The sequence below is a fragment of the Roseivirga seohaensis subsp. aquiponti genome (genome assembly GCF_001267955.1).
Classification (GTDB): domain Bacteria; phylum Bacteroidota; class Bacteroidia; order Cytophagales; family Cyclobacteriaceae; genus Roseivirga; species Roseivirga seohaensis.
In genome coordinates, this window is the sequence record NZ_JSVA01000018.1 from 1 (window position 1) to 115,343 (window position 115,343).

Genomic DNA, 115,343 nt, shown 5'->3' on the forward strand with positions numbered 1-115,343 from the left:
GTATCGCTTATTTAGGACGGGACACTTTCCGATATAATGGCCAAAAATAGTTGGTAATTCAGTGACTGAGCGGCTGTATTGTATTGAATAACAGATGGTTGCATATTGTTTTAAAATGGCTTATTGAAACGCGTTTCAATAAGCCATTTTTGTATCTATGAATAGTTCAAAAAAAGCGTTGCTGGGCCTGTGGTTTTCTGGCCAGTATAAAATGGGGTTACCAGGCAGGAAAACAACGATATAAATGCAATAACTGTGGCATTCTTTTTACTTCAAGTAATAAGGCGGTTAGCAATTTCAACAGGTTTGTTTGGTTTGAAAAATGGGTTTTAGAGCGTAGGACAATCGAGGAACTATCGTTGTCTAGCGGTTATTCGGCTCGCACATTAAGGCGTTATTTCTATGAATATCTATCCAAACCGCCTGTTTTGAGGGTTTATCCTTCCCGACAAGTAAACCTATTGATAGATGGTACTTACTTTAAAGATGGTCTTTGCTTGATACTTTATCGCGACAATACAATTAAGTACACCCAGTTTTATCGGTTGACTGATGGTGAGTGGTTTGAAGAGTTAGCCGAAGATCTTTCTAACTTATTAAAGTTGGGTGTACAGGTTGAAAGTATCACCAGTGATGGCCATAAAGCTTTGCTCAAGGCAATCAAACTGGTTTGTCTAAAGTACCTACCCAAAGTGCGTGGTTCATATACAGCGCATGTGTCGGATATGGTTATCCAATAAACCAAAGAGCGATGCTGGTAAAAAATTGAGGCTTATAGTGTCTAAAATTCATCTGATCACATCGCCTCAAGAAAGAGACTATTGGCTTGTTGAGCTAGTTCAATGCTATGAGATATATAAAGACTTTGTGAATCAAAAGACCATCAATCCTGATACTGGCAGATACTGGTTTACCCACAAAATAGTAAGACGATCATTCATGGTGATCAGGAATGCTTTGCCTGATATGTTCCACTATTTGTACAACCCAAGAATACCTAAATCAACAAATGGGTTGGAGTCATTCTTTGGTCATCTAAAAGGACACCTAAATGTGCATAGAGGGCTTTCCTATCAACACAAAAGGCAGTTCATCCAATGGTATTTGTACTTCAAAAATCAGCGCTCAGGTTTTCTTTAGCCATATGACAAGATGAATAAAAAACCTCCCATAATAGGGAGGCTATTCTACTTGGTAAACCCTATTGCTGGCAAGTTGCTCCTCAGCAGAGCTCGCTTCCTCTTTAGGTTTACGATGTCAATATAATACAAATTTCAACGCAAAGTCACCAACTATTTTTGGCCACATTACCATCTTTCCTAAACGGAATGAGGGAAAGGTACTACTGTAGTTATTAATGAGTTTTTTAGCTAGGTTTTGCCGGCAGACTCCTTAAAAGAAAAGTTGCCAATCAGAATTTTATAAATTTATCAATCTGAGTATTGATAAGCTCGTTATACAGGGCGTTTGTAATTCGGCCATTGATAAAGTTACTTTCTATAGCGGCTAGTTTAGGTTTAAGAGCAAATACATGCATTCCTAAATAATTAAAAATATCTGTGAGGTGAGACATTGCAAAAACTCCGCCTTGTACGCCTGAGGAAATACCCACTAATGCAGCCTTTTTATCTCTAACTCCTTGAGGGTATTTTAATCCATCGATGAATGTTTTAAGAATACCAGGGAAAGAACCGTTGTATTCAGGGACGATAAAAATAAGTTTTTCAGCACTTTGAACTTTATCTCTCATCGTATTGAAAATAGCGTTATTTCCATTGTTTTCGTAAAGAGCCGTTCCCGTGAAATCATGGGGTAAGTCAACGAGATCAACAATTTCGGCAGAAATGCCTTTTTCTTGAATAATGGATTGATAGTAATTTGCGACTTGTCTACTAACTGAATTAATACGATTGGTTCCTACTACAATTGTGATCATGTTGTGATTTGATTTCAATTCGAAATTAAGGCCTTTGCCTGAAAGAGCATAGAACTATACGCTTTTATAGAAGTATGATTATGGAATTAAGTTTTGACTTTTAAAGTTCCTCCCAAAATGAAATCTTTTGCATCTTTGAAACTGAATTGAGAATTGATACTATGGACTATACCAAACGAGTTTTTGAAGCACTTAACTATATTCAATCCGAAAATGATTTTAAGCCTGAATTTGGTATTATACTGGGAACGGGTTTAGGGGCTTTAGTAGATAAGATTAGAATTGAGCACACAATTGAATATAAAGAGATACCTCACTTTCCTATCTCAACAGTAGAGAGTCATAGTGGTAGGCTGATTTTTGGAGAACTTTCAGGAAAGAGGGTTGTAGCTATGCAGGGGCGCTTTCATTATTATGAAGGTTACGACATGAAGCAGGTAACTTTTCCTGTCCGTGTATTAAAGCTTTTAGGTATTAAGAAACTTTTTGTTTCAAATGCTGCTGGTGGTGTAAATTTAAACTTTCAGGTGGCTGATTTAATGATTATTGAAGACCATATTGATTTGACTAAGGAGAACCCGTTAACAGGTGCTAACCTTGATGAGTTTGGTGGACGCTTTCCAGATATGAGTGAGCCTTACGAGCGAAAAATGATTGATCAGGCTTTATCGATTGCGAAGGAGGAAGGGATAAGGTGTCATGAAGGCGTATACGCTGGTGTGAGCGGCCCTAATTTAGAAACAAGAGCTGAATATCGTTTTTTGAAAATTATTGGAGCAGATGCTGTTGGAATGTCTACTGTACCAGAAGTAATTGTAGCTCGACATATGAATCTTCCTGTGTTCGCTATTTCTGCTATAACTGATTTGTGTGACCCAGATCACTTGGAAGTGGCTGAACTTTCTAAAATATTGGCAGCGGCAGCAAAGGCCGAGAAGGGGATGACTATTCTATTACAGAAGTTGATTGCGCTACAGTAATTGTTAATTACTACGTTTTTCAAATTCTTCGCTACTGCGTTGATTGATTCGTCTTTTTATTCCAAAAGCTATTCTGACAGCGATTACAACCCAAATTGTGATCGCTGTCCATATAATTAAAGCGGCCATTTTTGAATGAATTACTTCAGCTTAACTGCTGTTCCATAGGCAAGTATTTCAGCTGTTCCTTGCATAATCATAGCGGTTGTAAATCGAACATTGATAATAGCATGCGCTCCTAGTTTTTCAGCGTCCTTCGTCATTCTAAAAATTGCCTCTTCTCTTGATTCAGCTTGTAGTTGGGTGTATTCATCTATTTCGCCCCCAACTAAATTTTTAAAGCCAGCGAAGATATCCCTACCTACATTTCTAGCCCTTACAGTACTACCTCTAGCAATACCTACGATCTCTATAATTTCTTTATTCGGAACAAAGTCTGTTGTTGATAGTATCATTTTCTTTTTTTTGAGAAGTTACTAAAAAATCGTTTTAAGATTAACATTGCTTTACAGTTCCATAATCAGTTTTAGCTTGTTAATTTCACACTATGGATATTCAAGGGAAAGTGGCCATTGTAACTGGCGTAAGTAAAGGAATTGGTTTGGAAACGGTGAAACAATTGTTGGAAGGTGGAGCCATTGTAGCGGGATGGGGAAGAACGGAACCGAAACTGGATGATCCTAATTTCCATTTTTTCAAGACAGATGTTTCTGATTGGGGTGATGTTCAGGCTTCTTATAAAGCCACTTCTGATAAGCTTGGTAAGGCAAGTGTTTTGGTGAATAATGCTGGAATGGGTTATCAAGGGCTTATTCACGAAATGGACGTGACCGAATGGAGAGAGATGTATGACATCAATGTTCATGGATTATTTTATTGCATTAAAGTAGCCGTGCCTAGCATGATAGAATTGGGAGAAGGGCATATTGTAAATATTTCTTCCATTGCAGGAACAAGTGGAATTAAAACAATGTCAGGCTATGTAGGAACAAAACATGCGGTTCGAGGAATTTCACATTCTATTTTTCAAGAGCTAAGAGAACACGGAATAAAGGTGACGACAATTTATCCAGGTTCAACCAATACCAATTTCTTCGATAGTATTGAATTGGCAAATGCCAACGATAATATGATGCGTCCGCAAGATGTAGCAAACTCCATTGTTCAGTCTGTTCAAACTTTTGCAAATTACCATGTGGTGGATGTAGAAGTTCGCCCATTATGGCCAAAAGGAAAGCCCAATAAATAATATTAGGCCTCGTTAAGGATTCAATGTCGATACAGGTAAAGCAACTCACCAAAGTTTACGGACAACAGAAAGCTGTTGATGGAATTTCTTTTGAAGTAAACAAAGGAGATATTCTTGGTTTTCTCGGACCTAATGGTGCGGGTAAATCGACCACAATGAAAATTGCGACAGGCTACCTGCCGCCTTCCGAAGGAAAGGTAATTGTGAAGGGGTTTGATATTGTGAAAGAGTCTAAAAAAGCGAGAGCCATTATTGGTTATTTGCCTGAGCACAATCCGCTCTATTTAGATATGTTCGTTCACGAGTATCTGGCTTTTATTGCTTCCCTTCATCAAATAAAAGGCAAGAAGAGGAAGCAGCGGATAGCTGAAATGATTCGGCTTTGTGGCTTAACACGTGAGCAGAATAAGAAGATAAGCTCACTTTCAAAAGGCTATCGGCAAAGAGTAGGGTTGGCTCAGGCATTATTGCATGACCCTGAAGTGCTTATTCTCGATGAGCCCACCACTGGCTTAGATCCCAACCAACTTGCTGAAATCAGAGGTTTAATTAAGCAAATCAGTAAAGATAAAACGGTAATTCTTTCGACTCATATTATGCAAGAAGTGAAAGCTTTGTGTAATAGAGTGGTGATTATAAATCAGGGTAAAATTGTGGCTAACGATTCGGTTGCCCATTTGATTTCGGGTGTAAAACAGGTTTTGCATGTTGAACTATCTAAACCGGTTGATCTTAAAGCTATTTCTGAAATTAAAGATTTTCAGTTTAAAGATTTAGGTGCAGGAAAATACCAGGTTACTTCAAAGTTGAATAAAGATATTCGAGAGCGATTTTTTAAGCTGGCTTCGGAAAGAAACTGGGTGATTTTAGAGATGCAACTTATTGAACAAGACCTAGAACAAATTTTCTATGATTTAACTAACCAACAGAGTAATGTGGGCGATTTATAGAAAAGAGGTTCAACAGTTTCTGAATTCGTTGATCGCTTATGTTGTGATCGGTGTTTTTCTTACTGGTATTGGTTTGATGATGTGGGTTTTTCCCGAAACCAGTGTGATTGACTACGGTTATGCTCAGCTTGATACGCTTTTTTCGCTCGGCCCTTTTGTTTACATGTTTCTTATTCCGGCCATTACTATGCGGATGTTGGCTGAAGAAAGAAAAGCAGGCACTTTAGAGTTGCTGCTTACCCGTCCATTGAGTGACATTCAGATTATTTTAGGGAAGTACTTGGCTGCTTTTTCTTTGGTAATTTTCTCAGTGCTTCCTACGCTTGTTTATTATTATTCGGTTTATCAGCTCGGAAATCCAGTTGGGAATTTAGATACACCTGGAATTATTGGATCTTATATAGGCCTTATTTTATTGGGTGGTGTATTTACATCCATTGGGCTATTTGCATCCGCACTCAGCGAAAATCAAATTGTAGCTTTCATTCTGGCCGTATTCTTCTGCTTCTTTATGTTCACTGGCATAAGTGCATTGGCCGATATATTTACAGGTCAAACTGCACTTTATATTGATGAAATGAGCCTTTCATTTCATTATGACGCCATGAGTCGCGGCCTGATTGATTCAAGAAATCTAGTGTATTTCTTCAGCACTATTACTGTTGTTTTGCTGCTTACTTCGCTAAAATTTGCTGCCCGAAGAATGTCATTTAAACCACACAGGGTAAAGGCAATTAGAATATTTGGATTGGGTTTGTTTATCGTTTTTGCGGTCAATGTAGTTGCTGCCAACTTCTTTTGGAGGTTTGATTTAACAGAAGAAAAACGATATACGCTTCAAGATCCTACTAAGGAACTATTGGGAAAACTGAATCAGCCTTTACATGTTGAAATTTTATTGGGAACGGATTTACCAACCGAATTTCAGCGTTTTCAGAAATCCATTGTAGAAACCGTAGAAGAGTTGGGCGTTTATAGCAACCAGCCGATTTACTATTCAGTTAATGATCCTGGAGCAGCTGATACTGAAAGCGAACGAAATAAAAACTATCAAGCTTGGATGGACTCGGGGCTGTCGCCTACCAGAATATTTGATAATGATAATGGAACGGATGTTCAGAAGCTTATTTTCCCTTATGTGGTGCTTCGTTATGGAGATCGAACTTCCAGTGTTTTATTACTGAAAGGGAATCAAGGGGCGTCATTTGAAGCAAAACTTAACCAATCACTAGAAGGAATTGAATATGAACTAGCGACTGGAATTCAGCGGATTGCTGATATAGATAGAAAACGCATTGGCTTACTTCAGGGGCATGGAGAGCTTGATTCGTTGAATATTTATTGGTTTGCTCGGGATTTCTCTGAAGCATTTGATATAGTGCCTGTCGATTTGAGTGAGGTAACGGAGTTGAAAAACTTCGATGTGATTATTATGGCAAAGCCTACCAAGGCTTTTTCTAGGGAAGATAAGTTTAAAATTGATCAGCATTTGATGCATGGGGGAAAGGCTATTTTTATGGTCGATGCCCTTGGAGTAGATATGCGTCAAGCGGGTGGAGTAGGTACTTTTGGCTTGCCTTACACGCTAGGTTTAGATGATCTGTTTTTTCGTTATGGAATTAGGCTGAAAAATGATTTCATTTTGGATGTACAGAATTTTGGTCGATATCCGGTAAGGATGGATGATTCTCAAACAATTACGAATTTACGCTGGCCGTTTTTCTTTGGTGCTTCGTGGTTCAGCGATCATCCAATTACTCGTAATTTAGATGCCGTTTACACACGTTTTACCAGTACGATTGACACAGTAGCCGCTCAAGGCATTAAGAAAACTCCGCTGATATTCACCTCGCAATATACTCGAATACTGAATGCACCTGCTCCAGTTTCGTTCGAAGAAATTGCAGCGGAGAATGACCCAAGTCTTTACCAAGGAGGACAACACCCTATTGCTTATTTATTGGAAGGGGAGTTTGAAAGCCTTTTCAAAAATAGAGTTTTGCCTAAAGAAGGAGTGAATACCAATAATTTTAAAGCCGATAGCCCCAATACAAAAATTATTGTAATTGGCGATGGCGATATTATTAGAAATGAGATGCAGCGAGGAGTGCCGCTCGATTTAGGTTTTAACCCTTATGCTGAAGGTGAAGAAAAAAGAGTATTCGCCAACAAAGACTTTATGATGAATGCACTGACCTATTTGATAGACGATGATGGGTTAATTCAGGCAAGAAATAAAGAGATTAAGCTACGGCCTTTAGATAGAATTCGAGCGCAAAAGGAAAAGCTGAAATGGCAGTTGATCAACCTTGTTGGCCCAATTGTTTTGTTAGTGCTCTTTGGAGTGATTCGCAATTTTATTCGCGTTAGAAAATATAGCCGATTTTAGGTTTTCAGAAGGTTGAATAAGTTTCAACCTTCTGAAAACAGTTTAGTATTTCGTTAAGTTATTGTCAATTTCATCGGCATAGGCCAGAATTCCACCTTTAAGGTTATAGAGATTTTCGAAACCATGGTTTTGCTCTAACCAGTTGATTACATCTCCACTTCGTTTTCCGCTACGGCAATGAATCACCACTTTCTTATCGCGACTCACTTTATCTACGTTGTCTGGAATGGTGTTCATGGGAATTAATTCTCCACCAATTTCAGCTATTTCAAATTCATTTTGTTCTCTTACATCAATCAACTGAAAGTCTGCTCCTAATGCTTTTAGTTCTGCTAGTTCCTTTACGGTAGTTTCTTTCATAACACTATTTAATATGGAATTGAAAATTAGTGAATTAACATTGAAAACGAGGGCTATGTTGCTAATCCTTTTATTTGTTTATCAGGTGTTCAGTCAATTTATTGAGCTCTTTTACTTTTTTACTGAAATCTCCTTTTATGTTATTTCGAATCATTTCCATATTGCTAATTAGGGTTTCAATTTCATCTGGAAGTAAATCAGTGAAAAGCTCTCTTAATCGTTTGGCAATGGTTGGAGATTTTCCATTGGTTGAAATTCCAATTTTTAAATCGCCTTTGGTAACTATACTTCCCATATAGAAATCACATAATTCGGGGGTGTCGGCTACGTTTACCAAAATGCCTCTTTCTTTGGCTTCGGTATGTATAGTTTTGTTCAGTGCTCGATTTTCAGTTGCAATAATAACCAACTGCATTTCGGTCAAATCTTCATTAAAAAACTCTCGTTCTATTAGCTTTACAGAAAGGTGATCTTTAGCTAATACTTTGATTTCATTCTTTATTTCTTTGGCTACCAAAGTGACTTTAGCGTTTGGGCTGCTTTTTAACAAGAAGCTTATTTTCTCTAGCCCAACATCGCCTCCGCCAACAATGAGTACATCGAAAGTATGTACTTTAAGAAAAACAGGGTAGAGTTCATTGACCATGAGCAAATACTTGTTGTTGAATAGAAGAGAGCCTTTGTTCTTGACGAAGGTTTACAGTCTCCCCAATAATGATTATGGCAGGTGCGCCAACTTCACTTTCTTTTGCTTTTTCTTGAATGTCATCAATCGTACCGACTACAATTTTTTCGTTTGGTAATGTGCCATTCTGAATAATTGCGATAGACGTGTTTCCTTTTTTTACTTCTTGAAAAACTTGACAAATCTCGGTTAACTTTCTAGTGCCCATTAGAATTACTATTGTGGCCGATGATTGTGCCGCAATGGTAATATCTGGCGATAATTCGCCTGTACTGGTAGTGCCAGTAGTTACCCAATAACTTTGGTTTATACCTCTGGAAGTAAGGGGAATGCTCTGTAGCGCAGGAACAGCATGAGCACTGCTGATACCGGGAACCATAGCAGTAGAGATACCATGTTTTTGAGCATAAACAATTTCTTCATAGCCACGACCAAAAATAAAAGGGTCTCCTCCCTTTAAGCGGACTACATGTCCTTTTTCTTGGGCAAAGTATACTATCAATTCATTGATGGCATTTTGAGTGTGGCTGTGTTTTCCTACCCGTTTGCCTACGTAAATAAGTTCTGCTCGCTTGGTGGCGTACGTTAGCAGTTCTTTACTGATTAATGCATCGTAAAGAATTACATCGGCATCGGCAATGGCTTTAATTCCCTTTACGCTGATTAAATCTGGATCGCCCGGGCCTGCGCCTACAAGGGTTAATTTTGGATGTATATTCTGCATTAGGCTTTATAGAAATCGGTGATTACGGTTTTGTCTACGCCATTTGCATCAGCCAATTGCTGGCTTCTATAGGTGTTGGCTTTTATTAGAAAATGTTCTGCAGCATTGTAAAAGCTGTTGGCAAACTCTTTTGATGGTTCATTCTTGTTGATTTGGAGTACGAAATCTTCAAATGAAGGCTCAAATTGAAAAAGAGCTTTGTTTTGAAAGGTTTGATCGAAGCTCTGGAGAATGCCTATTTGTGTATTACAACTTACATCTTCACTAAGCAGTAGGGCCTTGGCCGCAATCACAAAGGCATTGTAACTATTGTAAATAGCATCGGCATAAATGCCTTCTTCTAGTCCTTCTTTAGACCAATCCAGTCTTTCTTTAGCTTCTTCAATTACCGTTTGAATTACGTCTAATGTTACGCTAGCGCATTCGCCCACACCAATTTCTGGGCTAAAGCTTTCTGATTTTCCCCAATCTACATAGTCCGAAGCTTCGAGTGCTTGTACATCCGTTAATGGCTTGAGCAAATGATAGAAATGCATTTTCCCTAAACGTTGATAGAAGTCGTTAAAATATTCGCCTTCATTGGCCTTTTCTTCAAACTCATGGAGTATAAAAGATAGCGCCAGAGGGATTTTCTTAGTAGGTACTTTTATTACTTTTTCTGCAATAAAGCCTTCCCCATTAGGGGAAATACCACCACCAATAACCACTTGCATAGCAGGAATAACAAGCGCACCATTTTTTATTGAACTACCGTGGAAGCCAATGTTTGCTGTCATATGCTGACCACAAGCATTCATACAACCACTGATTTTGATTTTGATAAAGGATTCATCAATCAAATGTTTGAACTCATTGTTGAGCATGTGTTCGAGGGTTGTTGAGAGGGCGGTGCTATTAGTAACAGCTAAGTTACAAGTGTCGGAACCGGGGCAAGAAGTAATGTCGTGCGTGGAATTGAACCCAGGTTTTGCGAGGCCGAGCTCAGTTAATTTTTGAAAGAAGAATGGTAATAATTCTTTCCGAACATACTTAATAAGCAAACCTTGGTTTGCCGTAACTCTCATATCATCTGCTGCATATTTTTGGACCAGCTTGGCCAATAGTTTGGCTGTAGAAGAGTGAATGTCTCCTAAAGAAACCCGTACCCAGATACCATAGTAGTCTGATTGCTTTTGTGGAAATACGTTGGTGCGTTGCCAGTCTTCAAACTGTTGCCAGTTTTCTAAAGTTACCGGTGGAATCGAAGGGTTTTCAGGGAGAGTGACTTTTTCATAATCGTTATTCACCTCAAATGACTTTACCTTTAATGCTTTTTGCTCTTCGGCCACAAGCTTTAACAACTGATCAAAACCAATTTTCTTTACCAAAAACTTCATTCTGGCTTTGTTTCGATTGGTGCGCTCGCCATACCGATCGAATACTCTAATTACAGCTTCTGTAAACGGGATGAACTGATCGGCTGGTAAGAATTCATGTGCAGTTTGAGCAGTCATTGATACGGCTCCTAATCCACCTCCAAGCACTACTTTAAAGCCTTTGATACTTTGACCGTTTTCTTCCTTCAGTTTAGGTATGAACCCTATATCATGAAAATAAGTATAAGCAGAGTCTTTGTCATCTGATGCAAAGGCAATTTTGAATTTCCTTCCCATATCTTGGCAAATGGGGTTTCTAAGGAAATAATGGGTTAACTCATGGGCATATGCCGTAACATCAAACGGTTCGTTTGGATTGATGCCTGCGTCTGGCGATGCAGTTACATTTCTAACTGTGTTACCGCAAGCACCACGCAATGTAATTTGCTCTTCTTCTAATTCAGCCCATAGGGCAGGAGAATCCTGCATTTTAACAAAGTGCAGTTGAATATCCTGACGCGTGGTTAAGTGTAAATTACCCGTTGCGTATTTATCAGATACCTCAGCAATCTTAACCAGTTGATTTGAGGTTACTTTTCCATATGGAAGTTTAATGCGCACCATTTGAACACCAGGTTGGCGTTGGCCATAAACGCCTCGCGTTAAACGAAAGAGTTTGAATTTGTCTTCTTCAATTTTGCCTTGTTGAAACCTTTCAATCTTTGCTTTGAGCTCAAGGATGTCTCTTTTGGCGGCTTTGCTTACTTGTGTAGAAATGTTCAGATCCATACTTTGAGTTTTAGTGATTTGATTTCTGGTGCAAAGAAAAAGAAAGAATATAAAATCTACCAAATTTGTAGGGTAATAATTTTTAAAAGATTTTAATAGAAGAAGGAGGGTTTAGGTTTTGAGATAAGAAAACGGTGTGCGAAGCTATTGATTAGCTAGTTTGAGTTACTTACTAAAGTATTTCTCACGAATCTCTTCTAAGTACTCAGTGGTGAGTGGCTTGCTGGTGAATTCGCTTACTTCGTTTATTTCGTTCGCTTTTTTAATATATTCTGGATTTTTAGAAGTAGACAGCATAACCACTATGATTCTTTCGTTTTCAGGTTTGTCCAGCTTTGCATAAGCTTCTAAAAATTCCCACCCATCCATTCTAGGCATGTTAATATCAAGAAAAATCAAATCTGGCGATGGGTTTTCTCCTTTTAAACTTAATTGAAGGTATTCTAAAGCCTCTTGTCCTCCGGTAACCGATACTATTTCTTCTGCAAATTCAGATCTTTCTATCACGATTTTATGATAGAAATTATCAGCCTCGTTGTCGTCAACTAATAATACGCAGGGGATTTTCTTTTTCATAATTGGTTAATTTGGAATAGAAAAATAGAATGTACTACCTTGATTGGGTTGAGAATCGACCCATATTTTGCCACCATGTAATTCTGCAATTTTCCGACACCGGGCTAATCCAATTCCTGTTCCTTCATAAGAATCTTGATTATGAAGCCGTTGAAAAATCACAAATATCTTCTCTTTATATTTTTCATCAATGCCAATTCCATTATCCTTTATAGCAAAAGTATATTGATTAGTTTCTTTCTCTACAGAAACATCAATTTCGGGAGTGGTATCGGGCTTGCAATATTTAATGGAGTTAGATATTAGGTTTTGAAAAAGTGAACGTAGTTCGTGTTCATAACCTTTAACTTGTACTAGTTTGTTAATTTTAAGTTTGACTTTCTTTTTTTCCAGCTGGGCAGATAAATCAACCTTAACTTGATCCAATATATGATTACAGTCAATAAGTGTTGGTTCCTTTTCGTATTTCCCAATGCTTGTATACTCTAATAATGCATGCAGCAGGTCTTGCATTCGCTCTACTGAACGCGTGATATAGCTTAGGTATAGATTTGAATCTGCATCTAATTTATCTTGGTATTTCCAATTGAGCAGTTCAACATAGTTTGCCACAGTTCGAAGAGGTTCTTGTAAATCGTGTGATGCGATGTACGCAAACTGATTCAACTCTTTATTTTTCTGTTCTAATAATTGAAGGTGGTGTTGGATGGATAATTCAGTTTTTTTACGTTCGGTAATGTCTTGGAATGTGCCTGTTACTTTTATGGTTTTTCCGTTTTTTGTAATAGGCCTACCAATTGCACGAACCCATAAGTGTTTACCTGTTGCTGTTATAAATTTAACTTCTAGATCAAATGGCTCTTTTAGGTCAATGGCGTTTCGAACAGCTTTTTCAATTTTAGACCGATCATCAGGATGGTAATATTTAATTCCTTCTGCTAAGTTTGGTTGTTGACTGGGGTCTAGTTCATAAATAAAATATGTTTCATCTGTCCAATCAATTTGCAAGGTGTTAACGTCTAGTTCCCAGCCACCAATCTTTGCTGTTTCACTCATGTTGGCTAATAATGCCTCATTTTTTCTGAGGTCTTCCTCAGCCAGCCTTTGTTTGGTAATGTCATAAACAATGCCTTCGCGAAACATTACTTTGCCAGCAGTATTACGTCTAATGTAGGTGGTGTCGAGCACCCATTTTGTTTCCCCATTTTTTGTAATAAGTCTATAAGGCTCATGATGATACATGTTATTGTTGTCAATTGTATTGGCTGTTGCCACTTCAAAACTGACACGTTCTCGATCTTGTGGATGTATGATGTCATCATAACTAACTCGCTTGTTTAAAAAATCTTCAGTCGAGTATCCGGTAAGTTCCAAAACATTATTTGACACAAAATCGACAGGAAGGTCTTGAATGTTTTTCCATCTAAAAACAACTGCTGGACTGCGGTTGATTATGTTATAGGCATACCTTAGGGCAGCTTGCGCTTCTTTCCTCTCTGTTATGTCTTGCATTGTGCCAATTGACCCAATAAAGTTGTTGTCCTTATCATACTTTGCTTCTGCTGTTAATTCAAGGTGTAGCCACTTTCCGCTAGAATGCTTTGCTCTAAACTCAAATTGAGTTTTTGTTTCATTAGAAAGAGACTCTACTAATTTATTAAATGAAGGTTGATCATTCGGATGTAACAAGCTATAAAAGCTATCTCTTTGGGGTTTGAAGTTGTTAGGGCTTAACCCAAATAATGCAAACAACTCGTTTGACCACCATATCTCATTCATACTTGTGTCGAAACTTCCGATCTTGGCAATTTTTTGGGCTTGATTAAGGTTGAACTCAGTGTCTTTTTGTGAATTTCTGTTTAGAGAATGAAGTGTTTTTAACTTGCTTTCTGTGATGTCGATCTGAACAATAGTGTAATGCTCAATTTTTCCTTGACTGTTTTTAGTAGGAACAATAGAGGCTTGTGTCCAAAAATAGGTTCCGTTTTTTTTTCTGTTTTTCAGTTCTCCTTTCCATGCGTGGTGAGAAGAGATTTGACTTTCGATGGTTGAAATGAGGTTATGATTTTCACCCAATAATTCTTTTCTACTGTAATCAGAGATGTTACAGAAGTTGTCGTTTACAAAAGTGAAGTTGCCTTTCGTATCAACAACAGATATAATGGAAGCCTGGTTTAATGCCTCGAGAAGTGTGTTTTGCCCTTTACTAGTATTCGCTAGTTCATGTATGTCTTCGGATTTTAAATTCACTTTTTATAAATTCTTACCTCATTTTGTTATGAATTATTTTAAGATAACTGCTTTCGCTTAATTGTTTAAGCATCTGATAAGATACTTAATTATATACTAAATGCCATATTTGGTTTACTTTATATAGAAATTAAAATAGCGAAATTTTCTGATCTATTGGTAAATGTATGAGCTGTGAAACTATGTGAAATTGATTTTTCAGCTTAAAGGGCAATAAAAAAACCTCAACCATTTCTGATTGAGGTTTTAGGGTTGATTTTCTAGAATATTATAGGGTTTGTTTTAGATCAAATTTCTCTAAATAATCAGCTACTCTTCTTACCACCATTCCACCTAAAGAACCATCTACAACTCTGTGGTCGTAAGAATGTGAAAGGAACATTTTATGACGAATCGCGATTGCATCGCCCGAAGGTGTTTCAATTACTGCTGGCTTTTTAACCACCGCACCTAAAGCCATAATTGCTACTTGAGGTTGCATGATAATTGGAGTTCCCATTACGTTACCGAAAGAACCTACGTTTGAAACGGTAAAAGTACCGCCTTGCAAATCATCTGGTGTCAATTTGTTTTCACGTGCTTTTTTAGCCAAGGCATTTACCTTTTTAGTAAGCCCAGTTAAGTTATATTGGTCGGCTCGGTGAATTACAGGAACGATAAGGTTACCACTAGGTAAGGCTACAGCTAAACCAATATTGATGTCTTTTTTCTTAATGATTCTAGTGCCGTCTACCTGAATATTGATCATTGGGTAGTCTTTTATGGCTTTCACAATGGCCTCAATAAAGATTGGAGTGAAGGTAATTGGCTCACCTTCTCTTTCCATAAAGCCATTTTTCACCTTATTCCTCCAAGCAACTACATTCGATACATCTGCCTCAACAAAAGAAGTAACGTGAGGAGAAATGCGTTTAGAGTCTACCATGCGCTCGGCAATCATCTTACGCATTCTGTCCATTTCTATGATTTCATCTTCGCCTGAAATCGAAACTGGCATTTGCTTTGGAGCCGACTGCACTGGCGCAGACGGTGCTGTTTGTGTTTGAGTAGCAGCTGCTGCTACACCACCTTGTGGCCTGTTTTTAACGTAGGCCAAAATATCTTTTTTAGTTACTCGGTCTTCTCTGCCAGTGCCTGGAACTCTTTCCAATTCACTCATAGGAATGCCTTCTTCACGGGCAATGTTCATTACCAAAGGTGAATAGAATCTATCGCCAGCGGGTTTATCTAATACGACCGCTTGATTATTGGAAGTGGCTTCTGCAGGTTTTTCACTTGCGGTAGTAGCTTTAGGGGCTGCAGCAGCTGGTGTAGTATCACCACCAGCAGATGCTTCTGTTTCTATTCGGGCAATTGGAGCTCCGACAGCAACTACATCGCCTTCTTTTACTAATATTTCTTTCAAAACACCTGCGTGAATGGCAGGGACTTCAGTGTCAACCTTGTCTGTGGCTACCTCCAATACAGACTCATCGGCTTCAATTGTGTCGCCTTCCTGTTTTAGCCAAGTCAAGACCGTGCCTTCCATTATACTCTCGCCCATTTTAGGCATCACCATTTCTACAAGTGCCATATTCTTATGTTCTTAGAGGTTAAAAACGTTCGCATTAAAAAGACAAAAATAGCATTAAACCAAATATTATCAATGTTCTATTGATTCAAACTTTTTCTAACCAAATTTAGTACTGCTATTTCTGTTAATTCAATATTTAATATTCTATTCTGTGTTAATTGAAGTCGTTTGGTTATGGTTTGTTTGCCATCTGCAAAGGCAATCCATACCGTTCCTACTGGTTTTTCTTCAGAACCACCGCCTGGTCCGGCAATTCCACTGCTAGCAACACCAATGTCTGAGTTAAATTTTTCTCTAACCCTCTCGGCCATTTCTTTAACACATTCTTCGCTTACCGCACCATGTTTTTCAAGCGTGGAAGCCTTCACACCTAACACATCAATCTTAAATTGGTTGTGGTAAGGTACAATTCCGCCCTGAAAGTAAGCAGATGATCCGGGAATTTGAGTGATTTTATGTTGAATAAATCCACCCGAACAACTTTCTGCTAGCGCAATTGTTTTCTTTTGGGCCAGAAGAAGTTGGCCTACGGCTTCTTCCAAGCTTGTTTCGTCATAGCCGTAGATGTATTTACCGCCTAGAGGAATAAATGCGTCAATCAGTTGTTGTACATCTTTTTCCAGTTGGCTGCGGTCGTCACCTATGGCAGTAAGTCTTAATTTTACATGACCAACACTCGGAAGATAGGCTAAGCGAATATGATGGGGGAGGGCGTTTTCCCAATCTTTTATTTTATCTGCTAGAAAGGATTCGCCAATTCCTACCGTTCTAATTACCTTATGGTAAATTACTGGGGTTTGAAAGAAAGTACGAACCTTCGGAATAATAAATTCCTTCATTACATTTTTCATCTCATGAGGCACCCCGGGCATGGAAACAAATATTTTACCGTTCCGCTCATACCATGTGCAAGGTGCAGTGCCCAAAGAGTTATGGATTACCTCGGCAATTTCAGGAACTAGCGCCTGCCTTTTATTCATCTCTGTAAAATCCCTTCCTCGTTTTTCGAAGAAGTCTTTCACGTGTGCCAAAACACTAGCGTTTTCTACAATTTTGCAACCAAAATATTTGGCCAGACTGGGCATAGTAAGGTCGTCATTAGTTGGGCCTAAACCGCCTGTAATTAACACCAAATCTGCTCGGCTTTCGGCTTCTGTAAATGCATGCAGAATATCTGGTTCATTGTCGCCAACCGTAGTTTTTCTCACTACTCTAATTCCAAGCAGATCGAGTTCAGCACTCATCCATTGGGCGTTAGTGTCTAAAATTTGACCAAAGAGAATTTCATCTCCAATGGTCAGGATTTCCGCAGTTACGTTTTTCATATGGAAATTATTGGGCGGCTTTTAAGGCTTGCTCAATGTCGGTTATAATATCTGTAATGTGCTCTAAACCTACTGAAACCCTAATCAGTTCCGGAGTTATTCCCACTTTTATTCTCTCTTCTTCCGAGAGCTTTGCGTGTGTGGTAGAAGAAGGGTGAGTTACAATGGTTCGGCTGTCGCCTAAATTCGCAGTAAGGGAACAGATTTTAATGTTGTTCAAAAATGTTCTTCCGCTTTCTAGGCCTCCTTTAATGCCAAATGCTACCATTGCTCCACCAGCCTTCATTTGCTTTTTAGCCACTTCATACATAGGGTGTGATTTTAGAAAGGGATATTTAACCCATTCTACAAATTCTGAATTTTCGAGAAACTCAGCCAGCTTGAGTGCATTTTCAGAATGGCGATCCATGCGTACAGCCAAGGTTTCTAAGCTTTTAGAAATTACCCAAGCATTAAAGGCAGAAAGGGCAGGGCCAGTACTTCTACTAAAGGCATAGATTTCATCAATCAATTCTTTTTTACCAACCGTAATTCCACCCATTACACGGCCTTGTCCATCCATGAATTTGGTGGCCGAATGAATTACTAAGTCGGCACCATATTGAATTGGCTGTTGTAGGTAAGGAGTAGCAAAGCAATTGTCGACCACTAAAATGAGATTGTGCTTTTTTGCAAAATGCCCCAACCATTCCAAATCAATAATATCTACAGCGGGGTTTGTTGGGGTTTCTACATATAAAATTTTGCTATTGGGTTGAACCGCATTGTCCCAATCGCTGGTATTGTCAATGTCCACATAAGTGGTGTCGATATTCCATTTGGGTAATATTTTACCGAAAACAGTATGGGTTGAACCAAAAATGGATCGACAAGAAATAATATGGTCGCCCGAAGACAGTAAGGCAGCGAAGGAAGAGAAAATGGCAGCCATTCCTGAAGCAAAAGCATAACCAGCTTCTGCCTTTTCCATTTTGCAAACCTTGTCTACTAGTTCTTGTAGGTTTGGGTTGCTGAAGCGACTGTAGATGTTCTTATCATTTTCACCAGCAAAAGCCGCACGCATTTCTTCAGCGTCTTCATAAGTGAAGCTAGAAGTAAGATACATAGGAGTAGAATGCTCCTGCGCATGTGTGCCTTCAATCTGAGTGCGAATGGCCTCGGTTTCGAATTGTTTTTGCTTCTCTTTCATTCAAATTATTTCTTGCCCAAATATACATTCCGAAACAGCTAGAGAAAAAGGATTCCTATCATTCTTGAACAAGTATACTAATAGGGTAAGCCATCTGACTTTGGAAATCTGTAAATTCGTGAACTTTACGGCAGAATTTAATCAATCTGAAAATGAAAAAATATTTAATAGTTTTCCTTATGGCTTCTCTAATGGGCTGTGGAGAAACAAAAACTGAGAATAAAATTGAAGAGGTAAAAGTAACTTCGCCAAAAACGGAACATCACTCAGAAAGCATCACTAAAGTTTTTGATGCTCATGGTGGTTTTGGTAATTGGTCTGAAATGAAGCAGCTTTCTTATGATATGTCCAATGGGCAGCATCACTTGATTGAGCTCCAAAGCAGGTATACTCGGATTGAATCAGGAAATGATACAACAGGTTTTGATGGTAATGAGGTTTGGGTAAGCCCAGCCACGGCTAATGCTTCCCGAGCTCGAATGACCTATAACCTCTATTTCTACTTTTACGCATTCCCTTTTGTGGTAGGCGATGAAGGCGTGATTTATGAAGATGTAGAGCCAATGAATATTCTGGGTACTACATATAATGGAGTGAAAATTTCGTATGAAAACGGAGTGGGTGAGTCATCTAAGGATAATTACATCATTTACTCCGATCCGGAAACCAATAAAATGGCTTGGTTAATGTATACTGCCACTTTTGGTAGTGAAAAAGCAAGTGACAGATGGAATTTAATTAAGTATGATCAATGGCAAACCATTAATGGAATTACTTTACCAAAATCTTTGCAGTGGTATCAATATAAAGATGGCAAAGTAGGTGGAATGAGAAATGAAGTGCTTTTCGAAAATGTAAAGCTTTCAAAAGAAGTACCAAGCATGGATAATTTCAAAATGCCTGAAGGTGCTCAAATTGCTCCAAGAGGTTAAAGCTGAATTTAATTTTCATGAAATGTCGCAATGGGTTAATTCCTGTTGCGACATTTTTTTTGTGCAGATTCTTACTCAAAAACTCGGTAAGAAATGACAAGTTAATGAGTCATTCTTTCCCCATATTTGTCCGCTTACAAGATTCTTGTTTTCATTTTGACAGCAATTTTCTCTATTCGAAAAGAAAACTTTGTGAAAAGTTGCTAAAAGAGCTGTTTAGTGAAAATAATAGTAGCTTGGAACAGAACTTGCTTAATGAGAAATCGTTTAACGAAGCCATATATATGAAACCAAATTCACACAACATGAAAAGCATCTTTAAATTAGTGCCAGTCTTCTGTTTACTGCTCTTTGTAATGTCTTCTTGTAAGAGTCAAAAAGCGGTGGTTGATGCCAACCAAGAACCAGAAGAAGTTATTGAAGAAACCACTCCCGAGCCAACTCCTCCTGTAAAGGAAGAACCAAAAGTAGATCCAGAGGCGGCCAATAGGGCGCTTGACGCTAGGTTGTCTAATTATTTTGGGCAAATCGCGAATGCTACTTCTATTAACGCAGCAAATAATAATATCAGAGAAGCCGTTGGAATGTTTAGTAATGGAGAAGCTCCAGTATTGATCATTTTTTACGCAGCCAATGGAACTGAAGATTTTGACGAACCAACTACGATTACTAAGTACCTTAACTATTTAAAGGACCTTAAGAAGGCTCCACACAAGGTAAAAGAAATGGTGATGGATTCTCAAGGCAGAATCAAGGAACTAGTATTAGTAAAGAAATAGTCAAAAATACCCTAACACAAGAAATTATGAACAATCAAATATTTAAAAGACTTTCTTATGTGGTTGCTTTAATGGCCTTTTTTGCTGTTTCAACCCAAGCTCAAAGTCCTGTAGACCCCAATCGTGAAAAAGCAATTGACTCATTAGCCTTAGAAAAAGTTAAAGACTTAGGGAAGTACATTGCCATTATTGGTAATAAGGATACTCCATTTTCTGAAGCCAACCGCGTAATGGATAGGGCCGAAGAATTATTCGCTCCGGGTAGCGAAATGGGTGTGTCATCACTCGCTTCGGAAGAAATCAAGTACTACAAAGTACGTGAGTATTTCCAGCGATTAATGGCGCTTAACTATGATAAGGTAAATATTGAATGGTACGATGTTCAATATATATCTGATTTAGAAAGACAGCCTGATGGCCGTTATGTTGGTGTAGTTACTATTTATCAGAAGTTTGAAGGAACTACCGCGGATAAAATGAACTATAAAGACACAACTAAAAAGGATATTACCATTTACGTAGAAAAGAAAAAGACTCAGATTGCTGGTAGAACTATCGAATTTTGGGACGTAATTTTGGGTGATATCAGAGTATCTGAAACTTCAGTATGAAAAAACTAATTCTTCTTTCACTTTCTTTTTTCTTCGTTTTTACCTCATATTCTTCTGCCCAAATTGTGGGCGAAAATTATGAAATCGAGCAGCAACTGTTGGCAAGCACGAAGCAACTCAATCAGTTTTTTAAGCGCTTTAACGGAGAAGAAGACGTAAAAGGAAGAACGTTTGAGCCTGATGATAGGCAATATCGCAATGAAAGATTGCGTAAAAAATACCTCAGTATCCTCTTCGATGAGGAGGATACTGATATTTCTTCTCAAGCCAAGAATGACTTTATCGAAAGAGTAACTCAAGGCGATAATCCTGAATTTTTAAACCTGCACTCTAAAGATTGGTTTGCAGTAGTAAACACTACTTTTCTCTACAAAGGGAAAGAAATGCCATTACTGCTTTATATGAAAATTCAGCAGGAGGCACTTGGTTACGAATGGGTTATAGCCGATGTCGCTTTCGATCCTTACAAAACCATGTTTGACAAGCAGCGAGGCGAAACCAAGGTGTTTTTACACCCAATGAGTCACGAGCTTGACTTTATGAATTTACGAAAGGCCCTTGTGAAAGGAGGCGTTCCAGAATCATATACTTTGGCCGATTACAAGCCAGATTTCTTGACCATATTTCTCTATGAGGTAAAAATGGGGATTCTCCAATTTCAAACTGTAAACCGAATGAATTACCATTTCTTTGGTATTGATGGCTGGTACTTTTCTCTCACCAATTTTAATCGTGCCAACGATAATTCAGGTTGGTTAATTTCAGACTTACTTCAAGTCAACACTTCTCAAAAGGAAGATTTATTGAAAATAATTTATGAGAAGAAATAGACTCATATTATTACTGCTCTTTTTTAGTGCAAGTGCCTCATTGTGGGCGCAATCTCCTGTTTTGGCCGACTCGGTGTTGGAAAAAAAGAAAGAGGGAGTAAAAGAAATTATCAGTGCACTGGAGTATTATCTGAATGTAATTGGATCGGAGCGAACCGCTGTAAGCGAAAAGGAAGTGATTATTAGCAACAGCTATGCAAAGCTTTTTGTCGACCCCAAAGTTCAGGTAGAAGATGACCTGGAAGAGAAAAGATCAACTCCAATTTTTAAAGACATTCAGGCCTACTTAAAAGATATTGATTTCTTTTTCAAGAATGTGGTGTTCGATTTCGAGATCACAGAAATATTGGTGCAAACCAAAGAGGATGGCACGCCCTTCTATAAGGCCGAAATCATAAGAAATTTACAAGGTACTTCACTAGGTGGAGAGCCTGTAAACAGTAGTCAAAAGCGATTTATAGAGCTGAATTTAGACCCGAAAAAGAGTGAACTTAAAATTGCCAGTATATATACTAATAAATTAAGCAGAGATAAGCAGTTAAGGGAATGGTGGTCTTTGCTGACCTTAGGGTGGAAGCAAGTTTTTAAAGATAAAATTAAGTTTGAAGGAGACAGTATGTCCAATCAGGATTTGGTGCGTTTGGCTTCTATCGATTCCCTTGATTTATCAGGAAATGACCTTGTGCTTAATCTTGATCCAATTTATCAGCTTACCAACCTGAAGTATCTGAAAATAAGCAATACATGGATCAATGATCTAAAACCTTTGCGATCTATCAATACATTAAAGTCACTTGATGTTTCCAACACTTCAGTTTTCGACCTTCAATACCTAAAATACCACAATGAAATTGAATCGCTTAATCTCTCCAATTGTCATGTTGAGGATTTCTCACTATTGAAGTCGTTTGAGAAATTGAAGAAATTGAATCTTTCTAGAATCAAGCAAATAGATTTATCATTCATAAGTGAACTGGTTTCTTTGGAAGAACTCAACTTATCTGAAGCCGCACAAACGGCAACGGTTGATTTTTCTAAGTTGAATAAGCTTAAAAAGTTAGACTTATCGGCAAGCGATATTATAAATCTGAATGGGTTTCAGTCGGCTATTGCGCTGCAAGATTTAAACCTTGAATTGACAAATGTAAGTGACTTGACTTCGCTTTCGGCTTTAGGGCAATTGAAGACCTTGAACATTACCAATACTAAGGTAGAATCACTTGAGCCACTGAGTCAGGTGAAATCTTTAACAAAGATATACTGCGACAATGCACCGCTGGAAGAAGCAAGTACAGAGGCTTATGTAGAGGCTAACCCACGAGTTTTGGTGGTGAGAAATACCAAGCAATTAGAGCAATGGTGGGGTGGTATGTCAGATATGTGGAAGGGCGTTTTAACGAAATATATGGATACGCCTAACCCTGATAATGAAGATTTAATTCAGCTCTTAAGAATCGATTCTTTGAACTTAGAAGGAGCTGGAATTATAACTTTAGCACCACTGGCGCAACTGAAGAAAATAGCGCATTTGAACTTAAATTCTAATCCATTAAAGAACCTTCAAGGCCTTGAGTCATTGGAACGTTTAGAAACACTTACTCTGAATAATACTTCCGTAGCAGATCTTTCGCCTTTGGCGAACTTATCTAACTTAAGACATATTGAGGCTGAGAACACGAAGGTCAAAAATATTACTGACTTGGGGCGATTGGCCATGTTGAAATACTTGAGTTTAGAGGGGAGTAATGTGGATAAAACTGCGGTTTCGTTAATACTCGATAAGAAGGAAGACTTGACCGTGATTTTCCAAACCAAAGCTCTAAATGCTTGGTGGGGAATATTAAGCGAACCTATGAAAAGGGCTTTCAAAGAAAATGTGGTGATGGCTGCTCAGCCAACGGCCAAACAGCTACATCAATTAGTTTCCCTTGAAAGGTTGAATATTCAAGGCTCATCGATTACTAGTTTGGTGGAACTATCGGAGTTTTACCGATTGAAAGAGCTCAGCCTAAACCGGCTTGGAATGAGAGATTTGAACTCATTGCCAGACCTAAAAACTTTAGAGTCTTTGAGTTTTACGGAAATGCCGGTAACAGATTTATTGTCTGTACTGAAATTCAATAATCTGAAGTCGCTCAACTTTAGCAATACAGCCATTGATGATTTGCGCCCGCTCACAACGATGACGAAATTAGAGCGAATCAATTGCTCAGGAACGAATGTGAAGCGTTTCACTGGGCTTGAAGGCCTGTCTAACTTAAAATGGATAGACTGTTCCAACACCAAAGTCTTCAAGTTCGACCGACTAACAGAATTGAAGAAACTAGAAACCGTTATCTGTTTCAATACCTCTTTACGAAGCAACGACATTGAAAAGCTGAAAAGTGCTCTCCCGAATGTGGAGGTGGTGTTTTATTAGGCTGATGAAAAATAAAGAACCCTCCAAAAGTTTTGAACTTTTGGAGGGTTGAGTTCATCTCCTTATTAAGGATTTATAGGTAGAGTTTCTACTTGAAAGAAATCAGCCTGACCTTTCTTAATCTCGTTTCGCTCTAACATCTAACATCTAACATCTAACATCTAACGCTCAAACCTCTTAAACACCGCGCTGGCCATATGTCCGCCAAAGCCAAAAGTGTTGCTCAATGCATATTTTACTTCTCGCTTTTGTGCCGAACCAAGGGTGAGTTCAAATTTACCATCAAATTCAGGATCAACGTTTTTCGTGTTAATCGTTGGAGGAATAATGCCTTCTACAATTGCCATTACACTGGCTATGGCTTCTATAGCGCCTGCCGCACCAAGTAAGTGTCCAGTCATGGATTTCGTAGCTGAAATATTCAAATCAGGGTTCGTTCCGAACAGTCTTTCAATTGCAATCAATTCACTTGGATCACCAATAGGCGTAGAGGTGGCGTGCATGTTGATATAATCAATGTCTTTTGGTTCAATACCTGCATCGTCCAATGCTTCTTGCATTCCTAAGAAAGCACCTTCTCCTTCGGGGTGGGTTCCGGTTAAATGATAGGCATCGGCTGCCATTCCACCGCCTGCTACTTCGGCTATAATGGTTGCGCCTCTGGCGATTGCGTGTTCGTAAGATTCCAAAATTAAAGTACCAGCGCCTTCGCCCATTACAAATCCATCGCGACTTACATCGAACGGACGGCAAGCAGTTGCTGGGTTCTCATTATTGGTAGAAAGTGCACGAGAAGCAGTAAAGCCGCCCAGTCCAGCCGCGGTAATTGGGGCTTCCGATCCACCCGTAATAATCATGTCAGCCTTACCCCATTTAATATAGTTAAAGGCATCAATAATGGCAGTGGTAGAAGAGGCGCAAGCTGAAATGGTGGTGAAATTTACGCCCCTTAATCCGTATTTAATGGAGATAAGCCCCGAAGCAATGTCTGCTATGATTTTGGGAATGAAGAAAGGGGAGAAGCGAGGGGTTTCGTCATTTTTCACATAGTCGATCATCTCTTCCGTAAAGGTTTGAATACCGCCATTTCCTGATCCCCAAATCACCCCAATTCGATTTCTGTTAAGTACATCAAAATCAATTTTGGCATTTTTTATGGCCTCTTCCGTAGCAATTAGTGCGTACTGTGTGAATGGGTCCATACGCCTGGCCTCATTTCGTGGAATGTAATCTTCCACATTAAAGTCTTTCAATTCGCAGGCAAAGTGACTTTTAAATTTCGTGGTATCGAACCTCGTGATTGGTGCACCACCGCTTTTTCCAGCTTTTAGGTTTGCCCAATACGTTTCTAAGTTATTTCCAATTGGGGTCAAAGCCCCCATTCCTGTAATTACTACTCTTTTCATGTTGTTATTTTTAATTGGTGATTTACCAATGATTTCAAGTTTTCAATAATGTTAAAAAACGATGCTGGATCATTTGCGGTTTTTGCTATCAGAATACCACCTTCAATGGTAGCAATGTAAAAATTGGCAAAATTGGCGGCATCAACTTCAGGCTTGATTTCGCCTGAATTTTGCCCCTCTTTGATTACACTGGTAATTTCGGACTGCCAATTCAGTAGTATGGTTTTGGCCTTTTCCTTAAAGAAGGGATAGAAGTCATCTGCCTCTACCGCTACATTCATTAAGGGGCAGCCACCATTGTTGGCCACAGTTTCAAAGTTCTGATGATAGAAATTGAGTAAACCAATGAGTTTGCCGATGCTCGAAGGGTTGGCAGCCCACGTTATTTGTAAACCCTTCTGCAAGAACTTTACATTGTGATTGAAACAAGCTTCTGCCAAATTTTCCTTATTTCCAAAGTTACCATAAATGGCACCTTTGGTTAATCCAGTGGCGCTGGTAATGTCTGACAAAGCTGTGCTCTGGTAACCCTTTTTGTTGAAAATGGGAGCTACCGTTTCTATGATTCTCTTCTTTGTTCTTTCAGATTTAGCAAAAGTCACATGTAAAAATATACCAATCGGTATATTTTCGCAACAAGCCAGAGTTTTAATTTCAAGGTGGTAATAATTTTATTTCTATGGTTTGAATTTACTGGTTGGAATATTGTAATTGAACTGGTCAAAAAAACACTCCTATGAAACTTAGAATCATCATTGCCTTTTCTTTGCTCCTCATTACTCAGTTGAGCTTTTCTCAAGAAAAGAAGTGGGTAAACCCTATTATTAAAAACTACGGAAGAATTTTAGAGTTGGAAAAGGTGGATGTTGAGCCAGATCCAAATATGGAATATAAAATTCTGATTGAGTTGGTGCATAAACTAGATAAGCCTGAAAGTGCGGCTTTTGCTGCAACAAATGTGGCACGTCTGATTAACCTGCACGGTGTAGGAGGAGTGAAGCCTGAAAATCTTAAAGTTGCAGTAGTGATTCACGCGGGTGCCACGAGTTCTGTTTTGAATGCTGACGCCTACAAAACAAAATATGAAGTGGAAAGCCCCTATGCTCCTTTGTACAAAGAACTAATGGAAGCTGGTGTTGAAGTGATTGTTTGTGGTCAGTCGTATTCCATGTATGGAAATAAGGTGGAGGACTTAATGCCTGGCGTGAAAATTGGAACTTCTGCTCTCACCACTATAAGTACCTATCAACTTAAAGGCTATGCTTTTTTTAAGTGGGAATAATCCTTTCCCGAAAGATTGATTGATTTATTCTTTGAAATTGTGTCTATTGGGTTCGATTGTAAATAACCCTGAATAGCATGACAAACTTGAATAAATACCTCTTTGCTTTTGCCGCTTTGTTAATCGTTAACATCGGTTTTTCTCAAGAAAAGATTAACCCAATTATTAAAGGATACGGAGGAATCATTGATGCGCCTTTTGCTGTCGAAAAGCCTGACCCTAAGCTTGAGTACAAAATAGTTATTGATATTGCTACTGGCGATGCTGATCCCAAAGCTGTAATGTATTCTTTAGAGAATGTAGCCCGACTTTTGAACTTGCATGCCATGGGAGGAGTACCTGCCAAAAACATGAAGGTGGTGTTGGCCATTCATGGGCAAGCTATATGGTCTACATTAGATAATGACACTTACAGGGCAAAATACGGAGTAGATAATCCGCATATTCCGCTTTTCAAAGAATTAGAAGGAGCAGGAGTGAAGCTATTTGCTTGTTCTCAATCCATTTTAGGCCGCGATATTGATCACACAAAACTTGCGCCTGGTATTAAAGTGGCTACTTCAATGTTAAGCACGCTTACCACCTATCAGTTGAAAGGCTATGCGGCTTTGAAGTTTTAGGGCATATTAGAATCGATTAATCACTTTCACACCTACTCCCTGAAATTCATTCATTTTGGGAAGTAGGTTTGTGGCTTCTTCTAAAGAAATCAATTCGCCAATCAGCTTTTCGGGTTGAAGTTTTCCTGATTTAATCATTTCCATCATTTCAGGATAAGCATGGGCTTGCATACCATGGCTGCCAATTACTTCTAGTTCATTAGCCACTACCAAATGCATTGGGATTTCAGGCAGGTAGTCGTTGCCAGCCATTAGGCCTACTTGAATATGCTTACCTCTTTTTCTGAGGTTGGCAATGGAATTAAAGCAGGTGGTTTTGCTTCCGAGTGCATCTACCGAAACATGTACACCGCCTTTTGAAATTTCTTTAACCGCCTCAACCACATTTTCTTTTGCGCCATTTATGGTGTAGTGCGCACCAATCGTTTTAGCAAAAGTCAATTTGCTGTCATCAATGTCTATAGCAATTACTTGAGCACCCAAGGCTTCGGTAATCATAATGGCAGAAAGCCCAACACCACCGCAACCATGCACTGCGACCCAATTTCCTCCAGTTGTTTTGGCTTGATGGGCTACCGCTCTAAAGGAAGTAATAAACCTGCAACCCAAACTGGCTGCGGTTTCAAAACTGATTTCATCGGGCAAATGCACCAAATTAGTGTCTGCATAATGAATGCCTACATATTCAGCAAAACTTCCCCAATGGGTAAAGCCGGGCTGAAACTGATGGTCACACACTTGCTGATTGCCAGAATTACATTGCTCGCATTTGCCACATCCACTCACAAAAGGAACGGTTACCCGATCTCCAATCTTGAATTTGCTAATGCCTGCGCCTAGCTCTACTACAGTTCCAGCCAATTCATGCCCTGGTATATGGGGTAATTCAATATCCGTATCGTGTCCCATCCAGCCATGCCAATCACTTCGGCACAAACCAGTGGCGCCAACTTTTAGTATTACTCCTCCTTTAACAGCTTTTGGGTCTGCTACGGTTTCTATTGAAATCGGGCTTTGAAACTTGGTGTAGAGTGCTGCTTTCATGAGGAAAATAGTTCTGTTTTACTCTCCCAAATTAGGTAAATCATGGGAATCTCTTCCGTCTATAATCAGCGACTGGTCTTTTTATTTTATGATGCTTTTGTGCTTACTTTGTTGAACACTAACGGAAGCAATATGTACAACGGATTATTACACGCGCACTCGGGTTTAAGGTGGATCGTTCTGATCTTATTATTAGCCGCTATTTTTAATGCCTTTTCTAAAAAGAAATCGGGCGTATGGACAGCCAAAGACAAGAAGCTTTCAGTGTTTGCTATGGTTTTTACCCACATTCAGTTCTTAATAGGCTTGGTGTTGTATTTTAAGAGCCCAAAAGTAAATTTTATGGAAGGCTTTATGAAAGATGATGTACTTCGATTTTTCGCTGTTGAGCATATATCTATGATGATAATAGCTATTGCTCTCATCACCATTGGCCATAGTAAGTCTAAAAAAGCTGTAACTGACGCTAAGAAATTTGGAGCTATTGCTACTTTCTACCTTATCGGACTCATTCTGATTTTGGCATCTATTCCTTGGCCATTCAGAAATTTAGGAGGCAGCTGGTTCTAAGAGCGCATTAAAAGAGAATTATTTGAAGCAGAAGCAGCCCTTCTGCTTTTTTATTGCCCTTTACTGTTCAAAATCAATTGTCTATAAAAGCGAATGGCATTCTCGTAATCTTCTACTGGAATGCGCTCGTCAATACCATGGAATGTGCTGATGTTGTCTTCATTAATATGGTAGGGCACAAAGCGATAGATGTTTGGGCTGATGGCGCTAAAGTGTCTAGAGTCTGTGGCAGCAATCACCAAGTTGGGTGCAGTTAATACACCATCGAAAATTTCTTTTATAGACTGATTAATTGCATTGTAACCACTGGTTTCTACTGGAGAAACTGGGGATGGCTCTGAATTGAAACCGAAGAATTTGGTTTTGACTCGTGAATCGTCAATAGTTTGATTTACATGGTTTAGCACGTCTTCGGAAGTTTCTCCCGGAATAATTCTGAAGTTGATCAATGCCCTGGCTTGTGTTGGAATGATGTTCTCTTTAATCCCTGCATTAAAAATCGTTGGGGCTGTGGTGGTTCTGATCAAGGCATTCCCCGCTCCGCCTGCGCTTTCATAAGTGCTTAAAACCAGTGGTTTGAAGATAGAAAGGTTGGCGAAGGCCATTCTGTTTACAAAACCCATTTCAGGCCCAATCTGGTTGATAAAGCCTTGCATTGGTTCTGAAATCGTTCCTTTGGATGGATTGCTTTTCACCTTAGCTACTGCTTTGGCTAATACATCAATGGCTGTCTCAGGGTCGGGGCGAGATGAATGACCGCCTTCCATATCAACCGTAAGTTCAATGGTAGTAGAACCCTTTTCAGCTACGCCAATAAAGGCCACATCAGAATCTACGCCCGGTACAAGCTTTTGGGTGATGGCATATCCTTCATCCAAAACATATTCGGCATGAATTCCCTCGTGTTCGAGATATCGGGCAATGGCTACAGCACCTTTTTCTCCACCGACTTCTTCATCGTGACCAAAAGCCAAATAAATAGTTCTTTCAGGTTGGACACCTTCAGAAAGAAGCATTTCTACAGCTTCTAAAATACCGATTACCGAAAACTTATCGTCAATAGTGCCACGTCCCCAAATCACTCCATCTTTCACAATTCCACCAAAAGGGTCGACCGACCACTTTTCAGGCGAAGCAATAGGCACCACATCAATATGGCCCATCAAAACGATAGGCTTAAGCGTTAGGTCTTTTCCCCTCCAGCTAAATAAATGGCTGTATTGGTTAAAGGTTTTGTGTTCTAAAATAGAATCAATTAGAGGATAACTGATTTTAAGAAATTCATTGAATGCCTCGAAAGCGGTGGAATCAAAATTGGCTGGGTCTTCGTGAGAAATGGTTTTTATTCTCAAAGCCTCTGTAAGTCTTTGAATAGAAGAATCAGGAATGTCGATTTTTGTAACTGGCTCAACTTCTAATTGTTTCGAGCTAAAAGTAAAGGTTTTGAAAAGCACATAGGTCACAAAGATGAGGAGGAGTACTAGTATTGCTTTGAGGAATTTCTTCATGTTTAAATGAGATTGAGCCTAAATATAAAAATTGCTGGCTTTATTCTTCGGGTTCGATGTGAATTAGCACATCGGCTATTTCGGGCATTTCGTTTTGAATTGCATTTTTTACATCATGGGCTATGTCATGTCCTTTTTTAACTGAGATTTCACCTTTAACTGTAAGGTGTAAATCTACGTGGAATGACATACCTGTTTTTCTAACAAAGCATTTTTCTGTGCCCTGAACCCCAGAAACGGTTTCGGCTACTTTTCTGATGTCGATAATTAAATCATCATAAACATGCTCATCCATAATTTCGCCAAGGGCGGGGCGAAAAATCAGAAATGCATTGTAGACGATAAAACCAGAAGCGAGCAGGGCAGCCCAATCGTCTGCCGTTTCATAACCTTCACCCATATAAATCGCTATGGAAATTCCGATAAAGGCCAATAGGGAAGTGATGGCATCGCTTCTGTGATGCCAAGCATCGGCTTTTAAAGAAGTGCTTTTAGTTTTGTCGCTCTTCTTAGAAACAAACCGATAGAAAACCTCTTTTAGAATGACGATGGAGGCTAGAACGACTAGCGTAAATTTTTCTGGAACTTTGTGTGGCGTGCGGATATGCTGGATGCTTTCATAAGCAATTACGGTGGCTGAAATCACTAAAATTCCAACCACAATAAAAGTAATGAGAGGCTCCGCTTTCCCATGACCGTAAGGATGATTCTCATCCGCAGGTCGGGTAGAGTATCTTAACCCGAAAAGAACTAGTAATGAAGCAAATACATCAGTGGTGGACTCGATGGCATCGGCAATAAGGGCATAAGAATTACCGAATACGCCTGTAATTCCTTTTGCAATGGCCAAAAATGCATTGGCAATCGCGCTGAAAATAGCGGTATTGATGGCTGTTCGTCTATTCGATTCCATGATTCATTAATCATCATGAGTTTTGGAGGATGTAGAAATCAATCGGTTGATTTCAGCCATTTCCTTTGGAGTAATGTCGCGCCAAGTACCAACAGGCATATCTAATATCACATTCATGATGCGCACCCTTTTTAACTGTCGCACTTCATAATCTAAGTACTCGCACATTCTGCGTATTTGACGATTGAGCCCTTGCGTCAACACGATCCGAAACTTGAGTTTGCCGATTTGTTCTACTTCGCATTTACGAGTAACCGTATCTAAAATAGGTACACCATTGCTCATTTTTGAAATAAAGTCTCGCGTGATGGGCTTGTTCACCGTAACGATGTACTCTTTTTCATGATTATTTCTAGCACGTAAGATTTTGTTCACAATGTCTCCATCATTGGTAAGGAAGATGAGGCCTTCACTGGGTTTGTCTAATCGACCAATCGGGAAAATTCGTTTAGGGTAGTTGATGAAATCAATGATATTGTCTTTTTCCACTTTTACGTCCGTGGTGCAAACAATCCCTACAGGCTTATTAAAAGCAATGTAAACAGGCTTATCCTTTGATTCGACCACAGGTTTCCCGTCTACAGCAACATTATCTTCTTTTGTGACTTTAGTGCCCATTTCGGGTACTGAGCCATTGATGGTTACCCGCCCTTCTTCAATCAGTTTATCGGCTGCTCTGCGCGAACAGTAGCCAATTTCACTTAGGTATTTATTGATTCTAACAGGCTGGTCAGTAGTCATTCGTTAATTATTGAGTGCTGATGTCTCTGGGTTGAAATTCAACCGTGCAGTATTTTGACGCAAATTACAGAATTCTATTGGCAGAGACGCATAAAAAATGCCGCCTCTGCAAAAGCAAAAGACGGCATTTTTATATTTTCAATTCCTGATTTACTTCTTTAATAAATCTCTGATTTCTGTTAAGAGCACTTCTTCCTTAGAAGGTGCAGGAGGAGCCGCAGGGGCTTCTGCTTCTTTCTTCTCCATTCTTTCTTTCAAATGGTTGTATGATTTCACTACCATAAAAATAGCAAAAGCTACTATTACAAAAGTAATGATGGTGTTAATGAACACTCCGTAAGCAATAGCCACCTCGGCAGTAGCATCACCAGCACCAGCAGCGGTTTCTGCAACGGCTTCTTGTAAAACCAACTTCATTTCTGAAAAGTCAACACCACCAAGCAAGATGCCGATAGGAGGCATAAGAATATCATTTACAAATGACTTGACGATGGCGCCAAAATAAGTGGCCATAATTAAACCCACGGCTATTTCTAGTACATTTCCACGGATAAGGAATTTCTTAAATTCTTTCATGTTTAGCTGTTTTGTTTAGTGATTAAGGATGATACAAAAAACGATTTATCCTTCAGTTTGCTTAAGGTCATAAAAGCAACCAGCGGGGTAATCGTGAAATAAGATAATAATTTTTGAAATCGTAAAACCCAGTTGGAAGGAGAAATGCACGAAATACATCAGCGCATTTATCCAAGATGCTCAGTGTACAGGTTATATCAATACTGGAATGAGGGACTCTAAGAGTAGACCTCTTAGGGGCTGCAATATAAGAAGATTCGGCTTTGCTTTCTGTTATATGTGAATCGATTCCATTAAATTCGACCAAACAAACGTTCGTTATGGGATTGACCACTGCACAAAAAGACATATTAGATAAGGCGGTAGAAGCCTTACATACTCGTGGGTTTCACTCACAATACCCTGAGCATCCAGCACCAGCCATTTATGGTGAAACAGCAGATGCTGATGGAAAGGAGGCTTTCAAAGCCTTAAGAAAAAAGAATTTTGAAGAACTAAAGCAAGAAGGAGCTACTTCATGGATAGGTGAGGAGCATTCTCCTTATTTTGACGCACCAGTAGGCCCTAAGTATCCAGCCTTCAGTACCGAAGAATTAATAAACCGTGCCGAAAAGGCTTTCCATTCTTGGAGAAAAGTGAGCTTGGATGATAGAGCGGCTGTGTTGATTGATGCACTTGATCGTTTCTCTAAGCGCTTCTTCGAGAATGCCTACGCGACTATGCACACTACAGGGCAAGGTTATATGATGGCTTTTCAGGCTTCTGGCCCACACGCTGCCGACCGCGCATTAGAGGCCGTTGCTGCTGGATATGATGAATTGAGTCGTTTTCCTTCTAAAACCACTTGGGACAAACCAATGGGTAAATACAATTTGGTGGTGAACAAAGAGTGGAGGGCAGTGCCAAAAGGTATTGGCTTGGTGATTGGTTGCTCAACCTTCCCTACTTGGAATTCGGTCCCCGGTGTTTTTGCCGATTTAATTACGGGTAACTCTGTATTGGTGAAGCCACACCCAGGTGCTATTTTACCAATGGCCATTGTGGTAGCTGAAATTAGAAATGCACTGAGAGATGCTGGCTTCGATGCCGATGCCTGTCAACTAGCGGTTGACGTGCCGAGCGCACCAATCACTAAAGAATTGGCTGAACACCCTAAGGTGAAATTAGTAGACTTTACGGGGAACTCGGAGTTTGGTAGCTATTTAGAAAAACTTCCGAAAGCAGTGTTTACGGAGAAAACGGGTGTGAACTCGATTATTTTGGATTCGGTAGTCGATATCGATAAAGTGATTCAGAACATTACCTTCTCGGTATGTTTGTATTCGGGCCAAATGTGTACCGCACCTCAAAACTTCTTTATTCCAGAAGGCGGAGTGAAAACACCAGATGGAGTGCTATCATTCGATGAGGTGGCTCAAAAATTCGCTGACTTCACCAACGGTTTAATCGATAATCCTAAGGCTGGACCATTTGTATTGGGAGCCATTCAAAACCCAAATACAGGCGAACGAGCTAAAAACGCAGCCAAAGAGTTGGGTGGAAAGGTTTGGTTAGAAACCAGAACCATTGAAAATCCGATTTTCGCAACTACGAGAACGCAAACTCCAGTGGTGATCGAACTAAGTTCTGCGGATAAGGACAAATTCGCAACTGAGCTTTTTGGGCCAATTGCATTGCTGATTAAGACAAAAAATACGGAAGAGTCTGTGGCTTTGGCTAGAGAATTGGCAGAAGAACATGGTGCTATTTCTTGTGGTGCTTACACTACAGATGAGGCCATGAAAGAGCATATTGCTGATCAAATGTCGTTGGCAGCTACTCCAGTTTCCTTCAATTTGACTGGCGGTCTTTTCGTGAATCAGAATGCAGCATTCTCTGATTACCATGTGACAGGAGGAAACCCAGCAGGTAATGCTTCATTTACTAACCCGGGTTATGTAAATGGAAGATTTACTTGGGTTGGAATGAGAGAGTTGGCTTAAAAGGCGCGAGTTTAACCTATAATATTAAAACCACCTTCGGGTGGTTTTTTTATGTTGAAATGGTTTTACTTATTGATACTGATTTCAACCCATCCTTGCCTTTCCATGGCTAGAAAAGTATTGCCTGATTGTTTGATTTTATCGAAAGCTACAGGTACACGGTCGCGGCCTTTAATATCGACAACTCCGTATTTACCATTTCGGCTTACTATAAAGTTAATATTGTCGCTGGTAGAAATGGAATCAAATTGAGGTGTTCGAACCAAGGCGCCTTCATGGTTTGCTAAACCGAATTGATTGTTTTTCTCAAGCAGAATAAAGCCTTGTTTTCTTATCAACTGATCATAAATAGCATCTAACACAAAGGTTCCATTAAGGTTGATTAGCCCATATAAATCATTGGTTTTCACTAGCGAAAGCCCATTGCTAAAAGATTCCACAGATTGAAGAGTGGGTTGAATTGTGATTTGGTCTTCTGTATTAATAAAGCCCCATTTACCGTTGATCATGATGGCGCAAAGGCCTTGCGAAAACTCCTTGGCTTGTTGGTATCGGTTGGCGATGGTCAATAAGCCTTGTTCCGAAACAAAACCCCATTCATTTTCCATCATTACCGAAATAAGGCCTTCACTATAAGCCCTAACCTGCTGTGTTTTTGAATCTAATTTAAAGGTTTGAGTAGTTGAGATTTGTAGCAGCTCAAACTTGTTTTTCGATTTCAGCACTAAAAAATCCGGTGCTATTTGGTATACCGAATCATATGCGTTTGGACTGAGCTGATTTGCATTGAAATCATAGATTTTATAGCCATCATTTGTCCGCTCCGAAAAAGCTTTTTGATATGGAATAATAGGATAAATACTTCGGAAAATCTGTTGCTCGAATAAATCATAAACACCATGCTCTGTTCCTTGTTCGTAGAAGATTCGATTATCAATAATTTGGATGCTGTCCTTGTATGGGGTTATTAACCAATTGCCATTGGGCTTAATGATGCCCTGATTTCCTAAATATTCAGCAATGGCCATCCCATTTTCAAAATCATTAATCTTATCAAAAATAAATGGTGTTTGCTCGTAGCCTTCATGGTCGAGTAAGCCGTATTTCCCATTTTTAAGTGCTATAAAGGAACCGTCTTTTCTTTGGGTAATTTCCTCATAAAATTGAATTCCAATTCGTTTTCCACTGAGGTCATTGGGAATCCAATTTTGGGCATCTTTTCTTTTTGATTGGGCAAGAATTACAGACTTATAAAACTGGATTGAATCGAATTGATAAGGAAGAATGTTTCTTCCCTCAGAGTTGATCACACCTTTAAAACCATCTTTTTTAACGGCCAATAGATTTGAGTGTGTATGTGTAATTTGCATTTCCTGCACATAATGCTCAAAGGAATTCTCATTTGTAATGTTAACTATTCCAATATTTCCATTGGTCTGAATACCCATCAAGTTCTTGTCGATGTACCAAACTTCATCATGCGCAAGAGTTTTTGGATTCGATTCAAGCGTAAATACAGTCCATTTGTTAAATGGGAGCACCTCTGCCTTGCCATTTCTTAAGTTTAAGGATTTGTATTCAGGAGGAATTATTAAGGTTCCTTTTCTGTCAATCAGGCCTTCTTTGTTATAATATTTTACTCTGAAGGTGTTTTCATTGTACCGAAGAATTAACTCGTAAAGAAAACCGGAAAGAGGTTTGCCTTGTAAATTGTATAGTGCATAAAGTCCTTGGTTGTTCTGAACAGAAAGCGTTTCACTATCAATTCGTTCTATGTGATTGTACTCTAAAGGAAGTAAAACGTTTCCGCTCTTATTGAGTACACCAAACTGATTATCCTTTCCTGTTTTTTTTGCAACAATAAGGGCATCGCCCACGGGGTCAATCCATTGATATTCAGAAGGAACGATGATATTGCCTTTCGAGTTAATAGTGCCGTAGTCATTGAGTATAGAGAAGCGACTTCGTTCACCAATAATAAAAGTGTTATCGGTAAAAGGGTAAAGTTCAGAAAAGAGGTGGCGTGTAATTTTTGATCCATCAACATTGGCCAAGGCCCAGCGCTCATTTTGCTTGAGTCCAATAAGACCACCTGATGCTTCAAGTTTGCCTTTTGACCAACCAATATCATCATATATGGCTTTAATTACTACTTGATTGGTGGTGCTATTTCGGAGTCCAACCTTCCCATTTTCAGAGAATTTCTCATAGGAATCATTGCCCAATATAGGGTGAATGAAATGTAAGGTTAAGATGAGATAGATTAAAATGCGCAATTCTCAATATCAAAACGCAAGCTTAATAAAATTTGATGCGAATTAGAAGGAGGCTGAATGACTTTCGGCTCGATTATTTTTCTTTCGGAGTGTTTTCCAGATCGAAAAGCTCATTAAGTACATCAATTAAAGATTCAGCATCACCTCGTTTACATGCTGCTTTTAATTGCAATACGGGAAGTTTAATGATCTTTTGAGTGATACTCTTAGAGAAACGCTCAGCAAATTCTTGTACTTCGGGTGAAGCGTTTTTCAAATGCCTGGTTATCTCATCTTGACGGATTTGCTCCAGCGCATTCTTGAGTTTATGAATGGTGGGTGAAACAACCATCTCTTTCGACCAGTCATTGAATTCAGCTATGGCCTCTTCAATAATGGCTTCTACTAAAGGGATAGAAGCTTTCCTTTTTTCAACAGCAGCCGAAGCTTTGTCGTTGATTTCGTCAATATTGAACAAAGTAACGCCACTCAGTTTTCCAACTTCAGGGCTAATACTTCTAGGAATAGAAAGATCAACGAAGAATTTGAAACCATTATTTATTCCCCCTACCAATTCTTTGTTAATGATTGGGGTACTGTGGGCTACAGAAGAGATAATCAAGTCGTATTCTGCAACAGCTTCTTTCAGTTCAGAAAAAGGAATTACAGCTTGGTTGCACTCTAATGCTAAGGCTTGCGCTTTTTCAGTTGTTCTATTGCAGATAGCTACCTTAAGATCGGTTTCAGAAAGGTGTCTACAAACGTCTGCTCCAATTTCTCCAATACCTAAAATAAGTACCTTAGGTTCTATAATAGTAGATGCTAAATTCTGAACAAGTTCGGCAGCAGCGTAAGAAACGCTTGCAGCGCCATCTCTGAATGAAGTTTCTTGAACTACTCTTTTGCTGCTAAAGAAAATGGTATGCATTAAGCGGTGTAAAAAAGGCCCTGCCAATTGCGCATCTGCTGCCCACTGATAAGCTCTTTTTACTTGATTTGAAATTTGGAGGTCACCCACTACTTGGGCTTCGAGGCCTAATGATACTCTGAAGAGGTGATTAACGGCTTCTTCACTTTCAAATGAATTGAAATAATTTATATAAGCATCTGCATTTAAAATCCCTTTTTTGATGGCAATCAATTTAATGATTTCAATATCTAGGTTTTGTTCTGCAGAATAATAAACCTCCGTACGGTTGCAGGTAGAAAGAATTAGGGCTTCTGTTAAAGACAGAACCTCTGAAATTTCACTTAGAATGGATTTGATTGTGAGCTCATCAATGGAAATGATTTCCCTGATTTCAACTGGTGCCTTTTTGTAAGACAAACTTATCGCTCTGAATTTACCCTGCATTATTGCTTACGCCTTTCCTCTAAATTCTTCTGTGCAAAAATAGCCTCTAACTATGTGTAAAAAAAGTGATCAAAATCATGTATTCTTATTTAGAATCAGTTTAAACAACTCTGTTGCTTCTTGCTGCTTATTTAATGATTTCGATTCAATTAAATATAATTGATCTTAAAGTAAGAATATATTATATTAAATCACAATTTTATAAATAGAGCCAATCCATTATGAATATTAAACGCCTAGTGAGAAACTACTTTGGGTTTTCTAAAACTCAAACCAATGGTTTTATGGTTCTGACTCCGTTAATGTTTGTTTTACTTTTTGTTCCAGGTATTTACCGTAACGTAACTGAAATTGAATACAATGAGTTCGATTCTGATAAAAGACAATTAGACAGTTTGGTTGGTTTATGGAGAAATAATATGAAGCCTAGCTTGGAGAAAAAAGTATTGCCAGACGTCAATATTCGGCTTACTTTCTTTGAACCCAATACAGCAACTCAAGAAGAGTTGATGGGAGTAGGCTTAGATCAACGTTTGGCAAGTAGAATTTATAATTACAGAACCGCGGGTGGGAGTTTCAAGGTCAAGTCAGATTTGAAGCGCATTTATGGATTTCCCGATAGTCTTTATCAAGTATTAGAAAAATATATACAGTTGCCAGACGAACTGCCTCAGCCTAAAGTAAAAGTTGCACAACCTAGCGAAAAACCTGTTAAAAGAGAGCGTAAACTGTACAGTGTGGAAAAGGAAAGTGCTTTGGAACTTGAGAGTTTCATTTTAGATATTAATAAGGCTGATTCCTTGGAACTACAAAAACTGAGAGGGATTGGACCTGCTTATTCAAGTAGAATAGTGAAGTTTCGTCAATTGTTAGGAGGTTTTAGTAGTATTGATCAAGTCAAGGAAGTTTTTGGTATTACTGACTCATTGTACCAAAGCATTGCTCCACAACTTAGGGTGGATGAGGCTTACCAACCTGTTCAAATCAATATCAACACAGCAACTTTTAAAGAGATAAACGCACATCCATACATCAGCTATGAACAGACCAAAGAAATAATGAATACCAAAAGTAAGTACGGGAAATTTAGGTCTGCCGAGGATTTGAAACGTTTAAGCCTCTTCGATTCGATTCAAATCGTTAAATTGATTCCATATCTTCAATTTCAATGATCAAAATTTTAAGTGCTGAACAAATTCGCAGATGGGATTTGTATACAATTAAAAACGAACCTATTTCTTCATTTGATTTGATGGAGCGGGCTTCGGAGGCTTTCGTAAAACTGTTATTAACTAAAATTAATCATAAGCTTAATGTCGATGTAGTGTGTGGCCCTGGGAATAATGGGGGAGATGGGTTTGCTATTGCGAGATTGCTTATTGAAAAAGGATGGAAAGTGAATTGTCACTTGATTGATTTTGGAGTGAAGCTTTCGGAAGATTGCCGAAAGAGCTATCGAAAATACTTAGATATCTGTCAGGTAAACATTGTCAAACAATATAAGGAATTAGACCTCAGCGGAGAACTCATTATTGATGCTGTATTTGGTTCTGGTTTGAGCAGGCCTGCAACAGGTCTTGCGGGAGAAGTTATACAATTGATAAATCAGAGCAGTGCAAAAACTGTTTCTGTCGATATGCCCTCAGGTCTTTTTGCAGATAAAGTGAATTTAACGGGGAGGATTGTAGAGGCCGACTGGACCATCACTTTTCAAGTTCCGAAACTTTCATTTCTAATTCCTGAATCTGGTTTTTATGTTGGAGAATGGTCGGTAGTTGATATTGGTTTAGATCTAAATTTTTTAAAAACAGAAAGTTCTGATTACTCAATTTTTGAAAAGAGCGACATCGATCGCTCCCTTTTTATTAGGAAAAAGTATGACCATAAAGGCAAATACGGCCGAGTATTGATGGTAGCTGGTAGTTTAGGTAAAATAGGTGCGGCTTATTTGTCGTCCAAAGCTGCTCTTAAATCCGGCACGGGACTTCTTACCGTACATATTCCTAAAGTGGGTTATGGGCCAATACAGACATCTTTACCTGAAGCTATGGTTTCTATAGATTCAGAAAAGGAATTTATTTCTCAGGTAGATAATGTTGACGCCTTCGATGCCATTGGAATTGGGCCGGGGCTGGGGACTAACCCAAAGACAGGGAAAATACTTAAGTCGCTATTCACATCTTTTAACAAGCCTATGGCAATAGATGCGGATGCTTTAAACCTAATTGCATTAGATAAAGAGTTGATTGATTTAGTACCCAAGGGTTCTGTACTTACGCCCCACATAGGAGAGTTCAATCGGTTATTTGGAGAATGCGATAACGGATTGGAGCGAATTGAGAAAGTGAAGTCGATAGCAATTGAAAAGCAATTGGTAATAGTATTGAAAGGAGCACATACTGTAATTGCTACACCAGACGGTAAAGTTCATTTTAATTCCACAGGGAATTCTGGAATGGCTACTGCTGGATGTGGAGACGTGTTGACAGGAATCATCAGCGCATTCATAGCACGAGGAGGTGATACTTCGACTTCTGCAAAAGTCGGGGTTTGTATACATGGGTGGGCTGGCGATTTAGCTGAAAAAACAGTAGGGAAAACCGCATTGATGGCATCAGATTTGCTATCTGCATTACCAAAAGTTTTTAGCAACGTAGAGAGTAGTGATTTTATTTGAAAAAACTGTAACTTTAACTAAACCTTTAGCGTGACTTTGGGGTCTTTATAGACGATGAATCTTTTAAACCGAAACATATCAATCTCAAAAACATTAATGATTCTGTCATTAATGCTGTTTTCGGTAATGGCCAATGCTCAAAATGAGACTTTAGCCAATTTAAAGATGAACAATGACCCAAAGGTTAAAGTAGAAGTTTTCCCCAATCCAACATCTGATTTTCTGACAATCGACTTATCGAAGTTAGATTTGAAACAACCAAAAATTGAAATCAGAAATATTATTGGTAGCAAAATGGAAATGACTTCTGAAGATCTTGGTGATAAGAAGCATCGTGTTGATGTTACTACCTACCCAAGAGGTTATTATCTAGTATTGGTAAAAGACGATCAGTCTAAATTTCAGCAAACGATTCGTTTTTCCAAGAAATAGATTTTATTAAAGAAATTGCTATAGAAAGTCTATGGCGTAAAAAAAAAGGTTTGAACTTGATTAATTCAAACCTTTTTTCGTTTCAAGGATGGTTCTATTAGAACTCTGCATTTCCTGGTGTTCTTGGGAAAGGAATTACGTCTCTAATATTGGCCATGCCTGTAACAAATATAATCAGCCTTTCAAAACCTAATCCGAAGCCGCTATGAGGTGCAGAACCATATCTTCGGGTATCTAAATACCACTCCATTTCATGAGTAGGCACTCCCATTTCGTTCATTCTGCTAACAAGCTTGTCAAGCCTTTCTTCACGTTGAGAACCACCAACTATTTCGCCAATTCCAGGGAAAAGGATATCCATTGCGCCCACTGTTTTTTCATCATCATTCATTCTCATATAGAACGACTTGATGTCTTTTGGGTAGTTGGTTAGAATTACTGGTTTTTTGAAATGCTTCTCTACCAAATAGCGTTCATGTTCCGACTGAAGGTCGGTGCCCCAGCCTTCAATTAAGTATTGGAATTTCTTTTTCTTGTTGGGGTTGCAGTTTCTGAGTATATCAATGGCTTCAGTATATGTAATTCTTTCAAAGTCGTTTTCTGCCACAAACCTCAGTTTTTCGGTGAGCGTCATTTCGCTCTTTTCATTTGCAGGCTTGTTTTTCTCCTCTTCAATTAAGCGTTGTTCAAGAAACGCTAAATCATCGGCACAGTTCTCTAAAGCGTAATTGATTAAGTATTTTAAAAATTCCTCCGCCAAGTCCATGTTGTCTTGAAGGTCATAGAATGCCATTTCTGGTTCTATCATCCAAAATTCAGCAAGGTGTCTTGTTGTGTTTGAATTTTCAGCTCTGAAAGTCGGCCCAAAGGTGTAAATATCGGAAAGTGCTAAAGCGCCCAATTCACCTTCTAGTTGACCCGAAACAGTGAGGTTAGTTTCTTTTTCAAAAAAGTCTTCTTTAAAATTAACTGATCCATCTTCTTTTAAAGGAGGGTTTTTAGCGTCTAAGGTAGTTACACGGAACATTTCGCCTGCTCCTTCTGCATCTGACCCCGTAATAATTGGGGTGTGCATGTAGAAGAATTTCTTTTCGTTAAAGAAGTTATGGACTGCAAAAGCCATAGCATGGCGAATTCTGAACACAGCGCCAAAAGTGTTGGTGCGAGGTCTTAAGTGCGCAATTTCCCTCAAAAATTCCATCGAATGCTTTTTGGGTTGCAATGGGTATTTTTCTGGGTCGGCAGCGCCAAGCACTTGAATTTCTTTCGCGTTGATTTCAAATTTCTGTCCCGCACCTTGAGATTCAACGAGGGTTCCGTTTACAGCAATGCAGGCTCCCGTTGAAACTTGTTTAAGAATTTCTTCCGAAATCAAATTAGGGTCGGCTACAATTTGAAGGTTATTGATTGTGGATCCATCATTGAGCGCAATAAAATTCACATTTTTATTACCTCTTTTGGTTCTTACCCATCCCTTAACAGTTACCTCAATATTGGTTTGACTGCTCTTTAATAACGCTTCAATTTTGATTCTTTTTGTCATAATAAACCCGAGTTGGTTTTTAGTAAAAAAAACGAATGCAAAACAAGTCTTTTTTGAAGTGATTCACAACGTGATTACTAAAAATAAGCATTGAGAACATATTCCGAACAATGTTGTGGAGTGTTCGTAAAACCTACTTGAAATAGTTTTTTGACACATTTGTTAAATTTGCATGATTTTTGTTAAAAAGTCGGCTAATCTAATTTGTTCCTCAATTCTTTATTCTAAATTTGCTTATAACCAATAGGATTTTTCTATCAATGCAAAAACTTAGTCTAAATCAGTCTCTTAGCCAAAAGCTGTCGCCACAGCAAATACAGTTTATTAAGCTGTTGCAAGTGCCAACTGCTGAGTTGGACACCAGGATTGAGGAAGAACTGGAAATCAACCCGGCTTTGGAAGAGGGAAGAGAGGAGCCTGAGGCCCCAACTACAGAAGAGGATTTTGATGAGCCATCTGACGAAATTTCTTCAACTGAAGACCTAAATGTTGAAGATTATTTGGGAGATGATGAGTATGCAGGTTACAAAATGCAAGGTGATGGTAATTACTCTGAAGATGACGACAGAGAAATGCCTGTAGCTATGCAAAGCTCTTTGAATGATCAATTGGAAATGCAATTGGGATTTTTGGGTCTTGATGAACGCCAAACTTTAGTCGCTAAACAACTTATTGGAAGTATTGAAGGCGATGGGTATATCAGAAGAGAGTTAGATGCAATTGTAAATGACTTGGCCTTTGCTCAAAATATAGAGACAGACGTTGATGAGCTGGAGGATTTGCTTCGTGAAATCCAGCAGTTTGATCCGCCAGGCATTGGAGCAAGAAATTTAAAGGAATGCCTTTTAATTCAACTTGAGAGAAGATGGGAAGAAGATGACCCAGATCCAGCAGTAGAAATGGCCAAAGCTATTCTGTCAATTTGTTTTGAGGAGTTTACAAAGAAACATTACGATAAGATTATAAAGAAACTCAATATTGAGGATGAAGTACTAATGAAAGATGCTATTCATCTAATCACTAAACTGAATCCAAAACCAGGAGGTGTTTCTGGTGGAATGGCTAAAACTCAATATTTAATTCCTGATTTTATTCTTACCAATAATGATGGCGTATTTGATTTAACGTTGAATTCACGAAATGCACCTGAGTTAAGAGTGAGTCAGTCGTACTCAGATATGTTTTCAGCTTACGACAAGAGTGATAAGAAAGATAAGAAACTGAAAGAGACAGTTTCTTTTGTAAAACAAAAACTCGATGCAGCCAAATGGTTTATCGATGCCATTAAGCAACGTCAGAATACACTCTTGCGCACTATGGACGCGATGGTGAGGTTTCAGTATGAATTCTTTTTAGAAGGTGATGAAACGAAACTTCGGCCAATGATTTTGAAGGATATTGCGAATGAAATTAATATGGATATTTCCACAGTTTCGCGTGTTGCTAACTCAAAATCGGTTCAAACAGATTTTGGTATCTTTCCATTGAAATACTTTTTCTCGGAAGGTATCTCGACAGTTTCTGGAGAAGATGTGAGTAGCCGAGAAGTGAAAAACATTTTAAGTCAACTGATAGATAATGAAGATAAGAGTAAGCCATTATCAGATGATAAATTAGAGAAATCGCTGAAAGCAAGAGGTTATAATATTGCCAGAAGAACAGTGGCCAAATATCGAGAACAATTGAATATTCCTGTCGCCAGATTAAGAAAAGAACTATAGGGTTGAAGTTACTTGCTCAAATTGTATCTACTGTTTTCCAGCCATTGCTTATGCCATCGCTGGTTTTTTATACTTACCTCTTTCATGTTGACAACAGTTCAAATCTTACTGAAAAAGGCCGTTCTACTGTGCTGCTTTTAATTTTTCTCACTACTTGTGTCATCCCTGTTTTTATTGTTTTGCTCTTTAGGTTTACTAAAGTGATAAAAGATTTACACATGAAAGAAAGGCGTGATCGATACCTGCCTTTTGCCTTCATCTCAGTTTTCTATATTCTGGTTACTTATTTAATGAGTCGTCAGGTTTGGTTTAGTCCAAGTATGGCACTAATCATGATTTCAATGACCACCGTAGTAATAAGCACGAATCTTATTACTTACTTCTGGAAAATAAGTGCGCATGCGGCTGGTGTGGCTGGGTGGTTGGGTTTTATTATAGTGTTTACTAGAATCTATTCCAGCGGTAATACTTTGTTTTGGCCTTTGGTTATCGCGGTTATGTTAACAGGTATCGTGATTTGGTCTAGATTATATTTAAATGCCCATAAGCCCTCTGAATCATTGGCTGGTTTTGTTTTGGGCTTTTTAGTTTGTTTCAGTTCTGTATTATTATTTGTTTAGTATATGTATGAATTTATAAAGTTTGAAAAAGAAGATGGCGTAGCTACGCTTACTTTAAACCGACCAGATGTGTATAATGCCCTAAACGATGAAATAACCTATGAAATCCAAGCGGCTTTAAAAGATGCAAAGAGAGATAAGGAGGTTAGAGTATTAGTATTGACTGGAGAAGGAAAAGCATTTTGCTCAGGACAGGACCTGAAGGCTTCCGCCAAAAATCCGGGTCGTTCGTTTTCAGACTCATTACACAAAAGGTACAACCCAATTATTAAGGCAATTACTGAAATGCCAAAACCAGTGATTTGTAAATTGAATGGGGTAGCGGCTGGAGCAGGTTGTTCTTTTGCATTAGCTTGTGATTTGATTGTGGCTGGTGAAAGCGCAAAACTGATTGAAGTTTTTGTGAATATTGGTTTGGTATTAGATTCGGGCTCTTCTTACTTTTTACCTCGATTGGTGGGAAGTTCGAAAGCTTTTGAATTAGCCACTATGGGTACTAGAATTTCAGCCTCAGAGGCAGAGAAAATGGGGCTTGTATCTAAATGTGTAGCAGATGAAGAACTTGATAATGCAGTGAAAGTTTATACAGATTATTATGCTTCGGCCCCAACAAAGGCGATTGGTTTAATGAAAAAAATGTTGAACAAGTCGCAGAATTCTAGTTTAAAAGAAATGCTCGAGTATGAGGCTTATTGTCAAGATATTGCAGGCGCTACTTATGATTATAAGGAAGGAACTACCGCTTTCTTAGAAAAGAGAAAAGCAGCATTCAAAGGCGAATAAAATTTGGAAATTGAAGGCATAAAAAAAGGGAAGATTTTTCTTCCCTTTTTTTATGCTAAATATCGTTTAAATCTTTAGTTAGAATCCAGTGAGTGAAATACCAAAAGATAAACCTTGAGTATCTACTCCGCCAGCTGGAGCAATATCGAATTTGTCTGAAAGTTCGTAATATCCGAAAAGGCTAAATCCTCCAAATCCTACTCTAGCCTGTACTCCATATCTGAGTTTTTGAAACCCAAGATCCTGACGATCTTTAATCATTCTTTGGTCTGCTGCGTTATCTTCGAACTTCACTTTGGTGAAAGAAGAGTAAAGAACCCCCACTTTTGCACCTAAAGCTACTCTAAAGCCTCTGCTCAAATTGTTTTTGCTTGTGTAGTACCTAAACTCCAATGGTATGTCTAAGTAGTTTAAACCAACCTTCGACTTATCAAAAGTATTTGCTTGAGGATAAACCGTTGCTAAATCTGCTACAGCTACACTTCTTACATTTGAGTTGTTTACACTTGTTCTAAGAGTTTTTCCATTTTCAAGAGTAAATCTTTCCATACCTAAGCCAATACCAGGAGTAAAGGTCAGTCCGTTATCGCCAATCGGTAAGTCGTAATAATAAATTACGTTTACTGTTTTTGAATTGAAACTGCTAAGCTTAACATCTGTTGGAGCGTTTAAAAAGGTATTCAAACCCCAGTCTACAACAAGACTTCCCGGAAGGTCTGGTCTTTGAGCTCTGGCAATTGATCCTAGTGTTAAAACTCCTATAAGTAGTATTCCTAATTTCCTCATGTTTATTGGCTTTTTTGAGCTGGGCAAAGATAGTATTTTTTGAAAGTATTAATAACTAGCTTTTGCAAAGTAGAAGAATTAATTACCTTTGCAGACCAAATTTAACGGGATTTAACGAATCTTGGTTTTGGCCTCGTAGCATAACTGAATAGTGCACTTGATTACGGCTCAAGAGGTTGCAGGTTTGAATCCTGCCGAGGTCACATAAAAGCCCTTTCCATGTAAGTGGAAAGGGCTTTGTTTTTTAGCCGTGTTTAAGAATTATTAACTTCTGATTTAGAGACTAGTAGCGGCATTTTTCTACTTTCCCTCTATGATTCACCTTCAAAGCAAAAGACTTGATCTTCACTTATTATCCTTAGCTGATTTGCAGCAAGTTCATGCATTACACAGCATTCCAGAGGTAGATGAGTTCAACACCCTTGGTATTCCACAAAACATAGCGCATACTCAATCCATCATTGAGCCTTGGATTTTAGAACATCAAAAACTTGACGCCAAACAGTATACTTTCGCAATTCGGACAAAGAAGACGAATGATTTTGTCGGCCTGATTGCATTAAAATTGGGGGATGTCAAATTTCAAATTGGCGAGGTTTGGTTTAAACTCCATCCTGATTTTTGGAACAAAGGGTACGGAACTGAGGCTTTAAAGTTAGTGTTAAGCTTTGCTTTTGACGATTTGAAACTTCATAGAATTGAAGCGGGCTGCGCAGTAGATAATATTGGTTCTGCCCGAGTTTTAGAAAAAGCAGGAATGATTAAGGAGGGAAGGAAGAGAAAAGTGCTGCCATTAAAAACAGGCTGGTCCGATAATTTCGAATACGCAATACTAGACACAGACCCTAGATTTTAATTTCTTTTGTTAAATACTCTTTTTACCAGGCAGCACCTTTAAAAGTATTTTATACGACATTGTCCCAATACTTTTCTAAGTTGTGTAAATCTTTTTGCTCGAAAACGAGTTGATAAGCTCAAAGGAAACTGAATGTCTCAAGTTAATAATACTGCTATTTTATTTTTTTCAAGAAACCTCAAAGAGGAATTCTTGGCAAAGAATGTAGGCCTGAACATTCGGCAGTTTTCTAATTTGTTTAATCTGCTGGTCAAGAAAACTCAGAGAACGATTGGTCAAACGCAGATTCCGGTAAAAACACTCTTTTCTGACGAACAAATTGGAAGTTCGTTTGGAGAGCGACTCACAAATGGTATATCGAACTTATTCTCAGAAGGTTTTGAAAACGTAATCGTTGTTGGCAATGACGCTCCAGAACTTTCTTCTGAAGACTTACTTTGGGTTAAAAATAAGCTTGAAAATGGAAAGAATGTTTTAGGAAGGGATAGCCATGGCGGAGCTTATTTAATCGGTGTTTCAAAAAAGGACTTTTGCACCACGGCTTTCCTAAATATTGATTGGAACACTAAGTTGGTTTTCGATCAGCTTAAATCACTTCTATCTTCAGAAGAGCTAGAGAAGCGTTTAATTGACTTAAATGAGAAATCTGATTTTCAGAATATACTTAAGCAAGGGCTACACTTGTCGAAAACGTTCAAGCAAATTCTGAAAGCAATTTTCAGTAACTATACTTTACATACAAACTTTAATTTCACCCTTCCAAAATCAATTTGGTTTCAACTGACAGAGCTTAGAGGACCGCCCTCACTAGTTTCTTAACCATCCTGCTTTTTCTTGGTAATCAGCATTTCTCCTAGAGAAATCAATTTTAATCAATTTATATAAAGTAGCCCAGCCTCAATGACTAATGTGTTTCATGTCGGATGACTTGAAATTGCTTATGCTTTGGAATTGAATAAGGGCTTCACACTTAAGAAATAATACTATGCCTAAAAAATATTACGACCCGAGCGATCTGAAAAAATTCGGGAACATAACTGAATTCCAACCTGAAATGGGAAACAAATTCTTCGATTGGTACGGAAGCGTTTTCGAAGAAGGCGCATTAACCGCTAGAGAGAAATCGCTAATTGCCTTGGCGGTGGCTCATGCTGTTCAATGTCCATATTGTATTGATGCTTACACTGATACTTGTTTGAAAAAAGGAGCTGATGAAGAGCAGATGATGGAGGCTGTTCATGTAGCCGCTGCCATAAAAGGTGGAGCTGTTTTGGTACATGGAGTGCAGATGATGAATCAAGTAAAGGAAAAACTGATGTAGTCTATGACTTTACAAACATTAAAAAGACAACAACATGCCCTTTCTATTGCTGAAAGGCAGATTAGAATTTTAGATGATCATGAGGCAATTGGTGTTGATTCTTTTGAACAGAGAATTAATGCCATTGGTATGATGCCTTTAACCCCTGTTTCTGTAGATGTATTTCAGATCAATGTGGGCAAAATGTGCAATCAGGTTTGTAAACATTGTCACGTAGATGCTGGTCCTGATCGCAAGGAAATCATGACGCGAGAAACTATGCAACAATGTTTAGATGCTCTTAAGATTTCTAAGGCCACTACAGTGGATTTAACGGGAGGTGCTCCAGAAATGAATCCTGATTTTCGCTGGTTTGTGGAGGAGATTTCTAAGTTGGGTAAGCAAATCATTGTGCGTTGTAACCTGACCATAATTTTAGCCAACCCGAAATACCATGACTTGCCTGCGTTTTTCAAAAAACACAAGGTGAATGTTGTGTCTTCTCTTCCGTCATTCACAGCCAGAAGAACCGATGCTCAGCGCGGTGATGGTGTGTTTGAGAAGTCCATTAAAGCGCTTCAAATGCTGAATGAAATTGGGTATGGAAAAGAGGAGACAGGTTTAAAACTAGACTTGGTGTATAATCCATCAGGTGCATTTCTGCCAGACGATCAGGCGGTGCTGAAAAGTGAGTTTGAAAGAAAATTGAAAGAGAATTTCAATATTGTTTTCAATGATTTGTATGCGATAACCAATCTGCCAGTGAGTCGATTCCTAGATTACTTGGTTAATAGCAGTAATTATGAGGCCTACATGAACGAGCTGGTGAATGCCTTTAATCCTGCAGCAGCGGCAGGAGTAATGTGCCGTTCTATGATTTCAATCAGTTGGGATGGCTATTTATATGATTGCGATTTCAATCAAATGCTTGAAATGAAGCTGAAAGATGGCGCGCCAGATCACATCAAGGATTTCAACCTAGATAGATTAATGGCAAGGGAGATTTTAATTAACCAACACTGTTTTGGCTGTAGTGCAGGCGCAGGCTCAAGCTGCGGAGGAACCACAACAAATTAATTATAGAATGAGTAATTACTTAGAAACCACCAAAGACATATATAAGGCAGCAGCCGAAACACCAGATGTTGGGCTTTGTTGCACTACTACTCCGGTTTGGTCATTTCCTGGTTTGGAGATTCCCAAAATCATGCTCGAAATGAATTACGGTTGTGGCAGCACTGTCCATCCAAGGGATTTAATCAATTCACCCAAAATACTTTATGTAGGAGTGGGCGGTGGAATGGAGCTCCTTCAGTTCTCGTATTTCAGCCGACAGAAGGCGGGTGTTATTGGTGTAGATGTGGTAGATGAAATGCTTGATGCATGCAAGAAAAACATCAAGGAAGCAGAATTAACTAATGATTGGTTAGATGCTTCTTTTATTGATGTCCGTCAAGGCGATGCACTCAATTTGCCTATTGAAGACGCTTCTATTGATGTGGCTGCACAAAATTGTTTGTTCAATATTTTTCATGAAGAAGACTTAAAAAAGGCACTTCAAGAAATGTATAGAGTTTTGAAACCTCATGGCCGATTGGTATTGTCTGACCCAATAGCTGAGCAAACCATGCCTGAAAACCTCAAGAATGATGATCGATTACGCGGACTTTGCTTGAGCGGTTCGTTGCCTTTAAAAGATTATATCAAAATGATTACTGATGTTGGATTTGGTACAGTGGAAATTAGGGCGAAAAGACCGTATAGAATTTTGCATCCCAATCAATACGATACTGCCGAACCAATCTTTATTGAAAGTGTAGAGGTTTGTGCTATTAAAGATCCAATGCCAGCTGATGGGCCTTGTGTGTTTACGGGCAGAACCGCAATTTATTACGGAACAGAAACCCATTTCGATGATCACGGTGGTCATATTTTATTACAGAATCAGCCATTATCGGTTTGTGATAAGACAGCGGGAAATTTAGAAGCCTTGAATGACTCAAATATTTGGGTTTCGCCTTCTACTTACTTCTACGATGGTGGAGGATGCTGTTAATCTATTTGGCTTCTCGCTATGAGAATAGTTAAGGAAGGGGGGGATGTTAAAGATTAGACCATTCCTTTCTTCAACTCTTCTTTAAATTTTTTACCTTTCCTAAGCAACCCTCATACAAGAGGGCTGTCTTTAGCGCAAGGATTAGAAATTTGGAACCGAAATATCAAAATCTTCATCAAGAGGTAATTGACCTGTGTATGTTGGGCGACCGACAAGCGCAGTATCAGTTGTACAAGCTTTATTCGAAAGCCATGTACAACGTGTCTTTTCGGGTAACCCAAAATGAACAAGAAGCTGAAGATGTGCTCCAGGAGTCGTTTTTAAGTGCTTTCAAAAACATTCATAGCTATAAAGGAACGGCAGCTTTTGGTAGTTGGCTAAAGCGAATTACGCTTAACAATGCCATTAATTTAGTCAAGAAAAGACGTTTAGATTTTGAGTCCGTTGAAGATTACGGAGCTTATGATGAGCGTTTTGATCATGAAGAAACGGATGATCGAGATTTCGATGTAAATCAAGTGAAAAAAGCGATTGAGCTTTTGCCGGACGGATATCGGTTGGTGTTAACTCTTTACTTGATTGAGGGTTATGACCATAAAGAGATTGCAGAAATATTGAACATTACAGAATCGACTTCTAAGTCGCAGTTTAATAGATCAAAAAAGAAATTGAGGGAAATATTAAAAGAGGAATTTCAACATGCAGGATAAGCTAGAAGATTTCATAAAAGAAAATAAAGAACAATTCGATACTGAAGTACCAAGAGCTGAGGTATGGAATAAGATACAAAAAGGGCTTGATAAGAGCGATAATGCTTCAAACAGTTCCACACATTGGTTCTGGAAAGTAGCGGTTGCAGTGTTGCTTATTGCGGTAGCTTATTTGGGTTCTGAAAAATATTTTGGTGCCGATGTTAATAAGGAAAGCACTGCTATGGAAGAGTTTAAAGAGCTTGAAACTTTTTATACTCAGATGATTTCTGATAAGAAAACGAAGCTGTCGGAAGAGGTGGAGGCAGGTGAGTATTTCAGCTTTTTGGAAGCCGATATTCAATCCCTAGATCAGAATTATGAAGAGTTGAAAACTACATTTGAAAACGGACAAGAAACACCTCAACTTAAAAGTGCATTGGTGCATTTGCTCAAACAAAAGCTCTATTTGATAGAGAAACAATTAGAGATTTTAGAAGAAACTAAAAGTGAAACCTCAGAAGGTGTTAGCTCACTTTAAATAAACTCAATTCAACTTCATTAGAATCGAGAATACTTCCCTTTTCGCATTTAAGAACACGCTTAGGGTAATTTTTAATAAGGTTATAATCATGCGTGGCCATCAGAATTGAGGTTCCTCCTTTGTTGATTTCCATAAAAGTCTGGAAAATACCATCTGAAACTTCTGGGTCTAGATTTCCAGTAGGTTCATCGGCAATTAAAAGTACAGGATCGTTAATTAAGGCACGTGCAATTACCACCCTTTGTTGCTCACCGCCAGAAAGTTGATGTGGCATTTTATTAGCAACCACTCCCAAACCAACACGCATAAGCACTTCGGCCAACTTGCTTTTTATCTTAGCTTTGTTTTTCCAGCCAGTGGCTTTCATTACAAAGTAGATGTTTTCAGCAACCGAGCGATCGGGGAAGAGCTGGAAGTCTTGAAATACAACTCCTAGTTTTCTTCTTAAAAGTGGAACATCCTTTCGTTTGATATTCTGAATGTCATGATTAGCAATTCTGATTTTACCCAAACGAAGAGGTAAATCGGCATAAAGCGTTTTTAACAGAGAACTCTTTCCACTTCCTGTTCTTCCAACCAAATACACTAACTCTCCTTTATTAATGGAAAGCGTAATGTTGTTCAATACAGTTTTGTCGTCTTGAAAAATGGTGGCATCCTCGATGCGAACAATGGGTTCTCCTGAAAAAGGCATAATTTAAATATCCAGTTTTTGAAGTTTACCGAAAGGTAAGTTATTGATTACTTCTTGCAATTCAGTTTCTTTCCCTTCAAGGTCATACTTTTCTAACTTTTTTAACGGTCGGTCGGCACGAAAGTATGCTATGAGCACGAAATTTTCGTCTCTTAACTGAATGTAATCTGGGATTTTAGCTTTCCCTTTTACTTTAATGATATACATATTCCTAAATAACTTCGGGTCATTTGCATAACCCGAAGTTGGAACTAAAGTTTTATCCATTTGCTTTGGCGTGGTCGGCAAGAAATTGTGCCAAACCTTTGTCTGTTAGCGGATGGTTCAACAAGCTAGTGATAACCTTCAACGGGCAAGTTGCAACGTCTGCACCAATTTCGGCACACTGCAATAAGTGCATTGTGTGACGTACTGAGGCAGCCAGTACTTCGGTAGCAAAACCGTAGTTATCGTAAATCTGGCAGATTTGCTCGATAAGCTCTAAACCATCATATCCAATGTCATCAAGTCTTCCAATAAATGGAGAAACATAAGATGCACCTGCTTTGGCAGCCAATAAAGCTTGACCAGCAGAGAATACTAATGTACAGTTGGTTCTGATGTCTTCAGCTGTAAAGGTTTTAATCGCCTTAATACCATCTTTAGTCATTGGTACTTTTACAACGATTTTGTCATCGATTTGAGCCAATTCACGACCTTCTTTCAACATGCCTTCGTAATCGGTAGCAATTACCTCGGCACTTACGTTGTCGTCTACAATATCACAAATCGCCTTATAATGGGCTATTACGTTATCGTGGCCAGAAATGCCTTCTTTAGCCATTAAAGAAGGGTTGGTGGTTACACCATCTAACACGCCTAAGTCGTAGGCTTCTCTTATTTCATCAAGATTCGCGGTGTCGATAAAGAACTTCATTTTGTCTATTTTAGATTGATTTGCAATGCATTACAAAGCTAATGTTTTTGTTTGCTTGAAGCGCCCTTATAAACACAACTTTTTATTGACGGCAGAAATTATCTTGAAACTAAACCTAGTTCAGTTCTTCGAGCTTTTTCACCAAGGCAAAAGTATCGCCCTCTAATGGCAAGTAGCCGTATTCATAGCAAAAGTAATAGGTGGCGCCTGCTTTTGTAGTGTAAGTAGAAGTGTGATAGTTAAAGTCGAATCCCTTTTCTATGAGTTTGTTTCTGGTGGTTTTCGATTTGCCATCAGGATTGAGTTCCTCCAAAATTCGCCTGTTTCTTCTCAATAAATTGTGCACGTTGCGCACGTAATTATTTGAGTCGCTATTCTGTCGGTTATTAAAGGTGTTACGACACTGATCTGAGCAAAATTTTTTATCGATTCTGCCGTACATCGCGTCTCCACACTCTAAACATTGTCTTTCTTCCATGATGAAAAATCTAAAAAACGAAAACTACCACTTTTCCCAGTTGGAAGTTAAGTTATTGTAAAAGAGTGATATATCCAATTGTAAACGCTTACAAACGAATGTTACCCGACTACAAATGCTTACCAACCGACTTTACTTTTCGACCTGCTGTTACTTTGCCATTGTCAATTCGGAAATACAAACCGAGCGGACAACAAACTTTAAAATTAAACAATTTATATCATGAGAAATTTAAGAAACAGTGTACAGTTGATCGGAAGATTAGGTCAAGATCCAGAAGTGAAAAACTTAACATCAGGTAAAAAACTTACTACGTTTTCATTGGCCACTACAGATGCCTACAAAAATGCAGACGGAGACAAAGTAGAAGATACACAATGGCATAATATCATTGCCTGGGGCAAGGTAGGAGAGATAGCTGCTGAGTATTTAAAGAAAGGTGCGGAAGTTTGTATTGAAGGAAAGTTGGTGCACAGGTCGTACGAAAACTCGGCTGGTGAAAAACGATTCGTGACTGAGATTAATCTAAACGAATTGTTGATGATGGGTGGGAAGAAATGATGCCCAATTCTTTTAAAACAGAAATGCATAGACGGTCAGGGATTGTCTATGCATTTTTTAATTACTCTACTTTTTTTCGGCTTAGCCTATAATTCCTGTTACTGAAATGAGTGTTTGGTAAGCAATGAAGGTTACGAAAACAGCAACTACTAATTTTGTTAATGAATTGGTTTTTTTAGAGGTGGTAGTTTGTGTTGTTGCAGCTTTCATAATTTCTGTATTTAAGTTCGGTAGTAAGTATCCAAATAGGGTGCCAGTGCCCTGAGCGGGTTTAAACCCACTTTTTCTTATTGAGCTTGTCCCGAATTGGGAATCTCCTTGGCCTGTGGGAATAAATAAGCCTACTCAAAACGCAGAAATGCATAGAACAAGAAATTGTTTATGCATTTTAATAATCCTTAGTTGATCTTGCGGTTTAGCCAATAAGCCCCATTACCGAAATAAACGTTTGATAAACGATGAATGCCGAAAGAATACTAAAGGTAAGTTTGATAAAGGAATTGGATTTTTTTGAAGCAGTTCTTCTTACTCTTGCCTGACCCTGGTTTTGTAATGTTGCAGTTCTCATAATACTCATGTTTATATACTGATATTGAGTATTCAAATGGAATGCCATTGCGTAAAAATGATTTTAACGGGTTTTTCGGCTTAAATAGAATCCCATTTTGGGATTGCTGTATAAGTTTTGAAACCGAGAGTTGCTATTTTTTCTTTGCCTCTTCTGCAATGGCGTAAGCAATTATCAAAATGCTACTCACAATACAAGACCAGGTAAGAATTCCTGTCGTACCATTAAAAGCTAATTGATAAAGTCCAGCCCCAAGTCCGCCTCCGATGATAGGCCCTATAATAGGAATCCAAGCATAACTCCATTTCGAATTTCCTTTTCCTTTTATGGGCAATAGAAAATGTGCGAGTCTGGGGCCAAAATCTCTTGCAGGATTAATTGCATATCCGGTTGAGCCGCCTTGCGCCATACCAATAACAACGATGAGTCCGCCAACAACTAAAGGGTTTAAGCCTTCTACAAACTGATTAGCACCAATCATTAGTAAGCCAAAAATCAACACCATTGTGCCAAGAACTTCACTCAATAAGTTAGCTCCTTTTTGGTCAATGGCTCCTCCTGTACAAAAAACTCCTAGTTTCGCGCCTTTATCTTCGGTTTTATCCCAGTGTGGTAAATACTGTAGCCAAGTAAACGAAGCACCTGCCATTGCGCCAAGTACTTGGGCAATAATATAACCAGGCACTAAGTTCCATTCAAAATCACCAGTCATGGCGAGTGAAAGAGTTACGGCAGGATTGATATGTGCTCCACTAATTTGGCCAACTGCGTAAATGCCAAAAGTAACGGCTAGGCCCCAGCCAATTGTGGTAACAATCCAACCTGAGTTTTTAGCGTAAGAAAAATTTAGTGTAGTGGCAGCGTTGGTTCCATTCCCAAAAAAGATAAGGATGGCCGTGCCCACAAATTCTGCGAGATAAACGGACATAATCAAAAAGTCTAGGAAGTAATAATACGATAAAGAAGGGGATAAAAAAAGGCATCAGGATGTCGCACCGCTACAACCGCTTACCCTTGCTCTGTTCCCAGCCTGGGGGAGTTCAGCGGGAGCTGGTCGCACCCCTCTGCCGGGCGCAAAGGTATTAAGAAATTGCTAATAGGAAAACTTGAGAGCCGAAATATTAAATTATTATTCTCACTATTTCTGGGTATTTACTTCCTAAGCCCATTATGCTTATTTTAAGCTTGAATCTGGCTTGTTTCCCTCATAGAAAAGTAAGAGATTCAATGTGTGTATATTTTATCTTCAATCAAAAAAAGTGTGATATGTTAAAATCAGAAAGAAGAAGTTCAGTTGAAAAGAACTTTGGGTTGATGTTTCAATCCAAAGGCTTTGTGTTTAATAAGTTTGATCCAGACCCGGAAGAGCCCGAAGAGGAAGAAGAAGGAGGCGCTAATAACCCACCACCTCCAGTACCTCCAGTTTCTGGTAATTAAGAATGAGAGTTATCATTACAGGGATTTTGATTTTCATTCTGAATCCTTTATTCGGTCAGGATTTAAATGACCTAGATGAATTAAGGGAACAGGGTGAAAAATATAGAGCTGAGGCAAAGTATGACTCAGCTCTAATTGCTTTTCGTCAAGTTTCGGATTTGGCAGAAGAGATGGGTAATATTGAATTTCAAGTTCGCGCGGCAATAGGAGAAGCTGCCGTGTTTATTGAATTGAACGAGGCAGACTTTGCTCGTTCATCCTACCTAAAAGCAATAAAACTCTCTCAAAGTATTAACAATAAACGTTTAGAGAATAACTCATGGTATGGAATTGGAGTGACACACCAAATAGAAGGAAATATTGACTCTGCATTGTATTACTACAATAAAACAGAGGTGTTATTTAATGAAGAAAAGAATAAAGAAATGGTGGCTTCTTTACTCTCAAATATTGGGTCACTTCATTATTTAAAAGAGGAATATGATTTAGCGATTGCTAAAAGTTTTGAGTCTTCAAAACAGAATAAACAACTAAAGAATTTCAGAGTTGTAGGACTTGATTATAGAAGGATGGGAATGTCTTTCTTCAAACTTGATAACCTTGACAGTGCAAAATTCTATGCAACGCTAGCATATGAAATAGCTGATTCTTTGAAATACTTAGATGATGCTAGAGAGGTATTGACACTCCAATCTCAAATAGCAAGAAGTGAAGGTAGGTTTGAAGATGCCGCTAGATATACTGACTCATCAGACTCGCTAGCGAAGGTTATTTATGTCGATGGTAAAAATGATGAAATTCTAGAGCTAAAAGCTAAGGTTATGACTGCTTCTTTAGCACTCGAATCTGAAAAGCAGAAGAACTTGGCACTTCAACAAAGGAAATATAAAACCATAATCCTTGGTGTATCCATAATTCTTGTTGTAGCAGCTTTCATAATTATTTATGTGATTGATCAGCGTAGAAAAAACATAAAGGCTTTGGCAGATAAAAATGAAGAGATCAATAAACAGCAAATTGATGAACTGCTTCAAAAGCAAGAAATAGCTTCACTACAAGGCGTTTTAGAAGGGCAAGAAACTGAACGAAGAAGAATTGCTATTGACCTTCATGACAGACTCGGAGGTATACTCTCGATGGTGAAACTACATTTTAGCGTAGTTACCGAAAGCCTGAGTAAGGATGATCAAACCCATACCAAGTTTATGAAGGCGTCTGATTTATTGGATCAGGCAACAGGTGAAGTGAGAAGTATTTCACACAATTTAATGTCTGGGGTACTTACAAAGTTTGGACTTGTGCCCGCTTTAGAAGATCTGAAAGACAAGATTTCACAAACAGGTAAACTCAAGGTAAGTCTCTATTCTAACGACCTCAATAATGTTTTGACGGCCGAACAAGAGTTGCAGTTGTACCGTATTGTTCAGGAGTTGATTAGCAACATTTTAAAGCATTCACATGCCAAAGAAGCAAATATTCAACTCACAAAAGGGGAGGACAGTGTTAACCTCATTGTGGAAGATGATGGAGTGGGTTTTGACTTGAAGGAAGTGAATAAAAAGGCTGGAATAGGTTTGATTAACTTAAAAGCACGCGTAGCCAAACTCAACGGTAATTTCCATATTGATTCTGGCAGAGGGGCAGGCACAACAATTTCAATTGATATACCAATAAATAATGATTAGAGTTCTTATAGTTGACGATCACCAAGTGGTAATTGATGGCATATCTTCAATCCTTGAAGATGATGCTTCAATAAAAGTGGTCGATAGTGCTTTAACTGGAGCAGACGCACTACGCAAACTCGAATTTTGTGCAGTTGATGTTTTATTGCTCGATATCAATATGCCCGAAATGGATGGAATCGAGGTGGTAAGACAGCTGCATAAGAAAGGAATTAAGGTGAATGTGCTGATTCTCACAATGCATAACAATGCACAGTTTACCAAGCAACTGATAGAGCTGGGAGTCCAAGGTTGTATTCTGAAAAATTCTGGAAAGAAAGAGTTGATTTTCGCCATTAACGAAGTTTCACAGGGCAGAAGGATTTATAGCGAAGATGTGACTGAATCACTTTTTGACAGCTTAGAAAAAACTCAGAATGCTGTAGATCAAGTACAACTGACTAAAAGAGAAGTAGAGATTATTAAGCTTATTGCCTCAGAGCTAAATACCAATGAAATTGCAGAACAACTATTTATTAGTTCTCATACAGTAGATACGCACAGGAAGAATATCTTAAGTAAGTTAGGAGTGAAGAATTTGGCAGGCTTGGTGAAATTTGCTTACGAGAATCAGTTGGTTTAGCCTTCCTTTCGTTGAAAAAAGTCTTTTTTCATATAGAGTTGAAACTCTAATGGACTACTTTCTTTGAATTCATCTTCGGCTAAATCATCATAAATTTCTTCATCAAAATTCATGTCTGTTTTTTCTACTTTTCCATCAGGGTGAATAATCAATTCGGTGCCAGAAAAGTCAATAGGGTTGACTGACACAAGTACCTGATAGTCTTCAAAAACGCGCTTGAAGTATTTGAAAACGATTGCATCTTTTTTCATACTAAAATCTGATTTGTATTGTTGAATTAACCCTTCTGCTTTTTAGTTGAAACAAAGGTAAACAAGCGGAAGCAAATGTATCCAGCAATCAGGCCAATTAATGCACCTGTGATTACATCGCCAGGAAAGTGAACACCTAAATAAACCCGACTATAAGCAATTAAAGCAGCCCAAGGCAGCAAAAGCCAAATGTATTTTAGCTTGTCTTTTAAACAAAACCAGCAGAAAAAGGCAAGTGCAAACATATTTGAGGAATGCGATGATGCAAAACCATAGCGTCCGCCACAACCATCTGGAGTGTGGACCCAATCCATTATTTCAGGGTCATGGCACGGTCGGAGACGGGCTACCCATGGTTTTAATAAACCAGAGGCTGTTTGGTCGCTGATTAATATGAGTAAACCTAAAGATAGAGCCATCCAGCCGTAGTTCTTTTTGTATTTGAATAGCCAATAAAGCAAGACGACATAAAGAGGAATCCAAATGAATTTATTGCTGGCCCAGGTCATTACAAAATCACCAAAGCTATTATGCGCTCCATTAATGATGCGGAATAGTGCCTTATCCCATTGTTCTAATTGATCGATCATTTAAAGCTTTAGCCAGTTGATTCCTTTTTGTAATAAAGCCTGAGTTTTTGCCTCTTTACTTCCTTTTAGTGGCTGAAAGTCATATTCCCAACCGGCCTGAGCGGGTAAACTCATTAAAATTGACTCAATTCGTCCGTCAGTTTCTAAGCCAAAACGTGTACCTCTATCGTGCACCAGATTGAATTCTACATAGCGACCACGCCTAAGCATCTGCCATTCTTTTTCTCTTTCTCCGTAAGGAAGTTTTGAGTTTTTGCGCATTAAGTAAGTGTATATAGGGGCAAAAGCAAGCCCTACATCTTTTACGAATTCTAGGCGGTCCGACTTACTAAAAGTGCTATCCTCAGTTAAGTGATCAAAGAAAATCCCTCCAATTCCTCTGGTTTCTTTTCTATGTTTCACGTAGAAATAGTCATCGGCCCAAGGCTTGAACTCTGTATAGTATGAAGAATGGTGCTTGTCGCAAACAGCCTTTAATTTTTCATGAAAAAACTGAGCGTCCGATTCGTCTACATAATGAGGTGTTAAATCAATTCCCCCACCAAACCAATATTTCCCATCCGACATTTCGAAATAGCGAATGTTCATATGGATAATAGGTACCATAGGGTTTTCAGGGTGAAGAACTATAGAAACACCCGTAGCAAAGAAATCTCCTTCAGTAAGCCCGAACGAGCTCAATATTTTTTCAGGTGTTTTACCATGCACTGCTGAAAAATTGACACCCCCTTTTTCTATTATGGTGCCATGACGCATTACGCGGCTAATGCCACCGCCACCGCCCGGACGTTCCCATTGGTCTTCAATAAAGTGGCCTGTGCCATCACATTTGGTGATTTCTTTACAAATATGATCCTGAATATTTCTGAAAATCCGAGTAATCGAATCTCTATCTGTCATTGTCATAATGCAAAAGTAAAACAAACCGTTGAAAGGCAATTCCGTATGCAAAATAGATTGCCTAACGATCGGTAGGTTTTTTAGCGCATCGTTCAGAAATATTGGCTATTTTTGGATTTGACATAACCACACATATGGGAGTTATCAAGACGAAGAAGATTTTAACAGACGAGAAAAAAGAAATTACCATATCTAAAGCATTGTTGGAGAAGGCTTACCGCCTGATGCACACCGCCATGAACATGGCGATGACCTACGAGGAGAACAAGGCGATTTGCAGTAAATACGTTCATAGTACATCAAGAGGGCACGAAGCTATTCAATTGGCAGCAGGACTTTCTTTAATGCCTCATGATTTTGCTGCACCTTATTATAGAGATGAATCCATCCTTTTGGGAATAGGAATGCAGCCTTATGAGCTCATGCTTCAACTTATGGCTAAAAAGGACGACCCTTTTTCTGGCGGAAGGACCTATTATGGTCATCCTTCTTTAAAAAGAGAAGGCTTTCCTACTATACCTCACCAAAGTTCGGCAACGGGAATGCAGGCCATACCAGCTACGGGAATGGCGCATGGAATCCATTATTTGGAAAGCCAAAACTTACTAAAGGGAGATGGAAAGCCAGTTGTGCTTTGTTCGCTTGGCGATGGTTCTGTAACAGAGGGTGAAGTTTCTGAGGCCTTTCAAATGGCGGTACTTCATAAGCTACCAATCGTCTATTTGATTCAAGACAATGATTGGGGTATTTCTGCGACTGGTGCTGAAATGCGTGCTATGGATGCTTATGATTTTGTTTCTGGCTTTACAGGCATGGAGCGCATGCGTGTAGATGGAAGTGATTTTGTAGATTCCTATGAAGGTTTGCAGAAAGCTTTTAACTATGTGAGAGAAAATAGGGCGCCAATTCTTGTTCATGCGAAAGTGCCTTTATTGGGGCATCACACATCGGGAGTAAGAAAAGAATGGTACAGGGGGGATTATGATGAGCACCTGAAGAATGACCCAATTCCGAGGTTAAGGAAAGAACTGAAAAGGCGAGGATGGAAGGAAGCCCAACTGGTAAAAATAGAAGATGAAGCCTTGGCTTTTGTGCAGGCAGAATACGCAAGAGCAATCAATGCCGATGATCCGGACATTACTACGTTTATGGATCATGAGTTTGCACCTACGCCAATTACTGAAGAGAAAGGGCAAAGAAAACCGAGAGGAGCCGAAAAGGTAGTGATGGTTGATGCTGCACTTCATGCGGTTGATGATATTTTAAAAACACACCCTGAATCATTATTCTACGGACAGGATGTGGGAGGAACATTAGGTGGAGTATTCCGTGAAGCCGCTACGCTTGCTCAGAAATATGGAGATGATCGTATTTTCAATACTCCAATTCAAGAGGCCTATATAATTGGGTCAACTGCGGGAATGTCGGCCATTGGGGCTAAGGCCATTGTAGAGATTCAATTTGCGGACTACATCTGGCCAGGAATTAACCAGTTGGTAGAAGAGCTTTCTAAAAGTTGTTATTTGTCGAAGGGGCAATTTCCAATACAATCTCTGATTAGAGTGCCGATTGGAGCTTACGGTGGAGGAGGCCCATACCATTCGGGAAGTATAGAGTCTACTTTGCTCAATATCAGAGGAATTAAAGTGGTTTATCCATCAAACGCTGCCGATATGAAAGGTTTGATGAAAGCGGCTTTCCATGATCCTAACCCAGTGGTGATGTTGGAGCACAAAGGTTTATATTGGTCCAAAGTACCAGGGACTGAAGGGGCAAAAACATTTGAACCAGATAGCGATTACATCATTCCACTAGGTAAATCTCGAATTGATCAAGAAGCGACTGAGGAGGCTATTGAAAATGGTGAAAGCTGTGTGGTGATTACTTACGGCATGGGTGTTTATTGGACAAGAGCAGCGTCTGAAGCTTTCAAAGGACAAGTAGAAATACTTGATTTAAGAACCTTAAACCCAATAGACTGGGAAGGTGTTATTGCATCAGTAAAAAGGCATAATAAGGCTTTAGTACTTACAGAGGAGCCTTTATTGAATTCTTTTGCCGAATCTTTAGCGGGGCGTATATCACAAGAGTGTTTCCAAATTCTGGATGCACCAGTAATGACTTATGGTGCGGCTAATTTGCCTGCAATACCATTGAATGTAGATTTAGAAAAACAGATGCTTCCTACTGCTGAAAAGGTAAAAGGAACGCTTTCTCAATTGTTGAATTACTAATTGAGAAAATTAATAGAAATATGAGCGGCTGGTTTTTGATCAGTCGCTTTTTTTATGCGGCTAATGTTAGAAAGCGTAACCCACTCCAATATTCCATACCGTTTGGTTGGTATCGGTAAAAGGTTTTCTCCATCGTTCACCGTTTGGAAAGCGAGGGTCACGAATTTTATGTCCAATATCGAACCTGAATACAAGGAAAGAGAAATCGAAGCGAAGCCCGATTCCCGCCCCCACAGCTATTTCTTTATAAAAGCGATTGAATTTAAAATCGGCACCTGACGATAAAGTAATTGGATCGCTTGGGTCGTCAGGCGCTTCGGTATCGCGAAATTTCCACACATTGCCGGCATCTACAAAAAAAGCCCAATCTAAAAAGCCCACAATATTAGCCCTGTACTCTGCATTTATTTCTAATAGAATTTCTCCTGGCTGTTCAAATCGATAACTGTCTTTTGAACGGTCGGCTACAAGGTTTCCTTCTGAATCTCTAACGTTATCGCCATTGTCGTCTAGCAGGTAAGGAAAAGCAGAGCCAGGCCCCAGTCGCCTTGGTGTCCAAGCGCGGTTGCTATTACTTCCACCCGAAAAAAAGTATTTTTCATATGGTAAGTCTGCTCCATTGTAAGGGTCAGCAATGCCCATATTGCCCCTGAATACTAATGCCCTTTCTCTGCTTAACGGATAATACCTCCGGTAATCTACCTGAAATTTCAGAAACTGATAGTTGGTTAAATCGTTGTTTCGCAGAAGGCCTGTTCCAGTAAGGTTTAGTATACTTCCGCCTGCTTCAACAAAATAGCGGAAGAATGAAGAGGGCGAATTGGTGTTTGAGTAATCGTTATTCAAAGTAGCATTAAAGGAAGTACTACTCACAAAAGAGGGTTCAAAAGCCAACTTCAGAGTGTTTCCTTGTGCTTCGAGTCGGTCTAATAAAGCATCAAACTCTTCACTTCTGAATGGAGTATAAATCAAATTGACGTCTGTCAGAGTAAGCGTATAGTTCTTGCTACCCTTAAGGTTTTGCCAATTGTAAGATAAATTTCCATTAATGTTTTCTCGCTTGTACTGTGTTCTATCGGTGTAAGAATACCCCAAAGACACAGTAGTTCGGGGGTTGAAGGTTCCTAAGTTTAATTCCCGAGAAGGAAAGGGGGTGATGAATCTAGGAAAACTTAGTGATAGGTTGCCGCCATACTGAAGGTTAGAGTTTGAAGATTCAGATGAATTTGATTTTGCGATTCCTTCTATTCCAACAAAAGCATTGAGTTCTAATATTTCTAAACCTCCGAAAACGTTTCTGTCTTTTAAAGATAGGTTATAAAATGGCCCTGGATAACTCGATTGAGTGTTGTTGGTTACATTTAAACCTAGCTCTTGTGTAAGTTGATATTTCTTGAGCGGAGCGGTATAGAAGTTGGTCACCATTTTACCAGGAACTAAGGTGGTGTCAAAATTAATATTGACATAGCGAAACATGTCGATGGCCAATAGTTGTCGCTGCGTATTGATTACACTGGTATAGTTGTATAATTCGCCTTTTCTAAAAATTAGACGTGTGTCGATTACTTTAGGGGAGTAGTAATTTAAGCCTGAAACATAACTTACATTTTCATACTCTGTGGTGTCCGTAGGCATATCACTGCCGTTGCTATTGAATATAATAGAGTCCATTTGATAGATTTGATGCTTAGGCTTATCAGATGGCTTGTTGATAACTGTTGAAACCCATAAGTCAAGTTCATTTGGTTTAAAAAATACATCGAACTCGATAAAGCCCTTGGTAAAATTAAAATAGCCATTGTCTTTCATTAAAGATTCAATTCTCTCCCTTTCTTGGTCGATTTTATCTTTGCTGTAAGGGTCACCAATTTTCAGGAAGGACTTTGATTTAGTAGCATTGATTAAGTTACTTAATGTAGAATCTCCTGTTCTTAAAGTAAGGCTGTCGATATAACTGCGTGGGCCTTCATCCACAATGAATTTTTGATGAACCTTTCTTCGTTTCTCTTTTACTTCAATATCGATTTGCGCTTTCAAAAAACCATTGAAATTGAGGTAAGTGAGCATACGCTCCTTTGAATTAGCTATGGCTAGGCTATCATATACGGCCAGGGGAGTTCCTGTGCGCATTGGTAAATTACCGTTCCGTAATTTGTTTTCATACCGGTCAAGTTTTCTCTTTTTATTGGTTTCAAGCCGTGAAGTTGATTTCCCATCTTCTTCCCTTGCTGAAATCTTTTTGTCCATCTTCTCAATGTATTCTCGTCTGTCCTGATTGATTTCTGCGGTGTCATAACTGTTTTCGCCAAGTTCATAGATTGCCGCGCCAAGTGGACCCAGAAGTGGAATTCTAGTGTTCGGAGTAAGGGTTATTTGTTCAGAAAGTGCATCTTTGTTGGCTTTTTCAACGCCTACAATGCTTTGTTTGTATAGAAGTTTTTCGCCATCTTCCAGATGTCTGACGCCTGTACAACCATTGATTAGGATGGTGAAAAAAAGAATTAAGAATATTAGATTTTCCGACTTCACAAATAGCTTTCGATATGCTTTCTAAACGATTGATAAAGTACTTTAAATCTCTTCAATTAAAAAAATATAGACATCAAGAACGTAAGTTTATTGTGGAGGGAGCAAAAGGCGTTTCTGAAGTTCTAGCGTCTGATTTCGTCATGGATTATCTTTTAACAACCAAAGCCTACGCTGAATTGTTACCCACAGACCAATTATCTAAGGTAAAGGAAGTGATTGAAGTGACGGAAAGCGAATTGAAAGCCGTGGGCACATTTCAAACCAATAGTGCGGCTTTAGCGGTTGTTTCGATGGAAGAAGAGCATGATTTTCTACTCCCTAATGATAGACTGGTTCTTGCACTTGATGATGTTCGTGACCCCGGTAATTTGGGCACAATTATTCGCATTGCAGATTGGTATGGAATTGACACCATTATATGCTCTTTGGAATCGGCAGATTTTTATAACCCTAAAGTGATTAACGCTAGTATGGGGTCATTTACACGAGTTAAGGTGTATTATAAAGACTTAAAGGAAGTTTTTACAGCGACTGAATTGCCTGTTTATGGAGCCTTACTTTCTGGCGAAAACATCTATAAATTTCAATTGACCAACAGAGGTATTCTGTTAATGGGGAATGAATCACAAGGAATTAATCCTGATTTGGAACAGTATATTTCCCATTCGTTACATATTCCAAGAAGAGGAGGGGCGGAGTCGTTAAATGTGGCTATTGCTACGGCCGTTATTTTAGATAACTTCTTTCGTTAAAAGATTTTATCTCCACTTTCTAAACTTGCTTCTTCTTGAAGCTGTTCCGAAATTTCTTTCCCTAAGTACCGATCAATAAAGAAATGCGCGACATAAAGCAAAGGAGTGAGCGCAATTGCAATTAGAAATTTATAGATGTAATTGGTTACACCTACCGCTAAAACTTGTTCTATAGGCCAAGAGCCAAGGAAATAGAAGGCCACGAAAAGCACAACAAAGCTATCGATAAGCTGAGAAATTAGGGTAGAGCCTGTAGCACGAAGCCAGATTTTATTTTGCCCTGTTATTTTTCTTAGCTTATGAAAAACGTAAACATCTACAAACTGACCGATCAAAAAGGCTACAAGTGATGCGAAAATAATATTCAACCCTTGTGAGAACACCTTTTGAAATGCTTCATCAATATTGAATGGGTTGCCTTGCGCATCTGTAGCAAATACTCCAAGCCAGAAGTCTGCAGGCACAAGTTTGATGGCTAAATATATTACCAGAAAGGCATAAGCAATAAGTCCAACGGTAATGTATGTAATTCGCTTTACGCCTCTTTTGCCAAAGTATTCATTAATAATATCTGTAGTAATAAACACTACGGGCCAAAGTAATACGCCCGCTGTTAAATTGAACTGAAGCATAAAATCTCCCATCAAGGAGATGTCTAAAGGTTCAAAGCCCAGTGTTTTTTCGAAAGAGAAAATTTTTCCGCCAATGAGCTCTGCAATCAGAGCATTTGTGATGAAAATACCAGCTAATACAATGAAGAGGTTGGTCTTTTTATTCTTCAGAATCGACTCGCCCATGGGTTATGGATTTAAGAAATATCGTCTAAGATAAAGTCTTCTCCTTCAATGGCAAGGTGAGAATTCGGGAAAATGGACTGGGCTTCGTATTTCAAGGGCTCTAACTCTTTATACCGAATGGAAAAATGCCCCATTAGTAGCATTCCAACATTGGCTTTTTTGGCAATGGTAGCGGCCTGCTTTGTGGTTGAGTGATATGTGTTTGCTGCTCTGTCTTCATGTTCTTCCATAAAAGTAGTTTCGTGATAGAGCATATCCGCATCTTGAATGATGGGGATAATGGACTCATCGTACTTGGTGTCGGAACAGAATGCATACTTATAAACCCGTTTTGGAGGTAAAGTCATTTGAGTGTGATGAAAAATAATGTTACCATCGCCATCATAGATGTCTTCACCATTCTTGAGTTTAATGATATTCTTGACAGAAAAGCCTTCAGGTATTTTATCTTTTATGATTCTTCTCTTCTTTGGTTTCTCAGCAAAAAGAAAACCAGCGCAAGGGATTCTATGGTTTAGCGGGATAGTGTAAACCCTAATAAAGTCATCTTCATGAATGAGTTTATTGGCCTTTGTATCTACAGGGTGAAAGTTTACCTGATAGTTAAATACGGTTTCAGAGTATTTAAGCTGTAAGGTGATAATTTCTGCTAAACCTGGAGGCCCATAGAGGTTAAGAGGCTTTTTTCTACCCATCAAATGCATGGTAGATAAAAGCCCCATAATCCCTAAATAATGGTCTCCGTGTAAATGAGAAATGAAGATATTATTGATGCGCTGAATAGGTACTCTATATCGTTTTAATTGAAGTTGAGTACCTTCTCCACAGTCCATTAAATAGAGATGCCCCTCAATAGTAAGCAACTGAGAAGTTTGGTTGCGCTTATGAGCTGGAGCTGCAGAATTAGAGCCTAATATCTTTACTTTTATACTCAAATCGCTGAATTAAGCTTCGCCTTCTTCAGCTCCCAATTCCTTTTTAATCTCTGTCATCGTAATAAATTCGATGGCTTCATTTGAAGTAGGAAGGATGTCTAAAATTTTGTGTAGCTGAGAAAGCTCAATCAGTTTCTGAACCATTGGTTGTAAACTGCTTAATACAAGCTTGCCTTCATTTTCTGTACAGATTCTATTTCCTGTTAGAATAGCGCTTAGACCAGAAGAATCGCAATATTTGGTGGCAGAAAGATCTAAAACTATATTGGTAACACCTTGAGTACTAAGGTTTACAAACTCTGATTTCAAACCTGGGGCAATAGTAGCATCCAGTTTATCTTCGTCTAGTTTTAAGAGTGTGTATTTTTCTTGTTTATCTACTGTAAATTTCATCGTCTTATTTTTTATTTAGGTATCCGAGGATATTATTTTCAATTCTTTTTTCGATTTCTTGAGTGGGGTGTTTTACAAACTTATCACCTGTTACTTTTTCGAAAAGTTCAATATACCTGTCTGAGATTGATTTAACAACCTCGTCTGTCATCTCAGGAATTTGTTGGCCTTCTTTGCCTTGAAAACCGTTTTCAATTAGCCACTGTCTTACAAACTCCTTAGAAAGTTGTTTTTGTTTTTCGTTGTTTCGTTGCCTTTCTTCATAGCCTTCTTTGTAAAAATACCTTGAAGAATCAGGCGTATGGATTTCATCAATTAGGTAGATTTCTCCATCCTTATGGCCGAATTCGTATTTGGTATCTACCAAAATTAACCCCTGATCGGCTGCTAGTTCTGTTCCTCTTTTAAATATGGCTTGAGTATATTTTTCAAGTTGTTTGTATTCTCGTTCCGATACTAGCCCTTGCTTTAGTATTTCTTCCCTTGAAATATCTTCATCGTGACCTTCTTTAGCTTTGGTGGTTGGGGTAATAATAGGGAAGGGGAGCTTGTCATTTTCTTTTAAGCCATCAGGTAACTCTACTCCGCAAAGTTTTCTTTTCCCAGCACGATATTCGCGCCAAGCATGCCCGGCTAAATAACCACGAATCACCATTTCAACAGGATAGGTTTCGCACTTTAAGCCAATACTCACATTAGGGTCTGGAGTAGCTTGAATCCAATTTGGAACGATATCTTCCGTAGCTTTTAAAAACTTAGAAGCAATTTGGTTTAAAACCTGCCCTTTATAGGGGATTGCTCTCGGGAGCACCACATCAAAAGCGGAAATTCTATCTGACGCCACCATGGCAAGAAAATCGCTAAAGAAATAAATATCTCTAACCTTTCCTCTGTAGAAATGGGATTGGTTCGGGAAGTTGAAGTTGGTTTCTTTAATACCTTGGATCATTTGGCAAAAATAGTCAAAAAATACTCTTGCTTAATGATTGGTTTAGTTTTCTGACGAACTGATTAATTTGCCTCTAGAATAGACTTCTTTTTTGGTCACCACTCCATTTTCGTTGTAGTATTGCCAAGTGCCTTCACGCATGTCGTAACGATGATTTCCCTTGATTTTCACCTTTTTTCCATCAAAGTATTCTGTGTAATTACCAGACTTAGATCCGTTGACATAACTAGTCTCACTTTTTACTTTTCCATTAGGAAAGAATATGGTTTGGATACCTGTGTTTCGTCCGTACTGATAAGGCGATTGTTTTTCTAAGTAACCGTCTTTGTTGTACTCTTTATAAAAACCGTTTACTGTTCCGTTGCTGTAAGGTGTTTCGGTTTTTTTTTGTCCATTTTCAAAAAACTCAACCCAAGTTTTGTTTGGAGAAGCGTTTATGTAGAACTGAGTCTTCTTTAAATTTCCGTTTTCATAATATTCCTGAATGTTTACATCTTGGGTTACGCGCGTGTAATCTTCAATTTTCTTTATTTTCCCACTTTCATAGTAGGTGTAATTTTTACCCACTTTAGCTCCTTTATCATAGGTGAATTTTTCTTTCAGAGAACCGTCTAAATAATAGCTTTTTACTTCACCTACATAAATACCGTCAACATATTGGCCTTCGTCTAATAGGCTTCCATCTCCATCAAATCGCTTGAACGGACCATTTTTATAACCGCCAACATATTGGTATTGCCATTCAACTTGACCATTCTTATAGTAGGTCAGGTATTTGCCTTCAATTACTCCTTGCTTATAGGTAAATTCAGAAGAGACTTCGCCTGTTTGGTAATAGGTTTTGGCTGGCCCGTGCTGGGTGCCGTTGTTGTATTGAAATTCTGATTTCAAACTTCCTGAAGGAAAATATTCTTTTGCCCAACCAATAGGGGTGCTGTCATTAAATTGTGTTTCAGTTTTCTTTGTGCCGTCTTCGTAATAAGATGTGACCAAGCCATTGAGTTCTCCATTCTTGTAGCCTCCGTCTTGAATGGGTTTTCCCGAACGAGATAAAATTTGAAAAGGCCCTGTTTTCTCTCCGTGGTCAAAAGTAATGGTGCTTAACTTCTTTCCGTTTTCATAATATTCGTTGAATACTCCGTTGGGTTTTCCGTTTTCGAATTTACCCTTCATAGCTATGCCGCCTTCTTCGTAGTATTTAACATACTCACCATGTATTTTGGTGGTGTCGTTATCTAGAATGTAGTATTCTTCTTTGACGATTTTATTTTCTGGCGGATAATATTTTACCACCTTCTGCTGACCCAATAGAGAAATGGAGCCACTGATTATCAGGATGAATGAGAATAGGTGTTTCATAAAAAAAGCCTTACGTAAAGTTACGAAAGGCTTTTTGGTTTAGTATAATTGATATTATAATTTTTCAATAACCATGGCTGAAGCGCCACCGCCACCATTACAAATGCCAGCAACTCCAATGCTGCCTCCTTTTTGGTGTAGCACAGAAGTTAGTGTAGTTACAATTCTACATCCTGAAGCACCTAGCGGATGTCCCATGGCTACGGCACCACCGAATACGTTTACCTTTTCAGGGTCTAAGCCGAGTTCAATGTTGTTGGCTAAAGCTACAGCCGAGAATGCCTCATTGATTTCATAATAATCTACTTGCGATTTATCTACGCCAGCCATTGCCATTGCTTTAGGGATGGCCTTTGAAGGGGCTGTTGTAAACCACAGTGGATCTTGAGCAGCGTCTGCAAACCCTATAATTCTAGCGATTGGCTTAATGCCCAATTCGTCTGCTTTTTTCTTGCTCATCAATACCATTGCCGATGCACCATCATTAATCGTAGATGCGTTGGCAGCTGTAACAGTTCCTTCTTTACTAAAAACAGGTCTCAAAGAAGGGATTTTTTCGAACATTACATTATGAAATTCTTCATCCTCATCCATAATTATTGGATCACCTTTTCTTTGCGGAATTGCAACTGGAATAATTTCGTTTTTGAAATGTCCTGCAGCAGTTGAAGCGGCTACTTTTTTATAAGAATTGATTGCGAATTCATCTTGTTGCTCTCTGGTAATTCCCATTTCTTTAGCGGTATTGTCAGCACAGTTTCCCATTGGAAATTGATTGTACACCTCCCAAAGACCATCGTGCAACAGGCCATCAGTCAATTCTCCATTACCATATTTGTAGCCGAAACGCGCCTTTGGAATATAATAAGGAACATTGCTCATGCTTTCCATTCCTCCTGCTACAATTACATCCTGAGCACCAACCATAATCGACTGGGCTGCAAACATTGCGGCCTTCATTCCAGAGGCGCATACTTTGTTGATGGTAGTGCAAGGTACTTCATTGCTGAGTCCAGCACCTATTGCAGCTTGCCTAGCTGGAGCTTGACCTAAGCCCGCTGAAATTACATTGCCCATAAAAACCTCTTGTACATGCTTAGGGTCTAAGCCAGCTTTTTCTAAGGCGCCTTTAATGGCAAACGATCCTAGCTGTGTGGCAGAAAAGCCTGCTAATTTACCTCCAAAACTTCCTATTGGAGTTCTGGCTGCTGATACTATATAAACTTCATTCATATTGAATTATTTAATTTACCTAACGAGTGTTAGCAAATGTAAGAAATACTGAGCCAAATAGGAAAGGAAAAGCCTGATGATAAAGTAGTGATCTCAGCGAGGTGAAGAGCTTGAGCGAATAATTTGTTTGGTTATTATGATGAAATGTTGGCATAAACTCTTAAATTAATGACTAGGTGTTTTACCTAATTTAATAAAAACGAATTCAATCATATTTGATGGTTCCACCTAGGTCACTCTTTTAGGTGTTTTTCAATAAGTGGATAAATCCCCTTTTCAGTCTTATTAGGGTGGGAAGTAATTAATTGAGCCATAAGGAAATTGCAGTAATGAAAGGTAAGAAAGTAGATGGAAGCGACCATTGGCGCTATGAGAGGGAGCAACTCTTTGATGCAATTGCAGGTAATAGAGCGTTGATTGACTCACTATTAGAGACGAATAATGATGGCGTTACATTGACAAGTGAAGCAGGGAATCTATTGGTGGCGAATAATCAATTTAAAAAGCTAATAGGTTATTCATTAGAACAAATAGAAGGAAGAAAACTGGTAGATTTTGTTGAGCCAAAATTCAAGAAGTCTTTTGAAAAGAATCATCAGAGGGCATTTGAGGGCGAACGTGTCGAGTCGGTAGAGTATGAGTTCATTACAAATTCAGGGTCGGTTATAGAGGCATCCGAGGCAATACAAATTATTAATATTGGCAGTAGTCAATACTTGCTTTCGAGTATCAAAAGCATTACTGAAGAGAGAGAAAATCAACAAGAATTAAATAGTCTATACGCTGCTATTAATAAATCTTCCAATGCTATAGTAATCACCGATACTGAAGGAATTACACTTTACGTAAACGATGTTCATGAGAGTTTTACTGGGTTTAAACGAGAAGAATCATTAGGTAAATTGGTTACTCTTTTTGATTCTAATTTTATAGAACCTGAGGTTGTCGAAGAAATCAAGCAGCAGTTAAACAAGGGTAAACAATGGAAAGGTAAATATACCTCTCAGCGTAAAAGCGGTATGTTCTTCGATATTCAGATTACGGTGTCGCCTGTAATAAACGATGATGGTAAAACAGAGGCCTTTTTGTTTTATACAGAAAACATTGGTATTGAAGAATATATACATGATCGTAAAATAAAGGAGCTCGATTTGATGAATACCAAAGAGCTTTTGTCACGAACGGAGAAGATTGGAGGAATAGGTTCTTTTAAAATGAACCTCAAAACAAATAAAATTGTATGGTCCGACAATATTTATAATCTCTTAGGCATGCCTGTTTCAGAAGGGCCTTCACTGCGTTTCTTCCATAAAATAATCAAAGAAGATAGGTGTGTTATTCAGTTGACCCTCGACTTAAAATCTGGAGAAAGAGCTAGCTTCAATTTTAGAATGAATATTGAAGGTGGGGTTAAGCATTTGTACTGCGAATTGGAGCGGAACGGAGAAGATTTGACGGGAATGCTTAGAGATGTAACAAGCGAGATGCTCTCTAATTTGGCACTAAAGGAGAGTGAAGAAAAATACAGGTTTCAGTCAGAAGCACTACCTCATATTCTTTGGCTCGTTGATGCTCAGGGTAGCTTGACATATCTAAATAGTAGAGGGAGGTCTTACTTTGGAATTCACGATCATTCGTTTTTCGGTGCTAAGTGGTTGGATTTTGTTCACCCTGATGATATTCTTTTGATAAAGACAAAATGGAAGGAAACAAATCGAAATAAGACTACTTTTTCTGAACAAGTACGAATTAAAAACTCAACAGGAATTTATAGGTGGTTTATGGTTTCTGTATCTCCCATGTTAGATGAATCGGGGAATATCACCTCTCTTATCGGTATCTCAACAGATGTTCATGATCAGTATCTAATTCAGGCGAACTTAAAAGAAAATGAACAGAAGTTCAGGACCATTTTTGAACAGAGTAATGATGCAATGGTCATCTTAAAAGATGGTTTCTGCCTAGATTGTAATACCAATGTCAAAGCAATTTTTGGTATAGCAGAAGAGCAGCTTAAAAATGAAAAACTTTGGAGGTTTACTCCAGAATATCAAACCAATGGACGCCTTTCTGAAGAATTTGTCGCTGAACAAATTGAGAACGTCTTGAAAAACGGTCAGGCAAATTTTTTCTGGGATGTAAAGAAGAGCAATAGTAAGATCATTTTCTGCGAGGTAAACCTAAGTAGAATTATGATAGATGGGGATGTTTTTATTTTTGCTGTTTTTAGAGATGTTACTGGCAGAGTTAAAGCAGAAAAGGAATTGTTGGATAGCAAGCAAAAAATGATGCTGGCCATCGAATCTGCCAGAATTGGAACATGGGAATTGAACCTGAAAACTGGCAAGACCCGATTCAATGAATACTATGCAGAAATGCTGGGGTATGATTTCGATGAGATTGTTCACGAACAAGCCTTTTTTGACGAACGTGTCCATCCAGACGACTTAGAAAGAATCAATACTGGTTTATACGGAGAGGCAGTGAATACTAGCGGAGAGTTTGAATTATTAATTCGGGTTAAAGGAAAAGACGATAAATGGCGCTGGGTATTAGACCGAGGCAAAATTATAGAAAGAGATAAAGATGGTAAGCCGCTTATAATCTATGGCACCCATATAGACTTTACCGAATACAAAGAGAAAGAAAAGGCGATTGTAAATGCAAACCTTAAGTATGAGTTAGCTGCTACTACGGCAAAAACTGGTGTTTGGGAATGGGATATGGTTTCAGACTACCTAGTTTGGGATAAAGGGATGGCTTCAATTCATGAAAGAAAACTTCCGAAGGATAACCAAATTAAAATTTCTGATTGGCTCGAATATGTTCAGCCAGCCTATAAGGAATTACTTACCCTGAATTTAGGCTCTTTAGTAAAAAATAGAGGGGTGTTTGATGTTGAATATGAGATTAAGACTAAGTCTGGAAAAATAAAGAGAGTAAGATCAACAGCCAAAATTTTCCGAATCAACGAAGAAGAGGGGGATAAGATAATTGGGCTTAATTTAGATATTACAGATTCCTACCTCAAAGACCAAGAATTGTTAGAAAATGAAGAGAGATTAAAACTTGCATTTGATGGAGCCAATATGGCTTTGATGGACTGGGACTTGGAAACCAATACTGTAAGTGTAAGTGATAATTATTTAGAAATTATAGGTCAGGAAAAAGATAGATACGATCCTTCCAAAGATCAATTTATGGATTCTGTGCTTCATCCTGACGATAGTGAGAAAGTACGAATGCTTTTTAGTAAACTTAAAGTAGGAAAACTCAGACATTACGAACTTGAGTATAGAGTGCTTACTCAGAACAACGAATTGCGTTGGCTTAGATCAAAAGGTAAAACTTTTGTTGACACAAACGGCAGGCTAAGAGTGATAGGCTTAACAATGAACGTAACTGCCACCCGCATTGCTCAAGAACAGCTTATGGAAAGTCAAAGGGTTTTAAATTTGGCTATTTCTGGTACTAAACAAATAATTCTGGACTGGGATATTAAGAACGATTTACTGGAATGGAATGAAAATTACTACGAACTGATAGGAAGATCGAAATATGACTTTGAGAATGATGTCACAGATTATGTGAGAAAAAGTGTTTTTACAGAGGATGTTAAATTAGTTTGTGATTTGGCTGCAAAGCTTAAATCAGGAAAGATTAATGAGGTAGATGTTTTGGTGAGGCTTGTGACCAATATGGGTGATGTAAAGTGGATGAGGGCCTTAGGTAAAAATGTAGAATTCGATAAAAGCGGACTCCCGAAAAGACATGTCTGTACTCTAATGGATGTGACCAAGGAAAGAAAGCTCACGCTTGACCTTGAAAAATCATATGCGCAATATCAGTCGTTAGTCGAAGACATACCAGGGCTAGTGTATAGCGCTAAATATCCATCCAAAGAATTCGTCTATGTAAATGCGTATTGTCTTGAGTTAACCGGGTTTACTGCCGATGAGCTGATAAAAATAGATCCTTTACAATATCAAAAACAAATTCATCCAGACGATAAAAGGTTTGTAGAATCTAGCCTCAATGCAGCAATAAGCAATAAGCAGCCCTATAGACTGAGTTACCGAATTCTTGATAGAGAAGGAAAAATAAAGTGGCTTTCGGAATTCGGGCATGGTATTTTTGACCAAAATGGAGTTCCGTTATCTATCGAAGCTTCTGTTTTTGATATTACAGACAGAATAAGGTCAGAAGAAAAAGTATTGGCCGCCATTTTAGATGCCGCAGATCATGAGCGTAGCCGTATTTCTCGCGAGATTCATGACAGTTTACAACAAACTTTAACTATTGCTTCGCTCAACTTAGAGTTTGTTAAAAAAGAAAAACACCTCTTAAGCCCAAAGGTGTTGGAACGATACGAACGTGGCTGGCAAAACCTAAGAAAGTCGCTAGATCAAACCCGCGAAATTGCCCATAGATTAATGCCGAAAGCTATCGAAGATTTTGGATTAACAGAAGTTGTTAAAGACTTAGTAGATGAATTGAATGCTACTTCTTCGGTGAATTTCGAATTCATTACTAACTTAGAGGAAGAACGACTTAATGTTAGTACTGAAACTAGCTTCTATAAAATTATCCAAGAGTCAATAACTAATATTATTAAGCATGCTCAAGCGGAGAGTGTTTCAATACAACTGCTTAAACTTTCCGAAAGCATTCAACTAATAATTGAAGACGATGGGCAGGGTTTCGACATGGATAATATAAATTTCAATTCTTCAGGCTTTGGCTTAGCAAGTATGAAAAATAGAGCTAGTGCTCTTTCAGGTGAATTTATTCTTGACTCTTTCCCAGGAAAAGGAACCTCATTAATTCTAAATGTACCATTGGATAACTCAAAAATAGCATATGAAAACGATTAAAATATTTCTCGTTGACGACCATAAAATGATTCGTGATGGCATTAAATTTTACCTAGACGAGGATGAGAGGTTCGAGATTGTTGGCGAAGCCAATAATGGGCAAGAAGCTTTATCTATGATTAGCAAGAATGGCAATTTCGATGTGCTTGTTACTGATATAGTAATGCCCTCAATGGATGGAATAGAGTTGGTGAAAAATTTAATTCAAGGGGCAACTATTGAATTTAAGATATTGGCACTTACAATGTTAAGCGAAACCCAACACATAAAGAAAATGCTCAATTATGGCATTCAGGGCTATATATTGAAGAGCAGTGGGGAGGAAGAGATAAAGCGGGCAATCACAGAAGTAGCTGCGGGCAATACTTATTACTCACAAGAGGTAACTACCATAATTATGAATAACCTTAGAGGTGATAAAACCAGGGGTTCTAGAATGGCTGTTGATATTCCTTTGACTAAGCGAGAAAGAGAGGTGCTTCATCTAATTGTTAAAGAGTATTCCAATCAGGAAATTGCAGATGAGTTATTTATTTCTGTTCGTACTGTAGATGCGCACAAACGGAATCTTCTTGAAAAAACCGGAGCTAAAAATATGGCTGGGTTAGCTGTTTTTGCATTAGAGAAAAGGCTTTTTGATGACATTTAATAGGTGACTTACCTATGTTTTAGGTGAAATTTGGATTTCTTTTTTGTAGGTAATCAATTCATGCTTTTTACTCTGGCTCTTGATTAAATTTATAGCTAAGAACAACCGCAGAGATTGATCTATTTAATAAAAGAGATCGTGATCTGCACATTCACCTAAAGCATGGACAATAAGAATCAGAAGGCGAATGACGGCCTTTCCTTTTCAACTACACAGTTTCAGCCATTCAATTTTGATCTTTCAAATATTTTGAGCCGTAATTTTACTGGGCCAATTTCTGTAATAAAGCTTAATACAGAACTTATTAATAGAATGGCCGTAGGTTGTGGTTCGAATGAAGGAGCCATGAGGGGGAGGGTTCGTAAAATACTAAATCAAGCAAATAATGTTGAGAATATATTAGAAGACCTACTTTTACTCTTGAGGATAGAACAAGGGATTCTTGAAAAGTCTAAACTGGAATATAAAGTTTTAGATTTAGAGGATCAGTTAAGTGTTTGTTTTGAAGAATATTCAGCATGTAGGCAACATAGGATTGAAGACTACCTTAAAGGTGTATATGTCTATACAGATTTTGAAAAAACAGTTTCGGCATTTGAAAGACTAATTAATTTGATGAGGGATTTCTCTAGCGGAGAGAAACCAGAACTTATTGTTAAGTTGGATAGCGACTTTGTAAATGTAAACATTACTATGGCCTTCCATGAAAGAAAGGACTTTTCGGAATGGGAATCGTTCTTTTCGTATCGCGTTAATTTTGATGACAACGAAAGAGCAAGCATGCTTTCACTTCGACTCTATTTAATAAAGAAACTCTTCAATTTAGCCGACTGCAACATTGTGGCGTCAAAACAAAATAATCGCGTTACTTTTATGATTGCTATGCCTCTGGCTCAAAGTATGGTTCAACAAAAGTCTGACAGTGCTAATCCAGATGCCGCTGCCTAAGTGTTTACCAATCTGGTTTGCTTGAGTCCTTTTTCTTAGTGGCTTTTCTTTTGTTTTGCTGAACATACTGAATTTCATTGTTCTTCATTGCCTCTAAAATCATCTGAGCCTTTTCCGGACTCATATTCATCTCTTCAAGCTTTTCTTTTAATTTCTCAAGAGGGTCTTTTTCTTGGGGTTTTTCTTCATTAGGATCTTGCTCTTCATCGTTTTGTTGCTGATCCTTCTTCTCTTGTTCTTGGTCTTTCTTTTCTTGTTCGTTTTTCTCCTGATCTTTCTTTTCTTGGTCGTTTTTTTCTTCCTGATCCTTCTTTTCTTGTTCTTGATCTTTCTTTTCCTGATCCTTTTTCTCCTCTTGATCTTTGTTTTCTTCGTTATTCTGCTCTTGTTGTTCTTGTTCTCTGATTAGTTTTTTCAGAAGCTCATAATTGTATCTGGCAGATTCGTTTTCAGGGTTTTTTCGGAGTGAATTTTTGAAATCATTTAAGGCTTGATCGGTAAGAGATTTCTTTTCTTCGGCTTTAGCGGCTTCACTTCTTTTATAAGCAATAATTCCCTTTTGATTAAATGCACTAGAGGCAATTACTTTGTTTTGAGCGTTGGCTGATAGTTCGTCATAATTATTGCTTGCAATGCTAGCGTACTTTAATCCTTCACTTGCCATTTCTACCTTGCTTTCGTCAAGCTCGTCTGGATTTTCTGAGGCTTCGTTTAAAACACCCAAAAGCTCTTTGTCGCCATAGGCTAAAAGATAGGCGGCATTAGCCATGTTTAGTCTGGCATCTTCATCCTCAACCAGCATAGAATCCAGTAGTCTTGCATAGCTGGTTATGGCTTGTTCATAATTCTTCTCGTCATAGAAAGCTTTCGCATCCTTCTTTAGGGCATTAGACTTAGCAATTTTGGTTACGGGGTCGGTTATGCTAGTAAATACTAAAATGAGCGTAATTAAATATTTCATAGTCGTAATGTCTTTCTTCTAATTAATGCATCTAAAATGAGCAGTAAAATGGCTGCACCTAGAAAATAATAGAATTTATTGGCAGAAGCATCGATCTGGCGAGTGTCGCGTACTTCGCCTTCTACTTCATTAATGGCTCTAATCAGTCGTTTAACGTCATTTTGATCTTCGTTAATCTCAAAATAATTTCCACCTGTATCTGCGGCCAACTTCCTTAACGATTCAGAGTTGAGCTTTGTTATTACCTCTTGCCCGTTTCTGTCTCGTTTGAAAGAGCGTCCTTCAGGAATTTTGGCTCCCTTTTCTGTGCCTACCCCAAGTGTAAAAAGCTTAACTCCTGTGTTTACTACTTTCTTGGCTGCTTTGTCGGTTTCATCCCCAAAATCTTCTCCATCGCTAATCATCAGAATAATTTTTGATTTCTGTTGGGTTATTGGTCCCTCGGCTGCCAATTCAAGTTTTTCCATCGCAATATTTAAGGGGGCGCTAAAGTCAGTTCCGGCATTGGGTACTAAATCAGTTTTGAGAGTGCTGATAAATAAATTAATAGCGCTTTGATCGTAAGTGAGCGGGCATTGAATAAATGCTTCGGAAGAGAATATAATTAAGCCGATTCTATCTGAGCTAAAGGCTTGAACAATATTGTTGAGCTCGTATTTGATTTTCGATAATCTAGATGGCTCAACATCTTCCGCGTTCATAGATTGAGACAAGTCCACAGCAATGTAAATGTCTTTACCTTCTGATTTAACTTCTTTAGTGGTTTCTCCAAAAGATGGCCCCATTAGTGAGAAGATGATGAGCGCGAATGCTAATGTACGTATTAATACTTTGAGCAACAGAGGCCTAAAACTGGTTTGCAGTCTTTTGGCAATTGTGGCTAACCGGAAGATATATGCAAAATAGGCAGCAATAAAAAGCCCTATAAATATGGCTTCTGTTGTTCCTATAGATTTAAACCAAGTCATGTGTTTTTTAGCTAATCGACAAAGATAGCAATCCTTTAACGTCTAGGTTAACCGTTTATAAAGCGCTTTCTAAAAAATCGCTGTTAAAGATTGTTAAATCAGTGCTTAAACACTTTTTAGGTGAATTACTAAGTTGCTATAACTACTAGAATCGAGTAGGTGAAATTCTAACACTTGATAGGTTAAAAACTATATGGATTTACCACATATTGCCTAATGATAATGATTAGTCAAATCTCCCATTCTATTAAGCGTAATCAACATTTTTCATATTAGGGAACAAGCCCATAAGATCGGCCGACCAATCAATGACCTTTGGAATACAGAACAATTAAATCTAAATGTCATGAAAAAGTTAATGATCATCGCAATCCTGCTATTAGTTAGCAACGTAGTTTTTTCTCAAACTCATTATTACAAGGCAAAATATGAAAAGCCTTTCACCTTTCAAGTGGCTCCCACTTACTTTAATTATGGAGGTGATTTATTCGGGTATCAAATTGGTATCAATTTTAAAGAAGTTTTCAACTTAAGTTATTTCCACACTCGAGATTATGACTTTGGTGAACGATACATGGACGATCGTTTCGCTGGAATTCAAAGTAGTGTAATGCTGCCGGTAGGAGAGTATATGCAAGTAGGACCTTCTGTAAGATTGGCAACATATAATACAGAATTACAAAAGGTATTTATAGCTGCCGAAGTAAGACTTGACCTAAGTGATGCTTGGAAGCTAGGTTTAGAATATGGTGCTGGTGATAAGAAGGGCTTTGGTTTGAAGTTTATCTGGAACATGTATTAATAATGAAATCATGGGACAGCACAACAGATTATATTTCCAGTCAGACCTTTTAGGGGTTAATGGAATAAACAGAGCAGGAGAAAGTAACATGAGTGAAAAGCGCTCACAGACCACTGATGGTAGAGAAGGGTATAGACTGATCTTTGACTTACCCCCTCGAATGAATGTGGTAAGTAATTCAAATGAGCAGTCGAAAAAAAGTACTGTGAATGCAAATACTGAAGAAGGGTTTTATCTAAAACAAATGAAACGTTCTTCTGAAGAGCATAATGTGATTAGAACTAAACTTAAGGGCGATGGTTCGCTCTCCGTAAATCGGAACCCACTAAATGGTTTTTTACGTGAGGTACTGGCTTGTGTTAAACCCAAAGTTTAGTAAGATGAAAAAAGTATTAGCATTTATACTATTGCTCTTTGGTTTGAGTTCGTGCTTAGATATTTATGAACAGCATGAGGTAGAGTACCTTATGCAAAAGGGGCAGCACACCAGTAAAAAGATAGGTGGTTTACCAGGTGAAAAACTGGGAACTTTAAAGTCAGATATGTTGGCTTTTACAGCAAGGTTTGATGAAACCGTACGGTACGATTTAGGAAATAAGAACCAAGAAGATATAAACAAGCTAATGGGTTTTTCTGATTGCAACAGTTTGCATCATGAAAACAGTGTAAGATTTGGCTGGAGGTATAGTGTAGAAAAAGACTTGGTTGAAATATTTTCATATGCCTACACGAGTGGGGTTGTGAGTTACCATCACATGGGTGATGTAGCTATTGATGAAACAGCATACTATCAGATTCAAATTGTAGACGATAAGTTCTATTTACTATTAAATGGAGAAATAGAGCAGGAGGTTGATCGTGGAGCAAATTGCGATACGGGTCTATATTATAAGCTCTACCCATACTTTGGAGGAGATGAAACAGCACCACATGATATATCAGTGTATATCAAAGAAATATTGAACCAATAAAGATTATCGGTGAGCGTTCATGGCTCATTGGTTAGTTGTTCTGAAGGAGGTCGATCTAGGATTGGCCTCCATTTTTTTTTGAAGTTAGCTTGAAGGAAGATGATTTAAGGAAAATACCTATAAGCTTTGGGGTTAAACCTAAATATTATAATTCGTTTTTCTCATATCTTATCTATTTGGTTGTGAGGTACTTTTATGCTACAGAATGACAACAACCAAAACCATGAAAACAGTAATCATTTTAATGTTGAGCTTAATATGTTTAGAAGCCTCATCTCAATCTCTTTATAAAAGAGCAAGGACTCCCAATTATACTTTAGAAATATCTCCTTCTGCCAATCGAACAGTTTATGGATGGAAATATGGCATTAGATTAGGAGTGGATTATAAATCACGGATTAAAGCCGGTTATACTAGATTAGAAAATTTCGACAATTCAGAGAAAGGGCAAAAAACGTTTTCTGGTACATATTTTCAATATGCTTTAAATCCTAAATCTAAATTCACATTGCTCCCTAGTCTCAAGGTTGGTTTGTATGATGGTCGCTTTTTAGCAATTCAGCCTACCATTGAAGGTTCTTTTGAAATGAAAGAGAATTTGTCACTCAATGCAGGTATAGGAAAGGTAGATGGTTTTGCAAGTTTTGATTTAGGCTTAAAATGGAAGCTGAACCTTACTAGGTAAAATACCGATGTCTCTTAAAGAATTACCTAAAATATATAATACGGATTACTGCAACTAACAGAGGTTAATTATTCGTCAACTTTGATTTAAATAAAGAATATGAAAATACGTCAGATACTTTTCGCGCTAGCATTCATCACCCCGCTGATGACATTACCTATAAAAGGTTTCTTTAATTCTCCGGAAGAATTTGTGATGCTGAGTCCAGAAGTGAATAATAATTGGACAGCTGGTGATGATTGGGTGGATTGGAGGAATGGTATGACTTACTCCACGCAAGAGTTTGAAGGTGTGGTTTGGATGACGGCTAACTTTATGGGGAATTCTAAGCAAATGTCTTACAAGGAGGCTGAAATAGCTGCTCCAGAAGGCTGGAGAATCCCAACTATAGAAGAGTGGAATAAACTTCTAGAAAAAACTGGCTTTTCGTCAGATCCTAATCGAGTTATTCCTGATGACTATTACTTGTTCAAATTTGAATCTGAAGGATATCACGATCCTTTAATGGGGAAAATAGGCGTAAACCAAGTGGGTTTCTTTTGGACAAAGTCTTCTGACAATGAAATTGGTAATTATATCTCTATCCCTAATAGAGAGTTAAGTTATAAGCACGGTAAAATATCGTCAATCGCTAAAATGGCAGTTCGATATGTGAAAGATTAATTGAGTACACACACAAATGTTTTGGTTAAAGGGGCTTCCAGACGGGAAGCCCTTTTTTTATGCGAAAACCCGACTTTCTATGCTCGACTGTTGTAGGGGGTGGCTTCTATATAATTGGTTATTTTTTCTGTTTATAGGTTCCGATTTTGTTCTGTCGGTAGGCTTGGAGTTTAAAGCCAAGGATTTTATTCTGAAAAAAGATGTATTTAATCGGACTTTTAATGAGTTTATTTTTTCGGTTTTATCGAGAAAAATGGTGATTTGTAACTCTCTGATATATAGAGTGTAGATGTTTTTTTATTTGAATAGTACAGTGATTAATTAAAATGACATAGGTGTTAGTGTTAATTTTTTTGTCAAAAAGCATAATAAGCAATCACGATATTGAATTAATTCAAATATGTGTCACACTGACGCTTTTTGTGTCAATTTTAAATCCATCATATTCTGAAATTTACGATCGCTTTTTAAGAATAAAATACTTTAATAGGTCTTTTTTTGCCTTAAAAATATGGCGAGGGTTTTCTTTGACCGTATTTTATTTTACATTTGGTAATTCAATCGAATTATTTACTAAAATAATTTTTTACTAAAACTACTAACTATGAAGAGAGTATTACTGACTTTCATGATGTCAGTGCTTGTCTCCCTGTCTGCTATTGCACAAGATCGCGATATCAAGGGAAAAGTAACTGATGAAACTGGCCAGGGGCTTCCTGGTGTTAATGTATTAATTAAAGGCACCACTAATGGTGTTGCAACAAACCCAGATGGTACATACCAACTGTCGGCTCCAGCAAATGGAGTTCTCGTCTTTAGATTCTTGGGATATATTACTCAAGAAGTTCAAATTGGATCACAGACAACAATCGATATTCGATTAAACCCAGATGCAACTGATTTGGGAGAAATCGTTGTTTCGGGTGTGGCTGCTGGTACTCCTAGAAAGAAACTAACGGTTACTGTTGCTAAAATTGACGCAGAGCGTTTGAGTTTGGCTCCGGCAACTTCTGCAGGTAATGCCCTAGCGGGTAAAGTTGCGGGTGTTAGAATTTCTCAAGGTGGAGGTACTCCAGGTAACGATGCAAGTGTTCAGTTAAGAGCTGATAACAACTTGAACGTAGGGTCTGGCCCAATGGTGGTGATTGATGGAGTTATCATTGAAGGTGGTCTTTCTGACCTTAACGTAGATGATATAGAGTCTTATGAGGTGATTAAGGGTGCTTCTGCAGCTTCACTATATGGTTCTAGAGCTGGTAATGGTGTAATTATTATTACTTCTAAGCGTGGTCAGAATCAAAATATTGGAACTACCAATATTACTGTTAGAAATGAAATTGGATGGCAGCAGCTTGAAAGAACTATCGATCTGGCTGAGCACCATGCATTTACATTAGCGCCTGATTATGCTAGTTTTGATAAGTTTACTAAATATGATGGAGTTACTTATCCTGCAGGATATGCTGGTGGATTTAGCCCTGATATTGTTGGTAACAGAAGTTTTGATGCAGATCACTATATGGATAATCCATTTGGAAGAAACATTGATCAGCAAGAGGCATTCTTTAGAACAGGAACTAACTACACAAACTATGTAGCTGTTTCTACTCGTAACTCTACCACTAACGCCTTTATGTCGTTTGAGAACAATGCGCAAACAGGTATTATTCCTAATACAGATGGTTTCTCTCGTCAAAACATTAGATTGAATATCGACCATCAAATTAACGATTGGTTGAAGTTTTCAGCTTCAAATTTGATTGCAAACTCTTCACAAAATAACCCAGGTGGTGGGGGAGGTATATTCTTCAACATTGTTTTGGCAGAACCAGATAATGATTTGTTCTTACCAAATCCTGATGGACAGCCTTATTACTACAGACACAACCATTGGTCTAATGAGTCTAACCCTCTTTACAGTACTTATAAAACTGAAAATAGAAATGAAGAGAAAAGAATTATTGGTAACTACCGTTTGAATTTTGATTTAGCTCCATGGATTGACTTTGAAGCTAGCTATTCTACTGAGTTTAGAGAAATCAGCTCAGGATCATACTCTCCTTATGATACTTGGACTTTGGGTGGAACAGACCCTCTAGGTATTACTTACTCTTTAGGTTCACTTAGTGAAAACACTTCTGAAAGAAATGTTCAGCAAGTACAAACTACTATGAATCTTAATGGAAGGTTTGGTGATGTTACAGCAAAAGGTAAAATCTCTTACTTATATGAGAACAGTAAAATTCACAATGTAAATACTAGTGGTTTTGACTTCGGTATTAGAGACTTACCTACTTTGTCAGCTATTCCAACTGCAAACATTTCTTCTTCTAACTATCAGCAAGAAGTAATCGCATCTAACTATTTCTTCATTGGTTCTTTGGATTACAAAGACAAGATTTTGTTTGATGGTATGTTCCGTATTGATGGTTCTTCTTTGTTTGGTGAAAACGAAAGATGGAATAACTACTATAGACTTTCTGGTGGATACAGAATTACTGAAGATATAGATATTCCTAACGTTCAAGAATTGAAGATTAGAGGAGCGTATGGTGTTGCTGGTATCAGACCTGGTTTTGATTGGCAATATGAAACTTACAGTGTAAGTAATGGTATTGCTTCTGCTTCAACTTTGGGTAACAAAAACCTTAAGCCATCTAGAACTGCTGAGACTGAAGTAGCTATTAACGCTGAGTTCTTAAACAGATTTACTTTAGAAGCTATTTATGCTAATTCAGTAACTTCTGATCAATTCTTAAGTGTAAGATTACTTCCGATCGCTGGTGGTTTTAGTAGCCAATACCAAAATGCAGGTTCAATTGAGTCAAACACATTTGAACTTAATTTAGGTGCTAATATTATTAAAAGCGAAGACTTAACTTGGGATGCTAACTTAGTTTTCTCAAGAACAAGACAAACTGTAACTGAGCTTCCAATTGCTCCATATACTTTCGGAACGGATGGATTATTCTATGTAAAAGAAGGTGAAACTTACGGTTCAATTTACGGAAACACTTGGGTTAAGTCTTTAGATCAAATGTCACAGCAATTACCAGAAGGAAAGAGTATTTCTGATTACGAAGTGAACAACGAAGGTTATGTAGTTCCAGCTGGTTCTCAGGGAACAACTAGCGAAGCGCCTATTAAGTTAAAAGACGAAAACGGTCTTGATGCTTTCGTTAAAATTGGTGATGGTAATCCTGATTTTTACGCTGGTTTCTCTAATACTGTTAGATATAAAGGCTTCACTGCATATGTGTTGTTAGACATCAAAGAAGGTGGAGATGTATACAACAGAAAATCTCAATGGTTAACTAGAGATGACAGAAATGGTATCATGGATCAATTCGGAAAAGCTGATTCTGAGAAAAAAGCACTTGAGTATTACAAAGGATTTTACGATGTAAACTCAAATAACTCTTACTGGGTTGAAGATGCTAGCTTCGTAAAAGTTAGAGAAGTGGCTTTAGGTTATACTTTCTCTGCTACTCAATTACAAAATCTTTTAGGGTTTGACGCCTTTAAAGGAGCTTCTTTGAGAGCTATTGGACGTAACTTGTTTACTTTCTCTGGGTACTCTGGATATGATCCAGAAGTTGGTTCTATTAGAAACCCAGTGGATGGTACAGGTACTTATCCAAACTTCAGAAATTATGCTCTGTCTCTATCACTTAATTTCTAAAACTAAACTGATATGAAAAAAATAATATATAAAGGATTCTTATTAGCCTTTCTTTTAGTCAGTGGCGTTGCTTGCCACGACTTGGAAGTCGAGAACTTAAACAACCCAGATACGGCAAAAGTATTGGCGTCTGATTCAGATGTTAAGACTCTAGCTGGTGGTATGTTTATTACATGGTATGCTCCAACGCACTGGACAAATGGTATATCTCATATGCTTTCAACCGCTGCGGATAACTTAACTTGCTCTTGGGGTAACTTTGGTATGAGAGATCAGTCATGGGAGCCTAGAAAAGCTTGGGATAACCAGCCAGCTTATAGCTATGCTTCAAACTCTAACTACATGTTTACTAATCTGTATGAAGCTGTTTCTACTGCCAACACAGTACTTCAAGTAATGGATGGTGGTTTAGATATTGGGCCTAATGGTGAAGATAATAACTTGGTTAGAGCTTGGTCTAAGTTTATTCAAGGTATCGGACTCGGTTATATTGGTTTGAACTATGATAAAGGATTTATTGTAGATGAAAACAGTACTCCAGAAGAGATTGCTGCTGCAGAATTTTACCCTTATGATGAAGTTCTTGATGTAGCTTTAACTAAACTGGATGAGGCTATTGCACTATCTGGAAACTCATTCACTATTCCTGCAGCATGGATGAATACTGCAGAGGATTTAAGCAGTGATGATTTCAAAAAGTTGATCAACTCTTTTGCAGCTCGTTTAGTGGCTTATGCCCCAAGAAATGCAGCAGAAGATGCTGCGGCTGACTGGACAAGAGCTAAAAACTATGCGGATAATGGTATCACAGAAGACTACATTATTCAAGGTGATGGTTACGTAAGATGGATTAATGAGCACTGGGTATATTCAGTGTACCCAGGTTGGGGACAAACTGATATGAGAGTGATTCATATGATGGATGATGATCAGCCAGAGCATTGGGATGATGATCCGAGCTTCCCTTTCCCGCCAGAGTCAACTACTCCTGAGGATCAAAGGTTAGTGACAGATTTCCAATACAAGTCTTCTGTTCCGTTCCGTGTAGAAAGAGGTTATTATCACTTCTCTAACTACAGATTTAGCAGATACGATTATCTTCTTGCTGGATGGTTTGGTGATATGCCGGAAATCTTATTGTCTGAGAACGATTTGATCAGAGCTGAAGCAAGAGCAAACCTTGGTGATTTACCAGGTGCTGCGCTAATCATTAATGCAGGTACTCGTGTAACTAGAGGTAATTTACCTCCAGTAGCACCTACTTTAGCTGCAATTAAGGATGCTATTCATCATGAAAGGCACGTAGAATTAATGGCAACAAGTATTGGTATTCAGTTCTACGAAATGAGAAAGAGAGATTTACTTCAGTATGGTACTTTCCTTCACTTACCAGTTGCTCCTCAAATTTTGGAGACAATGGGTGCTGCTCGTCCGTTCTACACTTATGGTGGTCCTGATGCTGCTGATGGTGTGAATGCATCGAATGGAGGTTGGAGATAATCCAAGATTTTAAAATACATATTAAAGGCTGCTCATTGGGCAGCCTTTTTTTATACCAACATGTCTATAAACTATAATTTTACTTCCTCGCTAAGAATTTTCTCAATCACAAATTGCATTTGCTCAAATTCGGTATACCCGTGATTGATTTGGAAGAGTTGATTCCCACTTTTAAAAAGCACCGTAGGATAACCCTTTACACCCCACTGACGGTTAAGTTGAAACTCCTGATGAGTGCTGTATTTTGTTTCATCACTTTCGAATATCTGTTTGAATTGTTCAAAAGGAATGTTGAATTCCTGACAAATTGATCTATAGAATTCTGATTCATTAGGATCTTCATTATCTACATAAAATTTCCTTGAAACTGACTCAAAGAATTGAAGCTCATTTTCTCCCATCCATTTTCGCGAAGCAACAACTGCTCTACAAGGAGGTTCTGTATCGTAGTTGAAACTTTCCTTATCGAATAATGAATAACCAAATGGTTGTCCGCTTCTTTTTGTTACTTCTTCCCAATGGTGTTTTAAAAACTTCTTCATTTCATCATCCCAAGCTTCTCCACCTCCAGGCCGTAAACCACCTACAACAATCGAAAATTTAAATTGTGGGTATTCAGATTTCAAAGTTTTTAAATGATTTGAAATGCCCCAACACCAAGAACACATCGGGTCGCCAACATAAATAATTTCATTATCGGTATTTAGTTCTGGTTTTGCTTTAAACTCTCCCAATTCAGAAGGAGTGCACTCACCAGTTTCAGGGTCGCAAAATGATTTTTCTTCTTTCATATCAAAAAAACCAACAGAGAGGTGGTGCAGTAAGTTCAACGCTTAGTGAAATGCTTTTGGTTATTAATTAGTATAGGATGAGTAATACTTTAGGGGTATGAAATACGGAGCTTAAAGACCTACATTAGCTATTATTTTAAAATTAACCCAACCAAAAATGAGTACTACTATTAAAATTGCAAACCTAAGAGGCGCATCCTCTATACTGGCAAAACAATCTTCTCCAGACCCAAGTAAAGCCCTTTACGTATTACTAACAGCCGATGCTTCATCTGGAGTTTCTGGAATAACCGTGGGGGCTGTGACTCCTTTGACGGAGAACATGGCCATCACCTTTGATACAATCAAAAGCGGTCGCTTGTACGTAGGCTATGGTAAATATCCAAACCCACCGTTACCCCAGGGGACTGATTATTATGGGTGGATAGAGTTTTCACGAACTAGCACTGATACTGCGGTATGGATTAATTTATCTAATGTTGATATTCTTGGACTGCCTCTAACGCTTGAAGGAACTGATTCTGCAGGAGCATCATTCTCTTTAGGTTACAAAACGCCAATGGTGGCTGCCAAAGCTTCCGATTCTATCATAGGGCAAGTAAAGGCAGTTTTGACAGATAGTGGTGCATCGGGAGGTTCTGCTGCGGTAATAAAAACCAATACAGGTCAGGATAAAATTCTTGCGCCCAATCATGTACCTGCTAGCTATAGGTCTTATGATACTTATTTGAACAGTTTAACCGATACTACAGCTGCCAATTACCCAGCTTCCTTAAGTATACTGTCGGATACTCCAAAAGATGGGAGTCCAGTTCAAATGACAGGGAGTTTTAAAAATGCTGCAACGGGTTCGGATAATATTATAGAGCTTACCAGTGCTGATGGTAAACAAGTTTGTCACATCACCAAGGCAAATTTAACCTCGCAAATCATTTATGAATGTGATGGTGGTTATATGAATTGGTCCACTGATAGTGGTAAAACTTTTACTGCTATACATCAAAACAGAACTGCTATAAATGATCCGTCAAGCACACTGGCGGAAAGAACAATTACCAATTCTGTATTTAGAGAAATCATGATTGGTATTAATGAGGGATATTTTTCAATGACCAATCCTGCAAATAACAGTAATGGCATGTTTCCAGGTTTAGTGCCATTTGCTACTGGTGATGGCAACCAATACGCGCAGGTGATACATAAGAACTCAAACTCTTATGGGTTTCCATATGCCGATTCAAACCTCAAAGTCTTAGTAACCTCTCAATTAGGAGCCGATCTTACCCTGAATGTGATTGCTGATGATGCTACAAAGGATTATTCAGCGCCATCAGATAACAGCAGTAATCAGCCGCAATCTGGCACTTATCAATTTGGTATAGGAACAGGAAGTCAAGGTTTAGGTGTAATAAGAATTGGGAACTGGCGATATCTTCCAAATTCGGCCGGGGCCTATGGTGGATTCCTTCCCGACTTACCAAATTGGACAAAAATGGAGTTTAGCGGACTTGGTGCCAATAAATATATATGGGTTAAAAATAACCAAGTAGCGGAGGGAAGTGGATCAACCCAATGCCTTACCCAAGCTTGTGTTATAAATAATAAAGTTCTTGTTTGGGGAGCAGGTCTAGCTTGGAACGGTAGTGTGGCCGCTCCATCGAAACCAACAACCTAAGGATAATAGAAAGTTGTCAGTTGTGGGACTGTCAACTGTCTAATTTTTTCAACTTTACAAAGGTGCTTCAATATGAAGTGCCTTTGTTTTTTAACTCATCAAACTGCTCAAAAAATGCATCGTCATATACCAGCTCGGCTTTGTTAAGGTATTTTTGCATACCGAGCATAACCTCGAAGTTGGGCTGATGCAGGTGTTTTGGGATTTTATAAAGGCGATCGTCTTTTTTATCGAAGGGAGTGCTTTCTTTCGACCCAAATAAGTAGGGGATTAGAATTTTAGAACAACTCAAGGCAATTCTATCAAATTCGTATTCTTTGAAATGATCTTGAAGCCTAAGGTTAATGTTTTCGAAAAACTCTAAAGTACTGGCCAAGCGTACACGAGAACCTGCTCTTGATTTTCCTTTGGTTTTGAGATGTTTGATCTGGCTTTTTCCCTGCTTCTTTCTAACCATGTAGGCACCGAATACTTTGTGCGCTAAACATTTTTCTCCTTTAAACACGCCTACAGACGCACTGCCCGATTGCACCAAAAGCATTAGGTAGTTTACTTCTTTTTCAAAATCTAAAACGAGATTTTGATTGCAGGTCAAGATTAGGGGCAAACGCAGATAAGCTTCACGATCTTGTCCTTCCAAACCAAGTTCAACTCTGTGTTTATTGAAATCATATTGAGTTTGAAAGTTTAAGCCTCTGATTTTATCCAGAATCTCAGGCACTTCGGAACGATCAAAGAAAATGCTTTTCATTCCGAATACTAAAAAAAGGAAATGCCATCATCAAACCTTTCTTTCAAATCGAGAAAACTTTTTTCAAAATGAAAATTTAAGGCGGGAAAAAAGTTGTTATTCAGTGCAATAATATTGGTTCAGATGAAGTTGGAAGGCATATTAAAAAAGATGATGTTTTCGGCATGGCAAGTGCATATTTTTGCTGAACCATAATAGACACAAATGACTAGATCACGCAAGCCAAAACGTAAGTTCTTAAAATGGACTTTGAGAATTACTTTGTTTGGTGTCCTCTCAATTCTACTTTTTTACCTCAGTGTTTATTTGCAAGTATGGGGACCACTTCCAAATCAAAATCAACTTACCGAAATTAGGCAGAGCAAAGCTTCTGAAGTATATGCTTCTAACGGGAAACTCATTGGTAAATTCTATATTTTCGATCGGCAGCCGATAGGTTATGATGAAATTCCTAAACACTTGATTGACGCCCTAATTGCAACAGAGGATGCAAGGTTCTATGATCATGAAGGAATTGACAACCGCAGTTTGTTAAGGGTTATTTTCAAAAGTCTATTGCTGCAAGATGAATCATCTGGCGGAGGAAGTACGATTTCTCAGCAGTTGGCTAAAAATCTCTTCCCCAGAAAGAACCACGGTATATTTAGTATGCCAGTTAATAAAACACGGGAAGCTATCATTGCTACTCGTTTAGAAAAAGCTTATACCAAAGAAGAAATCATTACGCTTTATTTAAATACGGTTCCGTTTGGTGATAATACTTTTGGTATTGAGAGCGCTGCGGGTAAGTTTTATAGTAAAAAAGCACGTGAATTAACCCTTACAGAATCTGCCGTTTTGATAGGGATGCTTAAAGCTTCGCACCTGTATAACCCAAGGATTTTCCCTGAAAGGAGCAAAACCAGAAGGGATGTTGTGTTGAACCAAATGTCGCGCTATGGCTATTTAACAGCTGAAGAAGTTGCAATAGCTAAGAAGGAAAAACTACAGCTTTCATATAGAGGGTTTAGCCATGAAGATGGACTTGCGCCTTATTTTAGGGAGCAGGTAAGAAAGACTTTAGAAGAATGGACAAAGCATAATAAGGACGAAAAAGGTGATAAATATAACCTGTATACCAGTGGTTTGAAAATCTATACCACTTTGGATTACGACATGCAAAGAATGGCAGAGGAGGCCATGACGGAGCATATGAGTAAGCTTCAAACGGATTTTGAAGAAAGTTATGGAAAGAATGCACCTTGGTTGAAAAATGCTTCTTTGATTGAAAGTACAATAGAGAGACTCCCCAAATACAAAGCACTAAAAGCTTCTGGAAGAACCAAAAAACAAATCATGGATTCATTAGCTGTAAAGTATGAAATGGAGCTTTTTGATTGGTCGGGGAAAAAGGTGGTGAAAGCCAGTCCGATTGATAGTGCTGTTCATTATTTAAAGTTTTTGAACACAGGAATGTTGTCTATTGACCCCCGGTCGGGTGCAGTAAAAAGCTGGATTGGCGGAATTGACTTCGAGCATTTTCAATACGACCATGTGAGTCAGGCTAAAAGGCAGGTGGGTTCTACATTTAAGCCCATTGTTTATACTGCCGCTTTAGAAGCAGGGATTGACCCGTGTAAACACTATTCTGCCCAACAGGTAACTTATACCAATTACGACAATTGGACGCCTACCAACTCTGGTGACGAAGGAAATTACGACCTCAATTACTCAATGAAGGGGGCTCTGAGTAATTCTGTCAATACTGTAGCGGTGAAAGTGCTTGAGGATGCCGGTTTACAAAATGTAATAGGGCAAGCGCAAAGAATGGGGATAACCTCTAGCATGCCTCAAGTACCCTCCATTGCTCTTGGAACTGCCGAAATTAGCCTAATAGAAATGATTGAAGCTTATTCTAGCTATGTCAATTCATCTAGAACAGTAAAACCGTATTTCATTACAAGCATTGAAGATAGCAGAGGAGAATTAATTGCAGAATTCAAACCAGAAGTAAGTGAAGCCCCTGCTTTTTCTGAAACAACTCGCGAGGCTATTATTGAAATGCTAAAAGCTACTGTCGATGAAGGTACCGCTTCTCGTCTGCGTTGGAAGTATGGATTGAGCAATGACATTGCGGGCAAAACAGGTACTACACAATCGAATAAAGACGGTTGGTTTGTAGGGATTACTCCAAAGCTATTGACTATTACTTGGGTAGGAGTTGATGATCATCGTATTGGATTTAGAACCACCGCTATGGGCCAAGGGGCAAATTCCGCATTGCCTATATATGGATTAATGATGCAGAAAATGAATGGAGATAAAAATTTCAATTCCATTACAAGGGCGAAATTTCCTCCACCGTCAATCGAAGTGCTCAATCAAATGGGTTGTAAACCGGTGGAAGAAGATGGTTTTCTTAAACGGATTTTTACCAATGATGAAAAACCTAAGCCTATGAAATTCGATACCAAAACTGAGGAAGAAAAAGAAGGCATCTTTTCAAAAATTGGAAACTTGTTTAAACGAAAGGACAAGAAAGAAAAGAAGAAAAGTGGAGGAGGCTAAAACTAAAAAGGCCAGTAGATGTATAAATCAACTGGCCTTTTTAGTTTGGAATGCGCTTAATCTAAATCAACCTCTTCCTCAATAAAGTGGAAGCCAAGCTCGTCAAGTTCATTCAAAATAGGCTCATAGAATTCTGGGGTAATAGGAATAACCACACCGCGGGCTTCGATTTTTCCTTGCAGCAGCAATTTAGTAGCCACCCCTAATGGGAAACCTACGGTTTTTGCCATAGCAGTTTCGTTGGCATTTTCTCCATTGGCTACCATGGCCGAACGAATACGTTTTGTCTTCCCATTTTCAACGTAGTCGAACAAATGCCACATCACTATTTGGTCTTTCTCGTCAGGGCCAATCGTCCATTTCTTTTTGAGTATATGCTCTAAAATTTGCGCAGGTGTGCCTTTCTGAAGTCCAACAGGCGTTTCTTCAAACATATCTAACCACCTTAGTTTATGCATTTCTGGGCCGTCCAGTTCTAAACCTAAATAATGAGCTAGTTTTAATTCAACAGAATCATTTGGGTTATAAGAAAGAAAAGAATTGATAAACTGCCGATGCGTCATTTGATTCACACCATCCATTTGATAAGTATCGTCTGTGGCTCCCAACTGTACAAAAACGTCCCAGCCCTTGCAATAGCCAGGTCTTCTCAGTGTCCCTCTAAAAAGCGTTTGAATATTATGGAGGTTATAAACGTCCATATACATTAATGAATCTCGATTGGCGTAGCCCTCAAAATAGCCATGTCCAGGAATATGGATCATCTCTGTTCTTCTAAAAAGCTTATGGTAAGGAATGAACTTAAACTTTCCTTCCTGAATAAATTTTACTGTGCCTTGGCCCGCCAGTACTACGTTTCGGGGGTTCCAAGTAAAGCCATACTCCCAAGGGTTATCGTCATTTGGGTTGGGCATTAAAAGTCCGCCAGTAAACGATTCAAAAGCGCGGAGCTCTAAGCCCTTGCTTCTCACTTTGTCTATCACCTTCATGGCCGACATATGGTCGATCCCTGGATCTAGGCCACACTCATTCAAAAAGAGCAATCCCTTTGTTTTTGCTTGCTCATTTAAAGCCCGCATATCGTCTGATACGTACGAAGCGGTGAGTAAGTGTTTATTTAAGGATAAACAGGTTTCTGCCACTGTAGGATGGAAAGATGCGGGTAACATCGAAATCACCACATCTGCTTCTGATATTACTTTAATTCTTTCTTGCTCTTCTCTAACATTAAAAGCAATTGCACTTCCTCTTTCACTATTCTTTACCTTTTCTTCGGCAAGCTGAAGGGCGTAATCGCCAACAGTTACATGCCAATCATTTTCTTCGGCAGCAGATAGTAAATAGTTGATTAATGAAGTTGCAGAGCGTCCAGCCCCAAGAATTAATATGCGATTCATAGGTTCATTAGGTTTGGCCGCCAAGCTGTCAATTTTTTTTGTGCCGCCCAAACATATTTCAACAAATCCTGATTCAAGCATCTGAATCAAAAAGGATTCGTATATTCCAAGCGCACATCAAGAAAAAATTAATGCCTAGGATAATTAAAAAGGAAGTATCACTAACACAATATGAAGCGGATGAGCTTGATGAAGTAACACAAAACTTAATAGAATCAGCTAAACAATCTGCACTAAGAGCATATGCTCCGTATTCTAATTTTCAAGTAGGGGCCGCATTACTTTTAGACAACGGCAAAATCATTTCAGGAAACAATCAAGAAAATGCCTGTTATCCTGCTGGACTTTGCGCTGAACGTGTTGCTTTCTTTTCAGCGAAGTCGCAGTTTCCAGATTGTCAAATTCTTAAAGTAGCCATAGTGGCCAAACCAGCGAGTCAAGAACAATTTAAAATGGCTACACCTTGCGGAAGTTGCCGTCAGGTAATGAGTGAATACGAAAATAATCAGGAGCAGCATATTAAAATCTATTTGCCAGCAACGGATGGGAGTGTTTACGAGTCCGATTCAGTTGATAACTTCCTGCCTTTTAAATTTTCGAACAAAGATCTTAATTCATAATGGAGCACAAGATAAGCTTTGAGTTCAATGCTAGATTTCACACCTTAGGTCAGGCTTCAGATGATATTGAACAACTTTGGTTGGTTTGTCATGGGCACGGTCAATTGGCTAAGTATTTTATTAGAAAGTTCGAAGTGTTGAATGATGGAAAAACTTTAATTGTAGCTCCTGAAGGGCTTTCTAGATATTATTTAGAGGGATTTACGGGAAGAGTAGGGGCTACATGGATGACCAAAGAAGATCGACTTTCGGACATAGAAAATTATTTAACCTATTTGGATCGGGTTTTTAATTCTATAAAAAGGCAGCTAAAACCTGATGTACGAGTGAACCTTTTGGGTTTTTCGCAAGGCGCAGCTACCATTTCGCGTTTTGCTACCCAAACCAATGTTAAGTTTGATAAACTTATTCTTTGGGCAGGCATTTTCCCTCCTGATTTGCCTCCATTAGAAAGCAAAGAGCGGCTAAAGGGCAAAAAGGTGTATTGGGTATATGGAACCGATGACCAATATCTATCTGCTGGTGTAATGGAAGAGCAAGAGACCATCGCCAAACATTTGGATATAAAGCCAAGGGTAAAAACCTTTAAAGGCTTACACGAGCTTTCAAGTGAGGTGCTGCTTGAAATTGCAGCAGAATAGCCTTGATTTAGTACTTTTTGCGATGAATTAAGTGTTTGGCGTTTAATGAGATGGCTGTCTTTTTTGTGAAGGTAATTTTCCTGAAATACAATCTTTTACTTTCGTGTGGTTTTTTGTTGTAATTGCCTATCTTTGCAGCCCGAAATAATTAAATCATTAACATGAACAATTACGAAACAGTATTCATTTTAAATCCCGTTTTGTCTGATGATCAGATGAAGGATGCTGTCGGAAGTTTTGAAACTTTGCTTAAAAACAATGGAGCAGAGATAATAAACGTAGAGAAGTGGGGCTTGAAGAAATTGGCTTATCCAATTCAACACAAGTCTACTGGTTTCTACAATTTGATTGAATTCAAAGCCGACCCAAGCCTAATCAAAACTTTAGAAGTAGAGTTTAAAAGAGACGAAAAGGTAATGAGATTCTTGACCACTGCTTTGAACAAGCACGCGATAGAGTACAACGAAAAAAGAAGAAAAGGCGCATTCAACAAATCTAAAAAAGAGGAGGCAGCAGTATGACACTCGTAAACGAACCAGTAAACAGAGATCAACAGAAGAAAAAATATTGCCGATTCAAAAAGAGCGGTATTAAGTACGTTGATTACAAAAACCCTGATTTCCTTTTAAAGTTTGTAAACGAACAAGGTAAACTTCTGCCAAGAAGATTAACTGGAACAAGCTTAAAGTATCAGAAGAAAGTAGCTCAGGCGGTTAAAAGAGCAAGACACATTGCACTTTTACCTTACGTAACTGATTCTTTGAAATAATTTGAACCCTTAAAAGTAGAGCAGAATGGAAGTAATATTAAAGACTGATATCAAGGGCTTAGGTTATAAAAACGATATTGTTGCTGTAAAGCCAGGATACGGAAGAAACTACCTTATTCCACAAGGATTTGCTGTTATCGCTAGTGCATCTAACAAGAAGCACACTGAAGAAACAGTAAAGCAAATGGCACACAAAGCTGAAAAAATCATGGCAGATGCTCAAGCAATTGCTGATGCGATTGGAGATACTGTACTTGAAATTAAAGCAAAGGCTGGTGATAGCGGAAAGATTTTTGGAGCGGTAACTACCCTACAAATTTCTGATGCTTTAAAAGTTGCCAAAGGTGTGGAAGTTGACAGAAAGAAAATTTCTTTCAAAGGTGAAGTGAAAATGATTGGTGAGTACGAGGCTGAAATCGATTTGCATAAGTCGGTGAAGAAAGACGTTAAATTCAACGTTGTAGCTGAGTAATCCCTTAGGATATAGAATTAAAAAGCGGCTGAATCACTGATTCAGCCGCTTTTTTTATGACTAATGAATCTTCTAGTTATAAGTTGAAGCCATTATTTTAGTTGTAATATACTGTTTCGTTATAAGGCAAATAGGGGGGAGAGGTTACTGCTCTGAGTTTATCCCTTTTCAGCCGCATACATGGCCGCCCCAACAATACCAGAATTGTTAAGCTTGGCCGATACAGAATATGGAGTGTTAATTTTAATATGCTTTTCGAACTTATGTATTTTCTTGCTCAAGCCGCCTCCAATAATAATATGGTCTGGTGAACAGATTCTTTCTATATGCTTCAGAAAGAAATTAAAACGTTTTCCGTATTCTTTAAAGCTTAAGTCTTCTCTGGTTTTGGCAGAACCTGCTGCATAATGCTCAATTACATTTCCATCAATGCCATAGATGCGGCCTAGTTCAAAATTAGGAATGAGCTGCCCATTGTAAAAAACACCGCTACCTAGACCTGTGCCAATAGTAATTGTAATGACAAGGCCATCGAGGCCTTTACCAGCACCAAATCGCATTTCTGCAATGCCAGCAGCATCGGCATCATTTATTACAGTGAATTTTAGACCATCGCAATATTTACTAAGCGTTTTGTCTATTTGTGTACCCACCCAAGAATCGTCTAAATTGCTGCTGTATATAGCTTTTCCTTTAATAACCACGGTAGGAAATGCACAACCCACATTGCCTTTCCATTCAAAATGATCGATTAACTTTTTTACAGTTTTGGCCAAGGCCTCTGGTGTAGAAGGTTGGGGGGTGTCTAGCCTGTACCTTTCCGAAACCATTTGACCTGTTATTGTATCTACAATAGCGCCTTTGATTCCAGTACCACCAATGTCAATTCCTAAAACTTGCATATTATTTAATGAGTAATTGGGGTGAAGATATTTAGATAAATCAGGCTCTGCAACAATTAATAGTTTCTGCTCAAATTCAGATTACAGGTGGAGGTAATAGTCCTTTAGAAGGTGGGTAAATTGATCGGTGTATGCGCCATTCTCTTCTTTAATAATCAAGGTTTCGGTAATTTCTAACTCAGGCTTTATTAGAGAAAATGATTTTACCTTTCTAAAAACAGGTTTGCTCCTTTGATTAAGAACTCTAATGTCGGCCACTACATGAAAACCCCTTTCTTGCATTTTTTGGCTAAATAAACTCATTTCATACTCTGGATAAATAACCGAAGCAATTCCTTTTTCAGAATTCAAAAGTCTGGAGATGCTGGTAGCCAAATCTTCAAAAGTAAGACTGGAATTATGGATGGCTTGATTCTTTTGGCGATTGCTTCCAAGCTGATTGTCCTGAAAAAATGGGGGATTGCAGACGATATAATCGTAGAGGTGGTTTGGTTCGAATTCGAGTAAATCTGTATGAAATGCAGATAAGCGATTGGACCAAGGTGAGCTCTCAAAGTTTACTTTCGCTTGTTTAAATGCGGTTTCGTCAATTTCTACCGCATCAATAAAGGCATCAGTTTGTTGGGCCTTTATTAGTGCCAAAAGCCCGGTGCCAGTTCCAATATCTAGAATTCGCTTAGGATTGAAAGTACTTGGTGTTAGCCTAAGAGCACCAAACAAGCAACCTTCGGTGGTTACTTTCATTCCGCAATTGCCCTGCTCTATTCTGAACTGCTTAAATTGAAAGAATGAATTGGCCATTGCGAAGCTTAGAATTTAGATTTACGAATTGGGAATTATCAATTCTGGGTACTCAGATAAAATATGATCCTTTTAACTTAAAAATCGTTGATGCCATTTTCAAACTCGGTGTCAACTTTCAAGTCATTTCCCATGGCTGCTTCTACCGCTAATTGGTCACACCTTTCGTTTTCAATATTACCCGCATGGCCTTTCACCCATTGAAAAGTGACACGGTGTTTTTTATACACTTCAGCAAAACGCAGCCAGAGATCTTTATTCTTCTTTCCTTTAAAACCTTTTTTAATCCAGCCCCAAAGCCAACCTTTTTCAACAGAGTCGATTACATATTTAGAATCGGAATAAACGGTTACAGGGGCGTTGGCTACATTAATGGCTTCTAAACCCATGATCACAGCGAGTAACTCCATTCGGTTGTTGGTGGTTTTTCTAAAGCCTTCTGAAAGTTCTTTTCGGTGTTCTTTGTACTTAAGTACTGTGCCATAACCTCCAGGGCCAGGGTTTCCACGAGAAGAACCGTCAGTATAGATAATAATCATAGATTAATAATGTTGTCTTTGAAAAGTTTGATGGCGATTGATAGAAGAATAATACCGAATACTTTTTGCAAAACACTGATTCCGCCTGCACCTATCTTTTTCTCTAACCAGTTGGTAGATTTTAATACTAAGTAAACAAAGGCCAAGTTAACAACGATTCCCACCAGAATATTAAGTTCACTGTATTCCGCTTTGATAGAAACTATAGTGGTGAGTGTGCCTGCTCCGGCAATTAGCGGAAAAGCAATCGGAACAATAGATGACGTGTTATTTGCACCTTCAACAGGTTCATTTTTAAAGAAACTTCTGCCCAAAATCATTTCCATTCCTATAATGAACATGATGATAGCTCCGGCTATAGCAAAAGAACCCACATCGATTCCAAATAAGCCCAGAAGATTATCGCCTACAAAAAGGAAGAGGATCATTAAGATGCCTGCGACTAAAGTTGCTTTTCCTGATTGAACATGGCCTACTTTTTTTCTCAGGTCGATAACAATCGGAATAGAACCCAGAATATCGATAACTGAAAATAAGATCAGGGTTACAGATAGAATTTCCTTGAAATTGAACATCGCTTTTTTTTGACAAAGCTAGGAAATTGAAAGTTGAATTGACCAGTAAATGATGAGTAAAAACTGTAAACGAATTATTAAATCTTAAATACACAATTGAATTTTAGAATCGTAAACCTCAGAACGACTCACCGCTTATCAATTCGTTTTGTACACTTAATAAATTGATTATAGATTGCTCTTAGCTTACTATATACTCAACTGAATTATTTACCACTTTGGAATTTAGGCTCATTATAGGTCTTTTAGTATTGTATACAGGTTTTTTAACCTCTCATAATCTGTCTGCACAAAATACATCTTCAAACCTTGAATACAGTATTCACTATTTTGTCGATAGTGCGGGCAAATTATCAATTGATGAGCTACAGCTGGGTGAAGTGCAAAGTGCTTTTGATGCAACCCCTCTTAAGTCGCCAAACTTTGGGTTTGATCATAGGCCTTATTGGTTTCGAATTGAACTGACTCATCCGCCATCAGGGCCTTTAATGCTAGAGATAAACCAACCTTCTTTGGATTACATTAGTGTGTTCACAAAGACGTCTGTCGACACCGTATGGAAGGAACAAAAGGCGGGGCATGCTTATTCCCCACGAACAAATGATTATGGCGGAATTGTGTATGCCTTTCCAATCGATCCAGATATAGAAAATAACACGATTTATGTTCGAGTAGAAACTATTGTGAGCATGGCCGTACCAATTCTAATCAAGCCAAAATCAGAATACAATGCTCATCAAATGACCAGAATGCTCTTACTGGGAGTGTTTTTTGGTTTGATGTTCATAATGGCCTCATATAACTTTCTGTTATATCTGTTTTTAAAAGACACCTCGTATCTTTTTTATGTGGGAGCTACCATTATGGGATTGTGCGCATCATTGGTGCTAAATGGATTTGGGTATTATTTTATTTGGCCGAACAACCCAGCCCTCGATCAACACATTTATCTAACATTCGGAAGCCTCAGTATGGTTTTCTCAAGCCGATTTGCTGCTAATTTCTTGAACTTGAAAAAGTTCGACCCAAAAATGAATGCTTTTTTATGGGTTATTTGTTTTGCTAGTTTATTACTGGCTATACTCAGTCTTTTTTATACCGCTACCGAGTTACTCTTGTTTGGTAGACTACTGGTTATCATCACATTTCCTTCTTACATTATAATTGGTCTGAGAACCTATTTTAAAGGGTACACCACTGCCATTTATTATGTAATTGCATGGATACCCTACATGTTAGGTATTATATTAATGACCTTCCGTGGGGCGGGGCTTATAGGTGAGCATTGGGTAACCGCTTATGGAATTGAATTTGGAGGTGCCATAGAGGTAGTACTGCTTTCTTTTGCTCTAGCAGCCAGAATTAAAGGAATGCGTAAGGAAATTGCCGAAAAGGAACTGGAAAAGGAGCAGTTTAAAACGAGACTTTTAAGCGAGCAGCGGGAAGTTTTAGAACAGAAAGTAGAAGAAAGAACCCAAGAGCTGAAAGAGGCCAATGCAACTAAAGATAAGTTCTTTTCCATTATTGCCCACGACCTTCGTAGTCCAATGATTGCCTTACAGGGAGTAGGGCAAAAACTTGAATACTTTATAAGGAAGGAAAAACTAGAAAAACTGCTTGAAATGGGGGCAAAGATTGATCAGTCTATAGATCAATTGAACCATTTGCTAAACAATTTACTCAATTGGGCTACATCGCAAACAGGTGGAGTCCCTCATCATCCTGCTAAGCTAGATCTATCCGCTTTGGTAAACGAAAATATTGAGCTATATCGGTCTTTGGCCGAATCTAAGGGCATCAGTATAGTATGCGAAATATCTGCTAAGTATGTTTTTGCAGATGTAAACACTACTTCTACAATTATCCGAAACTTGTTGAGCAATGCACTGAAATTTACCAAAGATGGAGGTGGAATAAAGATTTCAACTCAGCAAAAAAATGATTTTGTAGAGTTAGAAATTGAAGATCAAGGTATTGGCATGGATAAACAGACTTTAGCCCAACTGTTTAATTCAAATGTACAAGGGCACATAGGGCAGAGGGGTGAAAAGGGCTTTGGTTTAGGCCTGAAGCTCTGTAATGAATTTGTACAGATGAACAGGGGACATATTGCTGTAACGAGCAAATTGAATGTAGGTACAACATTTACCGTGACTTTACCCACTGCTTAACTCATAGAAAAATTAGAGATGTTTGGATTTCTGTTGTACTTATAATGGAATTATTTGAAAGTTGTTTGAAAAGGTGTTTTTAGTAAAGAGTTATACATTACTTTGAGCTGCTTTTACTCTTAACCAAAAGTATGAATGTTCTTATAGTTGAAGACGAGCCCAACTACTCCGATACCCTTGAAATGTTCATTGATGAACTCGGGTATCAGGTTATTGGTGTTGCCCAAGAAGGAAAAACAGCCCTAAAATTATTCAAGACCAGCAAGCCTGACATTGTTCTAATGGATATTAACCTAAACGGAGAAATGACAGGGATTGACGTAGCAAGGGAGTTTCAATCTGTTCAACACACACCAATTATATTCATTACTTCTTTCGATGATAAAGAGACATTTGAAAAGGCCAAAGAAACCGCACCGTATGCTTATTTAATTAAACCTTTTGACCCAGACACACTTCAACGTAGCATTGAATTAGCCTTTTGCAGAGCACATACAGAGGATAACCGAGCTTTAGAGGAGGAATCAAATGTGATACTGGCGAGTAATTCCTTTTTTGTAAAGGAGCGAAATCGATTAATTAAGGTGGATATTGATGATGTTTTCTGGGTTGAAGTAGAGGATAAGTATAGCATACTTCATGTACCTGCTAAAAAATATGTTTTGAGGCAATCGCTAAAAGATATTGCCGAAAAGCTTGATCCTTCCGTTTTCGTGCAAACCCATAGGTCACATATTGTGAATGCTTCAAAAATTGAGGACATTGATTTAAATCTGTTTGTGGTAAGAATTAATGGTAATGAAATACCATTAGGAAAATCATATAAAGACAACTTGATCAATCGCTTACAAATGCTGTAAACTTACTTCCCTCCTTAAACTCTAACGTTTACGCCTTTTATTAGACATCTGGCGCACAAAACCTTGAGCGAATTTCATTAAAAGATATATTGAGGTTTAATTCAAAGAACATGAAGGTATTAAGGCAATCCGATCTGCAAATTGGAGATATTCTCATTTTCGAAAATCAAGACTTCAGCTATGTCAAATTCTTAGATGAACTTAAGAAAGACTATTTTGAAGAAGATCCAAAAAAGCGAATGCACGCTGCTTTTTATCTGTTGCTCTATCTAATTCCTTGGTTCGACCCAGGTAAAGAAGGGAAAGACTACAGAAATATCTATCATGCGGCCATTTGGGGAAACGTAGATGTTAATCGAGGACAGAATAAAATACCTGAGAATTTAGATAGAATTGTTCAAGCAGGTCGTGCAGGAATAGGGCAAGCCGAACTTGAAGCTACTCTGAGAGGGGAAGGGGTGAAAAATATTTATGTGTACCGAAGGAAAAATCGACCCGTTCATTTCCAAGATAAAATCAATTCAGCAATACGAACTTTTTATGATGATGTATCCATTCCGTATTCCTATGAAGCCGCTTGGCTTTTAGCTGTTATTTGTTCTTTGCGTTATACAGATGGTGCTTTGTATAAAATGCTCGAAAAGCATTTAGGAGAATGGGGCGCCAAAAAAATGATTGATATCATTCAGTCACTCATTAATGAATACAGTAATAGCCACCAGAAAAAAATGGTGGCATGCTCTACTTTAGTAGCGATGGTCTACAAAAATGTTGGCTTTGAATTAGAAGTGAATGAAATGGAAGCAGACCCTGAAATAAAGGTGCATCCAGACTTAAAATTAAGTACAGATTTTTTCCATCAGTCGTTTACATCGTCTAAACCTTTAGCTTCTTTGCAAGTAAAAGAAACTGTTATTACCCCGCGCCAATTGGCGGAATCTTCTGATGTAGAGCTAGTGGGTATTTTACCACATACCGATAAATGAGATAAGGTACCAAATTCCAAGCTTTCTATCTATAGACTATCGTTTATCAACCATTACCAGTATTCGACTCCCAACTTAAATTCAATTCCCTTATCTCCAATCTTCACACCCAAATATTAGGCGTTCACGCACATTTCTAATTTCCTCGCAATAATCAGCTGCACTTTCATATTGAATTAAAATCAATAGAAATGTGGAAAGAGCTTAAGTACTCATTTACTCAGTTGTACTGTCTTTTGTTTTTTATACTAATCAGTCAGTCTTTAATTGCTTCAGGAAGAATAAATAATTATTCTGAGGTAGGTAATCCTACAGTTGTTTCGATCGTCCGTCAAACCCCCACTGATGCCACTACAAATGCCGATGAGGTGACATTTAGGGTGACTTTCAGTGATGATGTAGCCAGAGTTTCTACTGATGATTTCGTGCTTAGCGGTACAGTTGCCGGAGAGGGAGTTATCTCATCTTTTACCAGAATTAGTGATGCAGTTTTTGATATTAAAGTAACGGGCATTACGAATTCGGAAGGAACGATAGGCTTAGATATTAAAGGTGTTGATGGAGCGGGTAGCAATAACATCATAAAACTATTTCCTGTTGCAGACGTCAATAACTCGGGCATCTATAACCAGGATTCTGGAGATGGCAGCCTGATAGGCCAGTCTTTCAAAGCCCTCAACACCGGTATATTACACAGTCTTACACTGTACAAGAATCCTCCATTTCATACCTATTCAGGGACCGCTACACTCAAAATCTTTGCAGGACAAACGGTGAGCGGTGCACCACTGGCAACAGAAGAGATCAATGTATCCAGTGGTTCTGGTCAAGAAACATACGTCTTTTCTACACCTGCTTCGTTAACCGCAGGAAGCACCTACACCTGGTCTTGGGAGAAAGGTACGGGTTCGGGAAGCGCTAATTACATGGGTACAACCCGCAATCCTTATGCGGATGGAAACGGTTATCATCCCGATCTTGGTGGTTTTCATACTGGTCTCGACTATTATTTTGTAGGAACAGCAGCAACTGACTTGAGTGTGCCTTTGGGGGCTACCGCGCCAGGTACAGATGAATCTTTTACGATTGTTAATCCTCCGGTGGCTAGCAATGTGGCGTTTACAGGTACACTAGAGGTAGGTCAACAATTGACTGGTACTTACAATTTTTCTGATCCCCAGTCCGATGCAGAGAGCGGATCTACTTTTAAATGGTATCGTGCAGATGATGCTTCAGGTACCAATAAGGCAGCTATTGCGGGAGCAACCAATACAACCTATACCCTTGTTACCGCTGACGCTGGTAAGTTCATTAGTTTTGAAGTCACCCCTTCGGACGGTACCAATACTGGTGATGCGGTTGAAAGTACTGCGCAACAGGTGAATAACCTTATTACAGTTCAGTCAATAACTAGGCAAACACCTACCGATGCTACCATTTATTCGAACACCACTCCGGTATTTCGGGTAACATTTAGTGAAAATGTAAAAAATGTAAGTAGTGACGACTTTTCCGTAAGCTCTACTGTTGGAGGTTCAGTTTCCAATGTTAGTCAAGTAGATCCCCGTACTTACGATGTAACAGTGAATAACCTTAACCAAGTAGATGGTGCGCTATCATTGAAGTTAAAGGGTATTGATGGTACTGCTGGTACGAACGACATTGTTGGTATAACCTATAGTAACGGAGCAGTTGCACATCAGCAAACCACAGAGAATGATTACTTGAATCAGGACTTGATTGGTCAATCATTTACGGCTGCGAGCAATAATTTCCTTACTGCCTTTACATTATTCGCGAAACCTGGTAACCATACTTTTTCAGGTACTGCAAGACTGAGAATTTACCAAGGCGATGCCTCTAATACAACCGTAAGAAATGATATCAATGCGATACTTTCTGAAGAGACAATAAATATTTCAAATAGCACTGACGCTTCAGGGCAGACTTTTACGGTTTCAAGTCCTTCTCAGTTAACTTCAGGCTCAGTATATAGTATCACACTAGATAATTTTATTGGTTCGGGAAATCGTGCATTCTATGCTCATACATCTGGAAACCTAGCAGGTGGTAGAGCATTTTTCACCAACTCGAATAATACTAGCCATGCGGCCTTCGATTTTATGATTGATATTTTTGAAGGCACCCAAACAGACGGTGCAGCCCTTTTCGATCAAGCTCCAGGAACGGAAGAAAGCTATAATGTTGAAGTAGACAATACGCCACCAACAGTCACTATTACTAGTAGTTCAAACCCGACCAGCGGAGCCTTTACTGCAACCTTCACTTTTAGCGAAGATGTTTCTGGTTTTGCTTCCGAAGATATTTCAGTATCGAATGCGGCCGTTAGCAACTTTAATGCAACCAGTGCCAAAATATACACAGCTACGATAACCCCAGCAGCCGATGGCGATGTGGATATCGATGTACTTGCCAATAAAGCAACTGATGCTGCAGGTAATAACAACACAGCAGCTACCCAGCTCAGTGTAATCAATGACGAAACTGCTCCAGCTGCTCCAATTGTTGCAAGTATTTCAACAGATGCTGGAAGTAGTGCCACAGATAATTTAACCAACGACCAAACTTTGGAAATCAGTGGAACGGCTGAGGCGAATGCTTCAGTAGAGGTGTTTATTGGTGGTAACAGCATAGGAAATACCTCGGCAGACGGTGCTGGTGATTGGACTTTCGATTATACGGGATCATCGCTTCCAGAGGCGAGCTATAGCATTACTGCCAAGGCTACTGATGCCGCTGGCAATGAGTCGGCTACTTCAACCGCATTAGATATTACAGTAGATATTACCGCTCCATCGATTTCTACAGGTACCATTGTAGGTAAAACTTATGGCCTGACAGAAAACGTGGATGTTACTTATTTATTTAGCGAAACAGTACTAGTAGATGAAACCAATGGCACGCCAAGCGTTACTATCGCCATGGGCGGCCAGAATAGAGCTGCAGCATATCATAGTGGTTCAGGTACAAAAACTTTGGTGTTCAGATACACAACAGTTGCCGGTGATATTGATGGCAATGGTGTTAGCGTTTCTGCAATAAATACTAACGGAGGAACAATTCAAGATGCAGCAGGAAATGATGCCAGCACTTCTATTAGTGTTTCTGGTGCTGCAGATGTAAGAGTTGATACTTCAGCACCATACATGTCAATTACCAGTTCTTCCAATACGGTAAGTGGAGCCTTTACAGCAACTTTTACTTTCAACGAAGATGTTTCAGGCTTTGATCTAAGCGATATCTCAGTAGCTAATGGTTCGGCAAGTAGTTTCAATACAACTAGTGCGAAAATTTATACGGTTACCATTACTCCATTGGCTGATGGAAATGTAACCGTAAATGTTGCTGCCGATAAGGCACAGGATGCGGGTGGTAATGGAAATACAGCTGCATCAGAACTAAGGGTAGTCAATGATGAAACGGCTCCGTCAGCGCCACTTGTTGCAAGCATTTCAACAGATGCAGGAAGCAGCAATACAGATGGCGTAACCAATGATCAAACCCTGGAAATCAGCGGTACGGCTGAGGCCAATGCTTCTGTAGAAGTATTTATTGGTGGAAGCAGTATTGGGAATACCACAGCCGATGGCTCAGGCAATTGGACTTATGATCATACAGGTTCAACCCTTATAGAGAATACACATAGTATCACTGCCAAAGCTACAGATGCTGCTGGCAATGAGTCAGCTGAGTCAACAGCCCTAAGTGTAACCATTGATATCACAGCTCCTAGTGCTCCAGTGGTAACTGGTATTAGCAACGATACAGGTGTAAGCGACTCAGATGGATTGACCAATGATGATGCCATTGAGATTCATGGCACTGCGGAAGCCAATACTACGGTTGAGGTATTTATTGACAACACCAGTGTGGGCACAACCAATGCCGATGCTAATGGCAATTGGACTTTAGATCAATCTAGGGATGCCTTGGCAGAAAACACTTACAGCATTACTGCCAAAGCAACAGATTTGGCGGGCAATGAGTCAGCAGCTTCTTCTGCCTTTAGCTTGCAGATAGACCTTACAGGCCCGGTTTCGGCTCCAAGTGTAGGGGCTGTCGGTACCGATAGAGGGCCTTCGAACTCAGATTTTATCACCAATGACCAAACCTTAATTATAGGAGGAAATGCAACGGCAAACAGCAGGGTAGAGGTGTTTATTGATGGAACGAGTATTGGAATTACCACAACCAATGCTCAAGGAACCTGGTTGTTCGACCATGAAGGAACAAGCTTGTCAGCGGGTACTTATTCAATTACCGCAAAGGAGTTAGATAATGCGGGGAATTATTCTCCTGTTTCAGCAGCTAAAACCTTAGTAATTGAACTCACTCAGCCAACCGTAACTATTACAAGCAATGCCAATGACCCTCAAAGAGGTTCATTTACGGCTACCTTCACTTTCTCAGAAGATGTGTCAGGCTTCGATGTAAATGATATTTCTGTAACCAATGGAACAGCGGGTAGCTTTAGCGCCACGAGCGCAAGTGTTTATACTGCGAAAATCACTCCATCAGCCGATGGTCAGGTAACTGTTGGTGTTGCAGCCAACAAGACAACGGATATTGCTGGTAATAACAATACTGCGGCTACATCTATCAATGTGACCAATGATGAAACGGCTCCAAGTCTGGTAAGTGCTACAAAGGACAGTGACACTCAGATCACTTTAACCTTTAGTGAGGTGGTAGCGCCAGGAGCTAATGGTCATACCAGCATTACGGTTTATGGTGGAAATGGCAAGTTTGAAAATGCTGTTTCAGCTTCAGACGGAACTGTAGGAGATAATAAGATAGTATTGACATTCAATTCACTCAGCGCTTTATTGGGCGATTTTGAAGTGCTTCACTCAGGTGGAAGTACAATTACAGATTTGGCTGGAAATGTTTATCCATTGGATGGGACAGGCGCAATTATCGATTTAGATCAAACAGCTCCAACTTTGGTAAGTGCTACTAAGGACAGCGAAACTCAAATCACTCTAACCTTCAGCGAGCCAGTTAAAACGCTAGGTACTCACCCAACAGATTTCACCGTGACTGATGCCAATAGCATCAATTTCACAGTTCAAACCATAACTGATGGAACTGCTGAAGACAACAAACTGGTATTGACCGTTGCTGATTTGACCAATGCTCTGTTGAATCTGAACATCACTTATGCCAACAACAATAATTTGGTCACCGATTTTGGCGGGAATAGTTTAGCCTCAGATGCCACTGGAGTCAATATTTCCTTGAATGCTTTACCTACAGCAACAGGTGTAGATTTTACAGGAACCTTGACAGTAGGCGAAACCTTGACAGGATCTTATACTTATGGTGATGCTGATAATGATGCCGAAAGTGGTTCCACTTTCATATGGTACAGATCGGACGATTCCAATGGCACCAATAAAACAGCCATTACTGGAGCAACAGCTTTAACTTATGATCTAACCAGTGCCGATGTAGATAAGTACATCAGCTTTGAAGTAACACCAAATGATGGATTGAATGCAGGAACAGCTGTAGAAAGTAGCTTGCAAGGTGAGGTTAGTAAAATCAGCCAAAGCATCACTTTCAATACTTTGGAAGCCAAAACCTATGGCGATGCGAATTTTGACCTGACAGCTACGGCTTCTTCTAATCTGGCTGTTACTTATGTTAGTTCGAACACTAGTGTGGCGACTGTTAGCGGAAATACAGTCACCATTGTTGGTGCTGGTAAAACAACCATTACGGCTTCGCAAGCTGGAGATGCCAGCTATGCAGCCGCTACTGATGCAACCCAAGACCTGACGGTTAATAAGGCAATCATCACTGCCACGGCAGAAGATAAGTCTAAAACTTATGGCGAAGCGAACCCAGCATTCACCATTGTTTACACAGGTTTTGTGAATGGCGAGGATAAGTCAGTGATTGCTACCGAGCCAACTGCTTCAACAACAGCAGATGCGACAACAGGTGTAGGAAAATATGATATCGACCTTGCAGGTGGAACAGCTGATAACTACAGCTTCAACTTAACAAGCGGAACCCTGACTATCGGCAAGGCAACCTTAACTGCCACAGCTGATGACAAGTCTAAAACTTATGGCGAAGTCAATCCAGCCTTCACCATTGCATACACAGGTTTTGTAAATGGTGAGGATAAGTCAGTGATTACTACCGAACCAACCGTTTCAACAACAGCAGATGCGACAACCGGTGTAGGAACTTATGACATCGACCTTGCAGGTGGAACAGCTGATAACTACAGCTTCAACTTAACAAGCGGAACCCTGACTATCGGTAAGGCTACACTAACTGCCACGGCAGAAGACAAGTCTAAAACCTATGGCGAAGACAATCCAGCTTTCACCATTGCTTACACAGGCTTTGTGAATGGAGACGATAAGTCAGTGATTACTACCGAACCAAGCGCTTCAACAACCGCAGATGCTACAACAGGAGTAGGAACTTATGATATCGACCTTGCTGGTGGAACAGCTGTTAATTACAGCTTCAACTTAACGAGCGGAACCCTGACCATCAGCAAGGCAACTATCACAGCTACGGCAGAAGACAAGTCTAAAACTTATGGTGATGCTAATCCAGCCTTCACCATTGTTTACACAGATTTTGTAAATGGCGAGGATAAGTCAGTGATTACTACCGAACCAACGGCTTCAACAGTGGTAGATGCTACCACAGGAGTAGGTATTTACGATATTGACCTGACAGGAGGGGTTGCTGATAACTACAGCTTCATCCTGGCCAGTGGAACACTTACTATCAACAAAGCAGTACTAACAGTAACTGCTGATGATAAGTCGAAGACCTATGGAGAAGCCAATCCTGAATTCACAATTAGTTATACAGGTTTTGTGAACGGAGATAAGGAAAGTGATATCACAGTGCCAGTTGCCAGTACAACTGCAGATGAGACAAGTGATGCAGGTACTTATGATATCACGCTGTCTGGTGGATCGGCCAATAATTATTCACTAATAACGAATAACAGTACCCTGACTATTGAAAAAGCTACGCTAACCGCCACTGCGGAAGACAAACAAAGAGCAGTGGGGCAGGCCAATCCAGCGTTTACCATCAGTTATTCAGGCTTTGTAAATGGTGATGATAGGTCGGTGATCGATTCAGAGCCAACAGCTTCGACAACGGCAGATGAGACCACAGTGGCTGGAACAGCACCTATTACCTTGAGCGGGGGCAGCGACAATAACTACAGTTTCAACCTGGTAGCTGGAACATTGACCATTGTGGAGGCATCATTTGTTACCTCTGTTTCTGTTCCAAATGACGGTACTTACGCCATTGGCGATGAGATGAGCTTTACTGTAAACTTTGCTCTGCCTGTTACCATTACAGGTGCACCTAGTTTGCCATTGACCATTGGTTCCAGTTCTAGGGCTGCGAGCCTGAAAGGCTCTGTAATCGCTGCTACAACAGCTACCTTCAGCTATACTGTGGAAGAAGGTGACCTAGATTCTGATGGTTTGGTATTGGTAAGCTCAATCGAACTGAGAGGAGGAAGTATTCGAGATGAATTTGGCACTGATGCCATACTTGCCCTAAATAATGTGGCTAGTACAGCGGGTGTTTTGGTAGATGGAGTAGCACCAGCAGTAACGCTGACCACCGCTGTAGGGACATTGACGAATACCAAATTTGAAGTGAATATTAGCTTTGATGAAGTGGTAACAGGTTTTGCTTTAAGTGATATTCAAGTAACAAATGGTACAGCCAGTAATTTGGTAGAAGTTGTTGTAGGCAAACAATGGAAAGTAGAAATTACTCCAGGAAAAGACGGTACAGTGACGGTGGGTCTTCCAGCCAATAAAGTCACTGATACCCCTGGGAATTCCAACAAAGCGGGCAATACAATTAGTAGCACCTTTGATGGTACTGCGCCAAGGATAACTTCAATCACAAGAAAAACCTCTAATCTAATCTTAAAAGCCAGTGTAGGCTTTAGAGCAATCTTCTCAGAAGATGTAACAGGCGTAGATTTGACAGACTTTGAAGTGATTTTGACAGGCACAGCAACAGGTACCCTGAATTCTGTGACCCAAGTAGATGCCAAAACCTATGACATAACCGTAATCGGCATATCAGGCCAAGGCAGCATAGGCCTAAACCTAAAAGACGATGGCAGTATTTTAGATGCAGCCAATAACCCATTGTCAGGCTCACTAACAGGCGAAGTATATGTGACCAATCTGTCACCAACCGACATAACGATAAGCTCATCCAACATTGCAGAGAACAATCAGGTGGGAGCGGTGATAGGAAGTTTCACTACAATAGATTCTGATCAATCTACTGGACACACTTATAGTTTGGTAACGGGAACAGGAAGTACAGACAATGCGCAGTTTGTTATTGAGGGCACAAGTCTTAAAGCAGCCTCTGTTTTTGATTTCGAAACTAAGACGAGTTACAGCATTCGGGTGAAAACCGATGACGGTAGAGGAGGAGTTTTCGAGAAAGCGATTACCATAACAGTCACTAATGTGGCAGAACCTGAACTTCGAGTTACCTCAAATATCGATATTCCTGTAACGGCTTTAGGACTAACAAGCAACTTCGATATTACAATCCACAATGAAGGAGAAGCAGCATTGATTGTCAACAGTGTCTTATTCCCCGAAGGATTCATTGGAGCAGTTACAGGAATCATAGTAAACCCAGGAGAAAGCAGAACCATCGCCTTCGGTTTTAAACCAACGGAAGTGAAAGTTTATTCGGGAACTATTGAGTTCATTACTAATGCTGGTAACGTTTCTGTGGATGTATCTGGTGAAGGCGCTATAATCACAGGAGTAGATGACGGAGAGATTAATCCAGAAGCCATCAGTATATTCCCTAACCCCGCAAGCAGAATACTAAATATTGATTTATCTGATTTGGGAGGTGAAAAGCTGGATATAGATATAGCAGACGCTTCAGGGTCTCCATTGTTCAGCAGAAAATCCTTTGCAGAGAAGATCCTTCAATTAGATGTTTCGGGCTACGCCAGCGGTATTTATATTATTCAAATTACTGATGGAAAATCTGTGGTAAGGAAAAAAGTAATGATCAAAAAATAAGACAACTATGAAAATCAATAGAACCAAAACCATAAGTGCTTTAGTACTACTTGTAATGATCATTATAGGTTGTAGCTCAGATGACCCAAACGGACCAACAAACAAAGAGCTCGCTTTTGAAAAACTTGCAGGGAATTGGACATTCGGTATATCTGGAAAAATCATGTTAGATGATCAAGATGTGAGTCTGAATTACCCCGGTTTTACGCTGTCGTTTACCGATGGAAGCTATACCACCACCAATGGAGGTGACCTTTTTCGTGCCACGGGTACTTGGACATGGGCTAATGAAGCAGCAGGTAGTATTAATTTAGACACAGGAGAGGAGGTTACAATTCTAGAACTGAGCCTGACAAACTTTAAGTTCAGTTTTACCCATACAGGCGGAGGAGTAGCAGCCGGAACTTCAGGAAATTACACCGTGAGTTTAGAGAAATAAGAGAAAATTCAATTTAGTAACACTTACTATTTTGTGTTGAGGGGGATTTGAAAACTTTTGTTTTCAAATTTTATAAGGAGCCTATGGAGATAGGCTCTTTGTAATTAAAATATCTCAAGAAAAACCTTTCTACTTTAATGCTTCAACCCCATATTTGTAGCATGAATTACATAAAACAAGCGGTAGCATGGTTGCTGGTGACGAGTTCACTAATCAGCGCGTTTATTGCCCCACTTGTTTATCTGGATTTTGAGCTGCGCAGAGATTACATAGCCGAAGTGCTGTGTATCAACAGAGACAAGCCAATTACGGTTTGTGGAGGTGAGTGTTTTCTAAACAAACAACTGAGAATGTTAGAAGGAGATACTCAAGATCAAAAAGCTCCAGTTCGAGAGGAAATAAGAATTACCTTCTTTTTCCAAGAATTCAAACGAACCACATTCTTCGACAAGGATTACTCTTTATTGAATGAATGGGGCGCTACTCTCAATCAGGATAAGCTCTTAGTGGGCTTCACCTCCGATATTTTTCATCCTCCCATATCTTAATTCATCTCCGTCATTTTTAGTA

Annotated in this window: 105 protein-coding genes, 1 tRNA gene and 1 other RNA gene; 58 read left to right on the forward strand and 49 right to left on the reverse strand. The window is 38.9% G+C overall.

Going from position 1 to position 115,343, the window contains the following annotated elements; all coding sequences use genetic code 11:
- Positions 1-428 precede the first annotated feature (428 nt).
- Together OB69_RS18885 and OB69_RS18890 are read left to right on the forward strand one after the other, a co-directional pair.
- The gene (locus OB69_RS18885; RefSeq protein WP_245620834.1) at positions 429-740 is read left to right on the forward strand and encodes a hypothetical protein; all 312 of its coding nucleotides are present in this window, start codon (positions 429-431) and stop codon (positions 738-740) included.
- A 37-nt stretch (positions 741-777) separates the two neighbouring features.
- Entirely contained in the window at positions 778-1,140 is a 363-nt protein-coding gene (locus OB69_RS18890) for a hypothetical protein (RefSeq protein ID WP_245620835.1), read from the forward strand.
- Positions 1,141-1,411: 271 nt separating this feature from the next.
- Here the strand turns inward: OB69_RS18890 and OB69_RS15025 are convergent, their stop codons facing one another.
- Positions 1,412-1,936: an NADPH-dependent FMN reductase gene (locus tag OB69_RS15025; RefSeq protein ID WP_053224573.1), complete on the reverse strand. Its 525-nt coding sequence runs from the start codon at positions 1,934-1,936 to the stop codon at positions 1,412-1,414.
- Between the two features lie 161 nt (positions 1,937-2,097).
- Between OB69_RS15025 and OB69_RS15030 the strand changes: the two genes are divergently transcribed.
- A complete protein-coding gene (locus OB69_RS15030) occupies positions 2,098-2,916 on the forward strand; it encodes a purine-nucleoside phosphorylase (RefSeq protein ID WP_053224574.1) in 819 nt (272 codons plus the stop codon).
- A gap of 140 nt (positions 2,917-3,056) precedes the next feature.
- Here OB69_RS15030 and OB69_RS15035 read toward each other — a convergent pair whose 3' ends face one another.
- Entirely contained in the window at positions 3,057-3,371 is a 315-nt protein-coding gene (locus OB69_RS15035; protein WP_053224575.1) for a YbjQ family protein, read from the reverse strand.
- Positions 3,372-3,463: 92 nt separating this feature from the next.
- Between OB69_RS15035 and OB69_RS15040 the strand changes: the two genes are divergently transcribed.
- Genes OB69_RS15040 through gldG form a run of 3 tightly spaced genes read left to right on the forward strand, consistent with a single transcriptional unit; the run spans position 3,464 to position 7,504 of the window.
- The gene (locus OB69_RS15040) at positions 3,464-4,165 is read left to right on the forward strand and encodes an SDR family oxidoreductase (RefSeq protein ID WP_053224576.1); all 702 of its coding nucleotides are present in this window, start codon (positions 3,464-3,466) and stop codon (positions 4,163-4,165) included.
- 23 nt (positions 4,166-4,188) lie between these two features.
- Complete coding sequence (gene gldA, locus OB69_RS15045) at positions 4,189-5,115, forward strand: gliding motility-associated ABC transporter ATP-binding subunit GldA (protein WP_053224577.1); 927 nt, start codon at positions 4,189-4,191, stop codon at positions 5,113-5,115.
- Positions 5,099-7,504, forward strand: a complete 2,406-nt coding sequence (gene gldG, locus OB69_RS15050; protein ID WP_053224578.1) for a gliding motility-associated ABC transporter substrate-binding protein GldG — start codon at positions 5,099-5,101, stop codon at positions 7,502-7,504. The genes gldA and gldG overlap by 17 nt, the downstream gene beginning before the upstream one ends.
- Before the next feature lie 42 nt (positions 7,505-7,546).
- Here the strand turns inward: gldG and OB69_RS15055 are convergent, their stop codons facing one another.
- The 9 genes from OB69_RS15055 to OB69_RS15095 all read right to left on the reverse strand — a co-directional run bounded on the left by OB69_RS15055 (position 7,547) and on the right by OB69_RS15095 (position 18,330).
- Positions 7,547-7,864 (reverse strand): rhodanese-like domain-containing protein, encoded by a 318-nt coding sequence (locus OB69_RS15055; RefSeq protein WP_053224579.1) that lies wholly within the window; start codon positions 7,862-7,864, stop codon positions 7,547-7,549.
- A gap of 70 nt (positions 7,865-7,934) precedes the next feature.
- On the reverse strand, positions 7,935-8,510 hold the full coding sequence (locus OB69_RS15060) for a precorrin-2 dehydrogenase/sirohydrochlorin ferrochelatase family protein (RefSeq protein ID WP_053224580.1): 576 nt from the start codon (positions 8,508-8,510) through the stop codon (positions 7,935-7,937).
- Complete coding sequence (gene cobA, locus OB69_RS15065; RefSeq protein WP_053224581.1) at positions 8,500-9,273, reverse strand: uroporphyrinogen-III C-methyltransferase; 774 nt, start codon at positions 9,271-9,273, stop codon at positions 8,500-8,502. The genes OB69_RS15060 and cobA overlap by 11 nt, the downstream gene beginning before the upstream one ends.
- The gene (locus OB69_RS15070; protein WP_053224582.1) at positions 9,273-11,417 is read right to left on the reverse strand and encodes a HEPN domain-containing protein; all 2,145 of its coding nucleotides are present in this window, start codon (positions 11,415-11,417) and stop codon (positions 9,273-9,275) included. The genes cobA and OB69_RS15070 overlap by 1 nt, the downstream gene beginning before the upstream one ends.
- A 165-nt stretch (positions 11,418-11,582) precedes the next feature.
- A complete protein-coding gene (locus OB69_RS15075; RefSeq protein ID WP_053224583.1) occupies positions 11,583-11,993 on the reverse strand; it encodes a response regulator in 411 nt (136 codons plus the stop codon).
- Between the two features lie 6 nt (positions 11,994-11,999).
- Complete coding sequence (locus OB69_RS15080; RefSeq protein WP_053224584.1) at positions 12,000-14,243, reverse strand: PAS domain-containing protein; 2,244 nt, start codon at positions 14,241-14,243, stop codon at positions 12,000-12,002.
- 268 nt (positions 14,244-14,511) lie between these two features.
- Entirely contained in the window at positions 14,512-15,816 is a 1,305-nt protein-coding gene (locus OB69_RS15085; RefSeq protein ID WP_053224585.1) for a dihydrolipoamide acetyltransferase family protein, read from the reverse strand.
- 77 nt (positions 15,817-15,893) lie between these two features.
- Complete coding sequence (locus OB69_RS15090) at positions 15,894-17,141, reverse strand: competence/damage-inducible protein A (protein ID WP_053224586.1); 1,248 nt, start codon at positions 17,139-17,141, stop codon at positions 15,894-15,896.
- Between the two features lie 7 nt (positions 17,142-17,148).
- A complete protein-coding gene (locus OB69_RS15095; protein ID WP_053224587.1) occupies positions 17,149-18,330 on the reverse strand; it encodes a trans-sulfuration enzyme family protein in 1,182 nt (393 codons plus the stop codon).
- Between the two features lie 152 nt (positions 18,331-18,482).
- Here OB69_RS15095 and OB69_RS15100 point away from each other — a divergent pair, with 152 nt between their 5' ends.
- The 5 genes from OB69_RS15100 (at position 18,483) to OB69_RS15120 (ending at position 23,901) form a co-directional block, all read left to right on the forward strand.
- Entirely contained in the window at positions 18,483-19,262 is a 780-nt protein-coding gene (locus OB69_RS15100) for a DUF6503 family protein (RefSeq protein WP_053224588.1), read from the forward strand.
- A 305-nt stretch (positions 19,263-19,567) separates the two neighbouring features.
- On the forward strand, positions 19,568-20,041 hold the full coding sequence (locus OB69_RS15105) for a nucleoid-structuring protein H-NS (RefSeq protein ID WP_157608598.1): 474 nt from the start codon (positions 19,568-19,570) through the stop codon (positions 20,039-20,041).
- Between the two features lie 71 nt (positions 20,042-20,112).
- Positions 20,113-20,652, forward strand: coding sequence for a hypothetical protein (locus OB69_RS15110; RefSeq protein WP_245620839.1), 540 nt, complete (start codon positions 20,113-20,115; stop codon positions 20,650-20,652).
- Positions 20,649-21,482: a hypothetical protein gene (locus OB69_RS15115; RefSeq protein ID WP_053224590.1), complete on the forward strand. Its 834-nt coding sequence runs from the start codon at positions 20,649-20,651 to the stop codon at positions 21,480-21,482. Before OB69_RS15110 ends, OB69_RS15115 begins: the two co-directional genes overlap by 4 nt.
- Positions 21,469-23,901: a leucine-rich repeat domain-containing protein gene (locus OB69_RS15120; protein WP_053224591.1), complete on the forward strand. Its 2,433-nt coding sequence runs from the start codon at positions 21,469-21,471 to the stop codon at positions 23,899-23,901. Before OB69_RS15115 ends, OB69_RS15120 begins: the two co-directional genes overlap by 14 nt.
- A 161-nt stretch (positions 23,902-24,062) precedes the next feature.
- On the opposite strand, the gene fabF is transcribed toward OB69_RS15120, so the two are convergent.
- Together fabF and OB69_RS15130 are read right to left on the reverse strand one after the other, a co-directional pair.
- Positions 24,063-25,307, reverse strand: a complete 1,245-nt coding sequence (gene fabF / locus OB69_RS15125; RefSeq protein ID WP_053224592.1) for a beta-ketoacyl-ACP synthase II — start codon at positions 25,305-25,307, stop codon at positions 24,063-24,065.
- On the reverse strand, positions 25,304-25,909 hold the full coding sequence (locus tag OB69_RS15130; protein ID WP_053224593.1) for a TetR/AcrR family transcriptional regulator: 606 nt from the start codon (positions 25,907-25,909) through the stop codon (positions 25,304-25,306). The genes fabF and OB69_RS15130 overlap by 4 nt, the downstream gene beginning before the upstream one ends.
- 134 nt (positions 25,910-26,043) lie before the next feature.
- Here OB69_RS15130 and OB69_RS15135 point away from each other — a divergent pair, with 134 nt between their 5' ends.
- On the forward strand, positions 26,044-26,589 hold the full coding sequence (locus tag OB69_RS15135) for a DsrE family protein (RefSeq protein ID WP_053224594.1): 546 nt from the start codon (positions 26,044-26,046) through the stop codon (positions 26,587-26,589).
- Between the two features lie 77 nt (positions 26,590-26,666).
- A complete protein-coding gene (locus OB69_RS15140) occupies positions 26,667-27,209 on the forward strand; it encodes a DsrE family protein (protein ID WP_071426800.1) in 543 nt (180 codons plus the stop codon).
- Positions 27,210-27,215: 6 nt separating this feature from the next.
- Here the strand turns inward: OB69_RS15140 and OB69_RS15145 are convergent, their stop codons facing one another.
- Positions 27,216-28,253, reverse strand: coding sequence for a zinc-dependent alcohol dehydrogenase family protein (locus OB69_RS15145; protein WP_053224595.1), 1,038 nt, complete (start codon positions 28,251-28,253; stop codon positions 27,216-27,218).
- Positions 28,254-28,295: 42 nt separating this feature from the next.
- Here OB69_RS15145 and OB69_RS15150 point away from each other — a divergent pair, with 42 nt between their 5' ends.
- Positions 28,296-28,823, forward strand: coding sequence for a cytochrome B (locus tag OB69_RS15150; RefSeq protein WP_316931887.1), 528 nt, complete (start codon positions 28,296-28,298; stop codon positions 28,821-28,823).
- Between the two features lie 50 nt (positions 28,824-28,873).
- Here the strand turns inward: OB69_RS15150 and OB69_RS15155 are convergent, their stop codons facing one another.
- From OB69_RS15155 to mscL, 4 genes are all read right to left on the reverse strand, one after another.
- Positions 28,874-30,331 carry a M20 family peptidase gene (locus OB69_RS15155; RefSeq protein ID WP_053224596.1) on the reverse strand — a complete coding sequence of 486 codons (1,458 nt, stop codon included), beginning with the start codon at positions 30,329-30,331 and terminating at the stop codon, positions 28,874-28,876.
- A 40-nt stretch (positions 30,332-30,371) separates the two neighbouring features.
- On the reverse strand, positions 30,372-31,244 hold the full coding sequence (locus tag OB69_RS15160) for a cation diffusion facilitator family transporter (protein WP_053224597.1): 873 nt from the start codon (positions 31,242-31,244) through the stop codon (positions 30,372-30,374).
- Positions 31,245-31,250: 6 nt separating this feature from the next.
- Entirely contained in the window at positions 31,251-31,985 is a 735-nt protein-coding gene (gene rluF, locus OB69_RS15165) for a 23S rRNA pseudouridine(2604) synthase RluF (RefSeq protein ID WP_053224598.1), read from the reverse strand.
- A gap of 150 nt (positions 31,986-32,135) precedes the next feature.
- The gene (gene mscL / locus OB69_RS15170; protein WP_053224599.1) at positions 32,136-32,561 is read right to left on the reverse strand and encodes a large-conductance mechanosensitive channel protein MscL; all 426 of its coding nucleotides are present in this window, start codon (positions 32,559-32,561) and stop codon (positions 32,136-32,138) included.
- A gap of 320 nt (positions 32,562-32,881) precedes the next feature.
- Between mscL and paaN the strand changes: the two genes are divergently transcribed.
- Positions 32,882-34,543, forward strand: coding sequence for a phenylacetic acid degradation protein PaaN (gene paaN / locus OB69_RS15175; protein ID WP_053224600.1), 1,662 nt, complete (start codon positions 32,882-32,884; stop codon positions 34,541-34,543).
- 65 nt (positions 34,544-34,608) lie between these two features.
- On the opposite strand, the gene OB69_RS15180 is transcribed toward paaN, so the two are convergent.
- Together OB69_RS15180 and hemA are read right to left on the reverse strand one after the other, a co-directional pair.
- Positions 34,609-36,819, reverse strand: a complete 2,211-nt coding sequence (locus OB69_RS15180; RefSeq protein ID WP_157608599.1) for a WG repeat-containing protein — start codon at positions 36,817-36,819, stop codon at positions 34,609-34,611.
- 73 nt (positions 36,820-36,892) lie between these two features.
- Positions 36,893-38,125 carry a glutamyl-tRNA reductase gene (gene hemA / locus OB69_RS15185; RefSeq protein ID WP_316931888.1) on the reverse strand — a complete coding sequence of 411 codons (1,233 nt, stop codon included), beginning with the start codon at positions 38,123-38,125 and terminating at the stop codon, positions 36,893-36,895.
- A gap of 248 nt (positions 38,126-38,373) precedes the next feature.
- Here hemA and OB69_RS15190 point away from each other — a divergent pair, with 248 nt between their 5' ends.
- The 3 genes from OB69_RS15190 to OB69_RS15200 all read left to right on the forward strand — a co-directional run bounded on the left by OB69_RS15190 (position 38,374) and on the right by OB69_RS15200 (position 41,261).
- The gene (locus OB69_RS15190; protein ID WP_053224603.1) at positions 38,374-39,324 is read left to right on the forward strand and encodes a ComEA family DNA-binding protein; all 951 of its coding nucleotides are present in this window, start codon (positions 38,374-38,376) and stop codon (positions 39,322-39,324) included.
- The gene (locus tag OB69_RS15195) at positions 39,321-40,829 is read left to right on the forward strand and encodes a bifunctional ADP-dependent NAD(P)H-hydrate dehydratase/NAD(P)H-hydrate epimerase (RefSeq protein WP_053224604.1); all 1,509 of its coding nucleotides are present in this window, start codon (positions 39,321-39,323) and stop codon (positions 40,827-40,829) included. Before OB69_RS15190 ends, OB69_RS15195 begins: the two co-directional genes overlap by 4 nt.
- A gap of 96 nt (positions 40,830-40,925) precedes the next feature.
- On the forward strand, positions 40,926-41,261 hold the full coding sequence (locus tag OB69_RS15200; protein ID WP_053224605.1) for a T9SS type A sorting domain-containing protein: 336 nt from the start codon (positions 40,926-40,928) through the stop codon (positions 41,259-41,261).
- Positions 41,262-41,358: 97 nt separating this feature from the next.
- On the opposite strand, the gene asnS is transcribed toward OB69_RS15200, so the two are convergent.
- A complete protein-coding gene (asnS, locus tag OB69_RS15205) occupies positions 41,359-42,804 on the reverse strand; it encodes an asparagine--tRNA ligase (RefSeq protein WP_053224606.1) in 1,446 nt (481 codons plus the stop codon).
- 260 nt (positions 42,805-43,064) lie between these two features.
- On the opposite strand from asnS, the gene rpoN reads away from it, so the two are divergent.
- From rpoN to OB69_RS15220, 3 genes are read left to right on the forward strand one after another with little or no spacing between them, the layout of a single operon-like run.
- Complete coding sequence (rpoN, locus tag OB69_RS15210; RefSeq protein ID WP_053224607.1) at positions 43,065-44,525, forward strand: RNA polymerase factor sigma-54; 1,461 nt, start codon at positions 43,065-43,067, stop codon at positions 44,523-44,525.
- Between the two features lie 2 nt (positions 44,526-44,527).
- The gene (locus tag OB69_RS15215) at positions 44,528-45,145 is read left to right on the forward strand and encodes a phosphatase PAP2 family protein (protein WP_157608600.1); all 618 of its coding nucleotides are present in this window, start codon (positions 44,528-44,530) and stop codon (positions 45,143-45,145) included.
- A 3-nt stretch (positions 45,146-45,148) separates the two neighbouring features.
- Positions 45,149-45,928, forward strand: coding sequence for an enoyl-CoA hydratase-related protein (locus OB69_RS15220; RefSeq protein WP_053224609.1), 780 nt, complete (start codon positions 45,149-45,151; stop codon positions 45,926-45,928).
- 78 nt (positions 45,929-46,006) lie between these two features.
- Here OB69_RS15220 and OB69_RS15225 read toward each other — a convergent pair whose 3' ends face one another.
- Positions 46,007-46,714 carry an outer membrane beta-barrel protein gene (locus OB69_RS15225; protein ID WP_053224610.1) on the reverse strand — a complete coding sequence of 236 codons (708 nt, stop codon included), beginning with the start codon at positions 46,712-46,714 and terminating at the stop codon, positions 46,007-46,009.
- A gap of 129 nt (positions 46,715-46,843) precedes the next feature.
- On the opposite strand from OB69_RS15225, the gene OB69_RS15230 reads away from it, so the two are divergent.
- The 8 genes from OB69_RS15230 to OB69_RS15265 all read left to right on the forward strand — a co-directional run bounded on the left by OB69_RS15230 (position 46,844) and on the right by OB69_RS15265 (position 52,156).
- A tRNA-Arg gene (locus OB69_RS15230) sits at positions 46,844-46,917 on the forward strand.
- Between the two features lie 110 nt (positions 46,918-47,027).
- The gene (locus tag OB69_RS15235) at positions 47,028-47,570 is read left to right on the forward strand and encodes a GNAT family N-acetyltransferase (RefSeq protein WP_053224611.1); all 543 of its coding nucleotides are present in this window, start codon (positions 47,028-47,030) and stop codon (positions 47,568-47,570) included.
- A gap of 132 nt (positions 47,571-47,702) precedes the next feature.
- Positions 47,703-48,389 carry a DUF2064 domain-containing protein gene (locus OB69_RS15240; protein WP_053224612.1) on the forward strand — a complete coding sequence of 229 codons (687 nt, stop codon included), beginning with the start codon at positions 47,703-47,705 and terminating at the stop codon, positions 48,387-48,389.
- Between the two features lie 166 nt (positions 48,390-48,555).
- Positions 48,556-48,891, forward strand: coding sequence for an arsenosugar biosynthesis-associated peroxidase-like protein (locus tag OB69_RS15245; protein ID WP_053224613.1), 336 nt, complete (start codon positions 48,556-48,558; stop codon positions 48,889-48,891).
- 3 nt (positions 48,892-48,894) lie between these two features.
- A complete protein-coding gene (gene arsS / locus OB69_RS15250) occupies positions 48,895-49,947 on the forward strand; it encodes an arsenosugar biosynthesis radical SAM (seleno)protein ArsS (RefSeq protein ID WP_053224614.1) in 1,053 nt (350 codons plus the stop codon).
- Between the two features lie 7 nt (positions 49,948-49,954).
- Positions 49,955-50,926: an arsenosugar biosynthesis arsenite methyltransferase ArsM gene (gene arsM, locus OB69_RS15255; protein ID WP_053224615.1), complete on the forward strand. Its 972-nt coding sequence runs from the start codon at positions 49,955-49,957 to the stop codon at positions 50,924-50,926.
- Positions 50,927-51,075: 149 nt separating this feature from the next.
- Entirely contained in the window at positions 51,076-51,636 is a 561-nt protein-coding gene (locus tag OB69_RS15260; protein ID WP_071387039.1) for an RNA polymerase sigma factor, read from the forward strand.
- Positions 51,626-52,156, forward strand: a complete 531-nt coding sequence (locus OB69_RS15265) for a hypothetical protein (RefSeq protein WP_053224617.1) — start codon at positions 51,626-51,628, stop codon at positions 52,154-52,156. Before OB69_RS15260 ends, OB69_RS15265 begins: the two co-directional genes overlap by 11 nt.
- Here the strand turns inward: OB69_RS15265 and OB69_RS15270 are convergent.
- The 4 genes from OB69_RS15270 to OB69_RS15285 all read right to left on the reverse strand — a co-directional run bounded on the left by OB69_RS15270 (position 52,143) and on the right by OB69_RS15285 (position 54,247).
- Positions 52,143-52,853 carry a cell division ATP-binding protein FtsE gene (locus tag OB69_RS15270; protein ID WP_053224618.1) on the reverse strand — a complete coding sequence of 237 codons (711 nt, stop codon included), beginning with the start codon at positions 52,851-52,853 and terminating at the stop codon, positions 52,143-52,145. The genes OB69_RS15265 and OB69_RS15270 overlap by 14 nt on opposite strands.
- Positions 52,854-52,856: 3 nt before the next feature.
- The gene (locus tag OB69_RS15275; protein WP_053224804.1) at positions 52,857-53,060 is read right to left on the reverse strand and encodes a hypothetical protein; all 204 of its coding nucleotides are present in this window, start codon (positions 53,058-53,060) and stop codon (positions 52,857-52,859) included.
- Between the two features lie 52 nt (positions 53,061-53,112).
- A complete protein-coding gene (gene fsa / locus OB69_RS15280; protein ID WP_053224619.1) occupies positions 53,113-53,769 on the reverse strand; it encodes a fructose-6-phosphate aldolase in 657 nt (218 codons plus the stop codon).
- A gap of 115 nt (positions 53,770-53,884) precedes the next feature.
- Positions 53,885-54,247 (reverse strand): hypothetical protein, encoded by a 363-nt coding sequence (locus OB69_RS15285; RefSeq protein ID WP_053224620.1) that lies wholly within the window; start codon positions 54,245-54,247, stop codon positions 53,885-53,887.
- 222 nt (positions 54,248-54,469) lie between these two features.
- On the opposite strand from OB69_RS15285, the gene OB69_RS15290 reads away from it, so the two are divergent.
- Complete coding sequence (locus tag OB69_RS15290) at positions 54,470-54,808, forward strand: single-stranded DNA-binding protein (protein WP_053224621.1); 339 nt, start codon at positions 54,470-54,472, stop codon at positions 54,806-54,808.
- 81 nt (positions 54,809-54,889) lie between these two features.
- Here the strand turns inward: OB69_RS15290 and OB69_RS18935 are convergent, their stop codons facing one another.
- The 4 genes from OB69_RS18935 to ffs form a co-directional block, all read right to left on the reverse strand.
- On the reverse strand, positions 54,890-55,018 hold the full coding sequence (locus OB69_RS18935; protein WP_260310861.1) for a hypothetical protein: 129 nt from the start codon (positions 55,016-55,018) through the stop codon (positions 54,890-54,892).
- 205 nt (positions 55,019-55,223) lie between these two features.
- On the reverse strand, positions 55,224-55,376 hold the full coding sequence (locus tag OB69_RS18655; RefSeq protein WP_157608601.1) for a hypothetical protein: 153 nt from the start codon (positions 55,374-55,376) through the stop codon (positions 55,224-55,226).
- Positions 55,377-55,509: 133 nt separating this feature from the next.
- The gene (locus OB69_RS15295; protein WP_053224622.1) at positions 55,510-56,304 is read right to left on the reverse strand and encodes an MIP/aquaporin family protein; all 795 of its coding nucleotides are present in this window, start codon (positions 56,302-56,304) and stop codon (positions 55,510-55,512) included.
- A 45-nt stretch (positions 56,305-56,349) separates the two neighbouring features.
- An RNA gene (ffs, locus tag OB69_RS18260) (signal recognition particle sRNA small type) lies at positions 56,350-56,447 on the reverse strand.
- Positions 56,448-56,642: 195 nt separating this feature from the next.
- On the opposite strand from ffs, the gene OB69_RS18660 reads away from it, so the two are divergent.
- The 3 genes from OB69_RS18660 to OB69_RS15310 are packed head-to-tail and all read left to right on the forward strand — an operon-like array spanning position 56,643 to position 59,120.
- A complete protein-coding gene (locus tag OB69_RS18660; protein WP_157608602.1) occupies positions 56,643-56,813 on the forward strand; it encodes a hypothetical protein in 171 nt (56 codons plus the stop codon).
- A 2-nt stretch (positions 56,814-56,815) separates the two neighbouring features.
- The gene (locus tag OB69_RS15305; protein WP_053224624.1) at positions 56,816-58,498 is read left to right on the forward strand and encodes a tetratricopeptide repeat-containing sensor histidine kinase; all 1,683 of its coding nucleotides are present in this window, start codon (positions 56,816-56,818) and stop codon (positions 58,496-58,498) included.
- Positions 58,491-59,120: a response regulator gene (locus OB69_RS15310; RefSeq protein ID WP_053224625.1), complete on the forward strand. Its 630-nt coding sequence runs from the start codon at positions 58,491-58,493 to the stop codon at positions 59,118-59,120. The genes OB69_RS15305 and OB69_RS15310 overlap by 8 nt, the downstream gene beginning before the upstream one ends.
- Here the strand turns inward: OB69_RS15310 and OB69_RS15315 are convergent.
- The 3 genes from OB69_RS15315 to hemF are packed head-to-tail and all read right to left on the reverse strand — an operon-like array spanning position 59,117 to position 60,867.
- A complete protein-coding gene (locus tag OB69_RS15315; RefSeq protein ID WP_053224626.1) occupies positions 59,117-59,371 on the reverse strand; it encodes a hypothetical protein in 255 nt (84 codons plus the stop codon). The two genes, OB69_RS15310 and OB69_RS15315, sit on opposite strands and share 4 nt — an antisense overlap.
- 26 nt (positions 59,372-59,397) lie before the next feature.
- A complete protein-coding gene (locus tag OB69_RS15320) occupies positions 59,398-59,961 on the reverse strand; it encodes a phosphatase PAP2 family protein (protein ID WP_053224627.1) in 564 nt (187 codons plus the stop codon).
- Entirely contained in the window at positions 59,962-60,867 is a 906-nt protein-coding gene (hemF, locus tag OB69_RS15325; RefSeq protein ID WP_157608603.1) for an oxygen-dependent coproporphyrinogen oxidase, read from the reverse strand.
- A 128-nt stretch (positions 60,868-60,995) separates the two neighbouring features.
- Between hemF and OB69_RS15330 the strand changes: the two genes are divergently transcribed.
- The gene (locus tag OB69_RS15330; protein WP_053224628.1) at positions 60,996-63,095 is read left to right on the forward strand and encodes an alpha-ketoacid dehydrogenase subunit alpha/beta; all 2,100 of its coding nucleotides are present in this window, start codon (positions 60,996-60,998) and stop codon (positions 63,093-63,095) included.
- Positions 63,096-63,161: 66 nt separating this feature from the next.
- Here the strand turns inward: OB69_RS15330 and tamL are convergent, their stop codons facing one another.
- Positions 63,162-65,624 (reverse strand): translocation and assembly module lipoprotein TamL, encoded by a 2,463-nt coding sequence (gene tamL, locus OB69_RS15335; protein ID WP_053224629.1) that lies wholly within the window; start codon positions 65,622-65,624, stop codon positions 63,162-63,164.
- A gap of 14 nt (positions 65,625-65,638) precedes the next feature.
- On the opposite strand from tamL, the gene OB69_RS15340 reads away from it, so the two are divergent.
- Entirely contained in the window at positions 65,639-66,376 is a 738-nt protein-coding gene (locus OB69_RS15340; protein WP_053224630.1) for an RNA methyltransferase, read from the forward strand.
- On the opposite strand, the gene OB69_RS15345 is transcribed toward OB69_RS15340, so the two are convergent.
- From OB69_RS15345 to OB69_RS15370, 6 genes are read right to left on the reverse strand one after another with little or no spacing between them, the layout of a single operon-like run.
- Positions 66,373-67,173 carry a queuosine precursor transporter gene (locus tag OB69_RS15345; protein ID WP_053224631.1) on the reverse strand — a complete coding sequence of 267 codons (801 nt, stop codon included), beginning with the start codon at positions 67,171-67,173 and terminating at the stop codon, positions 66,373-66,375. The genes OB69_RS15340 and OB69_RS15345 overlap by 4 nt on opposite strands.
- A gap of 11 nt (positions 67,174-67,184) precedes the next feature.
- Positions 67,185-68,108, reverse strand: a complete 924-nt coding sequence (locus tag OB69_RS15350; protein WP_053224632.1) for a ribonuclease Z — start codon at positions 68,106-68,108, stop codon at positions 67,185-67,187.
- 9 nt (positions 68,109-68,117) lie between these two features.
- The gene (locus OB69_RS15355) at positions 68,118-68,501 is read right to left on the reverse strand and encodes an STAS domain-containing protein (protein WP_053224633.1); all 384 of its coding nucleotides are present in this window, start codon (positions 68,499-68,501) and stop codon (positions 68,118-68,120) included.
- Between the two features lie 4 nt (positions 68,502-68,505).
- On the reverse strand, positions 68,506-69,447 hold the full coding sequence (locus OB69_RS15360) for a phosphoribosylaminoimidazolesuccinocarboxamide synthase (RefSeq protein ID WP_245620840.1): 942 nt from the start codon (positions 69,445-69,447) through the stop codon (positions 68,506-68,508).
- A gap of 45 nt (positions 69,448-69,492) precedes the next feature.
- Positions 69,493-70,809: a toxin-antitoxin system YwqK family antitoxin gene (locus tag OB69_RS15365; RefSeq protein WP_053224635.1), complete on the reverse strand. Its 1,317-nt coding sequence runs from the start codon at positions 70,807-70,809 to the stop codon at positions 69,493-69,495.
- Positions 70,810-70,863: 54 nt separating this feature from the next.
- Positions 70,864-72,042, reverse strand: coding sequence for an acetyl-CoA C-acyltransferase (locus OB69_RS15370; protein WP_053224636.1), 1,179 nt, complete (start codon positions 72,040-72,042; stop codon positions 70,864-70,866).
- Between the two features lie 329 nt (positions 72,043-72,371).
- Here OB69_RS15370 and OB69_RS15375 point away from each other — a divergent pair, with 329 nt between their 5' ends.
- From OB69_RS15375 to OB69_RS15385, 3 genes are all read left to right on the forward strand, one after another.
- Complete coding sequence (locus tag OB69_RS15375) at positions 72,372-76,916, forward strand: PAS domain-containing protein (RefSeq protein WP_157608604.1); 4,545 nt, start codon at positions 72,372-72,374, stop codon at positions 76,914-76,916.
- On the forward strand, positions 76,903-77,565 hold the full coding sequence (locus tag OB69_RS15380) for a response regulator transcription factor (protein WP_053224638.1): 663 nt from the start codon (positions 76,903-76,905) through the stop codon (positions 77,563-77,565). The genes OB69_RS15375 and OB69_RS15380 overlap by 14 nt, the downstream gene beginning before the upstream one ends.
- Before the next feature lie 162 nt (positions 77,566-77,727).
- Complete coding sequence (locus OB69_RS15385; RefSeq protein WP_053224639.1) at positions 77,728-78,513, forward strand: histidine kinase; 786 nt, start codon at positions 77,728-77,730, stop codon at positions 78,511-78,513.
- Between the two features lie 4 nt (positions 78,514-78,517).
- Here OB69_RS15385 and OB69_RS15390 read toward each other — a convergent pair whose 3' ends face one another.
- Complete coding sequence (locus OB69_RS15390; protein WP_053224640.1) at positions 78,518-79,474, reverse strand: hypothetical protein; 957 nt, start codon at positions 79,472-79,474, stop codon at positions 78,518-78,520.
- On the reverse strand, positions 79,471-80,442 hold the full coding sequence (locus tag OB69_RS15395; RefSeq protein WP_053224641.1) for a vWA domain-containing protein: 972 nt from the start codon (positions 80,440-80,442) through the stop codon (positions 79,471-79,473). Before OB69_RS15395 ends, OB69_RS15390 begins: the two co-directional genes overlap by 4 nt.
- 346 nt (positions 80,443-80,788) lie before the next feature.
- Here OB69_RS15395 and OB69_RS15400 point away from each other — a divergent pair, with 346 nt between their 5' ends.
- From OB69_RS15400 to OB69_RS15435, 7 genes are all read left to right on the forward strand, one after another.
- Complete coding sequence (locus OB69_RS15400; RefSeq protein WP_053224642.1) at positions 80,789-81,244, forward strand: hypothetical protein; 456 nt, start codon at positions 80,789-80,791, stop codon at positions 81,242-81,244.
- A gap of 10 nt (positions 81,245-81,254) precedes the next feature.
- A complete protein-coding gene (locus tag OB69_RS15405) occupies positions 81,255-81,620 on the forward strand; it encodes a hypothetical protein (RefSeq protein ID WP_053224643.1) in 366 nt (121 codons plus the stop codon).
- A gap of 4 nt (positions 81,621-81,624) precedes the next feature.
- Positions 81,625-82,215, forward strand: coding sequence for a hypothetical protein (locus tag OB69_RS15410; RefSeq protein WP_053224644.1), 591 nt, complete (start codon positions 81,625-81,627; stop codon positions 82,213-82,215).
- Positions 82,216-82,438: 223 nt separating this feature from the next.
- Entirely contained in the window at positions 82,439-82,900 is a 462-nt protein-coding gene (locus OB69_RS15415) for a hypothetical protein (protein WP_157608605.1), read from the forward strand.
- A 99-nt stretch (positions 82,901-82,999) separates the two neighbouring features.
- The gene (locus OB69_RS15420; RefSeq protein WP_053224646.1) at positions 83,000-83,563 is read left to right on the forward strand and encodes a fibrobacter succinogenes major paralogous domain-containing protein; all 564 of its coding nucleotides are present in this window, start codon (positions 83,000-83,002) and stop codon (positions 83,561-83,563) included.
- Positions 83,564-84,167: 604 nt separating this feature from the next.
- Entirely contained in the window at positions 84,168-87,245 is a 3,078-nt protein-coding gene (locus tag OB69_RS15430) for a SusC/RagA family TonB-linked outer membrane protein (RefSeq protein ID WP_053224648.1), read from the forward strand.
- Between the two features lie 12 nt (positions 87,246-87,257).
- Complete coding sequence (locus OB69_RS15435; RefSeq protein ID WP_053224649.1) at positions 87,258-88,745, forward strand: RagB/SusD family nutrient uptake outer membrane protein; 1,488 nt, start codon at positions 87,258-87,260, stop codon at positions 88,743-88,745.
- Positions 88,746-88,816: 71 nt separating this feature from the next.
- On the opposite strand, the gene OB69_RS15440 is transcribed toward OB69_RS15435, so the two are convergent.
- Positions 88,817-89,536: a DsbA family protein gene (locus OB69_RS15440; protein ID WP_053224650.1), complete on the reverse strand. Its 720-nt coding sequence runs from the start codon at positions 89,534-89,536 to the stop codon at positions 88,817-88,819.
- Positions 89,537-89,693: 157 nt separating this feature from the next.
- Between OB69_RS15440 and OB69_RS15445 the strand changes: the two genes are divergently transcribed.
- Positions 89,694-91,211 carry a beta-1,3-glucanase family protein gene (locus OB69_RS15445; protein WP_053224651.1) on the forward strand — a complete coding sequence of 506 codons (1,518 nt, stop codon included), beginning with the start codon at positions 89,694-89,696 and terminating at the stop codon, positions 91,209-91,211.
- Positions 91,212-91,278: 67 nt separating this feature from the next.
- Here OB69_RS15445 and OB69_RS15450 read toward each other — a convergent pair whose 3' ends face one another.
- Positions 91,279-91,962 (reverse strand): hypothetical protein, encoded by a 684-nt coding sequence (locus OB69_RS15450; RefSeq protein ID WP_053224652.1) that lies wholly within the window; start codon positions 91,960-91,962, stop codon positions 91,279-91,281.
- A gap of 204 nt (positions 91,963-92,166) precedes the next feature.
- Here OB69_RS15450 and OB69_RS15455 point away from each other — a divergent pair, with 204 nt between their 5' ends.
- Entirely contained in the window at positions 92,167-94,509 is a 2,343-nt protein-coding gene (locus tag OB69_RS15455; protein WP_053224653.1) for a penicillin-binding protein 1A, read from the forward strand.
- A gap of 56 nt (positions 94,510-94,565) precedes the next feature.
- Here the strand turns inward: OB69_RS15455 and OB69_RS15460 are convergent, their stop codons facing one another.
- The gene (locus OB69_RS15460) at positions 94,566-95,906 is read right to left on the reverse strand and encodes a saccharopine dehydrogenase C-terminal domain-containing protein (RefSeq protein WP_053224806.1); all 1,341 of its coding nucleotides are present in this window, start codon (positions 95,904-95,906) and stop codon (positions 94,566-94,568) included.
- 131 nt (positions 95,907-96,037) lie between these two features.
- Here OB69_RS15460 and cdd point away from each other — a divergent pair, with 131 nt between their 5' ends.
- The 5 genes from cdd (at position 96,038) to rplI (ending at position 98,408) form a co-directional block, all read left to right on the forward strand.
- A complete protein-coding gene (gene cdd / locus OB69_RS15465; protein ID WP_053224654.1) occupies positions 96,038-96,526 on the forward strand; it encodes a cytidine deaminase in 489 nt (162 codons plus the stop codon).
- The gene (locus OB69_RS15470; RefSeq protein ID WP_053224655.1) at positions 96,526-97,167 is read left to right on the forward strand and encodes an alpha/beta hydrolase; all 642 of its coding nucleotides are present in this window, start codon (positions 96,526-96,528) and stop codon (positions 97,165-97,167) included. The genes cdd and OB69_RS15470 overlap by 1 nt, the downstream gene beginning before the upstream one ends.
- Before the next feature lie 155 nt (positions 97,168-97,322).
- Positions 97,323-97,688 carry a 30S ribosomal protein S6 gene (gene rpsF / locus OB69_RS15475; RefSeq protein ID WP_053224656.1) on the forward strand — a complete coding sequence of 122 codons (366 nt, stop codon included), beginning with the start codon at positions 97,323-97,325 and terminating at the stop codon, positions 97,686-97,688.
- Positions 97,685-97,936: a 30S ribosomal protein S18 gene (gene rpsR, locus OB69_RS15480; protein WP_053224657.1), complete on the forward strand. Its 252-nt coding sequence runs from the start codon at positions 97,685-97,687 to the stop codon at positions 97,934-97,936. Before rpsF ends, rpsR begins: the two co-directional genes overlap by 4 nt.
- Positions 97,937-97,961: 25 nt before the next feature.
- A complete protein-coding gene (rplI, locus tag OB69_RS15485; protein WP_053224658.1) occupies positions 97,962-98,408 on the forward strand; it encodes a 50S ribosomal protein L9 in 447 nt (148 codons plus the stop codon).
- 158 nt (positions 98,409-98,566) lie between these two features.
- On the opposite strand, the gene ppgK is transcribed toward rplI, so the two are convergent.
- From ppgK to OB69_RS15505, 4 genes are all read right to left on the reverse strand, one after another.
- Positions 98,567-99,310, reverse strand: coding sequence for a polyphosphate--glucose phosphotransferase (gene ppgK / locus OB69_RS15490; protein ID WP_053224659.1), 744 nt, complete (start codon positions 99,308-99,310; stop codon positions 98,567-98,569).
- An 81-nt stretch (positions 99,311-99,391) separates the two neighbouring features.
- A complete protein-coding gene (locus OB69_RS15495) occupies positions 99,392-100,111 on the reverse strand; it encodes a tRNA1(Val) (adenine(37)-N6)-methyltransferase (protein ID WP_053224660.1) in 720 nt (239 codons plus the stop codon).
- A 77-nt stretch (positions 100,112-100,188) separates the two neighbouring features.
- The gene (gene rnhA / locus OB69_RS15500; protein WP_053224661.1) at positions 100,189-100,650 is read right to left on the reverse strand and encodes a ribonuclease HI; all 462 of its coding nucleotides are present in this window, start codon (positions 100,648-100,650) and stop codon (positions 100,189-100,191) included.
- Complete coding sequence (locus tag OB69_RS15505) at positions 100,647-101,225, reverse strand: MarC family protein (RefSeq protein WP_053224662.1); 579 nt, start codon at positions 101,223-101,225, stop codon at positions 100,647-100,649. The genes rnhA and OB69_RS15505 overlap by 4 nt, the downstream gene beginning before the upstream one ends.
- A gap of 218 nt (positions 101,226-101,443) precedes the next feature.
- Between OB69_RS15505 and OB69_RS15510 the strand changes: the two genes are divergently transcribed.
- The 6 genes from OB69_RS15510 (at position 101,444) to OB69_RS15535 (ending at position 115,321) form a co-directional block, all read left to right on the forward strand.
- Positions 101,444-103,396, forward strand: coding sequence for a sensor histidine kinase (locus OB69_RS15510; RefSeq protein WP_082338199.1), 1,953 nt, complete (start codon positions 101,444-101,446; stop codon positions 103,394-103,396).
- 131 nt (positions 103,397-103,527) lie between these two features.
- A complete protein-coding gene (locus OB69_RS15515; RefSeq protein WP_053224664.1) occupies positions 103,528-104,256 on the forward strand; it encodes a LytR/AlgR family response regulator transcription factor in 729 nt (242 codons plus the stop codon).
- A 110-nt stretch (positions 104,257-104,366) separates the two neighbouring features.
- On the forward strand, positions 104,367-105,242 hold the full coding sequence (locus OB69_RS15520) for a hypothetical protein (protein ID WP_053224665.1): 876 nt from the start codon (positions 104,367-104,369) through the stop codon (positions 105,240-105,242).
- A 191-nt stretch (positions 105,243-105,433) separates the two neighbouring features.
- Positions 105,434-114,334, forward strand: coding sequence for an MBG domain-containing protein (locus tag OB69_RS15525; protein WP_053224666.1), 8,901 nt, complete (start codon positions 105,434-105,436; stop codon positions 114,332-114,334).
- Between the two features lie 7 nt (positions 114,335-114,341).
- Positions 114,342-114,773, forward strand: coding sequence for a hypothetical protein (locus tag OB69_RS15530; RefSeq protein WP_053224667.1), 432 nt, complete (start codon positions 114,342-114,344; stop codon positions 114,771-114,773).
- 161 nt (positions 114,774-114,934) lie between these two features.
- Positions 114,935-115,321 carry a hypothetical protein gene (locus OB69_RS15535; protein ID WP_053224668.1) on the forward strand — a complete coding sequence of 129 codons (387 nt, stop codon included), beginning with the start codon at positions 114,935-114,937 and terminating at the stop codon, positions 115,319-115,321.
- Positions 115,322-115,343 lie beyond the last annotated feature (22 nt).

Bases quoted from the DNA above. Each gene is read 5' to 3' on its own strand.
- OB69_RS15530 (WP_053224667.1), top strand. From the start codon at position 114,342: ATGAAAATCAATAGAACCAAAACCATAAGTGCTTTAGTACTACTTGTA.
- OB69_RS15290 (WP_053224621.1), top strand. From the start codon at position 54,470: ATGAGAAATTTAAGAAACAGTGTACAGTTGATCGGAAGATTAGGTCAA.
- OB69_RS15315 (WP_053224626.1), bottom strand. From the start codon at position 59,371: ATGAAAAAAGATGCAATCGTTTTCAAATACTTCAAGCGCGTTTTTGAA.
- rluF (WP_053224598.1), bottom strand. From the start codon at position 31,985: ATGACTACTGACCAGCCTGTTAGAATCAATAAATACCTAAGTGAAATT.
- OB69_RS15160 (WP_053224597.1), bottom strand. From the start codon at position 31,244: ATGGAATCGAATAGACGAACAGCCATCAATACCGCTATTTTCAGCGCG.
- OB69_RS15535 (WP_053224668.1), top strand. From the start codon at position 114,935: ATGAATTACATAAAACAAGCGGTAGCATGGTTGCTGGTGACGAGTTCA.
- OB69_RS15450 (WP_053224652.1), bottom strand. From the start codon at position 91,962: ATGAAAAGCATTTTCTTTGATCGTTCCGAAGTGCCTGAGATTCTGGAT.
- OB69_RS15415 (WP_157608605.1), top strand. From the start codon at position 82,439: ATGAAAACAGTAATCATTTTAATGTTGAGCTTAATATGTTTAGAAGCC.
- OB69_RS15435 (WP_053224649.1), top strand. From the start codon at position 87,258: ATGAAAAAAATAATATATAAAGGATTCTTATTAGCCTTTCTTTTAGTC.
- fsa (WP_053224619.1), bottom strand. From the start codon at position 53,769: ATGAAGTTCTTTATCGACACCGCGAATCTTGATGAAATAAGAGAAGCC.
- OB69_RS15135 (WP_053224594.1), top strand. From the start codon at position 26,044: ATGAAACTTAGAATCATCATTGCCTTTTCTTTGCTCCTCATTACTCAG.
- OB69_RS15200 (WP_053224605.1), top strand. From the start codon at position 40,926: ATGATTCTGTCATTAATGCTGTTTTCGGTAATGGCCAATGCTCAAAAT.
- OB69_RS15105 (WP_157608598.1), top strand. From the start codon at position 19,568: ATGAAAAGCATCTTTAAATTAGTGCCAGTCTTCTGTTTACTGCTCTTT.
- OB69_RS15115 (WP_053224590.1), top strand. From the start codon at position 20,649: ATGAAAAAACTAATTCTTCTTTCACTTTCTTTTTTCTTCGTTTTTACC.
- OB69_RS15190 (WP_053224603.1), top strand. From the start codon at position 38,374: ATGAATATTAAACGCCTAGTGAGAAACTACTTTGGGTTTTCTAAAACT.
- OB69_RS15145 (WP_053224595.1), bottom strand. From the start codon at position 28,253: ATGAAAGCAGCACTCTACACCAAGTTTCAAAGCCCGATTTCAATAGAA.
- hemF (WP_157608603.1), bottom strand. From the start codon at position 60,867: ATGACAATGACAGATAGAGATTCGATTACTCGGATTTTCAGAAATATT.
- fabF (WP_053224592.1), bottom strand. From the start codon at position 25,307: ATGAAAAGAGTAGTAATTACAGGAATGGGGGCTTTGACCCCAATTGGA.
- OB69_RS15390 (WP_053224640.1), bottom strand. From the start codon at position 79,474: ATGAAATATTTAATTACGCTCATTTTAGTATTTACTAGCATAACCGAC.
- OB69_RS15395 (WP_053224641.1), bottom strand. From the start codon at position 80,442: ATGACTTGGTTTAAATCTATAGGAACAACAGAAGCCATATTTATAGGG.
- OB69_RS15525 (WP_053224666.1), top strand. From the start codon at position 105,434: ATGTGGAAAGAGCTTAAGTACTCATTTACTCAGTTGTACTGTCTTTTG.
- rpsR (WP_053224657.1), top strand. From the start codon at position 97,685: ATGACACTCGTAAACGAACCAGTAAACAGAGATCAACAGAAGAAAAAA.
- OB69_RS15245 (WP_053224613.1), top strand. From the start codon at position 48,556: ATGCCTAAAAAATATTACGACCCGAGCGATCTGAAAAAATTCGGGAAC.
- OB69_RS15140 (WP_071426800.1), top strand. From the start codon at position 26,667: ATGACAAACTTGAATAAATACCTCTTTGCTTTTGCCGCTTTGTTAATC.
- OB69_RS15035 (WP_053224575.1), bottom strand. From the start codon at position 3,371: ATGATACTATCAACAACAGACTTTGTTCCGAATAAAGAAATTATAGAG.
- OB69_RS18655 (WP_157608601.1), bottom strand. From the start codon at position 55,376: ATGAGAACTGCAACATTACAAAACCAGGGTCAGGCAAGAGTAAGAAGA.
- OB69_RS15100 (WP_053224588.1), top strand. From the start codon at position 18,483: ATGAAAAAATATTTAATAGTTTTCCTTATGGCTTCTCTAATGGGCTGT.
- OB69_RS15195 (WP_053224604.1), top strand. From the start codon at position 39,321: ATGATCAAAATTTTAAGTGCTGAACAAATTCGCAGATGGGATTTGTAT.
- OB69_RS18935 (WP_260310861.1), bottom strand. From the start codon at position 55,018: ATGAAAGCTGCAACAACACAAACTACCACCTCTAAAAAAACCAATTCA.
- OB69_RS15220 (WP_053224609.1), top strand. From the start codon at position 45,149: ATGTATGAATTTATAAAGTTTGAAAAAGAAGATGGCGTAGCTACGCTT.
- OB69_RS15090 (WP_053224586.1), bottom strand. From the start codon at position 17,141: ATGAAAAACGTAACTGCGGAAATCCTGACCATTGGAGATGAAATTCTC.
- OB69_RS15030 (WP_053224574.1), top strand. From the start codon at position 2,098: ATGGACTATACCAAACGAGTTTTTGAAGCACTTAACTATATTCAATCC.
- cdd (WP_053224654.1), top strand. From the start codon at position 96,038: ATGCCTAGGATAATTAAAAAGGAAGTATCACTAACACAATATGAAGCG.
- OB69_RS15025 (WP_053224573.1), bottom strand. From the start codon at position 1,936: ATGATCACAATTGTAGTAGGAACCAATCGTATTAATTCAGTTAGTAGA.
- mscL (WP_053224599.1), bottom strand. From the start codon at position 32,561: ATGAAAGAATTTAAGAAATTCCTTATCCGTGGAAATGTACTAGAAATA.
- OB69_RS15460 (WP_053224806.1), bottom strand. From the start codon at position 95,906: ATGAATCGCATATTAATTCTTGGGGCTGGACGCTCTGCAACTTCATTA.
- OB69_RS15060 (WP_053224580.1), bottom strand. From the start codon at position 8,510: ATGGTCAATGAACTCTACCCTGTTTTTCTTAAAGTACATACTTTCGAT.
- arsM (WP_053224615.1), top strand. From the start codon at position 49,955: ATGAGTAATTACTTAGAAACCACCAAAGACATATATAAGGCAGCAGCC.
- gldG (WP_053224578.1), top strand. From the start codon at position 5,099: ATGTGGGCGATTTATAGAAAAGAGGTTCAACAGTTTCTGAATTCGTTG.
- OB69_RS15155 (WP_053224596.1), bottom strand. From the start codon at position 30,331: ATGAAGAAATTCCTCAAAGCAATACTAGTACTCCTCCTCATCTTTGTG.
- OB69_RS15225 (WP_053224610.1), bottom strand. From the start codon at position 46,714: ATGAGGAAATTAGGAATACTACTTATAGGAGTTTTAACACTAGGATCA.
- OB69_RS15275 (WP_053224804.1), bottom strand. From the start codon at position 53,060: ATGTATATCATTAAAGTAAAAGGGAAAGCTAAAATCCCAGATTACATT.
- OB69_RS15320 (WP_053224627.1), bottom strand. From the start codon at position 59,961: ATGATCGATCAATTAGAACAATGGGATAAGGCACTATTCCGCATCATT.
- OB69_RS15295 (WP_053224622.1), bottom strand. From the start codon at position 56,304: ATGTCCGTTTATCTCGCAGAATTTGTGGGCACGGCCATCCTTATCTTT.
- OB69_RS15405 (WP_053224643.1), top strand. From the start codon at position 81,255: ATGGGACAGCACAACAGATTATATTTCCAGTCAGACCTTTTAGGGGTT.
- cobA (WP_053224581.1), bottom strand. From the start codon at position 9,273: ATGCAGAATATACATCCAAAATTAACCCTTGTAGGCGCAGGCCCGGGC.
- OB69_RS15235 (WP_053224611.1), top strand. From the start codon at position 47,028: ATGATTCACCTTCAAAGCAAAAGACTTGATCTTCACTTATTATCCTTA.
- OB69_RS15505 (WP_053224662.1), bottom strand. From the start codon at position 101,225: ATGTTCAATTTCAAGGAAATTCTATCTGTAACCCTGATCTTATTTTCA.
- OB69_RS15365 (WP_053224635.1), bottom strand. From the start codon at position 70,809: ATGAAACACCTATTCTCATTCATCCTGATAATCAGTGGCTCCATTTCT.
- OB69_RS15330 (WP_053224628.1), top strand. From the start codon at position 60,996: ATGGGAGTTATCAAGACGAAGAAGATTTTAACAGACGAGAAAAAAGAA.
- OB69_RS15385 (WP_053224639.1), top strand. From the start codon at position 77,728: ATGGACAATAAGAATCAGAAGGCGAATGACGGCCTTTCCTTTTCAACT.
- OB69_RS15265 (WP_053224617.1), top strand. From the start codon at position 51,626: ATGCAGGATAAGCTAGAAGATTTCATAAAAGAAAATAAAGAACAATTC.
- OB69_RS15430 (WP_053224648.1), top strand. From the start codon at position 84,168: ATGAAGAGAGTATTACTGACTTTCATGATGTCAGTGCTTGTCTCCCTG.
- OB69_RS15410 (WP_053224644.1), top strand. From the start codon at position 81,625: ATGAAAAAAGTATTAGCATTTATACTATTGCTCTTTGGTTTGAGTTCG.
- OB69_RS15375 (WP_157608604.1), top strand. From the start codon at position 72,372: ATGAAAGGTAAGAAAGTAGATGGAAGCGACCATTGGCGCTATGAGAGG.
- rpoN (WP_053224607.1), top strand. From the start codon at position 43,065: ATGCAAAAACTTAGTCTAAATCAGTCTCTTAGCCAAAAGCTGTCGCCA.
- OB69_RS15355 (WP_053224633.1), bottom strand. From the start codon at position 68,501: ATGAAATTTACAGTAGATAAACAAGAAAAATACACACTCTTAAAACTA.
- OB69_RS15455 (WP_053224653.1), top strand. From the start codon at position 92,167: ATGACTAGATCACGCAAGCCAAAACGTAAGTTCTTAAAATGGACTTTG.
- OB69_RS15470 (WP_053224655.1), top strand. From the start codon at position 96,526: ATGGAGCACAAGATAAGCTTTGAGTTCAATGCTAGATTTCACACCTTA.
- OB69_RS15515 (WP_053224664.1), top strand. From the start codon at position 103,528: ATGAATGTTCTTATAGTTGAAGACGAGCCCAACTACTCCGATACCCTT.
- OB69_RS15495 (WP_053224660.1), bottom strand. From the start codon at position 100,111: ATGGCCAATTCATTCTTTCAATTTAAGCAGTTCAGAATAGAGCAGGGC.
- rnhA (WP_053224661.1), bottom strand. From the start codon at position 100,650: ATGATTATTATCTATACTGACGGTTCTTCTCGTGGAAACCCTGGCCCT.
- OB69_RS15520 (WP_053224665.1), top strand. From the start codon at position 104,367: ATGAAGGTATTAAGGCAATCCGATCTGCAAATTGGAGATATTCTCATT.
- OB69_RS15075 (WP_053224583.1), bottom strand. From the start codon at position 11,993: ATGAAAAAGAAAATCCCCTGCGTATTATTAGTTGACGACAACGAGGCT.
- OB69_RS15240 (WP_053224612.1), top strand. From the start codon at position 47,703: ATGTCTCAAGTTAATAATACTGCTATTTTATTTTTTTCAAGAAACCTC.
- OB69_RS15040 (WP_053224576.1), top strand. From the start codon at position 3,464: ATGGATATTCAAGGGAAAGTGGCCATTGTAACTGGCGTAAGTAAAGGA.
- ppgK (WP_053224659.1), bottom strand. From the start codon at position 99,310: ATGCAAGTTTTAGGAATTGACATTGGTGGTACTGGAATCAAAGGCGCT.
- OB69_RS15440 (WP_053224650.1), bottom strand. From the start codon at position 89,536: ATGAAAGAAGAAAAATCATTTTGCGACCCTGAAACTGGTGAGTGCACT.
- OB69_RS15150 (WP_316931887.1), top strand. From the start codon at position 28,296: ATGGGAATCTCTTCCGTCTATAATCAGCGACTGGTCTTTTTATTTTAT.
- OB69_RS15305 (WP_053224624.1), top strand. From the start codon at position 56,816: ATGAGAGTTATCATTACAGGGATTTTGATTTTCATTCTGAATCCTTTA.
- OB69_RS15095 (WP_053224587.1), bottom strand. From the start codon at position 18,330: ATGAAAGAGAAGCAAAAACAATTCGAAACCGAGGCCATTCGCACTCAG.
- OB69_RS15055 (WP_053224579.1), bottom strand. From the start codon at position 7,864: ATGAAAGAAACTACCGTAAAGGAACTAGCAGAACTAAAAGCATTAGGA.
- OB69_RS15110 (WP_245620839.1), top strand. From the start codon at position 20,113: ATGGCCTTTTTTGCTGTTTCAACCCAAGCTCAAAGTCCTGTAGACCCC.
- OB69_RS15370 (WP_053224636.1), bottom strand. From the start codon at position 72,042: ATGAATGAAGTTTATATAGTATCAGCAGCCAGAACTCCAATAGGAAGT.
- OB69_RS18660 (WP_157608602.1), top strand. From the start codon at position 56,643: ATGTTAAAATCAGAAAGAAGAAGTTCAGTTGAAAAGAACTTTGGGTTG.
- asnS (WP_053224606.1), bottom strand. From the start codon at position 42,804: ATGACAAAAAGAATCAAAATTGAAGCGTTATTAAAGAGCAGTCAAACC.
- OB69_RS15340 (WP_053224630.1), top strand. From the start codon at position 65,639: ATGCTTTCTAAACGATTGATAAAGTACTTTAAATCTCTTCAATTAAAA.
- OB69_RS15310 (WP_053224625.1), top strand. From the start codon at position 58,491: ATGATTAGAGTTCTTATAGTTGACGATCACCAAGTGGTAATTGATGGC.
- OB69_RS15070 (WP_053224582.1), bottom strand. From the start codon at position 11,417: ATGGATCTGAACATTTCTACACAAGTAAGCAAAGCCGCCAAAAGAGAC.
- OB69_RS15285 (WP_053224620.1), bottom strand. From the start codon at position 54,247: ATGGAAGAAAGACAATGTTTAGAGTGTGGAGACGCGATGTACGGCAGA.
- OB69_RS15380 (WP_053224638.1), top strand. From the start codon at position 76,903: ATGAAAACGATTAAAATATTTCTCGTTGACGACCATAAAATGATTCGT.
- OB69_RS15420 (WP_053224646.1), top strand. From the start codon at position 83,000: ATGAAAATACGTCAGATACTTTTCGCGCTAGCATTCATCACCCCGCTG.
- paaN (WP_053224600.1), top strand. From the start codon at position 32,882: ATGGGATTGACCACTGCACAAAAAGACATATTAGATAAGGCGGTAGAA.
- gldA (WP_053224577.1), top strand. From the start codon at position 4,189: ATGTCGATACAGGTAAAGCAACTCACCAAAGTTTACGGACAACAGAAA.
- OB69_RS15345 (WP_053224631.1), bottom strand. From the start codon at position 67,173: ATGGGCGAGTCGATTCTGAAGAATAAAAAGACCAACCTCTTCATTGTA.
- OB69_RS15445 (WP_053224651.1), top strand. From the start codon at position 89,694: ATGAGTACTACTATTAAAATTGCAAACCTAAGAGGCGCATCCTCTATA.
- arsS (WP_053224614.1), top strand. From the start codon at position 48,895: ATGACTTTACAAACATTAAAAAGACAACAACATGCCCTTTCTATTGCT.
- OB69_RS15120 (WP_053224591.1), top strand. From the start codon at position 21,469: ATGAGAAGAAATAGACTCATATTATTACTGCTCTTTTTTAGTGCAAGT.
- OB69_RS15270 (WP_053224618.1), bottom strand. From the start codon at position 52,853: ATGCCTTTTTCAGGAGAACCCATTGTTCGCATCGAGGATGCCACCATT.
- rplI (WP_053224658.1), top strand. From the start codon at position 97,962: ATGGAAGTAATATTAAAGACTGATATCAAGGGCTTAGGTTATAAAAAC.
- OB69_RS15085 (WP_053224585.1), bottom strand. From the start codon at position 15,816: ATGGCACTTGTAGAAATGGTGATGCCTAAAATGGGCGAGAGTATAATG.
- OB69_RS15400 (WP_053224642.1), top strand. From the start codon at position 80,789: ATGAAAAAGTTAATGATCATCGCAATCCTGCTATTAGTTAGCAACGTA.